95 protein-coding genes, 2 tRNA genes and 1 pseudogene are annotated in these 115,343 nt (G+C 70.8%); 62 read left to right on the top strand and 36 right to left on the bottom strand.

Annotation, left to right across the window (positions count from 1 at the left end; translation table 11 throughout):
• Positions 1-123 precede the first annotated feature (123 nt).
• Complete coding sequence (locus BLU79_RS28005; RefSeq protein ID WP_093908691.1) at positions 124-1,008, top strand: alpha/beta fold hydrolase; 885 nt, start codon at positions 124-126, stop codon at positions 1,006-1,008.
• 30 nt (positions 1,009-1,038) lie between these two features.
• Here the strand turns inward: BLU79_RS28005 and BLU79_RS28000 are convergent, their stop codons facing one another.
• Positions 1,039-2,394, bottom strand: a complete 1,356-nt coding sequence (locus BLU79_RS28000; RefSeq protein ID WP_093908690.1) for an aspartate aminotransferase family protein — start codon at positions 2,392-2,394, stop codon at positions 1,039-1,041.
• Between the two features lie 184 nt (positions 2,395-2,578).
• Between BLU79_RS28000 and BLU79_RS27995 the strand changes: the two genes are divergently transcribed.
• The 5 genes from BLU79_RS27995 to BLU79_RS27975 all read left to right on the top strand — a co-directional run bounded on the left by BLU79_RS27995 (position 2,579) and on the right by BLU79_RS27975 (position 8,803).
• Entirely contained in the window at positions 2,579-3,202 is a 624-nt protein-coding gene (locus BLU79_RS27995; RefSeq protein WP_093908689.1) for a type 1 glutamine amidotransferase family protein, read from the top strand.
• On the top strand, positions 3,199-3,672 hold the full coding sequence (locus BLU79_RS27990) for a MarR family winged helix-turn-helix transcriptional regulator (protein ID WP_093908688.1): 474 nt from the start codon (positions 3,199-3,201) through the stop codon (positions 3,670-3,672). The genes BLU79_RS27995 and BLU79_RS27990 overlap by 4 nt, the downstream gene beginning before the upstream one ends.
• 93 nt (positions 3,673-3,765) lie before the next feature.
• Positions 3,766-5,655, top strand: a complete 1,890-nt coding sequence (locus tag BLU79_RS27985; RefSeq protein WP_093908687.1) for a serine/threonine-protein kinase — start codon at positions 3,766-3,768, stop codon at positions 5,653-5,655.
• A gap of 57 nt (positions 5,656-5,712) precedes the next feature.
• Positions 5,713-7,251 (top strand): PstS family phosphate ABC transporter substrate-binding protein, encoded by a 1,539-nt coding sequence (locus BLU79_RS27980; protein ID WP_093908795.1) that lies wholly within the window; start codon positions 5,713-5,715, stop codon positions 7,249-7,251.
• Positions 7,252-7,369: 118 nt separating this feature from the next.
• Complete coding sequence (locus BLU79_RS27975) at positions 7,370-8,803, top strand: M28 family metallopeptidase (protein WP_093908686.1); 1,434 nt, start codon at positions 7,370-7,372, stop codon at positions 8,801-8,803.
• Between the two features lie 174 nt (positions 8,804-8,977).
• Here BLU79_RS27975 and BLU79_RS27970 read toward each other — a convergent pair whose 3' ends face one another.
• Complete coding sequence (locus tag BLU79_RS27970) at positions 8,978-9,730, bottom strand: SLATT domain-containing protein (protein WP_093908685.1); 753 nt, start codon at positions 9,728-9,730, stop codon at positions 8,978-8,980.
• Positions 9,731-10,072: 342 nt separating this feature from the next.
• On the opposite strand from BLU79_RS27970, the gene BLU79_RS27965 reads away from it, so the two are divergent.
• The 8 genes from BLU79_RS27965 to BLU79_RS27930 all read left to right on the top strand — a co-directional run bounded on the left by BLU79_RS27965 (position 10,073) and on the right by BLU79_RS27930 (position 14,046).
• Complete coding sequence (locus BLU79_RS27965; RefSeq protein WP_048585591.1) at positions 10,073-10,417, top strand: YbaB/EbfC family nucleoid-associated protein; 345 nt, start codon at positions 10,073-10,075, stop codon at positions 10,415-10,417.
• Between the two features lie 93 nt (positions 10,418-10,510).
• The gene (gene recR / locus BLU79_RS27960) at positions 10,511-11,110 is read left to right on the top strand and encodes a recombination mediator RecR (protein ID WP_093908684.1); all 600 of its coding nucleotides are present in this window, start codon (positions 10,511-10,513) and stop codon (positions 11,108-11,110) included.
• Entirely contained in the window at positions 11,103-11,765 is a 663-nt protein-coding gene (locus BLU79_RS27955) for a DUF5063 domain-containing protein (RefSeq protein ID WP_093908683.1), read from the top strand. The genes recR and BLU79_RS27955 overlap by 8 nt, the downstream gene beginning before the upstream one ends.
• Positions 11,766-11,902: 137 nt before the next feature.
• Positions 11,903-12,319 carry an SsgA family sporulation/cell division regulator gene (locus BLU79_RS27950; RefSeq protein ID WP_093908682.1) on the top strand — a complete coding sequence of 139 codons (417 nt, stop codon included), beginning with the start codon at positions 11,903-11,905 and terminating at the stop codon, positions 12,317-12,319.
• The gene (locus tag BLU79_RS27945) at positions 12,316-12,573 is read left to right on the top strand and encodes a helix-turn-helix domain-containing protein (RefSeq protein WP_093908681.1); all 258 of its coding nucleotides are present in this window, start codon (positions 12,316-12,318) and stop codon (positions 12,571-12,573) included. The genes BLU79_RS27950 and BLU79_RS27945 overlap by 4 nt, the downstream gene beginning before the upstream one ends.
• 28 nt (positions 12,574-12,601) lie before the next feature.
• Positions 12,602-13,126, top strand: coding sequence for a hypothetical protein (locus BLU79_RS50090; RefSeq protein ID WP_371131950.1), 525 nt, complete (start codon positions 12,602-12,604; stop codon positions 13,124-13,126).
• A 51-nt stretch (positions 13,127-13,177) separates the two neighbouring features.
• Positions 13,178-13,369, top strand: coding sequence for a hypothetical protein (locus BLU79_RS27935; RefSeq protein WP_093908680.1), 192 nt, complete (start codon positions 13,178-13,180; stop codon positions 13,367-13,369).
• A 170-nt stretch (positions 13,370-13,539) separates the two neighbouring features.
• Positions 13,540-14,046: an SgcJ/EcaC family oxidoreductase gene (locus tag BLU79_RS27930; protein ID WP_093908679.1), complete on the top strand. Its 507-nt coding sequence runs from the start codon at positions 13,540-13,542 to the stop codon at positions 14,044-14,046.
• Here BLU79_RS27930 and BLU79_RS27925 read toward each other — a convergent pair.
• From BLU79_RS27925 to BLU79_RS27910, 4 genes are all read right to left on the bottom strand, one after another.
• Complete coding sequence (locus BLU79_RS27925) at positions 14,012-15,397, bottom strand: sensor histidine kinase (protein ID WP_093908678.1); 1,386 nt, start codon at positions 15,395-15,397, stop codon at positions 14,012-14,014. The genes BLU79_RS27930 and BLU79_RS27925 overlap by 35 nt on opposite strands.
• Positions 15,394-16,101, bottom strand: a complete 708-nt coding sequence (locus BLU79_RS27920; protein ID WP_177001203.1) for a response regulator transcription factor — start codon at positions 16,099-16,101, stop codon at positions 15,394-15,396. Before BLU79_RS27920 ends, BLU79_RS27925 begins: the two co-directional genes overlap by 4 nt.
• 91 nt (positions 16,102-16,192) lie before the next feature.
• A complete protein-coding gene (locus BLU79_RS27915) occupies positions 16,193-17,380 on the bottom strand; it encodes a cytochrome P450 (RefSeq protein WP_093908676.1) in 1,188 nt (395 codons plus the stop codon).
• Positions 17,370-18,122: a cyclodityrosine synthase gene (locus BLU79_RS27910; RefSeq protein ID WP_218137795.1), complete on the bottom strand. Its 753-nt coding sequence runs from the start codon at positions 18,120-18,122 to the stop codon at positions 17,370-17,372. The genes BLU79_RS27915 and BLU79_RS27910 overlap by 11 nt, the downstream gene beginning before the upstream one ends.
• A gap of 303 nt (positions 18,123-18,425) precedes the next feature.
• Here BLU79_RS27910 and BLU79_RS27905 point away from each other — a divergent pair, with 303 nt between their 5' ends.
• From BLU79_RS27905 to BLU79_RS27890, 4 genes are all read left to right on the top strand, one after another.
• A complete protein-coding gene (locus BLU79_RS27905) occupies positions 18,426-19,703 on the top strand; it encodes an aspartate kinase (protein ID WP_093908675.1) in 1,278 nt (425 codons plus the stop codon).
• Positions 19,703-20,767 carry an aspartate-semialdehyde dehydrogenase gene (locus tag BLU79_RS27900; protein ID WP_093908674.1) on the top strand — a complete coding sequence of 355 codons (1,065 nt, stop codon included), beginning with the start codon at positions 19,703-19,705 and terminating at the stop codon, positions 20,765-20,767. Before BLU79_RS27905 ends, BLU79_RS27900 begins: the two co-directional genes overlap by 1 nt.
• Positions 20,768-21,168: 401 nt before the next feature.
• A complete protein-coding gene (locus BLU79_RS27895) occupies positions 21,169-21,852 on the top strand; it encodes a SigE family RNA polymerase sigma factor (RefSeq protein ID WP_177001202.1) in 684 nt (227 codons plus the stop codon).
• A 149-nt stretch (positions 21,853-22,001) separates the two neighbouring features.
• On the top strand, positions 22,002-23,033 hold the full coding sequence (locus BLU79_RS27890) for a hypothetical protein (RefSeq protein ID WP_093908672.1): 1,032 nt from the start codon (positions 22,002-22,004) through the stop codon (positions 23,031-23,033).
• 185 nt (positions 23,034-23,218) lie between these two features.
• On the opposite strand, the gene BLU79_RS27885 is transcribed toward BLU79_RS27890, so the two are convergent.
• Positions 23,219-24,013, bottom strand: coding sequence for an SURF1 family protein (locus BLU79_RS27885; protein WP_177001201.1), 795 nt, complete (start codon positions 24,011-24,013; stop codon positions 23,219-23,221).
• 44 nt (positions 24,014-24,057) lie between these two features.
• Positions 24,058-24,432, bottom strand: a complete 375-nt coding sequence (locus BLU79_RS27880; protein WP_093908670.1) for a nuclear transport factor 2 family protein — start codon at positions 24,430-24,432, stop codon at positions 24,058-24,060.
• 117 nt (positions 24,433-24,549) lie between these two features.
• Here BLU79_RS27880 and BLU79_RS27875 point away from each other — a divergent pair, with 117 nt between their 5' ends.
• On the top strand, positions 24,550-26,394 hold the full coding sequence (locus BLU79_RS27875; protein WP_093908669.1) for a S9 family peptidase: 1,845 nt from the start codon (positions 24,550-24,552) through the stop codon (positions 26,392-26,394).
• 78 nt (positions 26,395-26,472) lie between these two features.
• On the opposite strand, the gene BLU79_RS27870 is transcribed toward BLU79_RS27875, so the two are convergent.
• Complete coding sequence (locus BLU79_RS27870; protein WP_093908668.1) at positions 26,473-28,404, bottom strand: NAD-binding protein; 1,932 nt, start codon at positions 28,402-28,404, stop codon at positions 26,473-26,475.
• A gap of 184 nt (positions 28,405-28,588) precedes the next feature.
• Here BLU79_RS27870 and BLU79_RS27865 point away from each other — a divergent pair, with 184 nt between their 5' ends.
• The 4 genes from BLU79_RS27865 to BLU79_RS27850 all read left to right on the top strand — a co-directional run bounded on the left by BLU79_RS27865 (position 28,589) and on the right by BLU79_RS27850 (position 32,014).
• Positions 28,589-29,644, top strand: coding sequence for a permease (locus BLU79_RS27865; protein WP_093908667.1), 1,056 nt, complete (start codon positions 28,589-28,591; stop codon positions 29,642-29,644).
• On the top strand, positions 29,641-30,390 hold the full coding sequence (locus tag BLU79_RS27860) for a TIGR03943 family putative permease subunit (RefSeq protein WP_093908666.1): 750 nt from the start codon (positions 29,641-29,643) through the stop codon (positions 30,388-30,390). The genes BLU79_RS27865 and BLU79_RS27860 overlap by 4 nt, the downstream gene beginning before the upstream one ends.
• 119 nt (positions 30,391-30,509) lie before the next feature.
• Positions 30,510-31,724 carry an amidohydrolase family protein gene (locus tag BLU79_RS27855; protein ID WP_093908665.1) on the top strand — a complete coding sequence of 405 codons (1,215 nt, stop codon included), beginning with the start codon at positions 30,510-30,512 and terminating at the stop codon, positions 31,722-31,724.
• Between the two features lie 101 nt (positions 31,725-31,825).
• Positions 31,826-32,014, top strand: coding sequence for a ferredoxin (locus BLU79_RS27850; protein ID WP_093908664.1), 189 nt, complete (start codon positions 31,826-31,828; stop codon positions 32,012-32,014).
• On the opposite strand, the gene BLU79_RS27845 is transcribed toward BLU79_RS27850, so the two are convergent.
• The 5 genes from BLU79_RS27845 to BLU79_RS27825 form a co-directional block, all read right to left on the bottom strand.
• A complete protein-coding gene (locus BLU79_RS27845; protein ID WP_093908663.1) occupies positions 32,004-32,765 on the bottom strand; it encodes a glycosyltransferase family 2 protein in 762 nt (253 codons plus the stop codon). The genes BLU79_RS27850 and BLU79_RS27845 overlap by 11 nt on opposite strands.
• 291 nt (positions 32,766-33,056) lie before the next feature.
• Positions 33,057-37,100: an NACHT and WD repeat domain-containing protein gene (locus tag BLU79_RS27840; RefSeq protein ID WP_093908662.1), complete on the bottom strand. Its 4,044-nt coding sequence runs from the start codon at positions 37,098-37,100 to the stop codon at positions 33,057-33,059.
• Positions 37,101-37,696: 596 nt separating this feature from the next.
• Positions 37,697-37,770, bottom strand: a tRNA-Pro gene (locus BLU79_RS27835).
• 33 nt (positions 37,771-37,803) lie between these two features.
• Positions 37,804-38,619 (bottom strand): Pr6Pr family membrane protein, encoded by an 816-nt coding sequence (locus BLU79_RS27830; protein WP_093908661.1) that lies wholly within the window; start codon positions 38,617-38,619, stop codon positions 37,804-37,806.
• 267 nt (positions 38,620-38,886) lie between these two features.
• The gene (locus BLU79_RS27825; protein ID WP_093908660.1) at positions 38,887-39,813 is read right to left on the bottom strand and encodes a metallophosphoesterase; all 927 of its coding nucleotides are present in this window, start codon (positions 39,811-39,813) and stop codon (positions 38,887-38,889) included.
• Positions 39,814-39,955: 142 nt separating this feature from the next.
• Here BLU79_RS27825 and BLU79_RS27820 point away from each other — a divergent pair, with 142 nt between their 5' ends.
• Positions 39,956-40,420 (top strand): GatB/YqeY domain-containing protein, encoded by a 465-nt coding sequence (locus BLU79_RS27820; RefSeq protein ID WP_093908659.1) that lies wholly within the window; start codon positions 39,956-39,958, stop codon positions 40,418-40,420.
• A 162-nt stretch (positions 40,421-40,582) separates the two neighbouring features.
• On the opposite strand, the gene BLU79_RS27815 is transcribed toward BLU79_RS27820, so the two are convergent.
• A complete protein-coding gene (locus BLU79_RS27815) occupies positions 40,583-42,862 on the bottom strand; it encodes a transglycosylase domain-containing protein (protein ID WP_093908658.1) in 2,280 nt (759 codons plus the stop codon).
• A gap of 527 nt (positions 42,863-43,389) precedes the next feature.
• On the opposite strand from BLU79_RS27815, the gene wblA reads away from it, so the two are divergent.
• A complete protein-coding gene (gene wblA / locus BLU79_RS27805) occupies positions 43,390-43,728 on the top strand; it encodes a transcriptional regulator WblA (protein WP_177001200.1) in 339 nt (112 codons plus the stop codon).
• Positions 43,729-43,743: 15 nt separating this feature from the next.
• On the opposite strand, the gene BLU79_RS27800 is transcribed toward wblA, so the two are convergent.
• Together BLU79_RS27800 and BLU79_RS27795 are read right to left on the bottom strand one after the other, a co-directional pair.
• Positions 43,744-45,138: an ATPase BagB gene (locus BLU79_RS27800; protein ID WP_093908656.1), complete on the bottom strand. Its 1,395-nt coding sequence runs from the start codon at positions 45,136-45,138 to the stop codon at positions 43,744-43,746.
• A gap of 52 nt (positions 45,139-45,190) precedes the next feature.
• The gene (locus BLU79_RS27795) at positions 45,191-46,168 is read right to left on the bottom strand and encodes an ATPase BagA (RefSeq protein WP_093908655.1); all 978 of its coding nucleotides are present in this window, start codon (positions 46,166-46,168) and stop codon (positions 45,191-45,193) included.
• A gap of 106 nt (positions 46,169-46,274) precedes the next feature.
• On the opposite strand from BLU79_RS27795, the gene BLU79_RS27790 reads away from it, so the two are divergent.
• The 3 genes from BLU79_RS27790 (at position 46,275) to BLU79_RS27780 (ending at position 47,819) form a co-directional block, all read left to right on the top strand.
• Positions 46,275-46,436: a Sp36 family protein gene (locus BLU79_RS27790; RefSeq protein WP_010986011.1), complete on the top strand. Its 162-nt coding sequence runs from the start codon at positions 46,275-46,277 to the stop codon at positions 46,434-46,436.
• Entirely contained in the window at positions 46,433-46,900 is a 468-nt protein-coding gene (locus BLU79_RS27785) for a RidA family protein (protein ID WP_093908654.1), read from the top strand. Before BLU79_RS27790 ends, BLU79_RS27785 begins: the two co-directional genes overlap by 4 nt.
• A 91-nt stretch (positions 46,901-46,991) precedes the next feature.
• The gene (locus BLU79_RS27780) at positions 46,992-47,819 is read left to right on the top strand and encodes a nucleotidyltransferase (RefSeq protein ID WP_093908653.1); all 828 of its coding nucleotides are present in this window, start codon (positions 46,992-46,994) and stop codon (positions 47,817-47,819) included.
• An 8-nt stretch (positions 47,820-47,827) separates the two neighbouring features.
• Here BLU79_RS27780 and BLU79_RS27775 read toward each other — a convergent pair whose 3' ends face one another.
• The 3 genes from BLU79_RS27775 to BLU79_RS27765 all read right to left on the bottom strand — a co-directional run bounded on the left by BLU79_RS27775 (position 47,828) and on the right by BLU79_RS27765 (position 50,350).
• On the bottom strand, positions 47,828-48,658 hold the full coding sequence (locus tag BLU79_RS27775) for an MBL fold metallo-hydrolase (RefSeq protein ID WP_093908652.1): 831 nt from the start codon (positions 48,656-48,658) through the stop codon (positions 47,828-47,830).
• A gap of 31 nt (positions 48,659-48,689) precedes the next feature.
• Positions 48,690-49,556 carry an NUDIX hydrolase gene (locus tag BLU79_RS27770; RefSeq protein ID WP_093908651.1) on the bottom strand — a complete coding sequence of 289 codons (867 nt, stop codon included), beginning with the start codon at positions 49,554-49,556 and terminating at the stop codon, positions 48,690-48,692.
• A gap of 119 nt (positions 49,557-49,675) precedes the next feature.
• Positions 49,676-50,350 carry a Crp/Fnr family transcriptional regulator gene (locus BLU79_RS27765; protein WP_030046018.1) on the bottom strand — a complete coding sequence of 225 codons (675 nt, stop codon included), beginning with the start codon at positions 50,348-50,350 and terminating at the stop codon, positions 49,676-49,678.
• Positions 50,351-50,719: 369 nt separating this feature from the next.
• On the opposite strand from BLU79_RS27765, the gene nth reads away from it, so the two are divergent.
• From nth to BLU79_RS27750, 3 genes are all read left to right on the top strand, one after another.
• Positions 50,720-51,775 (top strand): endonuclease III, encoded by a 1,056-nt coding sequence (gene nth / locus BLU79_RS27760; RefSeq protein WP_093908650.1) that lies wholly within the window; start codon positions 50,720-50,722, stop codon positions 51,773-51,775.
• Between the two features lie 106 nt (positions 51,776-51,881).
• Positions 51,882-52,577, top strand: a complete 696-nt coding sequence (locus BLU79_RS27755; protein ID WP_093908793.1) for an NUDIX hydrolase — start codon at positions 51,882-51,884, stop codon at positions 52,575-52,577.
• A 156-nt stretch (positions 52,578-52,733) separates the two neighbouring features.
• A complete protein-coding gene (locus BLU79_RS27750) occupies positions 52,734-53,933 on the top strand; it encodes a MarP family serine protease (protein WP_093908649.1) in 1,200 nt (399 codons plus the stop codon).
• A 117-nt stretch (positions 53,934-54,050) separates the two neighbouring features.
• Here the strand turns inward: BLU79_RS27750 and BLU79_RS49260 are convergent, their stop codons facing one another.
• The 4 genes from BLU79_RS49260 to nhaA all read right to left on the bottom strand — a co-directional run bounded on the left by BLU79_RS49260 (position 54,051) and on the right by nhaA (position 57,316).
• Positions 54,051-54,233, bottom strand: a complete 183-nt coding sequence (locus BLU79_RS49260) for a hypothetical protein (protein ID WP_078662374.1) — start codon at positions 54,231-54,233, stop codon at positions 54,051-54,053.
• A 127-nt stretch (positions 54,234-54,360) separates the two neighbouring features.
• Positions 54,361-55,311 carry an alpha/beta fold hydrolase gene (locus tag BLU79_RS27740; RefSeq protein ID WP_093908648.1) on the bottom strand — a complete coding sequence of 317 codons (951 nt, stop codon included), beginning with the start codon at positions 55,309-55,311 and terminating at the stop codon, positions 54,361-54,363.
• Complete coding sequence (locus BLU79_RS27735) at positions 55,308-55,799, bottom strand: phage holin family protein (RefSeq protein ID WP_093908647.1); 492 nt, start codon at positions 55,797-55,799, stop codon at positions 55,308-55,310. The genes BLU79_RS27740 and BLU79_RS27735 overlap by 4 nt, the downstream gene beginning before the upstream one ends.
• 77 nt (positions 55,800-55,876) lie before the next feature.
• On the bottom strand, positions 55,877-57,316 hold the full coding sequence (gene nhaA / locus BLU79_RS27730; RefSeq protein ID WP_093908646.1) for a Na+/H+ antiporter NhaA: 1,440 nt from the start codon (positions 57,314-57,316) through the stop codon (positions 55,877-55,879).
• 402 nt (positions 57,317-57,718) lie between these two features.
• On the opposite strand from nhaA, the gene BLU79_RS27725 reads away from it, so the two are divergent.
• A complete protein-coding gene (locus BLU79_RS27725) occupies positions 57,719-58,675 on the top strand; it encodes a DUF4344 domain-containing metallopeptidase (protein ID WP_256333496.1) in 957 nt (318 codons plus the stop codon).
• Positions 58,676-58,775: 100 nt separating this feature from the next.
• On the opposite strand, the gene acs is transcribed toward BLU79_RS27725, so the two are convergent.
• Positions 58,776-60,734 carry an acetate--CoA ligase gene (acs, locus tag BLU79_RS27720; protein ID WP_093908645.1) on the bottom strand — a complete coding sequence of 653 codons (1,959 nt, stop codon included), beginning with the start codon at positions 60,732-60,734 and terminating at the stop codon, positions 58,776-58,778.
• 393 nt (positions 60,735-61,127) lie between these two features.
• Positions 61,128-63,791 carry a bifunctional SulP family inorganic anion transporter/carbonic anhydrase gene (locus tag BLU79_RS27715; RefSeq protein ID WP_093908644.1) on the bottom strand — a complete coding sequence of 888 codons (2,664 nt, stop codon included), beginning with the start codon at positions 63,789-63,791 and terminating at the stop codon, positions 61,128-61,130.
• 300 nt (positions 63,792-64,091) lie between these two features.
• Between BLU79_RS27715 and BLU79_RS27710 the strand changes: the two genes are divergently transcribed.
• Positions 64,092-65,435, top strand: a complete 1,344-nt coding sequence (locus tag BLU79_RS27710) for a polysaccharide deacetylase family protein (protein WP_093908643.1) — start codon at positions 64,092-64,094, stop codon at positions 65,433-65,435.
• Positions 65,436-65,499: 64 nt separating this feature from the next.
• Here BLU79_RS27710 and BLU79_RS27705 read toward each other — a convergent pair whose 3' ends face one another.
• The gene (locus tag BLU79_RS27705; RefSeq protein ID WP_093908642.1) at positions 65,500-66,510 is read right to left on the bottom strand and encodes an ATP-binding protein; all 1,011 of its coding nucleotides are present in this window, start codon (positions 66,508-66,510) and stop codon (positions 65,500-65,502) included.
• A 154-nt stretch (positions 66,511-66,664) separates the two neighbouring features.
• Here BLU79_RS27705 and BLU79_RS27700 point away from each other — a divergent pair, with 154 nt between their 5' ends.
• Complete coding sequence (locus BLU79_RS27700) at positions 66,665-67,489, top strand: Fic family protein (RefSeq protein WP_093908641.1); 825 nt, start codon at positions 66,665-66,667, stop codon at positions 67,487-67,489.
• Between the two features lie 514 nt (positions 67,490-68,003).
• On the opposite strand, the gene BLU79_RS27695 is transcribed toward BLU79_RS27700, so the two are convergent.
• Positions 68,004-68,837 carry an HAD family hydrolase gene (locus BLU79_RS27695; RefSeq protein WP_093908640.1) on the bottom strand — a complete coding sequence of 278 codons (834 nt, stop codon included), beginning with the start codon at positions 68,835-68,837 and terminating at the stop codon, positions 68,004-68,006.
• Positions 68,838-69,411: 574 nt separating this feature from the next.
• Between BLU79_RS27695 and ssd the strand changes: the two genes are divergently transcribed.
• From ssd to BLU79_RS27660, 7 genes and pseudogenes are all read left to right on the top strand, one after another.
• Positions 69,412-70,524, top strand: coding sequence for a septum site-determining protein Ssd (gene ssd / locus BLU79_RS27690; RefSeq protein ID WP_093908639.1), 1,113 nt, complete (start codon positions 69,412-69,414; stop codon positions 70,522-70,524).
• A gap of 347 nt (positions 70,525-70,871) precedes the next feature.
• Entirely contained in the window at positions 70,872-72,092 is a 1,221-nt protein-coding gene (locus BLU79_RS27685; RefSeq protein WP_177001215.1) for a TadA family conjugal transfer-associated ATPase, read from the top strand.
• 17 nt (positions 72,093-72,109) lie between these two features.
• Entirely contained in the window at positions 72,110-72,970 is an 861-nt protein-coding gene (locus BLU79_RS27680) for a type II secretion system F family protein (protein ID WP_093908637.1), read from the top strand.
• 40 nt (positions 72,971-73,010) lie between these two features.
• Entirely contained in the window at positions 73,011-73,799 is a 789-nt protein-coding gene (locus BLU79_RS27675; protein WP_093908636.1) for a type II secretion system F family protein, read from the top strand.
• Between the two features lie 187 nt (positions 73,800-73,986).
• Positions 73,987-74,187 (top strand): DUF4244 domain-containing protein, encoded by a 201-nt coding sequence (locus BLU79_RS27670; RefSeq protein ID WP_093908635.1) that lies wholly within the window; start codon positions 73,987-73,989, stop codon positions 74,185-74,187.
• A gap of 154 nt (positions 74,188-74,341) precedes the next feature.
• The gene (locus BLU79_RS27665; protein WP_093908791.1) at positions 74,342-74,671 is read left to right on the top strand and encodes a TadE family type IV pilus minor pilin; all 330 of its coding nucleotides are present in this window, start codon (positions 74,342-74,344) and stop codon (positions 74,669-74,671) included.
• A pseudogene (locus BLU79_RS27660) lies at positions 74,668-75,072 on the top strand (Rv3654c family TadE-like protein); the annotation flags it as partial. The gene BLU79_RS27665 and the pseudogene BLU79_RS27660, both read left to right, overlap by 4 nt.
• On the opposite strand, the gene BLU79_RS27655 reads toward BLU79_RS27660, so the two are convergent.
• Complete coding sequence (locus BLU79_RS27655) at positions 75,050-77,833, bottom strand: DEAD/DEAH box helicase (protein WP_177001198.1); 2,784 nt, start codon at positions 77,831-77,833, stop codon at positions 75,050-75,052. The pseudogene BLU79_RS27660 and the gene BLU79_RS27655 overlap by 23 nt on opposite strands.
• Before the next feature lie 82 nt (positions 77,834-77,915).
• Between BLU79_RS27655 and bldG the strand changes: the two genes are divergently transcribed.
• From bldG to BLU79_RS27590, 14 genes are all read left to right on the top strand, one after another.
• Entirely contained in the window at positions 77,916-78,257 is a 342-nt protein-coding gene (bldG, locus tag BLU79_RS27650; protein ID WP_003975386.1) for an anti-sigma factor antagonist BldG, read from the top strand.
• Between the two features lie 122 nt (positions 78,258-78,379).
• Complete coding sequence (locus BLU79_RS27645; protein ID WP_093908634.1) at positions 78,380-78,817, top strand: ATP-binding protein; 438 nt, start codon at positions 78,380-78,382, stop codon at positions 78,815-78,817.
• A 316-nt stretch (positions 78,818-79,133) separates the two neighbouring features.
• Positions 79,134-81,539 (top strand): sodium-translocating pyrophosphatase, encoded by a 2,406-nt coding sequence (locus tag BLU79_RS27640; RefSeq protein WP_093908633.1) that lies wholly within the window; start codon positions 79,134-79,136, stop codon positions 81,537-81,539.
• A 214-nt stretch (positions 81,540-81,753) separates the two neighbouring features.
• Positions 81,754-82,344 carry a small secreted protein gene (locus BLU79_RS27635; protein ID WP_093908632.1) on the top strand — a complete coding sequence of 197 codons (591 nt, stop codon included), beginning with the start codon at positions 81,754-81,756 and terminating at the stop codon, positions 82,342-82,344.
• Positions 82,345-82,412: 68 nt separating this feature from the next.
• A complete protein-coding gene (locus BLU79_RS27630; RefSeq protein ID WP_093908631.1) occupies positions 82,413-83,957 on the top strand; it encodes a DUF7059 domain-containing protein in 1,545 nt (514 codons plus the stop codon).
• Between the two features lie 89 nt (positions 83,958-84,046).
• Positions 84,047-84,289: a hypothetical protein gene (locus BLU79_RS49255; RefSeq protein WP_256333494.1), complete on the top strand. Its 243-nt coding sequence runs from the start codon at positions 84,047-84,049 to the stop codon at positions 84,287-84,289.
• A 128-nt stretch (positions 84,290-84,417) separates the two neighbouring features.
• Positions 84,418-84,705, top strand: a complete 288-nt coding sequence (locus tag BLU79_RS50085; protein WP_371131948.1) for a protein kinase domain-containing protein — start codon at positions 84,418-84,420, stop codon at positions 84,703-84,705.
• A 757-nt stretch (positions 84,706-85,462) separates the two neighbouring features.
• Complete coding sequence (locus tag BLU79_RS48365; RefSeq protein ID WP_256333504.1) at positions 85,463-86,038, top strand: septum formation family protein; 576 nt, start codon at positions 85,463-85,465, stop codon at positions 86,036-86,038.
• 195 nt (positions 86,039-86,233) lie between these two features.
• Positions 86,234-86,431 carry a hypothetical protein gene (locus BLU79_RS27615; protein WP_093908629.1) on the top strand — a complete coding sequence of 66 codons (198 nt, stop codon included), beginning with the start codon at positions 86,234-86,236 and terminating at the stop codon, positions 86,429-86,431.
• A gap of 247 nt (positions 86,432-86,678) precedes the next feature.
• Positions 86,679-89,501: a type I DNA topoisomerase gene (gene topA / locus BLU79_RS27610; RefSeq protein WP_093908628.1), complete on the top strand. Its 2,823-nt coding sequence runs from the start codon at positions 86,679-86,681 to the stop codon at positions 89,499-89,501.
• Positions 89,502-89,713: 212 nt separating this feature from the next.
• On the top strand, positions 89,714-92,962 hold the full coding sequence (gene tmk / locus BLU79_RS27605) for a dTMP kinase (protein WP_093908627.1): 3,249 nt from the start codon (positions 89,714-89,716) through the stop codon (positions 92,960-92,962).
• Between the two features lie 121 nt (positions 92,963-93,083).
• Complete coding sequence (locus tag BLU79_RS27600) at positions 93,084-94,289, top strand: DNA polymerase III subunit delta' (RefSeq protein ID WP_093908626.1); 1,206 nt, start codon at positions 93,084-93,086, stop codon at positions 94,287-94,289.
• Positions 94,290-94,458: 169 nt separating this feature from the next.
• The gene (locus BLU79_RS27595; RefSeq protein ID WP_093908625.1) at positions 94,459-96,105 is read left to right on the top strand and encodes an alpha/beta hydrolase; all 1,647 of its coding nucleotides are present in this window, start codon (positions 94,459-94,461) and stop codon (positions 96,103-96,105) included.
• 120 nt (positions 96,106-96,225) lie between these two features.
• A tRNA-Thr gene (locus BLU79_RS27590) sits at positions 96,226-96,299 on the top strand.
• 76 nt (positions 96,300-96,375) lie between these two features.
• Here BLU79_RS27590 and BLU79_RS27585 read toward each other — a convergent pair.
• The 3 genes from BLU79_RS27585 to BLU79_RS27575 all read right to left on the bottom strand — a co-directional run bounded on the left by BLU79_RS27585 (position 96,376) and on the right by BLU79_RS27575 (position 103,796).
• Positions 96,376-100,818 (bottom strand): hypothetical protein, encoded by a 4,443-nt coding sequence (locus BLU79_RS27585; RefSeq protein WP_093908624.1) that lies wholly within the window; start codon positions 100,816-100,818, stop codon positions 96,376-96,378.
• Complete coding sequence (locus BLU79_RS48360) at positions 100,815-101,636, bottom strand: hypothetical protein (protein ID WP_177001196.1); 822 nt, start codon at positions 101,634-101,636, stop codon at positions 100,815-100,817. Before BLU79_RS48360 ends, BLU79_RS27585 begins: the two co-directional genes overlap by 4 nt.
• 531 nt (positions 101,637-102,167) lie before the next feature.
• Positions 102,168-103,796, bottom strand: a complete 1,629-nt coding sequence (locus BLU79_RS27575) for an MFS transporter (protein ID WP_256333493.1) — start codon at positions 103,794-103,796, stop codon at positions 102,168-102,170.
• Between the two features lie 412 nt (positions 103,797-104,208).
• On the opposite strand from BLU79_RS27575, the gene metK reads away from it, so the two are divergent.
• The 3 genes from metK to BLU79_RS27560 are packed head-to-tail and all read left to right on the top strand — an operon-like array spanning position 104,209 to position 107,208.
• Complete coding sequence (metK, locus tag BLU79_RS27570; protein WP_093908622.1) at positions 104,209-105,372, top strand: methionine adenosyltransferase; 1,164 nt, start codon at positions 104,209-104,211, stop codon at positions 105,370-105,372.
• A 1-nt stretch (position 105,373) separates the two neighbouring features.
• The gene (locus tag BLU79_RS27565; protein ID WP_093908621.1) at positions 105,374-106,468 is read left to right on the top strand and encodes a carbohydrate kinase family protein; all 1,095 of its coding nucleotides are present in this window, start codon (positions 105,374-105,376) and stop codon (positions 106,466-106,468) included.
• Positions 106,465-107,208 (top strand): SDR family NAD(P)-dependent oxidoreductase, encoded by a 744-nt coding sequence (locus tag BLU79_RS27560; RefSeq protein ID WP_093908620.1) that lies wholly within the window; start codon positions 106,465-106,467, stop codon positions 107,206-107,208. The genes BLU79_RS27565 and BLU79_RS27560 overlap by 4 nt, the downstream gene beginning before the upstream one ends.
• A 118-nt stretch (positions 107,209-107,326) precedes the next feature.
• Here BLU79_RS27560 and BLU79_RS27555 read toward each other — a convergent pair whose 3' ends face one another.
• Positions 107,327-107,584, bottom strand: coding sequence for an acyl carrier protein (locus tag BLU79_RS27555; protein ID WP_093908619.1), 258 nt, complete (start codon positions 107,582-107,584; stop codon positions 107,327-107,329).
• Between the two features lie 195 nt (positions 107,585-107,779).
• Here BLU79_RS27555 and BLU79_RS27550 point away from each other — a divergent pair, with 195 nt between their 5' ends.
• The 4 genes from BLU79_RS27550 (at position 107,780) to BLU79_RS27535 (ending at position 111,637) form a co-directional block, all read left to right on the top strand.
• Positions 107,780-109,042 (top strand): hypothetical protein, encoded by a 1,263-nt coding sequence (locus BLU79_RS27550; protein ID WP_093908618.1) that lies wholly within the window; start codon positions 107,780-107,782, stop codon positions 109,040-109,042.
• The gene (locus BLU79_RS27545) at positions 109,039-109,806 is read left to right on the top strand and encodes a 4'-phosphopantetheinyl transferase family protein (RefSeq protein ID WP_143052529.1); all 768 of its coding nucleotides are present in this window, start codon (positions 109,039-109,041) and stop codon (positions 109,804-109,806) included. The genes BLU79_RS27550 and BLU79_RS27545 overlap by 4 nt, the downstream gene beginning before the upstream one ends.
• Positions 109,807-110,123: 317 nt before the next feature.
• Entirely contained in the window at positions 110,124-110,888 is a 765-nt protein-coding gene (locus tag BLU79_RS27540; RefSeq protein WP_093908616.1) for an AfsR/SARP family transcriptional regulator, read from the top strand.
• Between the two features lie 164 nt (positions 110,889-111,052).
• Positions 111,053-111,637 carry a flavodoxin family protein gene (locus BLU79_RS27535; RefSeq protein ID WP_093908615.1) on the top strand — a complete coding sequence of 195 codons (585 nt, stop codon included), beginning with the start codon at positions 111,053-111,055 and terminating at the stop codon, positions 111,635-111,637.
• A gap of 133 nt (positions 111,638-111,770) precedes the next feature.
• Here BLU79_RS27535 and BLU79_RS27530 read toward each other — a convergent pair whose 3' ends face one another.
• The 3 genes from BLU79_RS27530 to BLU79_RS27520 all read right to left on the bottom strand — a co-directional run.
• A complete protein-coding gene (locus BLU79_RS27530; protein ID WP_093908614.1) occupies positions 111,771-112,730 on the bottom strand; it encodes an alpha/beta hydrolase in 960 nt (319 codons plus the stop codon).
• A gap of 40 nt (positions 112,731-112,770) precedes the next feature.
• Positions 112,771-113,856, bottom strand: coding sequence for a DUF6081 family protein (locus tag BLU79_RS47895; RefSeq protein WP_093908613.1), 1,086 nt, complete (start codon positions 113,854-113,856; stop codon positions 112,771-112,773).
• Positions 113,857-114,111: 255 nt separating this feature from the next.
• Positions 114,112-115,343: acyl-CoA dehydrogenase family protein (locus tag BLU79_RS27520; protein WP_371131947.1), on the bottom strand; the 1,232-nt coding region annotated here is incomplete at its 5' end.

Here is a 115,343-nt window from a genome sequence, read left to right as displayed (position 1 = left end):
TTTCTGCGGGCAAGGGTGCTTTTCCTCGCCCGCAGAAAGGGCCTGGTCCTCAAACGCCGGATGGGCTGGATTCGCGATACGATACGTCTCGTCTTGCTTCTTGTCTCCCGCAGGAGGGGCATCATGGAACGCTTCGTCGACGCCGCGCCCGGTGTACGCCTCTGGGCGGAAGGCCGTGGTGCCGCCGATGCGTCTCCGCTGCTGTTGATCATGGGTGCGCAGGCATCCGGTCTGGGCTGGCCGGACGAACTGGTGGACATGCTCGCCTCCCGCCATCGCGTGATCCGCTACGACCACCGCGACACCGGGCGCTCCACCTGGGCTTTCGACCAGCGGCCCTATCCCCTCGGCGACCTTGCGGAAGACGCCCTCGCGGTGCTGGACGCCCTCGACGTCGAACACGCCCACATTGTGGGCATGTCCATGGGCGGCATGCTCGCGCAGCTCCTCATCGCCGACCATCCCGGCCGGTTGCTCAGCGCGACCCTGATCGGCACGAGCGCGCTCAGCACCGTCCCGTACATCCAGCCGGACGGAACCCGGACCCCGCCCGAGGAACTCCCGGGTATCGCACCCCGCCTGCTGGAGATGTGGTCCCGCCCGGTGGCGGACCTCGGCCTGGAAGCAGAGTTGGAACGGCGGGTCGAGCACTGGCGGGTGCTGGGTGGCGATCAGCTCCCCTTCGACGCCGAGTACGCCCGTGCCCTGGAGCGGAAGGTCATCGCGCACACCGGGCACTACGCCACCGGCACCGCGCATGCCCGCGCCGACGCCTCCGACCTGGACCGCACCGAGCGGCTCGCCCGGACCGCGGTTCCCACCCTCGTCATCTCCGCTCCCGCCGAACCGGTCTTCCCGCCGCCGCATCCCCACCACCTCGCCCAGGCGATCCAGGGCGCACGCGTCGTCGACATCCCCGGCATGGGGCACGCACTCCCACCTGAGGTGCACGCGCCGCTCGCCGCCGCAATCCTGGACCACACCACCGGAGCCCTCTGGCGGGGTTGAAGGGGCGGCGCCCCTTCAACCTGCGGGTGCCTACACCGTGTACTCGTCCGCCACGGCCAGCGCAGCGTCCAGCGCTGCCAGCCCCTCCTTCAGTTCGGCCTCGCTCGCGTTGCACGGCGGCACCACGTGGGTGCGGTTCATATTGATGAACGGCCAGATGCCGGAGGCCTTCGCGGTGGAGGCGAACGCCGCCATGGGGGCGTTCGCCTCGCCGGTCGGGTTGTAGGGGACGAGCGGCTCGCGGGTCTCGCGGTTGCGTACCAGTTCCAGGGCCCAGAACATGCCGACGCCGCGTACCTCGCCCACGCTGGGGTGACGGGCGGCCAGCTCGTGCAGCGCCGGTGCGACCACCTCCGTGCCGAGCCGGGCGGCGTTCTCGACGACGCCCTCCTCGGCCATGACCTCGATCGTCGCGACGGCGGCAGCGCAGGCCAGCGGGTGCCCGGAGTAGGTCAGGCCGCCGGGGTAGGGGCGCTTGCCGAAGGTCTCGGCGATGGCGCCCGAGATGGCGACGCCGCCCAGCGGGACGTACCCGGAGTTCACGCCCTTCGCGAAGGTCATGAGGTCGGGGGTCACGTCGAAGAGGTCCGCCGCGAACCACTCCCCGGTCCGCCCGAACCCGGCCATGACCTCGTCCAGGATGAAGACGATCCCGTACTTGTCGCAGATCTCGCGGACGCCGGCGAGGTAGCCGGGCGGCGGGATCATGATCCCGGCCGTCCCGGGGATCGTTTCGAGGATGATCGCGGCCACCGTCGACGGCCCCTCGAAGGCGATCGTCGTCTCCAGGTGCTCCAGCGCCCGCGCGCACTCCTGCTCCTCGGTCTCCGCGTAGAAACGGGAGCGGTAGAGGAAGGGTGCCCAGAAGTGCACGACTCCGGCCGCCGCGCTGTCGGAGGCCCAGCGGCGGGGGTCGCCGGTGAGGTTCACGGCCTGCTGGGTGCCGCCGTGGTAGGAGCGGTACGCCGACAGCACCTTCGCGCGGCCGGTATGCAGCCGTGCCATGCGCACCGCATGCTCCACGGCGTCCGCGCCGCCGTTGGTGAAGAAGATCTTGTCCAGGTCGCCCGGCGTCCGCTCGGCGATCAGCCGCGCCGCCTCGGACCGCGCCTCGACCGCGAACGCGGGCGCGAAGGTCGTCATCCGCGCGGCCTGCTCCTGGATCGCGGCGACGACCTTGGGGTGCTGGTAGCCGATGTTCGTGTAGACGAGCCCGCTGGTGAAGTCCAGGTAGCGGTTGCCGTCGTAGTCCCAGAAGTACGACCCCTCCGCACCGGCGACGGCGAGCGGGTCGATGAGCTCCTGCGCGGACCAGGAGTGGAACACATGCGCACGGTCCGCGGCCTTCACGGCAGCGCCGACCTCGGGATTTGGCTGAGGGGTCATGCGGCGAGCGTAGGAGCGGGCGGTGGGGCGGAGATATCGGCGTCATGTCTGTGGTCGGGGGGATTCCGCGACAGGTTGTCCACAGGCGAGGGGTGTGGATGTGGGCAGGTGATGCATTGACAGCAAGCTGTCTAAGTGACAGCATGTTGTCATCTTCGGATCTCTGAGATTGCCAGGAGGAGCCATGAACAGCAGCACCGGCACCACCCGCAAGCCCGTGTACCTCGCCGTCTACGACACCCTCGCCGACTGGGAGCCCGGCCACGCCACCGCCCAGCTGGCCCGCGCCGGATACGAGATCCGCACCGCCGGCCCGACCCGCGAGCCCGTCACGACCGTCGGCGGCCTGCGCATCCAGCCCGACCTGGCCCTGGACGACGTACAGCCGTCCGACGCGTCCTTGCTGATCCTCCCGGGCGCGGATCTCTGGGACGCGGGCGACGACCTCGCCCCCTTCGCCCGCACGGCCCGCGCCTTCCTGGACGCCGGAGTGCCGGTGGCCGCGATCTGCGGGGCGACGGCCGGGGTGGCGCGCGAAGGCCTGCTCGACGACCGGGACCACACCAGCGCGGTCTCCTTCTACCTGGCCGCGACCGGGTACGGCGGCGGCGAGCGGTACGTCGAGGCCGACGCCGTCACCGACCGGGGCCTCGTCACCGCCGGCCCGACCGAGCCCGTCGCCTTCGCCCGGGAGATCCTGCGGCTGCTGAAGGTGTACGAGGACGAGGCCGTCGACGCCTGGTACCGCCTGTTCCACCACTCGGACGCCGAGGCCTACGCCGTGCTCGAGAAGGCCGGGGTGCTGTGAGCCGCGAACGCCGGGACCCGCGACGTCAGGACCTGCTCAGCCGCAGCGCGCTCGGTGTCTTCCGGCTCAACGGCCAGTTCCTCGCGGTCGCCGAGGAGCTGGCCCGGCCGGCCGGGATGACGGCGGCCTGGTGGCAGGTCCTGGGCGCGGTGCTCGGCGAGCCCCTCCCTGTCTCCGGCGTCGCCCGCGCCATGGGCATCACCCGGCAGAGCGTGCAGCGCATCGCCGACCTGCTGGTGGAGAAGGGGCTGGCCGAGTACCGGCCCAACCCCGCCCACCGCCGCGCGAAGCTCCTCGCGCCCACCGAGGAGGGGCGGGCGGCGATCGGTCGCATCGACCCCGGCCACGCGGCCTTCGCGGACAAGCTGGCGGAGGCTTTCGGGGAGGCGGAACTCGCCGATGCCGTAAGGGTTCTGGAACGGTTGTCGACAGTGCTCGACGACCTCGGCGTTCCTGTTACGGAACCGTAGACGCCGACCCGCTCACCTCCCCATATGCCGCACTATCGTGGGGCCGTCGCGTAGACGGGGGTTTGCGTAGGCGGGGTTGGGGGCGTGGGTGCGATGGAGAAGCTGGCGGCGGGGGATCCGCACGGGATCGGGGTGTACCGGCTGCTGGCGCGGCTGGGCGCGGGCGGCATGGGCGACGTCTATCTCGCCCGGTCCGACCGCGGCCGTACCGTCGCCGTCAAACTCGTACGGCGTGAGCTGGCCGCCCAGGAGGAGTTCCGGGCCAGATTCCGGCAGGAGGTGGGGGCCGCGCGGCGGGTCGGCGGGTTCTGGACCGCGCCGGTGCTCGACGCGGACACCGAGGCCGAGGTGCCCTGGGTCGCCACCGGGTATGTCGCCGGGCCCAGCCTCCAGCAGGTCGTCGGGCGCGACCACGGGGCGCTGCCCGAGCGGTCGGTACGGATCCTGGCGGCGGGGCTGGCACACGCCCTCAAGGACATCCACGCTGCGGGGATCGTGCACCGGGACCTGAAGCCGTCCAACGTCCTCGTCACCATCGACGGGCCCCGCGTCATCGACTTCGGGATCGCCCGCGCACTGGAGACGGTCGACGAGAGCGGGCTCACCCGCACCGGCGCGCTCGTCGGGTCGCCGGGGTTCATGGCACCCGAGCAGGTGCGCGGCGACCGGATCACGCCCGCCTCCGACGTGTTCTGCCTGGGCTCGGTGCTCGCGTACGCCGCGACCGGCAACCTGCCCTTCGGATCCGTCGACAGCGGCGCGCACGCCGTGATGTTCCGGATCGCCCAGGAGGAACCCGATCTGGAGGGCGTGCCCGAGGGGATCGCCGAACTGGTCCGGGACTGTCTGCGGAAGGACCCCGGGGCCAGGCCGACGCTGGACCGGATCCTGGAGCGCATCGGGGCCCAGGACACCGTCTCGGACGGACGGTCCCGGGATCCGTGGCTGCCGAGTGCGCTGGTGGCGCAGTTGGGGCGGCATGCGGTGCGGCTGCTGGACACGGAGGATCCGGATGCCTCCCCCGAGCACGCTCCCGCCGCCGGCGTGACGCCGCCGGACCAACTCCCCACCATGGCCGCCACCCAGAACGGACAGACCGCCCCGCAGCAGCACCCACAGCACCCGCAGCACCCGGCGTACGGCTACCCGCCGGTGGGCTCCAACCCGCCGCCCGGCCCGCCCGCGCCGCCCACTCCGGCCGTCTCACCGACGCCGTATGCCCCGAGCCCGTCGTACGGCAGCCCGAACCCGCCCTACGACCAGTCCCCGCCCTACGGCCAGTCCTCGCCCTACGGCCCTTCCCCGTCATACGGACCGAACCCGCCGTACAGCCCCAACCCGCCGCAAGGCCCCACCCCGCCGTACGGCCCACCCGTGCCGTACCTCCCCACCACCCCGCCCGAACCACCCCGCCGAAGCGGCCGTTCCACGGTGGCGCTCGTCCTCGTCGCGCTGGTCGTCGCGCTCGCGGCCGGTGGCTCGGTGTACGCCCTCATGAACGGCGGCGGTGACGACGGGGCGGGCGGCGATCCGACCACCACCCCGACCGTCACGAGCACCACCGACACCACCGAGTCCAATCCGTCCCCCACGCCTACGCCCACCCCGACCTCCTCGACCCCGGCGGACGGCGCGGTCCCCGCCGACTACCTGGGCACCTGGACGGCCTCCATCGACAACGCCGGCGGCGAGAACACCCGTCGGCTGACCATCCGGCAGGGCGAGGTGGGCGACCCGGTCCTCTCCCTCGTCGCCGAGGGCCCGGCCGGCACCGGCACCTACCACTGCGAGTTCGAGGCGCCGCTGGCCGAAGCGCCCGGCGACGACGGGCCGTTGGCGATCGGCCCGTCCGCCGTGACGACCGGCGAGCCGGCCACCGCGTGCTCGCCGGGTGAGGCCACCGAGATCACGCTGCTGCCGGACGGCACGCTGGAGCGGGTGAACACGAGCAGCGGGGAGAAGCTGACGTACACCAGGCGGTAACCCCAAATACCCTTGTGCGTAAGGCCGTTGAGGTCACAGAAACCTACTGTGACCCCGGTGGAGTGGCTGAGCGCGGAGAACATCGTGGCTGTCGGCACCGCGGTGCTCGGCGTAGTCGCGTCCGGTGTCATGGTCTGGTACGAGCGGCGGGTGCCGCGCAAGAAGCGGATCGGCTACCGCGTCCAGATGGACAACCCCATAGGCGACGACGTGCGGTCGGGCCGGGCCAACGTCCGGCTCGGCCTGTTCGACGCGGACATGGACGACGCGACCCTCGTGCTGCTGCGCGTCGAGAACGACGGCTCGCAGAGCATCGACCGCGACGACTACACCGGCCCCGAACCGCACGGCCTCACCGCGGTGTTCACCGACCGCACCATCCGGGGTGTCTCGGTCACCCAGCCGACCGACATCGACCATCTGATGGACCACTTCACCGCGCAGCGGGGCTTCGGCTACGAGGGCAACCGGCTGCGCGTCCCGCGCGTCCCGCTCAACCCGGGCGACCATTACAAGCTGCTGGTGATGCTGTCCGGCGGTGACGTGGGCTGTGACATCCGGGTGCGCGGCGGGATCCGGGGCGGCGAGGTGCACCCCAACCGCAGCGCGACGCCGGACGACAAGGCACCGGTGTTCAGCCTTCCGGCGAGGATCTTCACCGGCCTGCTCACCCTCTCCGTTCTCGCCCTCGCGGGCATCGTCGTCTTCAGGGACGGCAATCCGATCGAGTGCGAGGAGGGCGAGCTGACGGTGATCGGCTCGACCGCTTTCGAGCCGGTGATCGAGACGCTGGAGAAGAGTTACGAGCGCAAGTGCGCGGGCGCCGAGATCGACGTCGAGACGCGCGGCAGCGAGGCGGGCGTCGCCGAGCTCGCCGCCTTGGCCGACCGGTCGAAGTCGGGGGCGCGGTCGGTGATCGCGTTCTCCGACGGTCCGCTGGGCGACCGTCTGGGCCTGAAGGGGAAGAAGGTCGCGCTGTCCGTCTTCACGCTCGTCGTCAACGACGGGATCGACCTCGGGCCGGCCGGCCTGACCGTGCAGCAGGTGCGGGACATCTACAAGGGCCGGTACAAGCGCTGGGGCGAGGTGATCCCGAACGCAGGCAAGGCGCTCGCCGACCTGCCCGTCGTCCTCGTCAGCCGGAGCGACAGTTCGGGGACGCGGCAGGCCTTCCAGGACCGGGTGCTCGGGCAGTGGGAGCAGGCACAGAGCACCTCGCTGGACTGCCGGTCGCCCACGGGCACGGTCACCGCCGTGACGCGGTGCGAACTCCCCGGCACGAGCGAGGTCCTGGACAAGGTCGCCGAGCAGCCCGGCGCGCTCGGGTACAGCGAGCTGAGTGTCGCCGCCCGGCACAAGGGCGTGCGGACGGTGCCGCTCGACGGCGACCGCGCAAACGTGGACGAGATCGAGCGCGGCGACGGCTCCTACCCGTACCGCGACATCGAGTACGCCTACACCTACGGCACCCCGCCCGACGACTCCCTGGCGGCCGGGTTCCTCGCCTACCTGGACGAGGAGAGCAGCCGGCAGGTGATCCGCACACGGGGGCACCTGCCGTGCGGGACTCCGGTGGGGGTGCGGTTGTGCAACTGAGGCGTGGGTGTTGAGGAGTGGCAACTGAGGCGCTCTTGTTGTCTGTTGGCGTGTCTGTTGTTGTGTCCACAACCAAGACGGACGTCGGTGGTCGGCGTCGGCAGCCCCGGGAGGACACATGCGTCCCAGCCCCACCAGGAGAACGGTTCTGACCACGACGGCGGCGACGGGCGTCGCGGCGTTGGGAGCGGCGGGGACGGCGGCCGCGGCACCGCAGGCGCCCGCAGCCGACAATCACCCGCCGACAGGCGATGGCCCACCCGCCACCGCCCAGCGCCCCACCCGCGAACTCCGCACCCTCCTCCGCGAGATCGACCCCGCCCGCATCGAGGCCACCACGCGCAAACTGGTCTCCTTCGGTACCCGGCACACCCTCTCCGTCCAGGACGACCCCGTGCGCGGCATCGGCGCGGCCCGTGACTGGCTGGCGGCGGAGCTGAGGTCGTACGCGGCGGCCTCCGGCGGCCGGATGACGGTGGAACTCCAGTCGTACGTCCAGGAACCGGCCCCACGCATCCCCACCCCGACCCGTATCACGAACGTGATCGCGACCCTCCGCGGCGCGGTGACGCCCGACCGCGTCTACGTCGTCTCCGGCCACTACGACTCCCGCGTCACGGACGTCATGGACGCGACGTCGGATGCGCCGGGCGCGGACGACGACGCGTCCGGGGTGGCCGTCGTACTGGAGCTGGCGCGGGTGATGGCGAAACGCCGCCCGGCGTCGACGATCGTGTTCGCGGCGGTGGCGGGAGAGGAGCAGGGCCTGTTCGGCGCGGCGCACATGGCACAGCAGCTGAAGTCATCGGGCGCGGACGTCCAGGCCATGTTCACGAACGACATAGTCGGCTCCTCGACGGCGGACGACGGCACCCGCGACCCGCACACGATCCGCCTGTTCGCCGAAGGCGTCCCGTCCTCCGAAACCCCCGAAGAGGCGGCGATCCGCCGCTCGGTGGGCGGCGAGAACGACTCCCCCACCCGCCAACTGGCCCGATTCGTCGCGGACGTGGCCGAGAACGACGCGACAGCCATGCGCATCCGGGTCGTCTACCGCAGAGACCGCTACCGCCGGGGCGGCGACCACATCCCCTTCCTCGAACGCGGCTACCCGGCCGCCCGCTTCACCGAGCCGGCCGAGGACTTCGCCCACCAGCACCAGGACGTCCGCGTCGACGAGACCGGCAAGCAGTACGGTGACCTGCCGGAGTTCTGCGACTTCGCCTACACGGCGAGGGTGGCAAGGGTGAACGCGGCGACCCTGTGGACCCTGTCCCAGGCCCCCGGCACCCCGAGAGCCGCGAAGATCATCACCACCGACCTGACGAACTCCACCAGCCTGACCTGGACGAAGGGCCCGGAACCCGACCTCACCGGCTACGAGATCGTCTGGCGCGAGACGACATCCCCGAACTGGACCCACGTCCTCCCGGTGGGCGACGTGACGACCCACGAGGTGGACCTGTCGAAGGACAACGTGTTCTTCGGCGTGAGGGCGGTGAACCGGGCGGGCTTGCGGAGTCCGGTGGCTTTCCCGGCCCCACAGTCCTGAACGAGCGGCGCAGGCAATGTCAGCCCGTCCGTCGTTTGAGGACGAGGCTCCTTAAGGGCCGAAGCGGGGGTCTGGGGGCGGCAGCCCCCAGAAGCGCCCCGGGGTCGAAGGGGCGGAGCCCCTGGGGGATGGGACGGGTAGGGGCGGCGGGGGCGAGAAAAGCCCCGCCTCACCTCACCGTGGCTCAGGCGGCCGTTGCCGGGGCATATTCGGCCGCGCCCCATTCCCCGGCGGCACAGCGAACCGCCCCACCCCCACCCCCGCGTCCTGCCGAGTCCCGCCGGCCACCGCCGACTGAATCCCCATGGGCGCGGACCCGGTCCGGAACTCCACCATCCAGTCCGCCGTCTCCGCCCGCACCAACTCGGTCACGTCCTCGGAGAACCGCCGCAACACCCCCAGGCACCGCTCCGCCGCCTCCCCGGCCGTCCCCTCCGCCGGCCCCAGCACCTCCCGCACACTCTCCGTCGCCCAGTCGAACTGCAACACCTGCAGCCGCCGCTGCACGGCCTGCGCGGTGGCGACGTCCCTTATCCACCCGGACGTCACCCCGAAGAACCGGTCGACCGCCATACACGCCACCCCCAGCACCAGCGCCAGATACCCCCACGGCGCCGTCCCGCTCGCCACCCCCGTCAGATCCAGCAGCGGAAGCGCGGCCCCCACGACGGCCCCCACCGCCGCCCCACCCCGCAACGCCCGAGCCCCCCGCCGCTTCCACACCCGATCCGCGAGATACCACGCGGCCGTGTTCATCGCCCCCCGCTCCACCCACCGGTACAGCTCGTCCAGCCGCACCGCGGTCTCCCCCCAGTCCCCGTGCGGAAACGCCCGCCCCGTCAGATCACCCGGCCGCAGTCCGGCCGCCCCTTCGCCGCCCCGCCCGTCCTGCGGCGACCTCTCGGGCTGCATCTCCGGCTGACCCACCCGGCACTCCCTACTGTCACGGTGCGTGACATCACATGCGAACTACACGGTGAAATCGGCCCCCGTAGTGCACAGAACGTCACGCGACACCTGAGGCTGACGCGCCGGAACCCTTCCTACCGCCCAATGGGTGGCGAAGAGATGCCTTTCGCCTCTTTTCCGCCCGGAAGAGGGTCTTGATCAGGTATAGACCTTCAGTTCCTCTCACTCGAAAGAGTGCTGGGGCGACGGCTGCCCGGACCACGTAGGCTCGTGCTGAACGGCAAAGCCGAGCGGGAATCCCGTACGGACAACCCGTGCAGGCACGCGTAGAGACACGCGTAGAGACGCAAGGAGCTGATCGTGATCCCCGGTGGTGGCCAGCCCAACATGCAGCAGCTGCTCCAGCAGGCCCAGAAGATGCAGCAGGACCTGGCGCGGGCGCAGGAGGAACTGGCTCAGACGGAGGTCGAGGGGCAGGCGGGCGGCGGCCTGGTGAAGGCGACGGTGACGGGCTCCGGCGAGCTCCGGGCGCTCAAGATCGACCCCAAGGCGGTGGACCCGGAGGACACCGAGACCCTCGCCGACCTGGTCATCGCGGCCGTACAGGCGGCCAACGAGAACGCGCAGACGCTCCAGCAGCAGAAGCTGGGCCCGCTGGCCCAGGGCCTGGGCGGCGGCAGCGGCATCCCGGGCCTGCCCTTCTGACGTTCCAGGTGTTCCCCGCCTTGCCTTTCTAAGAGGGGCCGGCGCCAACTACCGTACGTACCGTAAGGAACCCCCAGGAAGGACGGCAGTCCGTTGTACGAAGGCGTGGTCCAGGACCTCATCGACGAACTGGGGCGGCTGCCCGGCGTCGGTCCCAAGAGCGCGCAGCGGATCGCCTTCCACATCCTGCAGGCGGAGCCGACGGACGTACGGCGCCTCGCCCAGGCCCTGATGGAGGTCAAGGCGAAGGTCCGCTTCTGCGCGACGTGCGGCAACGTCGCGCAGGAGGAGCTGTGCAACATCTGCCGGGACACGCGCCGCGACCCGGCGGTCATCTGCGTGGTTGAGGAGCCGAAGGACGTCGTCGCGATCGAGCGGACCCGTGAGTTCCGCGGCCGTTACCACGTCCTCGGCGGCGCGATCAGCCCGATCGAGGGTGTCGGGCCGGACGACCTGCGTATACGAGAACTTCTCGCGCGGTTGGCCGACGGTGCGGTCACGGAACTCATCCTGGCCACGGACCCGAATCTGGAAGGCGAGGCCACGGCCACGTACCTCGCCCGCATGATCAAGCCCATGGGCCTGAAGGTCACCCGCCTGGCCAGCGGCCTCCCGGTGGGTGGCGACCTGGAATACGCGGACGAGGTCACCCTCGGCCGCGCCTTCGAGGGGAGACGACTCCTAGATGTCTGACGCCACGCTGCACGCGACCGAGCAGAACCCGGACGACTTCGCGGTCCAGATCTCGGACCAGATCGAGAGCTTCCTGGTCGCCGTCACGGAGGTCGCGAAGGGCGACGAGCCGGGCTCGACGGTGCCCTTCCTCCTCCTGGAGGTCTCCCAGCTCCTCCTGGCCGGCGGTCGCCTCGGCGCCCACGAGGACATCGTCCCGGACGAGCGTTACGAGCCCGACCTGGGCCCGGAGCCGGACGTCGACGAACTCCGCGAGAACCTCGCCCGCCTGCTGGACCCGGTCGATGTCTACTCCGAGGTCTTCGACCCCTACGAGCCCCGCAAGGCCCCGGTCCCGGCCCGTATCTCCGACGACCTGGCAGACGTCATCACCGACCTGCGCCACGGTATGGCCCACTACCGCGCCGGGCGCACCGCGGAGGCCCTGTGGTGGTGGCAGTTCTCCTACTTCTCCAACTGGGGCTCCACGGCGTCCGCGACGCTGCGCGCCCTGCACTCGGTCCTGGCCCACATCCGCCTCAACCAGCCGCTGGAGGAGCTGGACGGCCTGGACACGGACCAAGGCGTGATGGGTGACGAGACCCTGGAGTTCGAGGCCGGCAGGGTGATGGAGCAGGAGATCGGGGAGCAGTTGGGGCTGCGCCCGGCGAAGTGACCCATGTGGCCCGTGTGACGCGGGTTACAGAAAAAGGCTTCTGAAGTGGCGTAATGCTCGGGCCCCTCGGGGGGTCTCACAGGCACACCGGTCGGCCCACCCGACCGGTGCCCGCCCCCCCCGAACGGAGCCCGCCCATGCACGTCACGCTGGAGCAGCCGACCGGCGCCCGCCTGATCACCGCCGCGGACCAGGACATCGCGATACCCGCGACCCTCCGCTACACCTCCGCCGACCCGCTGGCCGTGCACATCGTCTTCCCGCCCCATGTCACCGTTGACGGCGAGGGCGTGACGTGGACGTTCGCCCGCACGCTCCTGGGCGAAGGACTGGGCACCCCCGCCGGGCTCGGCAGCGTGCGCGTCCGGCCGTGCGGGGAGTCCCACACGTACGTCGAGTTCCACGCGTCGGCGGGCACGGCCGTGCTCCGCTTCGCCACCTCGGATCTCTACCGCTTCCTGGCCCGCACCTACACCGTGATCTCCCCCGGCGAGGAGACGGTCGGGGCGGAGCTGGACCACGGTCTCGTGGCGCTGTTCGGGGGGCGGGTGTGATCGGCGGCGGCTCACTGGGCCGGGGCCCGCTGTCCGCCCCGCAGGCGTACGCCCTGGGGCACCGGCTGCGGGCGGTCCGCGAGGAACAGGGCCTGACACGGGGACAGGCCGCCGTCGCCGCGGACCTCTTCCCGACGTGGGTCTCGCAGATTGAGGACGGCGAGATCCACGACCTGGAGACCATGCGCGCATACGCCCGTGCGCTCGGCACCCGCATCACGGTGCCCCGCACCGGTCGCATGCGCCGTCTGTGACCCACGTGGCCACGGAGTTGAGAGACGCGTGAGCGGAGCTCCCCCTCCGCCACACTCACAGCCCCGCGCCAGCCCCTTCCCCGCCGCCGTCACCCCGCCCACCAGGGCCGGCCCCAACACCACCAGCCGGGCCCGCCGTTCGGAGGTCCGCCCGGCGAGCCACACGCCGATCACGGCACCGATCGCCATCGCCGCGACCACGATCCCCCAGCGGGGCGCGCTCAGCTCCGGCACGCCGTTCGCCGCCACCGAGAACGCGTTGACGACCACCCCGTACACCTGCGCGTTCGGCACGAACTCCCTTACCGTCCGTCCCGCGTTGACCGCGTACGCGCCACGCACAAGCACCATCGCGCCCGGCCGTACCCGACGCAGTCCGCCCGTCAGGCCCACGACGCTGATGGCCCCGGCCGCGCAGTTGGCGAGGGCGTCGCCCGTCCATCCGTCGGTCACGGCTCCGCGTCCCTCCCCGCACCTCGCTGGTGTAGCCCGCTACACCACCCCTTCGGGAGACCACTCCCTCGTCGCTGACCTCGCAAAACGCGATCGTTGATGTCACCAGGTCAACGGCCGCCGCAGCGGCCCCGCCCCGAAGGAAACCCCGATGAAGGCTCTTCTCTCCTCCCGCCCCGCCCTCTGGTTCCTCTTCCTCTTCAACGCGGTCGTCGCCGCGGCCGCCCCCTTCGTCGTCGACGGCACTCAGGGCGTCATGACCGCCGTCGGCATGGGCGTCGTATCGCTCGGGGCCGGGGTCGAGTTGGTGCGTGGCCGCAGGAAGCGCGCTGCCGCTGTGTGATCGGGCGACTACCCGGCGCGAATTGGAACCGTGTTGTCCCGGGCCTGTACGTCCACTGCACGGGCCCTAACCGGTGCACGGCGAATCTGGAGTCACTTCCACCGCAGAGGCAACCGCCCAACAGGCCGCGGAGGGAGGGAATCCCACCGGACCCTGCACTGGAGATTGCGATGACTCGTCGTTCCATAAGCAAGCGCGTAGCCATGGTCACCGCCACCGCCGTGATGGCCGTGGGCACCGTCGCCGCGGGTGCCGCTGTCGCCGGGCCGTCGTGGGGTGAGAGCAAGCAGCCGACCAAGAAGCAGGTGCTCGGCCTCTTCGACCAGTGGAACGCGGCCCTGCAGACCGGCGACTCCAAGAAGGTGGCCGACCTGTACGCGAAGGACGCGGTTCTGCTGCCGACCGTCTCCAACAACGTCCGCTCGGACAGGGCCGAGATCGTCGACTACTTCGACCACTTCCTGCAGAACAAGCCGGTCGGCACGAAGATCGAGTCGCACGTCAACATCCTGGACTCCAACAGCGTGATCGATGCCGGAACCTACGAGTTCAAGCTCACCGACCCCAAGACGGGCGAGAAGAGCACCGTCAAGGCCCGCTACACGTACGCCTACGAGAAGCGGAGCGGCGAGTGGCTGATCGTCAACCACCACTCCTCGAAGATGCCCGAAGGCTGATCCGCACCTTCAGCCCGCCCTCGGGAGAGTCCCCGAGCGTCACGGTCCCGCCGTCGTCCGTCACCAGCTGTTTGACGACGGCGAGGCCGAGGCCCGAACCGGACTTCCCGGTCAGGCCCTTGCCGCGCCAGAAGCGGTCGAAGGCCCGGGACTTCTCGGTGTCGGACATACCGGGACCCTCGTCGAGCACCGCGAGCACCACCTCGTCGCCCTTCGGCTCCACCTGGACCGTGATCGTGCCGCGGTCCGGTGACACCTCAAGGGCGTTCGAGAGCACGTTGTCCAGCACCTGGTCCAGATGACCCGGGCTGGCCAGCACAAGCAGCCGGCCGTCGGCACTCCCCCTGAGCGTGATGGTGACTCCGCGCTCGTCGGCGGCCGGCCTCCACACGTCCAGCCTCTCCCGCACGATGTCCCAGATGGGGAGGGGTTCCGCCGCGGTGACTTTCGCCTCCGCCCGCGCCAGCACCAGCAGACCGTTCACCAGCCGGCTCATCCGGACGACCTCGGCCGTGGCCTGCTCGACGTCCTCCTTGACGAAGTCGTCGTCCACGCCGTCCGCGATGTTGTCCAGCGACAGCCGCAACGCGGTGAGAGGGGTACGGAGTTGATGCGAGGCGTCGGCCACGAAGATGCGCTGCGAGGCGATCAGGGTGTCCAGACGCTCGCCCGCCAGGTTGAGCGTGTGGGCGAGGGTCTGTGTCTCCGGCGGGCCGGTCACCGGGGAGCGGGCCGTCAGGTCGCCGTCGCTGAACTTGCTCGCCATCTCGTTGAGCTGACGCAGCGGCCGGGTGATACGCCGGGCCGCCGCCGCGCCGATCACGGCGGCCACGGCGAGGACGGCCACCGCGAGGCCGGCGCGGAAGCCCCAGATCTGCCACAGCCGGCTGGTCATGCCGTCGGTGTAGTACACGATGCGTACGGCGCCGACGACCGGGCCGTTGTTGCGGCCGTCGAGCTCCTCTTTACTGGCGCGGGCGGGCACGGTGATCTCAAGCTGCGGCCCCCAGATGAAAGAGGATCCCCAGTCGGTCGTGGACTGGCCCTGCTCCAGGGCCTTGGTCAGGGCCGCGTCCTGCTTCGGGCTCAGCAGTTTCGTGTCGCACAGCGCGGTCACCTGGACCTTGCCGGTGGTCTCGCCTTCGTACGCCTCGGCCATCTCGTCCAGCGCCGCACACGAAGAGGCGTTTCCGTTGCCGAGCAGCAGGGCCATGGTGTCGGCCTCGCGCTTGACGGACTCCGCGGTGTCGTCCCGCAGCTGGTCCGTGAGCGTGAAGGCCACCGGCACGGTGAACAGGGCGATGGCCACGGCGACGAGCCCGACGTAACTGCGGATGAGCTGACGGATCATGACGCGCCGCTACCGCCGTCACTCTTGTCACTGTTGGCGATCTCCAGCCGGAACCCGACCCCCCGCACCGCCTCGATCGTGATCGCCCCCGCGAACTTCCGCCGCAACGCCGCCACATGCACGTCCAGCGTCTTCGTCGGCCCGAACCAGTTCGCGTCCCAGACCGCCTCCATGATCTGCTCGCGCGACATCAGCGCCCCGGGCTCCTCGGTGAGGAAGGCCAGCAGGTCGTACTCCTTGGGCGCGAGGGGCACTTCCTCGTCGTCCAGGCGGACCCGGGCCGCCTTGCGGTCGATGGTCAGGCGGGCGCCGTAGCGGTCCGGACCGGCCTCGGCGGCAGCGGGCGTACGGGGCTGGATGCGGCGCATCACCGCACGTATCCGCGCGATGACCTCCCGCACCCCGAACGGCTTGGAGACGTAGTCGTCCGCGCCGAGCTCCAGCCCGACCACCCGGTCCGTCTCGTCGCTGCGGGCGCTGATCACGATGATCGGCACGTCGCCGCGCTCGCGCAGCGCCTTGCAGACGTCGAGACCGTCGGTGTCGGGCAGCCCGAGGTCGAGCAGGACGACGTCGTAGGGCTCGGTGTGGCTCAGCGCCGCGGCGCCCGTACTGACCCAGGCCACCTCGAAGCCGTAGCGCAGCAGTCCGCGCCGGAGCGACTCGGCCACCGGTTCGTCGTCTTCCACCAGAAGTACGCGCACAGGCGGAACCATAGTGGTTGAACTTTAAAGACGACTGGTCGCCGAGCCGCCGGGCGATCAACGGGCGATCAATGGGCGGACAAAACGGTTGCTACCACATCACCGGCAACCGCTCCGGGATGCGTTTCATGAATCCGGTCCGCCACACCAGCTGCTCGATCGGCACCGCGAGCCGGAGCCCCGGCATCCGTTCCAGCAGGACCTCCAGCGCGATCCCGGCGTGCCCCCGGCCGAGCGCGGTGGCGGGGCAGTAGTGGCGGCCGCCGCCGAAGGAGAGGTGGGCGGTGGCGTTCGGGCGGCCGAGGTCGACGGTGTGCGGATCGGGGAAGGCGTCCGGGTCGAAGTTCGCCCCCTCGACGAGCACCAGGACGAGGTCCCCGGCCTTCACCTCCACCTCTCCCAGCCGTACGTCCTCCATCGCCAGCCGCGGCAGACCGTCGCCGATGGAGAGGTTGATGCGCAGGAGTTCGTCCACGGCGGCCGGGATCTTCCCCGGATCCGTGACCAACTCGGCCTGGAGGTCCGGGTGCTGGATCAGTGACACCAGTGCCATGGCCAGGAAGCCCGAGGTGGAGATGACGCCCGCGCCGAACATGGTCACCCCGACCGTGGCGAGCATCTCGTCGGTGAGATGGCCGTAGTCGGGGTCGGCGCGCAGCGCGGCGAGCTCGGCCATCAGGCCGGTCGTCGCCGGATCGTCGAGCCGTTCGGCCATGTACGCGATGTCCCGGTCCCAGTTCAGCCGGGCGCCCGCGACCGGGCAGGCCGAGTTCATGAACGCGATGTCCAGACTCCGCATCAGCCGGGGCGCGTCGGCCGGCGGGATGCCGAGGATGCGGCAGTGCATGCCCGCCGAGTACGGGTCGGCGAACCCGGCGCGCAGGTCCGCCGGGGCACCCTCCCGGAGCAGCCCGTCGACGAGCTCGGCGGCGTACGAACGCATCCACTCCGCGAGGCCGGGGCTCTTCGGGTTCAGCGCCTTCAGTACGGCCTTGCGCAGACCGGCGCCGGTGATGTTCCCCATGTTGTTGACGACCTCGGGCGGGATCGTCAGCGCGTACTGGCGGGGCACACCGGGGGCGGAGGTGTCCTTGAGGCTGAAGCGCGGGTCTTCGAGGACCTGCTTGCAGAGGTCGTACGACGACACGAGCCAGGCCTCGTCGCCGGCGATGGTGCGGACCCGGCGCACGGGGGTTTTGGTGCGCAACTCCTCTACCTCGTCCGGTAGTTGGTCGCCGCGCCAGGAGAACGGGAAGTCGATGAGGTCGTCAGTGAGCATCGGTGGTCCCCTCGGCGGGCGTGACGATGGCGTGGCCCTGGTTGCGGGAGGCGCGCAGGCCGGCGCCCCGGGAGTAGAGCAGCTCGGCCATCGGCAGGAGCTGGTGGTAGCAGTTGAGGGAGGAGGGGACGTCGAGGATGGCGGGGGTGTCCAGGAAGAGGGGCGCCTCGGCGCAGACGTAGTCCAGGCAGACCTCGCGCTGGGCGTCGCTCACGTTTCCTTCCTTGCCGGCCAGGAAGGAGTCGACGAGTTTCTCGCAGGTCGTGCGGAACTCGTCGTCGGTGGTGAGCCGCGACCGGAGGCGGTCGTGGATCTCGCGGTACGCCGGGTTGCCGCGGAAGTCGGACATGGCGTGGGCGTGCAGCCGGGCGCCGCCGGGGTCGGCGGCCTGGACGGCGCCGAGGACCTTGGCCCGCACGCCGCGCAGGTTCTTCACCGCCTTGCGGCGCGCGTCGTCGGGTGGATAGCCGGACGCCGCGTACATCTCGGCCACGTACAGGTCGGTGTAGACGAAGTCCACCCGCTCGAACAGGGCGAGGCCCCAGCGGGCGAGGTCCAGCACGCGCTGGGCGGAGAAGTAGCTGTTGCCCGGGGAGACACCGATGACGGCGTGGTCGCCGGCGGTGCGGATGACTTCGCAGTGCGGGGTGAAGGGCTGGATCTCGAAGAGCGCGGCCGGGGAATCGGCCGTCGTATCGCTTCGGGTGACGTGCTGGATCTCTGAAGCGGTCGCAGTCGTCAAAGGAGGAGAGTCCTTCGCGTCGCGAGTCCCGATGGGGCCGTGTGCCCCTGGTGTAGCGACGACGACGCGAAGTTAGCGGGCGACTACGGAGAGCGTCAATGGCCATCTGGTGGCCCCCGTCACCCGTGGTGATCTGTCCCACCGCCCGTCCGCAGTGACCTGTCCCACTTTCCGGAGTGCCCGGCCCCCCATCGGGCAGACACCATCCCGGAGCGCCCGAATCTCACCATCTGGGAACCCCGAGGTCGTTTTCGGGCGCTCGCTAAAATGAGCCGACACACACGGACTGAGCGAGGAGCGCACGTGGGCCTTGTCGTGCAGAAGTACGGAGGCTCCTCCGTAGCCGATGCCGAGGGCATCAAGCGCGTCGCCAAGCGGATCGTGGAAGCGAAGAAGAACGGCCACCAGGTGGTCGTCGTCGTTTCCGCGATGGGCGACACGACGGACGAGCTGATCGATCTCGCCGAGCAGGTATCTCCGATGCCTGCCGGGCGTGAGTTCGACATGCTGCTGACCGCCGGGGAGCGGATCTCCATGGCCCTGCTGGCCATGGCGATCAAAAACCTGGGCCACGAGGCCCAGTCCTTCACCGGCAGCCAGGCAGGCGTCATCACCGACTCGGTCCACAACAAAGCCCGGATCATCGATGTCACGCCGGGCCGGATCCGGGACTCGGTGGACGCGGGCAACATCGCCATCGTCGCCGGATTCCAGGGCGTCAGCGCGGACAAGAAGGACATCACCACGCTGGGCCGGGGCGGGTCGGACACGACCGCCGTCGCGCTCGCGGCCGCGCTGGACGCCGAGGTGTGCGAGATCTACACCGACGTCGACGGCGTGTTCACCGCCGACCCGCGTGTGGTGAAGAAGGCGAAGAAGATCGACTGGATCTCCTTCGAGGACATGCTGGAGCTGGCCGCGTCCGGCTCGAAGGTGCTGCTCCACCGCTGTGTGGAGTACGCCCGTCGTTACAACATCCCGATCCACGTCCGGTCCAGCTTCAGCGGGCTGCAGGGCACGCGGGTCAGCAGTGAGCCGATCGAGCAAGGGGACAAGCCGGTGGAGCAGGCCATCATCTCCGGTGTCGCGCACGACACCTCCGAGGCCAAGGTCACGGTCGTCGGTGTGCCGGACAAGCCGGGCGAGGCCGCCGCGATCTTCCGTACGATCTCCGACGCCGAGATCAACATCGACATGATCGTGCAGAACGTGTCCGCCGCCTCCACGGGGCTGACGGACATCTCCTTCACGCTCCCCAAGGCCGAGGGCCGCAAGGCCATCGACGCCCTGGAGCGCAATAAGCACGGCATCGGCTACGACTCGCTGCGCTACGACGACCAGATCGGCAAGATCTCCCTGGTCGGCGCGGGGATGAAGACCAACCCGGGCGTGACGGCCGACTTCTTCACCGCCCTGTCCGACGCCGGCGTGAACATCGAGCTGATCTCGACCTCCGAGATCCGCATCTCGGTCGTCACCCGCGCCGACGACGTCAACGAGGCCGTCCGCGCCGTGCACACGGCCTTCGGGCTCGACTCCGACAGCGACGAGGCTGTCGTGTACGGAGGCACCGGACGCTGATGGCGGGGACGGGTCCCCGTCGACCGACACTCGCGGTCGTGGGAGCGACCGGCGCCGTCGGCACGGTCATGCTCCAGATCCTCTCCCAGCGTGCCGACGTCTGGGGGGAGATCCGTCTGATCGCCTCGCCACGCTCGGCCGGCCGCAAGCTGGCCGTGCGCGGCGAGGAGGTCGAGGTGGTGGCGCTCAGCGAGGACGCCTTCGCCGGGGTCGACATCGCGATGTTCGACGTCCCCGACGAGGTGGCAGCCCGCTGGGCGCCGATCGCCGCCGCCAAGGGCGCGGTGGTGGTGGACAACTCGGGCGCCTTCCGGATGAACCCGGAGGTGCCCCTCGTCGTCCCCGAGGTCAATCCGCACGCGGTACGGATGCGGCCGCGCGGCATCGTCGCCAACCCCAACTGCACGACCCTCTCCATGATCGTCGCGCTGGGCGCGCTGCACGCCGAGTTCGGGCTGCGCTCTCTGGTGGTCTCCTCCTACCAGGCGGTGAGCGGCGCCGGCCGCGCCGGTGTGGAGACGCTCCGGCAGCAGCTGTCCCTGGTCGCCGGTACGGAACTGGGCAACAGCCCCGGTGACGTACGGCGGGCCGTGGGCGACAACACCGGGCCGTTCCCGGAGCCGGTCGCGCTGAACGTCGTGCCGTGGGCCGGTTCGCTGCGCGAGGACGGCTGGTCGTCGGAGGAGATGAAGGTGCGGGACGAGTCCCGCAAGATCCTCGGGCTGCCGAAGCTGCCGGTCGCGGTGACCTGTGTGCGGGTGCCGGTGCTGACCGGGCACTCGCTGACCGTGCACGCCCGCTTCGAGGGCGAGGTCACCGTCGCCAAGGCGCGCGAGATCCTGGCCACCGCGCCGGGGGTCGTGCTGTACGACAACCCGGAGGCCGGGGAGTTCCCGACGCCCTCCGATGTCGTGGGCACGGATCCGACCTGGGTCGGTCGGGTGCGGCGCGCGCTCGACGATCCGACGGCCCTCGAACTCTTCGTCTGCGGGGACAACCTGCGCAAGGGGGCGGCGCTCAACACCGCCCAGATCGCGGAGCTGGTGGCGGCGGAGTTTGCGTGAGGCGCCCGTGGTGGACGGAAATCTTCTGGGCCATGGCTGAATCGTTTGTAGGATCCATGTGAAGAGTGTGAGCCGATCGATGGTCCGGACCACTTGATCCGAGCCTCGGCGGCGGCAGAAGATTTCCTCCCCGCCCTGCAACCGCTTGCAGGGCGGGGAGCGTCTTTGCGGTCGCCCTTATGGGGCGTGGAGACGCGTTTTTTCTGGCGTGGGGACGCCGAATGGGCAGGACGTGGGGACGTTTTGCTCATATGAGACATAAGGGAAGAGCGGGTAGGCATGTGGGCGTTTGACGCACGGTCAGCTGTGCTGCCTGGCGCAAGAGGGTCGGTTGCGGGGACTGTCGCAAAAGTGACGTCCGGCACGTACAACCCTCACGGGGGGACGCGTGTCCAACTGGCGTGGCAGAGGTACTCGACTTCAGTGCGGCGACCCGCGGTACGGCCCTACGGCCGCCCCGCCGGCCCGTCCGACCCCGCATGCCCGGTGCGCCCGGCGGCATGCCGGTGATCGCGCCCATGCCCGCAGCGCGGCCCGCCCGCATCCCAAGTCAGCGCGACGGCGCCGACCACGCCGAGAACGCCGCGGCGGCCGGTACGACCGTCGACCACCTCACCGAGACCTATCGCACGCACTACCGCTCGCTCCTGGGTCTCGCGGCACTCCTCCTCGACGACACCGCCTCCTGCGAGGACGTCGTCCAGGAGGCGTTCATCCGCGTCCACTCCGCGCGCAAGCGCGTCCGGGACCCGGAGAAGACCCTGGCGTATCTCCGCCAGACCGTCGTCAACCTGTCACGCTCCGCCCTGCGCCGCCGCATCCTCGGACTGAAGCTGCTGTCCAAGCCGATGCCCGACATGGCGAGCGCGGAGGAGGGGGCGTACGACCAGCTCGAACGCGACTCGCTGATCCGGGCCATGAAGGGCCTGCAGCGCCGTCAGCGCGAGGTGCTGGTCCTCCGATACTTCGCGGACATGACCGAGGCCCAGGTCGCCGAGACGCTCGGCATCTCGCTGGGCTCGGTGAAGGCGTACGGCTCGCGCGGCATCGCGGCGCTGCGGGTCGCCATGGAGGCGCCGGCATGAGCGAGGACAAGGACGGGCGGCGTATCCCGCACGTCCCCCACCAGCCCTCCGGGGGTCCCCCCACGCCCTTCGGGGCGCGGGGGAGGCACGGCCCGGCCGGAGGGGCGGACAAGCAAGAGCCGAAGCAATCGCACGCTGGGAACGGAATTGTGAACCACGGCCCCGACGACCAGGGCCCCGAAGGGCTCGAATCGGACGAGCTGGCGCTGCGCCGCATGCTGCACCAGGCGGTCCAGGAGATCGAGCCACGCAACGGCACACTGGACCACTTGCGGCGGGCGGTACCCGCCCGGCGGGCGCGCAAGCGTCAGGCGCTCGTCGGTATGGCGGCCGCGTGCCTCTTCGTCGGCACTGCCGTCCCGGCCCTGGTGCACGTCTCCAACGCCACCGACTCCAGTGTCAACTCGTCCAACGCCGGCCATGGCGAGCAGGCGCAGGGCGGGGCCGGTCAGGGGGAGCAGACGGAGGGCGGCGAGAGCACCTCCGGGGGCACCTCCGGCCAGACCGAGGACAAGGGCAAGGGGGGCGAGAAGGAGGAGGACAAGGACACCGGCACCGGTCCGGGTACCGGCTCCGGAAGCCCCGACAACCCCCTGGCGACCAGCCCGGCGGGCGTGGCCGTCTGCACCGCCGACCAGCTCGGCGTGGCGAATCAGTCCGTCGATGTCCCCGACTCGTCCGGCACGGTGTACGGCACCTTCCGCTTCAGCAACATCTCCGCGGCCGACTGCACGGTGAGCGGCCCGGGCACGCTGGGCACGGTCACGGCGGGCGCGGCGGACGGTTCGAAGGTCTTCACGGCCCGGCATGCCGCCGGTGACGCGGCGGCCGCTCTGCCCGACCCGTCCCAGGAACTCACCTCACTCGTCCTCAAGCCCGGCGCCGCCTACGAGGTGAAGTTCGCCTGGGTCCCCTCGGAGACCTGTCCCACGACGACCGACCCCACTCCTGACCCCACCCCCGACCCGACCCCCACCGAGGACAACACCGGCACCACGGATGGCACCTCCACGGGCGGCGACACCGGCACCTCCACCCAGCTGATGACGGAGGACACCACAGCCGACGGCAGCGTCACGGTCACCAACACGACGGAGGCGGGTGCGCCTACGGCGACGGTGGTGGTGTCCAACGCGTGTGCGGGGACCGTTTACTGGACGGGTGTGCTGGCGGGGGCGTAGGGCCTTCGAGGGCGGTGGGCCTTGCCGAGGAGCGGGGCGGCAAGGCCCCGGTTCGGCAACGCCCTAAGGGGCGCGGTGCTGTATCGATATGCGGCTCCGCCGCGCGGGCGCGACCAGCCACGACGGCCCCGCAGACAACCACGGCCGCTCGCGGCACCCCCCATCGCGGCTCTCCCAGCGGAGCGCTACGCGTTCGCCGGTTCCTGCGGCTGCCCCTCGTCCTCCGGCACAAGCCCCAGCTCCGCGTCCCGAGCGAACTCCACCTCGCGGCGCAGCAGCCGGAACCACATGAAGACCACGAAGCCCGCGAAGACGAACCACTCGCCGGTGTAGCCGAGGTTCTGGAACGCCTTCAGATCGAGCCCGGTGTCATTGGCGGCAGCCACCGGCACGGGCTTCATGCCGGAGTCGGCCTTGGTGAGGGTGACCCAGGCGTCGTAGACGTCGTACGACACCAGGTTCACCAGCGACGCCGCACTGATCGCCGCCGTCTGCCCGGACGGCAGACCACCCCGTGCGGGCACGCCGTTCTCGCCCGGCACCTCGGACGCCTGGAGCGCCCCGGTGACGGTGACCTCGCCGCTGGGCGCGGCGGGGGCCTCGGCCCGGTCGGCGTCGCCGGGCAGCCAGCCCCGTACGACCGGCAGGGCCTTGCCGTCGTCGGTGCGCAGCAGGGTCATGACGTAGTAGCCCTGCTTGCCGTCCAGTTCCCGGTCCGGCACGAGCAGTTGCTCGCCGTACCGTCCGCGGGCCGTGGCCTGCCTGCCCACCGTCGCCTTGTCCACGGGCAGCAACTCGGCGAGCGGACGGGCCGCCTCCCGCTTGTTCTCCGCGGCCTGCTCACCGGCGCTGCGATGGTCCTCGACCCGCGCCTCGAACCGGCTCAGCTGCCACGACCCCATGAACACGCAGAAGGGGATGGCGAGCAGCACGAAGACGTTGATCCCCCACCAACGGGGCGTCAGCAGAAACCGGTACACGCCCTCCACGGTACGGTGCGCCCGCGCGGCGCCGGGCCGCGGGGTCAGTACCGCTCGACGAGGTGTTCCCGGCCCGCAGGGGGCTCGTACGGCTCCGGCCAGAAGTCCGTAACCGTGGATATGCGGCCGCTCTCGTCCCCCGTGAAGAAGGAGATGCCGTACATCTCCTCCAGCCCCACCGTGAAGTGGATCCAGCTCACGACCTGGCCCGGCTCGGCGATGATCCGCTCGATGCGCAGCCGCCAGTCCCCCGGATACTCCCGGTTGAACTGCACGTACCGCTCCCGGCCGCTGATCCGCTCCCGTGTCTGGGGCAGCGTGTACGTCACGTCCTCGGCCAGGGTGTCCGCGAACGCGTCCCACTCCCGGGCCGCGGCGGTGGCCCAGAACCTCTCGACTGTCTTCCGCAGATCGGTCATGCCAAGCAGTCTGCACCCCACCACTGACAATCGCCGTGACCTGCCCAGATGCCTCAGTTATCCACAGGCTGGGGACCTCTCCAGCGGATTGTCGGTCGGGCCAGGCACTATGGGGCCATGACTGAGAGCCACGGGTCCGATTCGCGGGATCACCAGATGCAGGACAAGGACATGCCGGAGTGGGAGAAGCGCTTCCGGGCGCCCCGAGTGTCGCTGCCCGACTGGGCGGAGGACGCCCCGGACCGTTCGCTGTTCGTGTCGAACGCGACGGGGACGTACGAGCTGTACGCCTGGGACCGGTCGACGGGCGAGCAGCGCCAGGTGACCGACCGGCCGAACGGCACGACGGACGGCGTGCTCTCCCCGGACGGCACATGGATCTGGTGGTTCGACGACAAGGACGGCGACGAGTTCGGAGTCTGGCGCCGCCAGCGCTTCGGCGGCGGCGAGGACGAGCTCGCGGCGCCGGGTCTGGACCCGTCGTACCCGGCCGGCCTCGCCCTCGGCCGTGACGGCCGTACGGCGATCGTCGGCCGCTCCACCGACGAGGAGGGCACGACGATCCATCTGGCCCGCACCGGCGAGCCCCCGACGGAGCTCTACCGCCACCGCGAGTCCGCGGGCGTCGGCGACCTCTCGCACGACGGCACGCTGATCGCCGTCGAGCACACCGAGCACGGCGACGCGATGCACTCGGCGCTGCGTGTCCTGCGCCCCGACGGCACGGCGGTCGCCGAACTCGACGACACCAAGGGCGGCACCGAGGAGCTGGGCCTGGAGGTCCTGGGCTTCGCCCCGGTCGACGGCGACCCCCGCCTGCTCATCGGCCACCAGAGGCGGGGCCGCTGGGAGCCGCTGGTGTGGGACGTGGCGACGGGGGGGGAGACGGACCTCGCGCTGGACCTGCCCGGTGATGTGAGCGCGGAGTGGTATCCCGACGGCACCGGCCTGCTGATCGCGCACAGCTTCGAGGCGCGCAGCGAGCTGTTCCGTTACGACCTGGCCGGGCGTGAGCTGGTGCGGATCCCGACCCCGGCGGGCTCGGTGTCCGGGGCGACGGCCCGGCCGGACGGCAGCGTGGAGTATCTGTGGTCGTCGGCGGCGGAGCCGTCGGCGGTGCGGTCGACGACGGGACAGGTCGTGCTGGACCCGCCCGGCATGAAGTCCCCCGGCTCGGTCCCGGTGGAGGACGTGTGGGTGGAGGGCCCCGGCGGCCGCATCCACGCACTCGTGCAGCGCCCCGCGGGCGTCGAGGGCCCCCTCCCCACCGTCTTCGACATCCACGGCGGCCCGACCTGGCACGACAGCGACGCGTTCGCGGCGGGCCCGGCGGCCTGGGTGGACCACGGCTACGCGGTCGTACGAGTGAACTACCGCGGCTCGACGGGCTACGGCCGCGCGTGGACGGACGCGCTCAAGCACCGGGTCGGACTGATCGAGCTGGAGGACATCGCGGCGGTACGGGAATGGGCGGTGACGTCCGGCCTGGCCGACCCGGCCCGCACCGTCCTGACCGGCGGTTCGTGGGGCGGCTACCTCACCCTCCTCGGCCTCGGCACCCAGCCGGACGCGTGGACGGTGGGCATCGCGGCGGTCCCGGTCGCCGACTACGTCACCGCGTACCACGACGAGATGGAGTCCCTGAAGGCCCTCGACCGCACCCTCCTCGGCGGCACCCCGGAGGAGGTCCCGGACCGCTTCGAGGCATCGTCCCCGCTGACGTACGTGGACCAGGTGACGGCCCCGGTCTACATCTCGGCCGGCGTGAACGACCCACGCTGCCCGATCCGCCAGATCGACAACTACGTGAAGCGCCTGGAGGCCCGGAGCGCGGTCCACGAGGTGTACCGCTACGACGCCGGGCACGGCTCGCTGGTGGTGGACGAGCGGATCAAGCAGGTGCGACTGGAACTGGACTTCGCGGAGCGGCACTTGAAGCCCTCCAGCCCGTCCGGCGTTTGAGGACGAGGCCCTTTCGGGGCCGAAGCGGGGGTCTGGGGGCGGCAGCCGCCAGACCCCCGGTGTCGAAGTGGCGGAGCCCTACGCCCCCGCCCGCTCCCGCGACCGCCTCCCCAGCAGCTCCGCCAACCCCCTCCGCGTGGCCGCCAGCACCACCCGGTCGTCCTTCTGGAGGACGTACGAGTCGGGCAGATCCCACACCCACCCCGACACATCGCCCGCCCGGCCGGCGTCCTCGTACGCCTCCTCGGCCGCCGGTTCCTCCCGGCGATCGTCGCGGCGCTCCTCCCGCGAGGTCCGGTCCAGTGCCAGCACCCGCCAGGCACCCGCCCGGAAGGCCTCGCCGACGGTCTTGTCCTCAAGCTGTGGATGACCGGCCACATCCACCTCCGCGAACAGCAGCACCCGCCGCTCGACGGGAATCGCCCCCAGGATCTGCCGCCCCATCATCGCCCCGGCGAACGCGGGCGCGGCCAGATGCGTCACGCTCCGGCTCCGGGTGGAGGCATGGGGGTGCGCGGCACGCAGGGTGCGGTAGACGGCGGTGGCGAAGTCGTCGTCGTACAGCCGCAGGACCACCCGCAGGTCGGGGCGGACGGAGCGGGCGTACAGGGCGGCCTCGAGGTTCGTCGTGTCCGCGCTGGTCACCGCGAGCAGCGCATGCGCCCGATGGATCTTGGCCGCCTCCAGGACGCCCTCCTGGGTGACGTCCCCGAGCACCACCGGCACCCGCAGCCGCCGAGCCGTCGCCATCCCCCGCGCCTCGGGGTCGGCCTCGACGCACACCACGGGAATGTGCAGTTCCCGCAGCCGGGTCAGCACCCGGGTGCCGATCTTGCCCAGCCCGAGCAGCACCACATGACCACCCAGCCCGCGCGGCGGTTTGCGCAGCGCGGACGTGGATCGGAACGTGCCCAGCGCCTCCAGCACCGCCGCCAGCAGCACGGGAAGCAGCAGCAGTCCCATCAGCCCGGACAGGAGTTGGAGGATCTGCCGGGCCAGGGACTCGTGCAGCGCGGGTTCGTTGATGGCGAAGAGGTCGAGGAGGGTCATGTAGGTCGCGTAGAGCGGGTGTTCCCCGGTCACCAGCGTCAGCGCCACGGCCAGCGCCGCCACACACCCCACCAGTCCCGCCAGCGACCACCTCAACCGGCGTGAGAACAGCGACCCGAAGGACGGCACGACTCCTCTGCCGGACGGCAGCGTCGGGCCCGCGTACGACACCTGCTCCAGGACGACCGTCCCCCGCCCCGTGGCGCCCCGCACCTCCGCCGCGTCCGGCAACAGCAGCGGACCGTGCTCGCCGTTGCCGTCCGAACTGTCCGCCCCGGCCGGGTCGTTGCTGGACAGCACGGCCAGTGTGGCCAGCCCGGAGGGCGGCGTCTGCCCCGGGCGCAGGGGCGGGCGCTCCACCGCGCGCAGCAGCAGGCCGTCCGTCTGGACGACCTTGGTGGTGCCGGCGACGGCGGTGGCGGCCAGCGCGGGGGCGGCCGTATCGGCGTCGGACAGCACGGTCGTGGAGGCGTCCAGACCGGCGTCGCCGACGCCCGTCGCCAACGCGGCGGCCTGGTCGAGGAGTTCCTCGATGTGCTGGCCCAACCGGCGGTTGTAGAGGCGCAGGACGAGCCGGAGGCGGGGGTTGAGTCGGCGGGCGGTGAGGGCGGCGCGAATGTTGGTCTCGTCGTCGTCATAGACGAGGGCGAGCGCGGCGGCCTGTTCGACGCCCGCCTCGGCGAGTTTCTCCTCGGTGGCCTCCGCGGCCTCCACCACCCGGATGCTCCCGGCCGGTTCACTGCCGCCGCCGGCGCCGCCGGTCCCGCTGCCCGCCCGGTTGACGGCCGCGTTCACCATCCGGTCGAACAGTGCCGCCGACGCGGCCCGGGCCCGGCCCACGACCGGTGGCCGTACCGTCCGTTCGGAGGGCGGCACGACGAGCGTGACCTGTTCGCGGTACACATCACGCAGTTCGGCGGCCAGCCGATGTGCCAGCCCGTCGTCGCCGCACACCACCATGTGCGTGGCGGTGTCACTTGCTAAGCCCTGATTCGGAACGCTCCCCACAAGGGGAAAGACTGCCTCAATGTGACGGGTGGTTCCAGACGCGATCTTCGACAAACCCTGAACGCCCACGCCCGTCCAGCCGTACTGGAGGGGAGGGAAACCAGCGCCCTTCCGCACCACCGGAGGTACCTCGCCCGTGGCGATCACCAAAGCGGTCCCGCAGGGGACCGACGACCGCGACGGCCGAGACGACGGCGACGATCGCGACAACCGCCGGACGACGGGGGAGCGGGCCGAGGAAGGCAGGCACCTCAACTCCCCGCTCCTGCTCACCATGCTCCTGCTCGTGCTGGTGCTCCTCCAGAGCCCGATCCGCCGCGCGCTCTCCGCTCCGGTGATGCAGAGCTGGACGACGGTGTTCGTCGCGGTGATGGTGCAGGCGCTGCCCTTCCTGGTCCTCGGCGTGCTGCTCTCGGCGGCGATCGCGGTGTTCGTGCCGCCGTCCTTCTTCGCCCGCGCCCTGCCCGGCCGCCCCGCCCTCGCCGTCCCGGTCGCCGGTGCGGCGGGCGCGGTGCTGCCGGGCTGCGAGTGCGCGTCCGTGCCGGTGGCCGGGGCGCTGGTCCGGCGCGGTGTCACCCCGGCCGCGGCGCTGACGTTCCTGCTGTCCGCCCCCGCGATCAACCCGATCGTGCTGACGGCGACGGCGGTCGCCTTCCCCGGCAACCCGGAGATGGTCCTCGCCCGCCTGGTCGCGAGCCTGCTGGTGGCGTGCGCGATGGGCTGGCTGTGGCTGCGCCTCGGCCGTACCGACTGGCTGCGACCGCCCTCCCCCATGTCCTACGACGGCCAGAGCAAGGGCGAGGCGTTCTGGGGCTCCGTCCGGCACGACGTGATGCACGCGGGCGGCTTCCTGGTGGTCGGCGCGATGGCGGCGGCGACGCTCAAGGCGGTGGTTCCGGAGACGTGGCTGAGCACGGCGGCCGACAATCCGGTGCTGTCGGTCCTCGCCCTCGCGGTCCTCGCCGTCGTGCTGTCGATCTGCTCGGAGGCGGACGCGTTCGTGGCGGCGTCGCTGTCGCAGTTCTCGTTGACGGCCCGGCTCACCTTCCTCGTCGTCGGCCCGATGATCGACCTGAAGCTGTTCGCGATGCAGGCGGGCACCTTCGGCCGCGCCTTCGCCCTGCGCTTCGCACCGGCCACCTTCGCGCTGGCCGTGGTCGTGTCGGCACTGGTCGGGGCGGTGATCCTGTGAACCGTCAGGCCCAGTCGGCGGTCCTGTTCCTGCTCGGCGCGTCCCTGCTGCACGCGGGCACGACCGACCTCTATCTGCGGTACGTCAAGCAGGGCCTGCGCCCGCTGGTGCTGGCGGCCGGCGCGGTGCTGATCGCGGCGGCGGTGGCGACCGTCTGGTACGAGTGGAAGCGGGCGCGGCGGCAGAAGGGCCACGAGGCCGAAGGGGAGGGCCACGAGGCCGAAGCGGGCCACACCCACCACGAACCCCGGGTCGCCTGGCTCCTCGTCCTCCCCCTCCTCGCCCTGATCCTGGTGGCCCCGCCCGCCCTCGGCTCCTACAGCGCGACCCGCACCGGCACCGCCCTCCAGGAACCCCTCGCCTACCCCGCCCTCCCGGCCGCCGACCCCCTGCCCCTCAGCGTGGTCGACTACGCGGGCCGCGCCGTCTACGACCACGGCCGCACCCTGCAAGGCCGCCGCGTCCAGCTCACCGGCTTCCTGGCCCTGGACCGCGACGGCACCCCCTACCTCGTCCGCATGGCCCTCAACTGCTGCGCCGCCGACGCCCAGCCGGTCAAGGTCGCCCTGACCGGCCAGGTCCCGCCGGTCCTCCAGCCGGACACCTGGCTCCAGGTCACCGGCAGCTACACCGCGCGCCGCGCCAAGGATCCGGTCAACGGCGGCCCGATCCCGTACATCGAGGTCACGGAGGCGAAGCCGGCGCCGGCGCCGAAGGACCCGTACGACGAGAGCTGGAACAGCTGACGCGTGCGCTCTCTTGCCGCTCCTCTGGACGCGCCCTAACCTGAACCTAAATCTGATGGGTCGTCAGATTCAGTGGGTCAGGACACCGGCAGGCAGCAGCGCAGCAGCAGGAGGTAGGCGTGGCCAGTACCGAGAGCGGCACGGAGGACCTGCCCAGGGTCATCAGCGTGGACGATCACGTGATCGAGCCCGCGCACCTCTTCGAGACCTGGCTCCCGGCCAAATACCGGGACCGGGGCCCGAAGCCCCTCACCGCCGGCATCGGCGAACTCGAGTACATCGGCGGGAAGTACCGCTTCACCACGGACCCGGACGGCCAGCTCACCGACTGGTGGGAGTACGAGGGCGACCTCTTCCCCTACAAACGCATCATCGCGGCCGTCGGCTTCTCCCGGGACGAGATGACGCTCGACGGCATCACCCGCGAGCAGATGCGACGCGGCTGCTGGGACCCCAAGGCGCGGCTCGCGGACATGGACATCAACCATGTCGAGGCCTCGCTCTGCTTCCCGACCTTCCCGCGCTTCTGCGGCCAGACCTTCGCGGAGGCCAAGGACAAGGAGGTCGGGCTTGCGTGCGTGCGCGCCTACAACGACTGGATGGTCGAGGAGTGGTGCGGCGACAGCGGCGGCCGGTTGATCCCGCTCTGCCTGATCCCGCTGTGGGACATCGACCTCGCGGTCGCCGAGATCCACCGCAACGCGGCGCGCGGGGTGCGGGCGGTGACGTTCAGCGAGATCCCCACCTATCTGGGGCTGCCGTCCATCCACTCCGGTTACTGGGACCCGTTCTTCGCGGCCTGCGAGGAGACCGGCACGGTCGTCAACATGCACATCGGGTCCTCGTCGCAGATGCCGGCCGCGTCCCCCGACGCCCCGCCCGCCGTCCAGGCCTCGCTGAGCTTCAACAACGCCATGGCGTCGATGATGGACTTCCTCTTCTCCGGGGTCCTGGTGAAGTTCCCCCGGCTCAAACTGGCGTACAGCGAGGGCCAGATGGGCTGGATCCCGTACGCCCTGGAGCGTGCGGACGACGTCTGGGAGGAGCACCGGGCCTGGGGCGGCGTGAAGGACCTGATCCCGGAGCCGCCGTCGACGTACTACTACCGCCAGATCTTCTGCTGCTTCTTCCGGGACAAGCACGGCATCGAGGCGATCGAGACGGTCGGCGTCGACAACGCCACCTTCGAGACGGACTATCCGCACGTCGACTCGACCTGGCCGGAGACGAAGCGGGTGGCCGAGGAGCACGTGGGCGGGCTCTCCGCCGAGGTGGCCTACAAGCTGCTGCGCGGAAACGCGATCCGGATGCTCGAACTCCCCTTTGATCAATGAGACGTGGCGGAAGGCGCTGAGGATCACCGAGGATTAGGAGGGCTCGGCGGCTGGGCAGGGGAGTCGTGAAAGCCCAGCGACGGTCCACGGCGGGAGCGCGGATGAAGGTTTCCATCGACTCGAACCTCTGTTACGGCTCGGCCGAGTGCGTCCACCGCGCCCCGTCGGTCTTCGAGTTCGTGGACGAGTACGGCGTCGTGCGAGCGGGACGGGAGGACAGCGGGGGCGATCCGCAGGTGCGGGAGGCCGTCGAGAAGTGCCCGTCCCAGGCCATCTCCCTCAGCGAGTAGCGGGCGGACAGCGCCACCCGAACGAGCCCAGCGCCCGCGCCCTGGCCTCCACCACCGCCATCCGCGCCGCCCGCTCCGTCGCGTCCACGTGGGCCGGCTGACCCGTCATCTGCCCCTCCCACTTCCGGTAGAGCAGCCCCACCTCCGCCGAGAACCAGCCCCGGCTCACGGCGCCCAGCGCGAGCAGCAGGCCCGTGTCCTCCGACGCCGGCAGCGCCATCCAGCCGCCGAGGCCGAGCAGCAGGTCGCGGCGTACGCAGAGGGTCGCCGGGTGGACCTGGGCGCGGAAGTCGTTGGCCTTCCAGAAGTCGAGTACGGCGCCGGGCTCGATCGGCCCGTCGTCGGGGTCGTGGGGGAAACCGGCCGTCGTGCCGTCGGGCAGGAGGTCCAGGACGCGGGAGGTCGTCCAGCCGACCGTGCCGTCGGCCTCCAGGACGGCCACGTCCCGGGCCAGCGTCCCCGGCGTGAGCCGGTCGTCGGCGTCCAGGATCTTCACGTACTCGCCCTCGGCGTGCGCGAGCGCGATGGTGCGGGCCACTCCGGGGCCCCCGGGACGGCCCTGACGGAAGGTCACACGCGCGTCGTTGGGGACGTACGGGCGGACCTGGTCCGTTCTGCCGTCCTCCTGGATCACCCAGTGCCACTCCCAGCCCGCGGGCAACTCCTGCGCGTCCAGCGACGCGTAGGCCTCCGGCAGGAACGCCGCCGAAGGGCCGTGCACAGCGGTGACGACGATGAGGCGCCGGGTCATTGCGGGGCCCACCACCTTTCCGGCTCCGGACATGCGAAGGCCCGATCGCTGGCGACGGGGGATGCACCAGCGATCGGGCTGTCTCCACAGTAACAAGGCTGCCTCTCCGGCGGGAGCCGACTGATCGGCTACGTGGAGGGGTTGTGACCGGGATCACGGAAACCGCTGTCCAGTGGGCCCTCGTCATGTCACATGCGTTTCTGCTCCATCACTGAGCGCACGGATTACCTCCATCGAGTGCACGGACCACCTCCACCGAGCACACAGGCAGCTCTCAGTCGGCGTACAGGCCTACTTCGCGCACGGCGGCTCGTACGACAGCCGCGGCAGATACTCGTCCCACTTCTCCCGCGTCAGCACACCCCGCGTGGTCGAGCAGACCCGGCGGATCGCCTGGTCCACGTCCAGGTTCCACAGCCGTACGGTGTCGCTGCCGCTGGAGACGCCGAGCATGTGCCTCGCCGGGCTGAACGACAGGAAGTTGCCCGTCCTGGCGTTGGGGCTCATCGCCCGGCCGATGGAGGAGGCGTCGGACGGCCGGGTGACGTTCCACAGCAGGACCGTGTTGTCGTCGCCACCGCTGGCGAGGGTGTGGCCGTCCTGGCTGAACGTCAGCGACACGACCGCCTCGGTGTGGCCGATGAGGGGGGACCCCAGCGAGGTCGCCGCACGCGGGTCGCTGACGTCCCAGAGCCGTACCGTGTCGTCGTCGCCGCCGCTGGCGAGCGTATGGCCGTCCGGGCTGTAGACCAGCGTGTTGACGGGGCCCGCATGGCCCGTGACGGGCCCCCCGAGGGGGGTGACGTGCCGCGGGTCGGACACGTTCCACAGCCGCAGGGTGTTGTCCGCGCCACCGCTGGCGAGCACGGAGCCGTCGCGGCTGAAGGCGAGGGCGTTGACGTAGCCCTTGTGGCCGGTCAGCGGGGCGCCGAGCGGAACGGCGCGGGACGGGTCGCGGACGTCCCACAGCTGGATGGTGCGGTCCTCGTAGGCGGTCGCCAGGATGCGTCCGTCCGGGCTGTAGGCCAGGGAGTCCGCGCCTGCGAAGCGGGTACGCAGGGTGAGGGGCGATCCGGTGAGCGTCGGTCGGGCCGGGTCGGAGACGTTCCACAGAAACAGCGCGTGGTGTCCGGTCCGGACGGCGAGGGTGCGGCCGTCGGGGGAGAACGCCATGGAACGCCCGTAGCCGTCCGCGGGCATGAACGGTGTGCCCAGGGGCACGGGCCGGTCGGGAGCCGACACGTTCCACAGCCGGATCCGGCCGTCGCGCGCGGCCGTGGCGAGGACCTTCCCGTCCGGGCGGAACGCACCGCTGCGGCCGGTCATGTCCAGCGTGGGTACCGACCACAGGCGGACCTTGCTGTCACCGCTGCCGGTGGCGAGGGTGCGGCCGTCCGGGCTGAACCCCAGGGCGAACATCTCGCCGCTGCTGCCCGCGAGCGGCTCGCCGATCTGCGAGGGCGACGCCGGATCGGAGACGTTCCACAGGCTCGCGGTGCTGTCCGCGCTGGCCGCGGCGAGTCGGCCGCCGTCGGGGCTGAAGGCCACGGACCAGATGGGGCCGGTGTGCCCGGTCAGCGGCGAGCCGATCGGTGCCGCGTGCGCCGGATCGGAGACCTTCCACAGCCGGATCGTGTCGTCCGCGCTGCCACTGGCGAGAGTGCGGCCGTCGGGGCTGAAGGCCACCGAGTGCACGAGATCCGTGTGCCCGGTCAGCGCCGTGCCGACCGGCTCCGGGCGACGGGGATCGGCCGTGTTCCACAGCCGGATCGTGTCGTCGTCGCCGCCCGCCGCCAGCGTGCGCCCGTCGGGGCTGAACGCCACCGACCGCACGGCGGCGGTGTGCCCGGTGAGCGCGCCGAGCGCCTTCGGCCGGGCCGGGTCGCCCACGTTCCAGAGGCGTACGGTGCTGTCGTCGCCGGCGGAGGCCAGGGTACGGCCGTCCGGACTGAACGCGATCAGGTAGATCGTGCCCTTGTGGCCGGTCAGGGGCGCCCCGAGGAGCGACGGGTGTGCGGGGTCCCGTACGTCCCACAGCCGGATCGTGCCGTCGTCGCCGGCGCTCGCCAGGGTGCGGCCGTCGGGGCTGAAGACGGCGCTGCTCACCCAGCTGGTGTGGCCGGTGAGGGGGCCGCCCAGCGGCTTGGGCCGGGCGCGGTCGCTCACGTCCCACAGGCGTACGGTGCGGTCGTAGCTGGCGGTGGCCAGGAGGCGGCCGTTCGGGCTGAACGTGGTGAGGTAGACGGCGCCGGTGTGGCCGAGGAGCGGGGTGGCCAGGGGCGCGTTGACGATCGAGATCAGCCGGCTGTTCGCGCCCTCGTCGTCCGGGCGCAGCCGATGGGCCACGAGGTCGAGCTGGGCGGACAGCGACGGATCGGTGTCCTGGACGCGGTCGGCCTCGGCGAGCACCTGCGCGAACACGGCGTCGTCCCGCTGCTGCCAGGCGACCACCGCCGTACCGGCGGCCAGCAACGCCAGCGCGACCAGCGCCGCGACCCCGCTCCGCATGATCCACACCGTGCGCCTGCGCAGCCGGACCGAGGCGGCCAGGAACTCCACCGCGCTCCGGGTCAGGAACCTGTCCCCGGCGGACCGCACCCAGCCGTGCGCCTGCTCCAGCCGGGAGCCCCGGTACAACAGGGAGGTGTCCCGGTCGGACTCCTCCCAGGCCCGGCCGTCCTCCTCCAGCCGCTGGCGCAGCAGATTGCCCTGCCGGTCGTCGTCGATCCAGTCCCGCAGCCGCGGCCAGGCATGGAGCAGCGCCTCGTGGGTGATCTCCACGGACTCCGCGTCCAGCGTCACCAGCCGGGCCTGGACCAGCGCCTCCAGCGACTCCTCCGTCTTGCCCGGATCCGTCGACTCCGCCGCCAGCTGCCGCCGGGTCCCGCGTCGCCGGGTCGCCTGGGTGTCCTCGCCGAGCCGGACCAGCCTGAGCAGCAGCAGCCGCGCGGCGGTGCGCGCCGCCGGATCGAGGCCGGACCAGGCACTCTCGGCGGTGGCGGCCACGGCCCCCTGAATACCGCCGGCCGCCCGGTACCCGGCCAGCGTCAGCCGCCCGGCCTTGCGCCGCTGCCAGGTGGCGAGCAGCGCGTGCGAGAGCAGCGGCAACACCCCCGCGTCATGCGTACCGCGGGGCCCGTCCGCACTCACCTCCCGCACGATCAGCTCGGCCAGCCCCGGCTCCAACTCCAGCCCCACGGCCTTGGCCGGCCCGGTCACGGCCTCCCGCAACTCCGAGGTCGTCAGCGGCCCGAGCACCATGTGCCGGTGCTGCAGCGCGTCGGCCAACTCGGGGTGGGCCAGGCACTGCTCGTAGAAGTCGGCACGGATACCGAGAACGACGAGCACGGGGGCGGGGTCGTCCGCTGTGGGCGACGTGCAGGCGGCATGAAGAACATGGACGAAGGTACGTCGGTCCAGCTCGTCGGGGCAGAGGGTGAAGGTCTCCTCGAACTGGTCGACGATGAGCACGGCAGGAGCCGCCGAGGAGGCCTCACGCCGGGCCCAGGCGCGCAGAGCGTCGCGGGTGGCCCGCACGAAGTCGGCGCACAGCTCGGTGTCGCCGTGGTCCTCGACCCCGTCCGAGTCGGCCGAGGGTTCCGCGGAGCGCCCCTTTTGGGCCAGCGCCGCCGAGGAACGGACGACGTCCGCGAGTTCCGGTATCCGGCGGGCCAGCTCGCCCAGCGGATCGCTGCCCGGCACGAGCTGTACGACGGTGCTCGCCTGCCCGCTCTCACCGCTGAGGGCGCCGTCCCGCAGGGCGGGCACCAGACCGGCGTTCAACAGGGAGGACTTCCCGGCCCCCGAGGCGCCGACCAGCATGACCAGACCGCCGCCGGTCTTCTCCACGGTGCGGAGCTGGGCGACCAGGGCGTCCGTGCTCCGCTCCCGGCCGAAGAACCACCGGGCGTCCTGCTGCCGGTACGAGGCCAGCCCGCGGTAAGGACACACCCCACCGGAAACGGCCGGGGCCTCGACCGGAGCCTGCTCCTCCTCTTCCCCCGAGGTCGCCCGCTCCCACAGCCGCTGCCACTGGCCCAGGTCGTACAACCCCGCGGACACGGGCGTCGGCCGCGCGCGCCGGGCCTGCGGGATCAGGACGTGCAACACGGCCTGCAGGGCGGCGAACTGGGCAGGCACGTTCTTGGCCCGCCGCCAGTCACTGATCCGCTGAGCGGACACCCGTACGGGCCGCCCCCGCTCATCGACCCGCTGTAACCGGACGACCGCCTCGGCCACGCTCTTGAGCGGAGGGTTGCCGGCCTCCTTGTACAGCAACGCGAGCCGTTCCGCGAAGGCCGGGCGTGCCCCGGAGTCGGAACTCAAAGCCTCCACTCCTTCACTTCCGCCGTACGTGGTCATCCGGACCGGAAAACTCACTTTATACGGCTGACCTGCGACTAAGGGGGCATCCGGAGACCGGAACCTCCTCGTCGGCACCCTCGACTGGCAGGATCATGACGCAAGAGCGCAGCTCTCGATCGTCGCCCGGACAGGCCACCAGCCCAGAGCTCGGAGAGACCACTTATGGCGCCGCATGTTCTCGGTCACTTTCCACCACGGCCCGATCCACACCCGCTCGACCCACTCCGAACCCGCTCGATCCACTGACCCGCCGCCGGACCACCAAGGCCGGGTCACCACACGGATCGACATCACGCCGCCCGTCCGGCACCGGTCCCCACGAGGGGAGGGACCGGTGCCGGACGATGCGGTTCCACTTGACGGGCGAGAACTCAGAGGTCGACCGGTGACACGTCATCGGGAAGCGAGGGGCGGACCCGCGTCAGCAGCCGCTCCTCCGGGGCGGTCGCGTAGAGGGCGGCCACTTCTGAGGGGGCTGCACCTGAGCCATTGCGATTGGCTTCCCTTTGGTCCCCGAACACGACAGAGGGCCAATCGCGATCAAGCGATTGGCCCTCTGATTGGCGTCGGGGTGGCGGGATTTGAACCCACGACCTCTTCGTCCCGAACGAAGCGCGCTGCCAAGCTGCGCTACACCCCGATGTCGCTGCTTCTCGCGGCGACGACGTTTACTTTAGCCCACCGGTGGCTGGAGACGAAATCCGGTTTCTGGGCGGTGGCGGACGCGTCGGCGGATCGGGTTGGGGCGGGTGTGGTCGAGGGCCACGAGGGCGATGGCCAGGGCGTAGATGGCGAGGCCGAGGAGGAGGGCGTTTCCGAGGACGCTCTTGTAGCCGTGCCGGGCGACGTCGAGGAAGGGGTAGAGATAGCGGCCCGGGGTGTCGGGGGCCAGGAGTTCGCCTCGGACGAGGGAGAACGCCAGGTAGGTGACGGGGTAGAGCATCCAGGTCGCCGTCCGTCGTAGGCGCAGTTGGCCGGGGGCTGTCAGGAGCAGCCAGTCCAGTACGGCCGCGAGTGGCATCGCCGTGTGCAGGATCTGGTTGGTGATCGCGTGCCAGCCTGTCGGGGCGGTGGCCTCGCCGGTGAGGACGCCGGGGAGCGCGAAGGAGCTCGCGTCGGTCGCCAGCAGCAGGTGGTAGACGAGGCCCGTGGTCACGGCGTACAGCAGCGTGGCGCCCGTCAGGGCCGACGGCAGCGGGCGGCGGGCGGTCCAGGCGCGGCGGGCGGCGAGGGCGAGGACCAGGGCCAGCAGAATGTTGCTCTGGATCGCGAAGTGACTCAGGGTGCGCAGTGGACCTGGGGTGCCGAGAGTCATTTCGAGGGTCACCGCCGCGGTGGCGACCAGTGCGACCAGTAGGCGGTACACGGCGGTCAGGGGGCGGCAGACGGGGGTCATCACCGCCGTGGCGGGCACATGGGAGGGCATGAGCACGGGGATGCCCGGTATCGGGGGGAGATCCGGGATGTCCCTGGGTATCGGGGCGGTCATGCCCTCACGCTAAGCAGGTTGGACGAATCGGGCGATACGGGTAATCCGTGCGGGTTACCCGGTCGGCCTTTCTGATTCGCCCTTCTCTTCCCTGCTCCAGCCCGTCCGCTCCAGCCCGTCCGCTCCAGCCCGTCCGCTCAAGCCCGTCCGCTCCAGCCCGTCCGCTCCAGCCCGTCCGCTCAGGACCGTCCGCTCCAGTCCGTCCGCTCAGGGCCATCCGCTCGGGCCCGTCCGCTCAGGCCCCTGCCCCGGCCGGTCTGCTCCCGGCTACTCCCGCCCCACCAACGTCAGCAACGTCGCCTCCGGCGGGCAAGCGAACCGGAACGGCGTATAGCGGTTCGTGCCGCAGCCCGCCGAGACGTGGAGGTAGGCCGTGCGACCCTCCGCCGTGTGCGTGGACAGGCCCCGCGCTCGGTCCGTGTTCAGGTCGCAGTTGGTGACCAGGGCGCCGTAGAAGGGGATGCGGAGCTGGCCGCCGTGGGTGTGGCCGGCCAGGACCAGGGGGTAGTCGTCGGCCGTGTACGAGTCCAGCACCCGCAGGTACGGCGCGTGCACCACGCCCATCGCGAAGTCGGCGGCGCCCGACGGACCGCCGGCCACCTGCGCGTAGCGGTCCCTCTTGATGTGCGGGTCGTCCAGGCCGGTGAGCTCCACCGACTCGCCCTCGACCTTCAGCGTCCCCCGGGTGTTCGTCAGGTTGAGCCAGCCCGCGGCGTCGAAGCCGTCGCGCAGGTCCTCCCAGGGGTTGTGGATCACGCCGACGGCGGGCGCGTTGCCGTTCAGGCCGTGGCGGCCCTGGGCCTTCTCCAGTAGGTACAGGGCGGGGTTGCGCAGCTTCGGGCCGTAGTAGTCGTTCGAGCCGAAGACGTACGCGCCGGGGAACTCCATCAAGGGGCCCAGCGCGTCCAGCACCTCCGGCACGCCCTCGGGGTCGGAGAGGTTGTCGCCGGTGTTGATCACGAAGTCGGGGCGCAGGCCGGCCAGCGAGCGCAGCCAGCGCTGCTTCTTGCGCTGGCCGCTCACCATGTGGATGTCGGAGACCTGGAGCACCCGCAGCGGGCGCATACCGGCGGGCAGAACGGGCACCGTCACCCGTCGCAGGCGGAAGGAACGGGCCTCGAAACCCGCCGAATACAGCAGACCGGCGGCGCCGACCGCCGCGATGCCCAGGGGTACTCCGTATTGCGCGCGCATACGACCATCGTGTCAGACCGGTGGAGTACCCCCGTGCAGCCCAGTACCCCGTAGCCCTCGACCGCCTCCGATCCGGCGTCTGCGCGCAGGTCCCTTGAAATCAACGGGCGTTCCGCTCCCCACACCTGCGACAATCGACCCCATGACCACGCTCAAGTCGAAGCTGCAGGAAGACCTCAACGCCGCGATCAAGGAGCGCGACGAGCTCCGCTCCTCGACGCTCCGGCTGACGCTCGCCGCGATCACCAAGGAGGAGGTCGCGGGCAAGGAGAAGCGCGAGCTCTCCGACGACGAGGTGCAGAAGGTGATCACCCGCGAGGCGAAGAAGCGGCGGGAGGCGGCCGACGCCTTCGCGCAGGGTGGTCGTCCGGAGCAGGCCGAGCGGGAGAAGGCGGAGGGCGAGGTGCTCGCCACGTACCTGCCGAAGCAGCTCAGCGACGACGAGCTGAACCAGATCGTCGCCCAGGCCGTCGACGAGGCCAAGGCGGCCGGTGCCGAGGGCCCGCGGGCCATGGGCGCGGTCATGAAGATCGTGAACCCGAAGGTGGCCGGTCTGGCGGAGGGCGGCCGGGTCGCCGCCGTGGTGAAGAAGCTGCTCGCCGGTTGAGATCGCTGGCTGAGACCGTCGACTGAGATCGCCGGCTGAGACCGCTGGTGCGGGTGGGCGTCCCGAGCCCCGTCGACCGATCCGGCTCTGTTGCACGATGAGGGGCCCGGCTTCTGCCGGGCCCCTCATTCATGCCTTCATGTCCTTCGCGGGATCAGCCGGTCAGCCACGTCCCCCGTTGCCGTTCCCATTGGATGTGCCCTGCCACCAGCCCTCCGGGATCGAGAAGGTCGGGGTCGGCACGGTGCCGCCGTCCTCGCCGCCGGTGTTGCCGCCGCCCACCAGGCCGCCGATGAGCTCGCCGTTGCCGCCGTTCTGGTTGCCGTTCCCGTTGCCGTCGTCCTCGTCGTCCTCGTCACCCCGGTCGCGCTCCGGCTTCGGGATGTCGACCAGGTTGAACCTCTCGACGGTCTTGCCCGCGAGGGCGCCGGTCATGGCGTCCTTCCAGATCGGGCCGGGGACCTCACCACCGAAGACCAGCGGGTGGTACCGGCCGCCGATGGTGATGTTGCGCATCTTGACCTCCTGGGTGGCGCTGCCGACCCAGACGGCGCCGGAGAGGTTCGGCGTGTAGCCGACGAACCATGCGTTGCGGCGTTCGTCCGTCGTACCGGTCTTACCGGCGCTCTGGCGATCGGTGAGACCGGCCTTCTCACCCGTACCGGAGTCGACCACACCGGCCAGCAGCGTGTTGACGGTGTCCGCGGTCTTCTCGGACATCGCCCGCGAGCACGTCGACTTCGGCACCTCCAGCGACTTCTGCTCGCCGCCCGCCTTCTGCGTGATCGACTCGATGGCGATCGGCGAGCAGTACATACCGCGGGCCGCGAAGGCGGCGTACGCGCTCGCCATCGTGAGCGGCGAGATACCGGTCGAGCCGAGCGTCATCGACGACGGCACCTCGGGGATGTTCTTGCCGTTGCCCTGGCGCACATGCAGCTTGTCGGTCATGTTGACGACCGGGCACATGCCGATGTCCTCGATCATCTGCACGAAGTAGGTGTTGACCGACTTGGCCATGGCGTCCTCGAGCCGGTAGGGGCCGACCTCGGACTCGTTCTCGTTCTCCAGCTTGTAGTTGCCGTCGTTGACCCAGGCCTTCTCACACCCGCGCACCGTCTGCGGATACGGCATCTGGTACGGAGCGGAGTACTCCTGCGTCGGCGGTCGCCCCTCCTCCAGCGCGGCCGCCGCCACGAACGGCTTGAACGTCGAACCGGTCGGGAAGCCGAAGTTGGAGCCGCCGTACGCCGCGTCGACCGAGTAGTTGAGCTCGGTCTCGTTCTTGCCGGAGCCGTACGGCTTCGACTGGCCCATGCCGAGGATCTTGCCGGTGCCGGGCTCGACCAGGGTGGTCGCGGCCTCGACCTTGTCCTTCTGGTAGACGTGCTCCTTGAGCGAGTCCTGGACCGAGTCCTGGGCCTGCGGGTCGAGGGTCGTCGTGATCGTCAGTCCGCCCTGGTTCCAGACCTTGGCGCGGGCCTCGCGGTCCTTGCCGAAGACCGGGTCGCCGAGGATGACCTTCTCGACGTACTTGCAGAAGAAACTGGCGCCCTTGACGGCGGTGATGCAGCCGTTCTTGGGCTTGCTGACCTTCAGGCCCAGCGGTGTCTCCTTGGCCTTGTCGGCCTCCGCCTGGGAGATGTCGCCGACGTCGGCCATGCGCTGCAGGACGATGTTGCGCCGCTTGGTGGCCTCGGCCTCGTCATTGATCGGGTCGTACCGGCTGGGCGACTGGACGATGCCGGCGAGCAGGGCCGCCTCCTGGACCTTGAGGTCCTTGGCGGACTTGGAGAAGTAGCGCTCGGCGGCGGCCTCGACGCCGTATGCCTGCTGGCCGAAGAACGTGATGTTCAGGTAGTTCTCGAGGATCTTCTTCTTGCCGAGCTCCTCCTCGACCTGGATCGCGTACTTCAGCTCCTTGATCTTGCGGCCGATGGTCTGCTGGGTGGCCTGTGCGACCTTCGTCGGGTCGTCGCCGGCCTCCTCGACGAAGACGTTCTTCACGTACTGCTGCGTGAGCGTGGACGCGCCCTCGCTGACGCCGCCGCTCTGGGCGTTGCGGTTGAGGGCGCGCAGGACGCCCTTCAGGTCGACCGCGCCGTGCTGGTAGAAGCGGGAGTCCTCGATCGCGACGATCGCCTTCTGCATGTACGGCGAGATGTCCTTGAGGTCGACCACCGTGCGGTCGCGCGAGTAGACCGTGGCGATCTGACCGCCCTTGGCGTCCAGAATCGTGGTGCGCTGGCTCAGCGGTGGGGTCTTGAGGTTGGCCGGGAGCTCGTCGAAGCTCTCGACGGAACCCTTGGCCGCAAGGCCCAGTGCGCCGACGGCAGGCAGCGCGATACCCGCCAGCACGGCTCCCGCGAGCACACTGACACCGAGGAACTTGGCGGCCTGTTGCGTTGGCGACAGACCACCGCCCGAGCGCTTCTTTGGCATGAGCGAAGCCTAAACCGTAGACATGAGCGAACCGAGGGCCCACCGGTGCGTGCGCATGGACCGGCGAGTGATGTCGGCCATGGCACGGCAAAGTCAGCCATCTGCCCGCGAGCGGAGCTCGCATGATGGATGCAGCCCATTCGCCGGACAGGCGCACAGGCCTTGGCCTAAGCTGCTCTCAACTGTCACAGCAGTGCGGCCACGTATCAATACGTCCGGCGACCCCGAATCGTTCCGGAGGTACCCCAACTTTTTTGGTGGGCGCGTGTCCGAATCCGCCTTGTGTGTCATCCGGCGTCCGTTGTGACTCAACGGAACTGTCCCGGTTTGCCGGGAAAGTCACGCATGTCGCCAGCTCACTCCCCCGGGTGATCTGCCGCTTACGCATAGTCCGTTCGGGCCATTCAAGATTGGGCCCGAAGGGGGTGTTGCGCTGTGCCCACCTTCCGTAACGTCCTCAACTGGCGGCGGTGAATATGCCGCTGCCGCCGTGGGGGAGCCTCGATTCGGGAGAGGACGGCGCCGGTATGGGCTGGGTAGTCGACTGGAGTGCGCAGGCGGCCTGCCGCACTACCGATCCGGATGAACTGTTCGTTCAGGGAGCAGCGCAGAACAGGGCCAAGGCGGTGTGCACCGGATGCCCGGTGCGCACGGAGTGCCTGGCCGACGCGCTCGACAATCGCGTCGAGTTCGGTGTGTGGGGAGGCATGACGGAGCGGGAGCGCCGCGCACTGCTGCGCAGGCGGCCGACCGTCACCTCGTGGCGCCGGCTGCTGGAGACCGCGCGTACGGAGTACGAGCGGGGGGTGGGCATCCTGCCGCTCGACGACGACCAGGTGTACGAGGACTTCGCGGCGGTGAGCTGAGGGGGCCCGTCCTCCTCAGGCGTCGACCGCGGGGTCAGGCAGCTCCGGCCGATGGGCCGCGAGCCGGTTTCCGATGTCCCGCAGTCCCGCGAGGTCATGCACATCGCCGGGCAGCGCGGCCACTTCGGCCACCGCCACCTCGGGGTGGAGTGCGGTGAAGCGATCACGCGTGCGCTGCTCGCGGGAGAGCAGCTGCATACGCTCGGAGTGCAGCCTCAACAGGCTTGCGGTGAGCTGGTCGACGGACCGCTCCACATGAGGGGCGACGGACTGTGGTTCGTCCGTGGTCGCGGTTCGCTCCATGTCCGTGGCGGCGGGGGAGCCTTCGTCAGGAGTGGGAGCTTCGGAAGCGGCCGATTCTGAACTGTCGTACGTGTCGGGGGAGTTACGAAGTCCAGCTTTCCCGCCCTCCTGATCCACAATGCGGGGCTCTTCAAGATTTTCCGCGGCGGCGAGCGCGCGCTCGGCCGACAGCCGGTCGGCGCCGCTGCCGTGGACCCGGTTGAGCACCAGACCCGCGAGCGGCATGTCCTCCGCGGCCAGCCGCTCCACGAAGTACGCGGCCTCCCGCAGCGCGTCCCGCTCCGGCGCCGCCACCACCAGGAACGCCGTACCGGGCGCCTGGAGCAGCTTGTACGTGGCGTCCGCGCGCGTGCGGAACCCGCCGAACATCGAGTCCATCGCGGCCACGAACGTCTGCACGTCCTTCAGCAGTTGCCCGCCGAGCAGCTTGCCGAGCGCTCCGGTCATCATCGACATGCCGACGTTCAGGAACTTCATCCCCGCGCGCCCGCCGACCTTCGCCGGGGCCAGCAGCACCCGGATCAACTTGCCGTCCAGGAACGAGCCGAGCCGCTTGGGGGCGTCCAGGAAGTCCAGCGCGGAGCGGGACGGCGGGGTGTCCACGACGATGAGATCCCACTCGTCCCTGGCCCGCAGCTGCCCCAGCTTCTCCATCGCCATGTACTCCTGCGTGCCCGCGAAGCCCGCCGAGAGCGACTGGTAGAAGGGGTTGCCCAGGATCGCGGCCGCCCGCTCGGGGTCCGCGTGCGCCTCGACGATCTCGTCGAAGGTGCGCTTCATGTCGAGCATCATCGCGTGCAGCTCGCCGGTGCCCTCGACGCCCTTCACCCGGCGTGGGGTGTTGTCGAGGGAGTCGATGCCCATGGACTGGGCGAGCCGGCGGGCCGGGTCGATGGTGAGCACGACGACCTTCCGCCCCCGCTCGGCGGCCCGCAGCCCCAGCGCGGCCGCGCTGGTGGTCTTGCCGACGCCGCCCGAGCCGCAGCACACCACGATGCGGGTCTTCGGATCGTCGAGCAGCGGGTCGAGGTCGAGCACGCGCGCGGGGGAGAGGCGCGGGGGGTGGCGTGCGGCGTCGTGCGCGTGGGCGGCTTCCGGACGGCTCATGACATCCCCTGCTTCCGACGTACCGCGTACTGCTCCCGAACTGTGAACGGACTCATGACAGGCCCTGTTCCCGCAGCTCGCCCGCGAGTTCGTACAGGCCCGCCAGATCCATGCCCTCGGCCAGCAGCGGCAGTTCGTGCACCGGCAGCTCCAGTCCGTCGAGGACCCCCCGCTGCTCGTGCTCCAGCGCGTGCCGCTCGGCGTACTCGTCGGCCTGCGCCAGCAGCGGGTCCACCAGCCGCTCGGCGTTCCCGCCGCGCCGCGCCCCGCCCAGCCCGGCCGAGGACAGCGCCTTGGCGACGGCGGCGCGCGGAACCGTTCGTACGAGTTCCAGGTCGGTCGCGTCCAACACCTCGTGCCGCACCATGTTCACGATGATCCGTCCCACCGGCAGCCGTGCCGCGTGCAGCTCGGCGATCCCGTCCACGGTCTCCTGGACGGGCATCTCCTCCAGCAGCGTCACCAGATGTACGGCCGTCTCCGCCGACTTCAGCACTCGCATCACGGCCTGCGCCTGATTGTGTATCGGCCCGATCCTGGCCAGCCCCGCCACCTCGTCGTTGACGTTCAGGAAGCGGGTGATGCGGCCCGTGGGCGGCGCGTCCATCACGACGTAGTCGTAGGCGAACCGCCCGCTCTTCTCCTTGCGGCGCACGGCTTCACACGCCTTGCCGGTCAGCAGGACGTCCCTCAGCCCCGGCGCGACGGTGGTGGCGAAGTCGATGGCGCCGAGCTTCTTCAGCGCCCGGCCGGCGCCGCCCATCTTGTAGAACATCTGGAGATAGTCCAGAAGGGCCAGTTCGGGGTCGATGGCGAGGGCATACACCTCCCCGCCACCTGGAGCGACGGCGATCTTCCGCTCCTCATAGGGCAGCGCCTCTGTCTCGAAGAGCTGCGCGATGCCCTGCCTGCCCTCGACCTCGACGAGAAGCGTCCGCTTCCCCTCGGTGGCGAGGGCGAGCGCGAGCGCGGCGGCGACCGTGGTCTTTCCGGTCCCGCCCTTGCCGCTGACGACCTGGAGCCTGCTCACGCCTTCGAGCCTAACCAGTCGGCCCACCGACTACGCGACAGCCTGTGGACAACGTGACCGCGGTCGGCCGCACGACCCCTGCCGGGCAGCGGATAAAGTCGGCCACATGACCAAGTGGGAATACGCAACCGTGCCGCTGCTCGTCCACGCCACGAAGCAGATTCTGGACACCTGGGGCGAGGACGGCTGGGAGCTCGTCCAGGTCGTGCCCGGGCCGAACAACCCCGAGCAGCTCGTCGCCTACCTGAAGCGGGAGAGGCAGGCATGAGCGCGGTCGAGGCGAAACTCGCCGAGCTGGGCCTGACGCTCCCGGAGGTCGTGCCCCCGCTCGCCGCGTACCAGCCGGCGGTCCAGTCGGGCGTGTACGTCTACACCGCCGGCCAGCTCCCCATGGTGGAGGGCAAGCTCCCGGTCACCGGCAAGGTGGGCGCGGAGGTCACCCCCGAGGAGGCCAAGGAACTCGCCCGCACCTGCGCCCTGAACGCCCTCGCGGCCGTCAAGTCGGTGGCGGGCGACCTGGACCGCATCGCGCGCGTGGTGAAGGTCGTCGGCTTCGTGGCCTCGGCCTCGGACTTCACCGGCCAGCCCGCCGTCCTCAACGGCGCGAGCGAACTCCTGGGCCAGGTCCTCGGCGACAAGGGCGTCCACGCGCGCAGCGCGGTGGGCGTGGCCGTGCTTCCGCTGGACGCGCCGGTGGAGGTCGAGGTCCAGGTGGAGCTGACGGGGGCGTAGGCCCTTGGGCAGGCTCTTTGGTGGTGGGGGCGGCGTGTTCCAGCCGTGAAATGAGCCGCCCCCCAGCCTCCCGGCAGGGCACAGTGGCCCCATGGCCGGAACCGCTCTCCGCAGGGGGCTCGACGCACAGGGGTGCATCGCGCGCGAGGGCTCCCTCGCGCGCATCCCCCACGCCTTCCGACCGGTCGTCGCCACCGCGCGCGACCGCCTCCTGGACGTGTTCGGGGCGCGGATGCACAGCGCCTACCTCTATGGGGCGATTCCGCGCGGCACCGCGCGCGTGGGGCGCAGCGACCTGGATCTGCTGGTCGCCCTGCGCGCGGAACCGACCGATGCGGACCGGACGGACGCGCGCACGCTCGACGAGGCGCTGGACAAGGAGTTCGCGCAGATCGACGGGTCCGGGACGCTGCTGGACAGCCGCGGGCGGCTGCTGAGCGATCTGGAGACGTACGACCTCGGATGGTTCGTCGCCTGCCTCTGTACGCCCCTGCTGGGGGAGGACCTCGCGGAATACCTGCCGCGCTATCGCCCCGACACGCTGCTCGCGCGCGAGACCAACGGCGATCTCGGCCTTCTGCTGCCTCGGTGGCGTGAGCGGATCGCGGGCGCCGGCGACAGCGAGGACGCGCGGCGGACGCTCGTGCGGTTCATGTCGCGGCGTCTCGTGCGGACCGGGTTCACGCTGGTCATGCCCCGCTGGGGTGGGTGGACCAGCGATCTGGGGGAGATGGCGGAAGCCTTCGCGTCGTACTACCCCGCGCGGGCCGAGCAGATGCGGGTGGCGGCCGTGCTCGGGTACGAGCCGACGAGCGACGCGGGCATCCTCCGGTCGTACGTCGAGGACCTCGGGCCGTGGCTCGCGGACGAGTACGCGCGCGTGCACGGGGTCAAAGCGCCGCGGCTCCAGAAGGCCTGAGGCACGGGCTAGATGAGGCCGTGCTCCTCCAGGTACTCCAGTTGCGCCCGCACCGACAGCTCGGCCGCCGGCCACAGGGAGCGGTCCACGTCCGCGTACACATGGGCGACGACCTCGGCCGGAGTGCCGTAGCCGTCCTCGACCGCCGTCTCGACCTGGGCGAGGCGGTGGGCGCGGTGGGCGAGGTAGAACTCGACGGCGCCCTGGGCGTCCTCCAGGACGGGGCCGTGGCCCGGGAGGACGGTGTGCACGCCGTCGTCGACCGTGAGGGACCTGAGCCGCCGCAGGGAGTCCAGGTAGTCGCCGAGACGGCCGTCGGGGTGCGCCACGACCGTCGTACCGCGGCCCAGGATCGTGTCGCCGGTCAGGACGGCGCGGTCGGCCGGGAGATGGAAGCAGAGGGAGTCGGCGGTGTGCCCGGGCGTCGGTACGACGCGCAGCTCCAGGCCGCCGACGGTGACCACGTCCCCGGCGCCGAGCCCCTCGTCGCCGAGCCGCAGCGCCGGATCGAGGGCACGCACGTGCGTGCCGGTCAGCTCGGCGAAGCGTGCGGCGCCCTCGGCGTGGTCCGGGTGGCCGTGCGTGAGGAGGGTCAGGGCGATGCGCTTGCCGGACTTCTCGGCGGTGTCGACGACATGGCGCAGGTGACCTTCGTCCAGCGGGCCCGGGTCGACGACGACGGCCAGGTCGGAGTCCGGCTCGGCGAGGATCCAGGTGTTGGTGCCGTCCAGCGTCATCGCGGACGGGTTGGGCGCGAGGACGTTGACGGCACGCGGGGTGGCCGGGCCGGAGAGGATTCCGCCTCGCGGCTGGCCGGGCAGGGCTGCTGCGTCCGTCATACGAGGAGGCCTTCCAGGGCTGCGGGCACGGTCATGCGGGGGCTCCGCCGGTCGGGATGTGCTTGGTGAACTCGTCGTGGCCGGGCCAGGAGAGCACGATCTCGCCCTCGTCGAGCCGGGCCTGCGCGAGGACGGCGGTGAGGTCGCGGTCGGGGGCGGCGGCGAGGGCCTCGGCGGCGCTGCCGTACCCGGTCAGCTGGCGCAGGGTCGCGATCGTGGGCGGCATCATCAGCAACTCGCCCTTGTCGTACGCGGCGGCCGCGTCCGAGGGCCGGATCCACACCGTACGGTCCGCCTCGGTGGAGGCGTTGCGGGTGCGCTGGCCCTCCGGGAGGGCGGCGACGAAGAACCAGGTGTCGTAACGGCGGGGTTCGAACTCCGGGGTGATCCAGCGGGTCCAGGCGCCCAGCAGGTCCGAACGCAGGGCCAGACCCCGACGGTCCAGGAACTCGGCGAACGACATGTCCCGGGCGACCAGGGCCGCGCGGTCCGCCTCCCAGTCCTCACCGGTGGTGTCACCGACGACGGAATCGTCGGTCGGCCCGGCGAGCAGGACGCCCGCCTCCTCGTACGTCTCCCGCACGGCCGCGCAGACGATCGCCTGTGCCGTGGCCTCGTCGACGCCGAGCCGCCCGGCCCACCACGCGCGCGTGGGGCCCGCCCAGCGCACCGGATGTTCGTCGCGCGGATCGACGCCGCCGCCGGGATAGGCGTACGCCCCACCGGCGAAGGCCATGGAGGCGCGGCGGCGCAGCATGTGCACGGCAGGTCCGGCGCCGGTGTCCCTGAGCAGCATGACGGTGGCCGCCCGCTTGGCGGCGGCTGGGGTCAGGTTTCCTTCCGCGAGTGCACGGATACGGTCCGGCCACTCAGGTGGGTACCACTGCCCGTTTGCCATGGGCGGAGGCTATCTCGTGGTGCGCGGATGTTCGAGGGGTGGCCTGCCCGGGTGGCCAACGGCGACGGGGCCCCGCCTCGCAGTGAGACGGGACCCCGGCGTCGTACGACTTGGCGCGTCTACCGCGACCGCTTGGCCAGTCGCTCCACGTCCAGCAGGATCACCGCACGGGCCTCCAGACGGAGCCAGCCGCGCTGGGCGAAGTCCGCGAGCGCCTTGTTGACCGTCTCACGCGACGCGCCGACGAGCTGCGCGAGCTCCTCCTGCGTCAGGTCGTGCACGACGTGGATGCCCTCTTCGGACTGCACGCCGAACCGGCGGGAGAGGTCGAGGAGCGCACGGGCCACGCGGCCCGGGACGTCCGAGAAGACCAGGTCGGACATCGCGTCGTTGGTGCGGCGCAGTCGGCGGGCGACCGCGCGCAGCAGCGCGGTGGCCACCTCGGGGCGGGCGTTCAGCCAGGGCTGGAGGTCGCCGTGGCCCAGGCCCAGCAGCTTGACCTCGGTCAGCGCGGTGGCGGTCGCCGTGCGCGGGCCCGGGTCGAAGAGGGACAGCTCGCCGATGAGCTCGCCGGGGCCGACGACGGCGAGCATGTTCTCGCGGCCGTCGGGGGACGTGCGGTGGAGCTTTACTTTGCCCTCGGTGACGACGTAGAGCCGGTCGCCCGGGTCGCCCTCGTGGAACAGGGAGTCGCCACGTGCGAGGGTCACCTCACTCATGGAGGCGCGCAGTTCCGCGGACTGCTCGTCGTCGAGAGCCGCGAAGAGCGGATTGCGCCGCAGAGGGTCGTCCACGAGTTCTCTCCTTGTCGACCTGCTCAGGGGATCTTGCTCCCCCTTGGTACCAGGGGACCGTGCTCCCCATTTTGCCGGACGGTCCAAACAGTGTGATCTGTCACAAGGATGCCGCACAGGTGTCCCGAGGTAAGCGGCAGGGGTCCAATTGGGGGCCGATCTTCGAGGTCCGGGGCGGATGTCAGTGCCGGGCTTTAGGCTGGCCGGGTGTCCAAATCGCCGGTGAGAGCACAGGCCAAGGGGGCTGGGCGGGTGGTTGTACGTCGCGATTCCGCTGTGGGCGAACAGGACCCTGGTGGCGGAAGGAAAACCATAAAAGCGGTGAAAAGGGCGCCGCGTGGGGCGGCTGTGGGTGACGGGAATGCAGCGGTGAAGACGTCGGCGGCCGGGAAGAAGGCCGCGCCTGCGAGGAAGGCTGCGCCCGCAGAACAGGCCGTGCCGGCGAACAAGGCGGCGGTGAAGAGGTCTGCGGCGGTGAAGAAGACGGCGAGTACGAGCAAGACAGTGAGTGCGAAGAAGACGGCGAGCACGAAGGCGACGGCGAGTACGAAGAAGGCGGCGACCGAGAAGAAGACGGCGACCGAACAGAAGACGGTGACCGAGAAGAAGGCCGCTGCCCAGAAACCCGCCGTCGCCCCCAAGAAGGCCACCGCCGAGTCCCGCACCGCCCTCGTCCGCCGGGCCCGCCGTATCAACCGCGAGCTCGCCGAGGTCTACCCGTACGCCCACCCCGAGCTGGACTTCGACAACCCCTTCCAGCTCGTCGTCGCCACAGTGCTGTCCGCCCAGACCACCGACCTGCGCGTCAACCAGACGACCCCCGCGCTCTTCGCCAAGTACCCCACCCCCGAGGACCTGGCCGCCGCCAACCCGGAGGAGGTCGAGGAGATCCTCCGTCCGTGCGGTTTCTTCCGGGCCAAGACCAAGTCGGTGATGGGCCTGTCCAAGTCGCTGGTGGAGAACCACGGGGGCGAGGTCCCGGGCCGGCTGGAGGACCTGGTCAAGCTGCCCGGCGTCGGCCGCAAGACGGCCTTCGTCGTGCTCGGCAACGCCTTCGGCCGCCCCGGCATCACCGTGGACACGCACTTCCAGCGGCTGGTGCGGCGCTGGCAGTGGACCGAGCAGACGGACCCCGACAAGATCGAGGCCGAGATCGGCGAGCTGTTCCCCAAGAGCGACTGGACGGACCTCTCGCACCACGTGATCTGGCACGGCCGCCGTATCTGCCACGCCCGCAAGCCCGCGTGCGGCGCCTGCCCCATTGCGCCGCTCTGCCCGGCGTACGGCGAGGGCGAGACGGACCCGGAGAAGGCGAAGAAGCTCCTCAAGTACGAGAAGGGCGGCTTCCCCGGCCAGCGCCTCAGGCCCCCGCAGTCCTACTTGGACGCGGGCGGCAAGCCGGCCCCGCCCCTGGGGGCCGGATGACGGTGGGAACCGGGCAGAGCCGGGCGCTGTCGGGCCCTCCTGCCGTCCGGCCGGAACGATCTCGGTGCCCTCGGGCGTTGGACTCGACAGGACGACGGGGGTGGCGATGACGCGCGTGAGCGATACGCAGGACGGACCGGTGGTGATCAGCAAGGAGGGGCTGCCAGGCTGGCTGGATCCGGTGGTGCGGGTGGTGGAGACCGTCGAGCCGCTGGAGCTGAGCCGATTCCTGCCGCCGGAGAACGGCGCGGGGCGCCAGTCCGCCGTACTGATCCTCTTCGGCGAGGGGGAGCGCGGGCCCGAGCTGTTGCTCATGGAGCGGGCCAGCTCCCTGCGCTCGCACGCCGGACAGCCCTCTTTCCCCGGTGGCGCCCTCGACCCCGAGGACGGCGACCCACAGGCCGACGGGCCGTTGCGGGCTGCTCTCCGCGAGGCCGAGGAGGAGACCGGGCTCGATCCGAGCGGTGTCCAGCTCTTCGGGGTGCTGCCCAAGCTGTACATCCCGGTCAGCGGCTTCGTGGTCACGTCGGTGCTGGGCTGGTGGCGCGAGCCGAGCCCGGTCGACGTCGTCGATCCGAATGAGACGGCCCGCGTCTTCACCGTCCCCGTGGCGGATCTCACGAACCCGGACAACCGCGCCACCACCGTCCACCCCAGCGGCCACCGAGGTCCGGCATTTCTGGTCGAATCGGCCCTGGTCTGGGGCTTCACGGCCGGGATCATCGACCGCCTGCTGCATTTCTCGGGCTGGGAGCAGCCCTGGGACCGGGGCAAGCAGGTCCCGCTCGACTGGCGGTCATGACAGGGTGTCTGCCGTGCTGTGTCATCCCGGGGGCCGTTGTGTCCGAATTCCGCTGTGTGGCGGGTTTCTGCTGCGTGGCGGGTTTCCGCTGTGTGGCGGGCCGGGCCCGCGGCCGACCCGTGGTGAGCGAAAAGTGATGAGGCGAGGCTAGAACCGGTGAACGTGCTGGACATCCTGTTGCTGGTCGCCGCCGTGTGGTTCGCGATCGTCGGCTATCGCCAGGGCTTCGTCGTCGGCATCCTGTCGGTGATCGGCTTCCTCGGCGGCGGTCTCGTGGCCGTGTATCTGCTCCCGGTCATCTGGGACGCGCTGACCGACAACGCCGAGGTGAGCACGACCGCCGCCGTCGTCGCGGTCGTCGTTGTGATCGTCTGCGCCTCCGTCGGCCAGGCCCTGACCACCCACCTCGGCAACAAGCTGCGCCGGTACATCACCTGGTCGCCGGCCCGCGCCCTGGACGCGACCGGCGGCGCCCTCGTCAACGTCGTCGCGATGCTGCTCGTCGCCTGGTTGATCGGTTCCGCGCTCGCCGGGACGACGCTGCCGACGCTCGGCAAGGAGGTCCGTAATTCCAAGGTGCTCCTCGGGGTGTCACGGGCGCTGCCCGACCAGGCGGACACCTGGTTCGCGGACTTCTCCTCGGTCCTCGCGCAGAACGGCTTCCCACAGGTCTTCAGCCCGTTCTCGAACGAGCCGATCAACGACGTCCGGCCGCCCGATCCGGCCCTGGCCAACAGCCCGGTGGCCACCCGCGCGCAGCGTTCCATCGTCAAGGTCATGGGCACGGCGACGAGTTGCGGCAAGGTCCTGGAGGGCACCGGCTTCGTCTTCGCCGACCGCCGCGTCATGACCAACGCACATGTGGTCGGCGGTGTCGACGAACCCACCGTCCAGATAGGCGGCGAGGGCAGGAAGTACGACGCGACGGTCGTCCTCTACGACTGGGAGCGCGACATCGCCGTACTCGACGTGCCGGACATGAAGGCGCCCGTGCTGCGGTTCTCCACCACCGACGCCCAGAGCGGCGACAGCGCGATCATCGCGGGCTTCCCGGAGAACGGGGCGTACGACGTGCGTGCCGCCCGCGTGCGTGGCCGCCTCCCGGCCAACGGCCCGGACATCTACCACCGCGGCACCGTGCGCCGTGACGTCTACTCGCTGTACGCGACCGTCCGCCAGGGCAACTCCGGCGGCCCGCTGCTCACGCCCGAAGGCAAGGTGTACGGCGTGGTCTTCGCCAAGTCGCTCGACGACGCCAACACCGGCTACGCCCTCACCGCGGACGAGATCCAGGAGGACATCGTCAAGGGCCGTACCGCCAACCAGCAGGTGGACAGCGACAGCTGCGCGCTGTAGGCCGAGTGCCGAAGGGCTGTTGAGCCCGAGTGCCGAAGGGGCTGTCGGGCCCCGCGAGCCGAAGGGCGTGAGCCCTGGTCGCGGGGCGGGTGAGCCCGGTCGTGGAAAGGCGGCAGGTCAGCCGCGCGGGTGGCGCAGGCGCACCGAGACCCAGCGGGCCCGGCGGCGCAGAATGCGCGGAATGCCCACCCGTAGGTCTGAGCCCGGCATCTGCGGGGCGCTGCCTCGCTGGTGGGAGCTCAGCCCTCCGGCCGAGCGGCGATTGCGTGCTGCGTCACTGTAGTCGTGCGTCCAGCCCATACCCCGACGTCTGCCCCTGCCCCAAGGTCGATAACCGCCTCCAGGGCGCCCAATTGGCCTATGCGCCAGGCAATTGGCTGTTCGTAGGACAGGTGTTCAGTTCCGGATACCGGGCGCATCGGCGCGGTCACCGATCGGGTTCCGGGTCTTTCAGCCAGTTGATCAGTTCGGCCGAGAACGCGACCGGGTCCTCCTCATGAGGGAAGTGCCCCAGCCCGTCGAACAGCCGCCAGCGATACGGCGCTTCGACGTACTCGCCTGAGCCGGCCGCGCTGCGCGTGCGCATCACGGGGTCGAGGGAGCCGTGCAGATGCAGCGTCGGCACACGGACCGGCCGCTTCATACGGCGGTTGAACTGGATGCCGTCGGGGCGGGCCAGCGAGCGCACCATCCAGCGGTACGGCTCGATGGAGCAGTGCGCCGTCGACGGGATGCAGATCGCGCGACGGTACGTGTCCACCGCGTCGTCGTCCGGCAGGCGCGGACCCGACCAGTCCCGGATCAGCCGGGCGACCAGCGCCCCGTCGTCGGCGGTCAGTTGTCGCTCGGGGATCCAGGGCCGCTGGAACCCCCAGATGTAGGAACTCGCACTCGTCTGCTTGACGTCCGAGAGCATCGCCGAGCGCCAGCGCCGCGGATGCGGCATGGACGCGACCGCGAGCCGCCGGACGAGCTTGGGGCGCATCACGGCCGCCGTCCACGCCAGATAGCCGCCCAGGTCGTGGCCGACCAGCGCGGCGTCGGGCTCGCCGAGGGAGCGGATCACGCCGGTGATGTCGAGGGCGAGGTTGGCCGGGTCGTAACCACGCGGCGTACGGTCGCTGCCGCCGACCCCCCTGAGGTCCATCGCCACCGCCCTGAAGCCCGCGTCGGAGAGGGCGACGAGCTGGTGCCGCCAGGTCCACCAGAACTGCGGGAAGCCGTGCAGCAGCAGGACCAGCGGGCCGTCGCCCATCTCCGCGATGTGGAAGCGCGCACCGTTGGCGGCCACGTCCCGGTGGGTCACCTCTTTCCCGCCGGGGACGTCCAGTCGTACGACCGAGGCGGGTTGGGCCGAAGGGGTGGCGGGATCCGTCATGACGACGAGCGTGCCACAGCCTCGATGGCCGCGGGCGCCCGGTCCTCCAGCTCCGGCGCCGGACGCGGATGGGGCTTGGCCTTCTGCAGGACGCCCGCCGTCTCCTTCATCGAGGCGGCGACCTTCTGCGGACCCTTGCTCTTCTTGGCCTTCTTCGCGAAGAGGACGCCGATCAGCGCGAGCACGAGGGCGACGATGACGTTCGCCGCGAAGGACAACAGGAAGCAGATCGCGAGGTTCCAGTCGCTCCAGGTCCGAATGCCGTACGCGAGGGCGAAGTTCAGCATCGGCAGGGAGAACACCAGCACCGCTCCGGCCGCCGTGAACGCGCCGCCGCTCGTCGCGCCGCGCTTGACGTCCTGCTTGAGCTGCGCCTTCGCCAGGGCGATCTCGTCGTGCACCAGCGCCGACATTTCGGTCGTCGCCGAGGCGAACAGCTGGCCGATGCTGCGTTCGGCGCCGACCGGGCTGCCGTCGGGTGCGCTCATCGCGGTCTCCCTCGTAGTTACGGTTCCGTCTTCTGCCTGACTGCGTACGGTTCCGTCTTTTGTACCGTCCCGTCAGATCATGCCCGACGCTGCTCCTCGTCGCCTGCCCCGCCCGCCACTTCGGCAAGCGCGTTGCGTGCGGCGGCCTTCTCCAGGGCGATACGGCGGTGCTCGACGGCCTTGCGCTCGTAGATGGCGGCCAGCCGCAGGTGGTACTCCGGCTCGTCCTCCTCATAGATGTCCGGAATGCCGTCCGCGTCCTCGTCGCGCTCCTCGTCCTCGACCATCCGGCGGTACTTGGCGTTCCGTATCTTCAGCAGCACCGTCGCCAGGGTCGCCGCGGTGAGGGACCCGAGCAGTACGGCGGCCTTGATCTCGTCGGTCAGTGCGGCGTCGCCCGCGAAGGCGAGGTCACCGATGAGCAGCGAGACGGTGAAGCCGATCCCGGCGAGGGTGGCCACCGCGAACACGTCGGCCCACGCCAGGTCGTCGCTGAGCGAGGCCCTGGTGAAACGGGCCGTCAGCCATGTCCCGCCGAAGATGCCGATCGTCTTGCCGACGACCAGCCCGAGGACGACGCCGAGTGTCTCCGGCTGGGTGAACACATCGCCGAGCGCGCTGCCGGAGATGGCCACACCGGCGCTGAACAGCGCGAACAGCGGGACTGCAAGCCCTGCCGACAGGGGACGTACGAGATGCTCGATGTGCTCACCGGGGGAGTGCGGCTCGCCCTCGTGCCGTGTGCAGCGCAGCATCAGGCCCATCGCCACGCCCGCGATGGTGGCGTGGACGCCGCTGTTGTACATCAGCCCCCAGATGACGAGGGCGAGCGGGATGTACACGTACCACCCGCGTACGCCCTTCCTCAGCAGCAGCCAGAAGACGCCCAGTCCGACGACGGCACCCGCGAGCGCGGCGAAGTTGATCCGGTCGGTGAAGAAGATCGCGATGATCATGATCGCGAAGAGGTCGTCGACGACGGCGAGGGTGAGCAGGAAGGCGCGCAGCGCGCTCGGCAGGGAGGTGCCGATGACGGCGAGCACGGCCAGCGCGAAGGCGATGTCCGTCGCGGTCGGGACCGCCCAGCCCTCCGTCGAGCCGCCCCCGGTGACAACGGTCAGCGTGTAGACGAGCGCGGGCACCGCCATCCCGCACAGCGCGGCGACGACGGGCAGTACGGCCGCCTTGGGGTCCTTGAGATCGCCGGCCACCAGCTCACGCTTGAGCTCGATCCCGGCGACGAAGAAGAAGATCGCGAGTAGCCCGTCGGCCGCCCAGTGCTCGATGGACAGGCTCAGGCCGAGGGCTTCGGGGCCGAGGTGGAAATGGCGGACGGTCTCGTAACTGGCCTGCAATGCGGGCACGTTCGCCCAGGCCAGCGCCGTGACCGCGGCGATGAGCAGCAGTACGCCACCGACGGTCTCGGTGCGCAGCGCGTCCGCGACGAACGTCCGCTCGGGGAGCGACAGCCGCCCGAGGATCTTGCGGGCGGGGGCCGTGGTGTGGGGCGCGGGCACGGGGGAGACCTCCGGTCGGTGGGCAGGGCGGAGCGCATGCCGACCAGACTTCCCGGCGCACCTGAGGTTGACGTTGTTTTTATTAGCTTACCTAAGGTGCATTTGTTTAGTTTGCCTAAGGGGCGGCGGGAGGTGTCCGGTACGTCTCACGGTAGGCAGAAAAGGGTCGCCCGGCGCGCGATGGGCGGGTGGTACTTCCGTCGCCGTGGTGCAAGATCGCGGCCAGTTTGAACGGACACGAGGAAAACTGCCGAAAGCGGATCATTGTGGACACCAGATTCGTTGATCATAATCCGCATGTCAGGTTCGAGCCCTGCCTGCGGCATCGGGAAATGGCTTTGGAGACCATGAATGGGCAGCCGCGCTCCCCAACGCCTTGACCAAGGAAAGGAGCTGGCCAGGGTGCTGAGCAGTGGTGGCTACTTGCTGAGGACTGCTTTCGCAGGGGCCCTGCTCGTCGGCGGTTTCGCGGTCGTCTCGTGTGCCGGCGACAGCGACAAGGCTGGCGCGAACGCGAACGGCAAGGTCACGGTCGTCTACGAGGACAACACGATCAAGCCGAAGGACAAGCAGGCCGTAGCGGTGGTCCGGAAGTCCCGGGTGTTCGAGCAGGCCGCCGACTGGGTGAACAAGTCGGTCGCCCTCCCTCATGACCTGGACGTGAAAGTCACCGGCAAGGTCCCACCGGGCGTTACGGATGCGGTCACCCAGCCCGACGGCAGGACGATCTATGTGCCCCCGCCGTTCCTGACCCAGATCCAAGGGATCCTCAGCGACGTGGTCAAGACCGTCAAGCGTCCCGCCCTGTTCCCCGAGGCCGAGTTCAACGCCGACGACCTGACCGCGTTGTCGACCCAGTTCATCTTCGGCCACGAGATGGGCCATGCTCTGCAGCGCCAGCTTCTGCTTCCGAACCTGGGCCTCGAGGAGGACGCCGCAGACGGGTTCGCGTCGTTCTACACCGTCAACGAGGTTGGACCGGGGCCGTCGCTGGCGGCCGCAATCCTTTTCGACGAGCTCGCCCGCGACGAGGGCAAGCTGACGTTGGAGGGGCTCTCAAGCGATCACCCCGTCACCCAGCAACGGGTCTTCAACTTCCTTTGCTACCTCGAGGGGAGCGACCCGAAGAGGTTCTACGAGCCACTGGTCGGTGCGGGTTACCTGCCCAAAACCCGTGCTCCGTTGTGTCCGCAGGCATGGGCGATGCTGGACTACGGCTGGTGGACCCAACTCAGGCCACATTTCAGCGAGGCGTTCAAGGACCAGGGCGACAAGACGCAGGAGAACGCACGCGACCACCTGATCGCGGAGATGAAGGCCTTCGAGAAGGAGCTCGACAAGCTCCGCCGCGGGCAATGAGAAGGCGTACGAATTCCGTGCCTCGAACACCACGGCAACCCCACCCGGAGCCGCCGTGGTGCTTAGGAAGGAATGAGCTTCTCAGAGGGTTCGCGGAGACTCAGTCCTCGCTCGGCGCCGCCGGGAGCTTTGCCTGGATGAGGTCCATGACGGTCGAGTCGGTCAGCGTCGTCACATCACCGAGCTGGCGGTTCTCTGCGACGTCCCGCAGCAGCCGGCGCATGATCTTGCCGGACCGGGTCTTCGGCAGCTCGGCCACCGGCAGGATCCGCTTCGGCTTGGCGATCGGGCCGAGCGTGCTGCCGACGTGGTTGCGCAGTTCGCCCACGAGTCCCTCGTCCTCGGCGTTCGCCGTACCGCGCAGGATCACGAAGGCGACGATCGCCTGCCCGGTGGTCTCGTCGGTGGCACCGACCACGGCCGCCTCGGCGACGGACGGGTGGGAGACCAGGGCGGACTCGACCTCCGTGGTGGAGATGTTGTGCCCCGACACCAGCATGACGTCGTCGACGCGCCCGAGGAGCCAGATGTCCCCGTCGTCGTCCTTCTTCGCCCCGTCACCGGCGAAGTACTTGCCCTCGAAGCGCGACCAGTACGTGTCGAGGAACCGCTGGTCGTCGCCCCAGATGGTGCGCAGCATCGACGGCCACGGCTCGGTCAGCACCAGGTAGCCGCCACCGCCGTTGGGCACCTCGTTCGCCTCGTCGTCGACCACGGTCGCGGCGATACCGGGCAACGGCGTCTGCGCGGAACCCGGCTTGGTGTCCGTGACGCCCGGCAGCGGCGAGATCATCATCGCGCCGGTCTCGGTCTGCCACCAGGTGTCCACGATTGGCGTCAGGTCGGACCCGATGTGCTTGCGGTACCAGATCCAGGCCTCGGGGTTGATGGGCTCACCCACCGACCCGAGGACCCTGAGGGAGGACAGATCGAACTTCGCGGGGATGTCGTCGCCCCACTTCATGAACGTACGGATGGCCGTCGGCGCCGTGTACAGGATGGTCACCCCGTACTTCTGCACGATCTCCCAGAAACGGCCCTGGTGCGGGGTGTCCGGCGTGCCCTCGTACATGACCTGCGTCGCGCCGTTGGCCAGCGGCCCGTACACGATGTACGAGTGGCCGGTCACCCAGCCGACGTCGGCGGTGCACCAGTAGACGTCGGTCGCCGGTTTGAGGTCGAAGACCGCGTGGTGGGTGTACGACGCCTGGGTGAGGTAGCCGCCGGAGGTGTGCAGGATGCCCTTGGGCTTACCCGTCGTGCCGGACGTGTAGAGGATGAAGAGCGGCTGCTCGGCGTTGAAGGCCTCGGGGGTGTGCTCGGCCGACTGCCGCTCGACGATCTCGTGCCACCAGACGTCCCGGCTGTCGTCCCAGGCGACGTCCTGGCCGGTACGGCGGACCACGAGCACATGCTCGACGTTGTCCACCTTGCCGATCGCCTCGTCCACGGCCGGCTTGAGCGCGGACGGCTTGCCGCGCCGGTAGCCGCCGTCGGAGGTGATGACGACCTTGGCGTCCGCGTCCTGGATACGGGTGGCGAGGGCGTCCGCCGAGAAGCCGCCGAACACGACGGAGTGCGCGGCGCCGATCCGCGCGCAGGCCAGCATCGCGACCGCCGTCTCCGGGATCATCGGCATGTACACCGCGACCCGGTCGCCCTTCTGAACCCCGAGCTCCAGCAGGGCGTTGGCGGCCTTGGAGACCTCGTCCTTGAGCTCGGCGTAGGTGAGGGCGCGACTGTCGCCGGGCTCCCCCTCGAAGTGGATGGCGACCCGGTCGCCGTGGCCGGCCTCCACATGCCGGTCCACGCAGTTGTAGGCGACGTTGAGCTCGCCGTCCTTGAACCACTTCGCGAACGGCGGGTTCGACCAGTCCAGCGTCTCCGTCGGCTCCTTGGCCCAGGTCAGCCGACGGGCCTGCTCGGCCCAGAAGCCGAGCCTGTCAGCCTTGGCCTGTTCATACGCCTCCGCGGTGACGTTGGCGTCGGCGGCCAGGTCGGCGGGGGGTGCGAACCTGCGCTCTTCCTTGAGCAGGTTGGCCAGGCTTTCGTTGCTCACGACATCTCCCTTTCCCAGGGTGTCCGTTGTGTCCCAGGCCACAGCTCATCAGACCCGGGGGCCCGATGACAAGGGTCGACGGAAAATTGGTTTAGACCTGTCGGCGGGGGTGGGCCCGGGAGGGCCCCGAGCTGCCCTTTCAGTGCCGGGGTCATCCGTTCCCACGGACGCCGGACGAACCCGGTTCAGCTCTGTAATCCCTTTCACATTCCGAGCAGGTGCAGGTGAAGCGGCACCCTCGGGTGAAGCGCCGCCACCCGGGTGGCAGCGTCACGCCCCCACCTGGGCGTGCGGCCGCACCTGGGTCAGCCGCACATGATGCGCGGCCCCGAGCCGACGAGGGCCGAGCCGACCGGCCCCGCGCCCGACCAGGGCCGCGCACACCTTCCCGCCTCACGCCGACAGATCCGCCACCCCCACGTCGTCGAACACCCCGTCCCCGTTCCCCTCGGTGAGCAGATACGCCTGAGCCTCGCCCACGTGGAAGTACATCCCGTGCAACTCCAGCGCCCCCGCCCGCAGCGCCCGGGCCACCGACTCATGCGCCCGCAGATGCTCCAACTGCTGGACCACGTTGGTCAGACAGAGCTGCTCGACCGCGTCGGCCGGCGCCCGCCCGGCGAGTCTGGCCCACGGTCGGTTCCCGTCGGACATCCGCTCCAGGCTCGGCCGCCCATGCCGCAGCCACCGCCTGAGCGGGGTCGGCGGACCGCCGGGCTCGGAACCGAGCAGTGCCTGCATGGCCCCGCACCCGGAGTGCCCGCACACCGTGATCGACCGCACCTGCAGCACGTCCACGGCGTACTCGATCGCCGCACCCACCGAGTCGTCCCCGCGCTCCCGGCCGGGCAGCGGAACGAGGTTGCCCACGTTGCGCACCACGAACAGGTCGCCGGGACCACTGGACGTGATCATCGACGTGACCAGCCGTGAGTCCGCGCAGGTGAGGAACAGCTGGGAAGGCTGCTGCCCCTCGCGCGCCAGCCGTGCCAGCTCGCCCCGCACCAGGGGTGCGGTGTTGCGCTGGAACGCGCTGATACCGCGGGCCAGTTGCTGCGCGCTCGGTCGACTCCCGTCGGCCCCGCCGGATCCGTCCGCTCGGCTCTTGCCGGTGCAGCAGCCGGATCCGGTCGGTCCATCGGCATCGCGGGCCCCTGCGACTGCGCCGCTCGACCGCGTCCCGGCGTCCGGGTGGGGCTCGCCGGGGGTGGGGGAGGCGTCGGTGGTGCCGGACGCGCCGGACCTGTGGGTGCCGCTGGACCTGTGAGTGTTGCCCGACCGGTGGGTGCTGCCGGATCCGTGGGTGTTGCCCGACCCCTCGGTGTCGCTGGTCCCGGTCGCCTGCGCTGCCCCGGCGTGGCCCTCGCATCCGTCGTGGGACGGGACGGACTCGGGGATCTCGCACTGGTGGTTGCGCCAGGCCGTCCAGGGATGGCAACGGCAGTCGGCCGACTCGGTCCTGTCCTTCCCCGCGTCGAGATGGAGGCCGACCGGTGTGGTGGGTTCGCCGATCCGGACCCCGGCTCTGCGGCCGACCAGGTCTACGGAGCCGCCGTGCGCGGTGTGCGTGTTCTGCCAGTCCTGCAGTGACTCGTACGCCGCGTGGTCCATGAACGACCCGTCCAACTCCACGACGGCGTGGGAGCCTTGGGGCACGAGATGCAGGGCTCGGCTGAGCCGTGGCACCGCGAGGAACGTCAACTGGCCTCGTACGTGTACGTGATGGACTCCTTCCTTCTCGTCATGTGTGATCCGGGTGCGGGTGAGGCGGTGCAGGGCGACGGCGACGGCCATGGCGATGCCCAGGACCACGCCCTCCAGGACACCGAAGACCACCACGCCGAGGGTGGTGACTGCGTACACCAGCACCTCTCGGTGGCGGGTCACCGTGCGGATGTGGTGCAGGGACACCATCTGGATGCCGACGGCCATCACCAGGGCGGCGAGCGAGGCGAGCGGGATGAGCTCCAGGATCGGGACCATCAGCAGCGCGGCGACTACTACGAGAACGCCGTGCAGCATCGTGGAGTTCCGGCTGATGGCACCGGATTGCACATTCGCCGAACTCCGCACCGCCACACCGGCGACGGGCAGTCCGCCGAGCGTGCCGGAGACGATGTTTGCGGCACCCTGCCCGAGCAGTTCGCGGTCCAGGTGGGAGCGTCCGACGCGGGCGGGCAGGCCGGGACGCGAGGCCACCATCTTGTCCACGGCGACCGCGCCGAGCAGCGACTGCACGCTGCACACCAGCGTGGTGGTCAGCACCGCGGCGATCAGGCCCAGCACCGGGCCTTCGGGCAGCCCGGCCAGGGCGTGGCTGCGCCAGGACGGCAGGTCGACCTTGGGCAGGGTCAGGCCGGCGAGTGAGGCGGCCGTGGTGGCACCGGCGACGGCGATGAGCGCGGCCGGGATCTTGCGCAGGAGACGTCCGGCCCGGCCCGGAATCCGCGGTAGGAGCAGCAGCAGAGCCAGGGTCAGCGCGCTCACCGACGCTGCGGCGGGCCGCAGCTCGGCCAACTGGGCGGGCAGCGCGCGGAGGTTGTCGAGCACGGAGCTCTGCGGGGTGCCGCCGACGACGATATGCAACTGGGCGACGGCGATGGTGACGCCGATGCCGGCGAGCATGCCGTGCACGATGGCGGGGCTCACGGCGAGCGCGCCGCGCGCCACACGCAGGGAGCCCAGCCCGAGTTGGGCGACTCCGGCGAGGACGGTGATGGCGCAGGTCGTCCGCCATCCGTACTGATGGATGAGGTCGGCGGTGACCACGGTGAGGCCGGCGGCGGGGCCGCTGACCTGGAGCGGGGATCCGCCCAGCCATCCGGCGACGATCCCTCCGACGGCGGCGGCGACAAGGCCTGCCTGGAGGGGTGCGCCGGTGGCGAGGGCGATGCCCAGGGAAAGGGGAAGCGCGATCAGGAAGACCGCGATCGATGCCGAGAGATCGGCTCCCGCGATTCGGTGGCGGCGGGGCCGGTTCGGGGGTGGGCTGTGGGGCTCGTGGGTGCGCTCCGCTCGACTCGGGTCGTCGGCGCGGGTGGGGACGCAGGCGGACATGTTTCCCGTCTTCCTCCGGGGCAGCGCGGTCGCGGATCTGGTGGTCCCCCGCTCATGGGCGAGGGGTCGGGTCGCGGCCGTGTGGTCACGGCGTGCAGCGGCGGGATGAAACAACAGTCGGTAAACGGATCGTAATGCAGAGTAAAGGGCGGGAATAGTTTTTCCGAGCAAATGGACTAATAAATCCCCCTGAAGGGTGAAGTGGCTCATTAGTCGGCTTGTCGTACTAATTCCTTCTCGGCCCCATGCGACCTTGGCGGCGCTGTCGGCTCCCGAGAGAAGGAAGAAGGTGGACGGAACATGGCCGCCACCCGCAGGAACGCCGCCCCGCGCAGTATCACCACCCCCCGCGTCGCTGTGACGCACAGGGTCGTCGGGACGCACAGGATCGCGGCGGGCACCGCGATCGCCGCGGTCTGCGCCGCATCACTCGCCGGTTGCGCGACCGGCACCGAAGCGCCCCGGCAGGGGGCGCCGGGACCCGAGATGGCGAAGCCGGCGGCGCCCGCGCCCAAGAGTGTCGTACGCCTGATCGGTGACGGGTCCACCGCGTACACCGGAGCCCAGCCGCACCTGCTCAGACCCGAACGACTCAAGCCCGGTCAGAAGCCACCACAGTTCGTGGTGTTCTCCTGGGACGGCGCCGGCGAGGACGGTCAGAAGCTGTTCTCCCACTTCCGCCAGGTCGCCACGGCGAACAACGCCACGATGACGTACTTCCTCAGCGGCGTGTACATGCTGCCGAGCCACAAGCGCGACCTGTACCGCCCGCCGCAGCACTCCCCGGGCAGCTCCGACATCGGCTTCAACGACGAGGAGGGCATCGCCGACACCGCGAAGCAATTGCGCCTGGCCTGGCTGGAGGGCAACGAGATCGGGACCCACTTCAACGGCCACTTCTGCGGCAGCGGCGGCGGAGTCGGCGAATGGTCGGTGGAGGAGTGGAAGGACGAGATCGCCCAGGCGAAGAGGTTCGTGAAGTCCTGGAAGACCAACACCGGCATGGCCCACGCGGCGCCCCTGCCCTTCGACTACGACAAGGAACTCATCGGCGCCCGCACACCCTGCCTGGAGGGCCAGAAGAACTTCATGAAGGCCGCCTATGAGATGGGCTTCCGCTATGACTCCAGCGGTGTCAACAACCAGGTCTGGCCGGGGAAGAAGGGAGGCCTGTGGGACCTGTCGATGCAACTCGTGCCGTTCCCCGGGCACTCCTACGAGCAGCTCACCATGGACTACAACTTCATGGTCAACCAGTCGGGCGCCACGAGCCAGGGCGACCCAGCCAAGTACGAATTCTGGGGCGACCAGATGCGGGACGGCCTGCTCAGGGGCTTCCACCGGGCCTACACCGGCAACCGTGCACCCCTGATCATCGGCAACCACTTCGAGTCCTGGAACGGCGGCACCTACATGCGCGCCGTCGAGGAGGTCATCGAGGCCGTCTGCAACAAGCCCGACGTGCGCTGCGTCTCTTTCCGGCAACTGGCCGACTGGCTGGACGCCCAGGACCCGGCGACTCTGAAGAAGCTGCGCACGCTCGAGGTCGGCGAGGCCCCGAAGCAGGGCTGGGCGTCCTTCCTTTCGGGGCGTCCGGCCCCGGCCCCGAAGGGAGTGCCCGGGGCGCCGGCGGTCATGCAGTAGCGGCTGGGCGGTAGGAAGCAGGTTGGGGGGTGGGAAGGGGTTGGGCGGTAGTGGTCGTGGAGGTTCAAGCGGTCGGAGTCAGGCGGGAGTTGCCCTCAGTCAGGGCGGTGAGGCTCTCGCCGAGGACGAATCCGGGGTCGATCTGCGCCGCCAGGTCGGCCCCGGTGCGCTCGTTCCCCCAGGACAGGGCGTTCTTCAGATGGAAGTGCACCATCTGGCTCGTGTAGCGCTCCCAGTCCCGCAGCTCGTACGTCGCGTCCACGGCCGTGTGCAGCCGGCGCAAGGCGAGGCGGTTGGTGTCCTCCAGGAGATCGAACCTGGGCGGGCGGCCCTTCTCCATGGCGCGCACCCAGTCCGAGTGCCCGACGGTCACCAGCAGGTCGTCCCCGACCTCGGCGCGGAGGAAGTCGAGGTCGTCCTGGCCCTGCACCTTGTTGCCGACGACCTTCAGGACGACTCCGAAGTCGCGGGCGTACTCCTTGTACTGGCGATAGACGGAGACCCCCTTCCGGGTCGGCTCGGCGACGAGGAACGTGATGTCGAAGCGGGTGAACATGCCGGAGGCGAAGGAGTCCGAGCCCGCCGTCATGTCGACCACGACGTACTCGTCGGGGCCGTCCACCAGGTGGTTCAGGAACAGCTCCACCGCCCCCGTCTTGGAGTGGTAGCAGGCCACTCCCAGGTCGGAGTCCGTGAAGGGGCCGGTGACCATCAAACGGACGGCACCGCCGTCGAGTTCCACCGGCCGGGCGCAGGCGTCGAACACCGGATTCCGCTCGGACACCCGCAGCAGCCGTGACCCCTCGCCGGGCGGTGTCGTCTTGATCATCGTCTCGACGGAGGCGATCCGCGGATTGGAGCCGCGCACCCAGTCCTTGATCAGCGGCAATCGCTCGCCCATCGCGGGCAGCGCAGCGGCCTCCGCCTCGTCGAGTCCGAGCGCGGCTCCCAGGTGCTGGTTGATGTCGGCGTCGACGGCGACGACCGGTGCGCCGGTCGAGGCGAGCTGGCGGATGAACAGGGAGGACAGGGTCGTCTTGCCGCTGCCGCCCTTCCCGACGAAAGCAATTTTCATGTTCACGAAGAGTAGTGGGGTGGTAGCTGTATGTGGCAGGCGTGTGGGGGGAAGGCCACTCGATCGTGGGGTGCGGACCCGTTGATGAGGGCGAAGTCCGACGGGGGCTGGGGCTGCGGTGTCGGGTGAGGGGTGGGCGCGTAGTGTCGTACTCATGAGTACGACAGGCGCGACCGCCGATCCGCTCGCGGCCCTCGGGTCGCTGCCAGGGGTGCCCGAGTCCGTTGAGTCCGTGCGCAAGGCCGTGGACCGGGTCTACGGGCACCGGATCATGCGACGCCGTAGCAACGAGATCACCTCCGAGGCGGCCCTGCGCGGAGCCCGTGGTTCCGCGGCGCTGTCGGGCGCCGAATGGGCACTTGAAGAGGTCCGTCGGCGAACCGACTTCAGCGGTGACGACGAGGCCCGCGTCATGGGCGCGGCCCTGCGGCTGACCGCCGAGGCGGGCCAACTGCTGTCCATCTGGCGGCAGTCTCCGCTACGGGTGCTGGCGCGGCTGCACCTGGTGGCCGCGGCGAGCGATGACGACACGGTCGGGCGCCCGCGCCAGGAGGGCGAGCCGGTCGACGAGCCGCTGGTCGAATTGGCGCCGCCGAGCGCGGCGGAGGTGCACGGCCGTCTGGAGGGGTTGTCCGAGCTGATCATCGCCGGCGGTTCGGCACCCGCCTTGGTGACGGCCGCCGTTGTACACGGCGAACTCCTCGCGCTGCGCCCCTTCACGTCCCACAACGGCCTGATCGCGCGAACGGCCGAGCGCATCGTCCTCGTCGGCAGCGGCCTCGACCCGAAGTCCGTCTGCCCGGCCGAGGTCGGCCACGCCGAACTGGGCCGGGCGGCCTATCTGGCGGCGCTCGACGGCTATGTCTCCGGCACGCCCGAGGGCATGGCCGCCTGGATCGCCCACTGCGGCAAGGCGATCGAGCTCGGGGCGCGTGAGTCGACAGCGGTGTGCGAGGCGCTGCAGCGCGGGGCGGCGTAGGTCGCGCGCGTTGGGGCTGTCGTGAAGTACGCGTGCGCGTGGGGCTGTCGTGAAGCACGGGTGCGCGTGGAGCCGTCATGGCGCACGCGCGCGTGGGGCGTCGTTTTGCGGACTGCGATCCGCAGGGCATGAGAAAAGCCCCACACGGGGGCTCGAACGAGTTGCGGCGGTACGAGGATTCGTACCGCCGCTGGCATGTTCACCGGGTTACCAAGCGTCCTCGATATGTTGCCCATCAGGTCGGGAACTTTGCCCGTCACCTGGTGCGGCTGGCCCGTAATCGACGGGTCGACGTCGCGTGGGTGCCCAATGTTCATGCTCGGTCCGTGGGGCCAAATGCGTATTAAAGGTGATCCTTTCGGATGTCCTTGGTCTCGCGGGCCGTTGAGTCCTTTGTACTCCAGGACCCAACCAAGCGGAAGCCCTGGCTGCAGTTCTTTACTTTTACTCTCAAAAAGGTGTCAAAAGGGCGCCGGTGTGCCGAACAGGGCATCCGGAACCCGGGCCGCGCAGGTCAGGCGAGTGCCGTACGGCGTCGACTCGCGTACCAGACGAGGCCCGCGGTGGCCGCGGCGGCTCCTACGGCGGCGGCCGCGAGAAGGGCGGGACGCGGTGGTACCGAGAATGTGGGGATGCGCTTCTTGAGCCGAACGGGGCGGTGGAAGTCGAGAATCGGCCACCCGCGCGCGAGTGCCTCGCGGCGCAGCGCGCGGTCGGGGTTCACGGCATGCGGCCGGCCGACGGCCTGAAGCATCGGCAAGTCGGTGGCCGAGTCGCTGTAGGCGTAGCACCGGGAGAGGTCGTAGCCCTCGGACTCGGCCAGTTCCATGATCGCCTCGGCCTTCGTCGGGCCGTATGCGTAGTACTCCACCTCCCCGGTGAAGCAGCCGTCGTCGCCCACGACCATGCGGGTGGCCACCACGCGGTCGGCGCCGAGCAACTCGCCGATCGGCTCGACCACCTCGGCGCCCGACGTGGACACGATCACGACGTCGCGGCCGGCCGTGTGGTGCTCCTCGATGAGGGAGGCGGCCTCGTCGTAGATGATCGGGTCGATCAGGTCGTGCAGCGTCTCGGCGACGATCTCCTTGACCTGCTGGACGTTCCAGCCGCGGACGAGCGCGGAGAGGTACTTGCGCGTGCGCTCCATCTGGTCATGGTCCATACCGCCGACTCGGAAGACGAACTGGGCATATGCGGTCCGCAACGCGGCCCTGCGGTTGATCAGACCGCCTTGGTAGAACGACTTGCTGAACGTGAGCGTGCTCGACTTCGCAATGACCGTCTTGTCCAGGTCAAAGAAGGCGGCTGTGCGGGGCAAGGAGTGGTTTTCCACGACCCCGAGCATAGGCGCAGCCCATTCGGCGTAAGGTGGGCGCGTGGGTTTGCCTGAGAGGGCTCTCGGGTACACCATGGAAGTCACGGATCGTTCGCGACCGTGCTAACCCGGTCCGACTCCTCCCCCCCCCGAGTCGGCCGTGGAGACGACCCCCGCTCTCCCCCCCGGCGGGGGTCGTCGCATGTCCGGGTGGGTTTTCTCTCTTCGAGTGCGGCCGAGGGGCCGTGGCCAGGCGGCTGCTGCCGTCTCATCGGTGTGCTCGTGATCCGTGACCCTGCGTAGTCGTCGCGCTGCTCTGCGGAAGTCGCACAGGGGTCGGTGCGGGGGTCACCGGTATGGGTGACGGCGATATTCACAACCGCCGAGTTGTCCACAGTTATCGACCAAGATCCACACGATTTCCGGGATCGCTGCACCGTGATTCCAGTGCGTCCGGCCCGGGCCGACTTCATGGCCGGTTCCGGTTAGTCGGGCGTGTTTGGCCGGTTCCTATCGGCCGTTCATATGGAGGCCGGTTGCCGGTTCTTCACATGTTTGGGATTCGCGGGGCCGCAGGGCTGCGCGAGTGATGCAGCGAAGGGGGATGGAAACCGTGACCGCAGCTGTCACACACGATCCGCCGCCCACCGCCTCCGGGCGCCCGGGCAAGCCATTGATCGTCACCGAGGACGCCGAACTGCTCGACGACCTGCTGCGCCTGTGCGCGGCGGCCGGCGCCACACCCGAGGTCCACCCTGGGGTGCCCGCGCCCAGAGGCAGTTGGGAGGCCGCGCCGCTCGTCCTGGTCGGCGACGACGCCGCACGCCGCGTGCGTGGGGCCGGACGGAGGCGTGGAGTGGTGCTGGTCGGCCGGGACCAGGACGACTCGGGGGTCTGGCGTCGGGCTGTCGAGATCGGCGCCGATCACGTCCTGATGCTGCCGGACGGCGAGCAGTGGCTGGTCGACCGCATCGCCGACGTCGCCGAGGGCGTCGGCAGGCCGGCCCTCACCGTCGGCGTCATCGGCGGTCGCGGCGGGGCCGGAGCGTCCACGCTCGCGTGCGCCCTCGCCGTCACCGCCGCACGTGAGGGACTGCGCACACTGCTCGTGGACGCCGATCCACTCGGTGGCGGACTCGATGTCCTCCTTGGCGGCGAGGCCACCGAGGGCCTGCGCTGGCCCGCGTTCGCCGGCTCGCGCGGCCGACTCGGCAGCGGAGCTCTGGAGGAGTCCCTGCCGAAACTCCACTCCCTGCGGGTGCTGAGCTGGGATCGCGGCGACTGCCTCGTTGTACCTCCGCAGGCCATGCGCGCGGTGCTTGCCGCTGCCCGGCGCCGGGGCGGCGCGGTCGTCGTCGACCTGCCCCGCCGTATCGACGACGGGGTCGCGGAGGCACTCGCCCAGCTCGACGTCGGGATCCTCGTGGTCCCCGCCGAACTGCGCGCCGTCGCCGCGGCCCGGCAGGTGGCCTCGGCGGTCCGGATGGTCCTGCGGGATCTGCGGGTGGCCGTACGCGGGCCGTACGCGCCCGGGCTCGACGACCGGGAGGTGGCCCGGCTGCTGGACCTCCCCCTCGTCGGCGAGGTGCCGATCGAGTCGGGCCTGCTGCGCCCGCACGAGAGCAAGGCTCCGCCGGGCGCGGTGGGGCGGGGGCCGCTGGCTCGGTTCTGCCAGGAGGTCTGGGAGCGGGCGTTGCTGGAAGCGAGGGCGGCATGAGGACGGCGTCGGGGCTCACATGGGTGAGTGGCAGCGCAGTCGGTTCGGCGCGGGCGGCTCCCGAGCGGTGGCGGTCGGGCGGTGCGGAAACGGGCCGGGGGCGTAGGGCCACGCCGCGGTGGGCGTTGGACGGCGCGGCGAGTGACGCCGCCGCGCGGGGATTGCCGGACCGCTTGGGCAGTACGGCCGCTGTAGGGCGGGAGTCGGCCCGTGCGGTGGGTACGGCCGCTGTGGGGCGGGAGTTCGACCACACGGTGGATACGGCCACTGCGCTGCGGGAGCCGGCCGATCCGGCTGGTCTGTCGGCTGCTCGTTGGGCGTCGGACGGGACGGCGGCCCGGGTGGGCATGCCATCCGGGCTGCTCGACGGGGTGCGGCAGTGGCTGGTCGAGAGCGGGGCCGAACCGACGCCCGCGCGCGTGGCGCAGGCTCTGCGGGAGCAGGGCAGGGTGTTGGGGGACGCCGAAGTCCTCGGGGCGGCCGAGCAGTTGCGGTCCGAGCTGGTCGGGAGCGGGCCGCTGGAGCCACTGCTCGCCGATCCGTCCGTGACGGATGTGCTGGTGTCGGCGCCGGACCGGGTCTGGGTCGACCGCGGCGGCGGCCTGGAGCTGACTTCCGTGTCCTTCCCGGACGTGGCGGCCGTACGACGCCTCGCGCAGCGCCTCGCCGCGGTGGCCGGGCGACGGCTGGACGACGCGCGGCCCTGGGTGGATGCCCGGCTGCCCGACGGGACGCGGCTGCACGCGGTGCTGCCACCGGTCGCCGTCGGCTGCGCCTGTCTGTCCCTGCGGGTCGTACGGCCGCGGGCGTTCACGCTCGACGAGCTGGTCGCGGCGGGCACGGTGCCGCCGGGCGGGGACTGGGTGCTGCGGGCGCTGGTCGACGCGCGGCTGTCCTTCGTCGTCAGCGGTGGGACCGGCAGCGGCAAGACGACCTTGCTGAGCGCGTTGCTCGGGCTGGTCGGGCCGGGCGAGCGGATCGTGCTCGCGGAGGACTCGGCGGAGCTCAGGCCGGACCATCCGCATGTCGTACGGCTGGAGAGCAGACCCGCCAATCAGGAGGGCGCCGGGCTGGTCACCCTCGAGGACCTGGTGCGGCAGGCGCTGCGGATGCGCCCGGACCGGCTGGTCGTGGGCGAGGTGCGCGGGCCCGAAGTGGTCCATCTGCTGGCCGCGTTGAACACCGGCCACGAAGGAGGCTGCGGGACCGTCCATGCGAATGCGGCAGCCGACGTCCCTGCCCGCCTTGAGGCGCTCGGCATGGCGGCAGGGCTCGACCGGGCCGCGCTGCACAGCCAGTTGGCAGCCGCGCTGTCGGTCGTACTCCACCTTGTGCGTGATCGGACCGGGCGGCGGCGGATCGCCGAGGTCCATGTGCTGGAGCGGGATCCGTCGGGGCTGGTGCGGACGGTGCCGGCGCTGCGGTGGGGCGCGGAGGCGTTCGCGTGCGAGCAGGGCTGGGAGCGGCTGCGGGGGCTGCTTCGGGCTGGGAGTGGTGAGGGTGCGGGTCGTGAGGGTGCGGGCGGCGTGCCGGGACTCGCTGTTCGTGAGGGGTTCGGTGAATCGTGAAGGGCTCGGTGAGCTGAATGGGTGAGATGTCGTTGGGCGCTGCCGTGGTGTGTCTCGGGGCGGCGGTCTGCTTGCTGGGCGGGCGCAACTCCGGGGCGCGGCGGGCTCAGTTGCTGCTTGCAGGCGGTGGGGCGGTGGGAGCCGGGCCTCCCGGCTGGCGGCAGTTGGCCGGGGAGCTGGGGCGACTACGAGGGCGGTTGCGGGCCGAGTGGTGGGCGCCGGTCGTCGGGCTGGTGCTGGGCGTGCTGGGGTCCTCGGTGCTGCCGGTCGTCGCGGGGGCGGCCGGGGTGCCGTTGCTGAGGAAGGCACGGCTGGCCCGGGAGGCGCGGCGGGCACGGGAGCGTCGCGGGGACGCGGTGATCGCGTTGTGCGGGGCACTCGCCGGGGAGGTGCGGGCCGGACGGCAGCCGGGTGAGGCGTTGCTGCGGGCGGCGTGGGACTCCGGTGGGCTCGGCGAAGCGCAGGGCGCGGTGCTGGCCGCGGCGCGGTTCGGCGGGGATGTGCCGGGCGCGCTCGCCTCCGCCGCACGGCAGCCGGGTGCCGAAGGTCTGTTGGGGCTGGCGGCGTGCTGGCGGGTTGCCGTGGATCAGGGCGCCGGGCTCGCGGCCGGACTCGAACGGCTGGAAGGGGCGTTGCGGGCGCAGCGAGACCAACGCGCCGATCTGCGCGCTCAGTTGGCAGGGGCGCGGTCGACGGTGTTGATGCTCGCCGGGCTGCCGGTCCTCGGGCTGCTGCTTGGTGCCGCCATGGGGGCCGACCCACTGCATGTGCTGCTCCATACCGGGGCGGGGCTCGCCTGCCTGGTGGTCGGCGGGGTGCTGGAGGGGCTGGGGATGTGGTGGGCGCTGCGGATCGTGCGGCGGGCGGAGGCGGTGTGAGGACTCGGGCGGGACGAGGTCGTGAGAGGGAGGCGGCGGTGTGAGCGCGGAACTTTTCCACAGGTTGGGGGTGGCGGTGGGGACGGGGTTGGTCGTGGGGTGGCTGTTGCGGTGGCCCGTGACCGCGTGGCACGAGCGGACGGTCCGACGTCGGCTGGCTGAGTTGATGACCACCGCCGACATGACGTCGAAACGCCGACGGTTCGACGTCCGAGGGGGTGTGCGGCAAGGGCTGCCCATGGCGGCGGTCGTGGGCGCGGGGTGGGTCCTGGTCGGTGGTGTCGCCGGGTTCGCGGTGGGGCTGGTCGTCGCCGGCGGGCTGTGGCTGTGGCGGCGCCGGCAGAGAGCCGTTGGTGTCGGGGAGCAGCTCGACACCGCTGAGGGGGATCGGCAACTTCCCCTTGCTGCCGACCTGTTGGCGGCGTGTATCGCGGCGGGCGCCGGTCCGGTGATCGCGGCCCAGGCCGTGGGTGAGGCCTTGGGCGGCCCTGTCGGGGACGCGCTGGCACGGGGCGCCGCGGAGGTACGGCTCGGCGGGGAACCGGGCGAGGCGTGGCAGCGGCTGGCCTCGATGCCGAGGGCCGGGGCGTTGGCGCGGTTGCTGGAACGGGCCGATGTGTCGGGGCTGCCGGCGGCCGGACCGGTCGCCCGCCTCGCCGGGGAAGCCCGCGCCGACTGGGCGCGCACCGCGACGGAACGGGCAAGGAGGGCGGCCGTCATGGTCTCTGCGCCGGTGGGGCTGTGCTTCCTGCCCGCGTTCATCGCGGTCGGTGTGGCGCCGGTGGTGATCGGGCTTGCGGGCGGGGTGCTGGGAGGGGGTGGTGGGTGACGGATGAGGGGCGGTGGCGGTGACGGCCGCGGGGCAGTGGTCGAGTTCGCGGTTCGCAGTTCGGAGTTCGCTGCTTTGCGGCGGACGTTCAGCAGTAGACGGCCGACAGCGGATGTTCAGCAGCGGTCGGTCGGCAAGAGACGTGCGACAGATGGTTTCAACAGAACTGAGCCTTACGGGGGTTGAGATGTGCAAGGCGGTACGGGCGCGGATGCGCCGACTGGTGTGCAGGGCGCGAAGGGATGCGGGGATGGTCACGTCCGAGTACGCGATGGGGATCGTCGCGGCGGTGGCGTTCGCCGTGGTGCTCTACAAGGTCGTGACGAGCGGGCAGGTCAGCGAGGAGCTGCAGGCCATCGTGGAGCGGGCGCTCGATGCGCGGATGTGAGCGGATGAGCGAGCGAGGGTTGGACAACGGGTCGGACCAAGGGCAGGGCGAAGGGCAGGACGAAGGGCAGGGCCAAGACTCTGGCAGGGGACCGGATCCGAGGTCTGGCCGTGGGCGGGATCGGGTGCGGGCCCGGGCGTCGGACCAGGGGTTCGTGACGGCGGAGTCGGCTGTCGTGCTGCCCGTGCAGGTGATGTTTGCGATGGCGTTGGTGTGGGGGCTGCTCGTGGTGGCCGCGCAGATCCAGTGCGTGGACGCGGCCCGGACGGGCGCCCGCGCGGCAGCCCGGCAGGATCCGGCCGACGCAGTCATCGAGGTGGCCCGTGAGGCGGCACCGCGGGGCGCGACGGTCACGGTCGGCCGGGAGGGGGACAAGGTCCGCGTGGTCGTCGTGGCCAAGCCGCCGTTGCTGCGCGGGCTCCCCTTCGAGGTACGGGAGGAGGCCGTGGCGTTGGCGGAGGAGACGGTGGGGGTGGGGGCATGAGAGGGGGGTTCGCAGTGGGCTGTAGGTCTGTCCGCAGGCTGTTCCCGGGCCCCTTGGTCCGGAGGCCCGCCGCCAACCTGCGCTCCGACCGCGGTTCCGCCACTGTCTGGAGCGTCGGTGCCATCGCCGTGCTCTGCGTCGTCTTCGGCGTCGTACTCGCCCTGGGCCAAGCCATCGTGATCCGGCACCAAGCGGCAGGCGGCGCGGATCTGGCGGCGCTTGCGGCGGCCGACCACTGGGCGGAGGGCGGTACGGCGGCCTGTACCCGTGCGGAGCGGGTGGCCCGGGCGCAGGGCGTGCGGCTCGTGCGGTGCGAGGTGGTGGGCGAGGTCTCGGACGTGACGGCGGCGTCGGGCCGGGGGCCGTTCGCGGCGGAGGTCAGGGCCCGGGCGGGACCTGCGGCCCTGTCCCTGCCGACGGACTCGTCGCTGCCTGCGGACCCGTCCCTGCCGACGGACCCGTTACTGCCTGCGGACTCTTCCGTGCCGGCGCACCCGACTCGGCCGGCGCACCCGACTCTGCCGATGCACCCGATTCCGTCGACGGAGCCTCCACCGCGGCCTCCACCGTCCGACCCTGCGGGGACGGACCGGCCGACGTCGGCCTCCTGACCGTCTCTCCCGCCGGAGCACCCCCGTCCCCGTCCAGAACCGTCTCCGCCTCCCCACCCAGACCCGCATCCCCTTCCCCGCCCATCCCAGCCCCTTCCGTCTCCTCCGGCGCTCCCCGCAACAGCACGGTCAGCAGCCGCACCGCCCCCCTCTTGTGCAGCGGATCGTTCCCGTTGCCGCACTTGGGGGACTGGATGCAGGACGGGCAGCCGGCGTCGCACTCGCAGGAGGCGATGGCCTGGCGGGTGGCGGTGAGCCAGGAGCGGGCCGTGTGGAAGGCGCGCTCGGCGAACCCCGCGCCGCCGGGGTGGCCGTCGTAGACGAAGACCGTGGGGAGGAGCGTGTCGGGGTGGAGGGGGATCGACACGCCGCCGATGTCCCAGCGGTCGCAGGTCGCGAACAGGGGGAGCAGGCCGATCGAGGCGTGCTCGGCGGCGTGCAGGGCGCCGCCGAGGATCTCCGGGTTGATCCGGGCCTCGTCCAGCTGGTCCTCGGTGACCGTCCACCACACCGCGCGTGTGCGCAGCGTACGAGGAGGGAGGTCGAGTTTCGTCTCGCCCAGTACTTCGCCGGTGATCAGCCGGCGGCGCAGGAAGGAGACCACCTGGTTGGTGACCTCGACGGAGCCGTAGCAAAGGCGGCCGTCGCCCCATGGGACCTCTACGTCCGTCTCCAGGACGGAGATCGCCGTCGTGTCGCGGGCGACCGTCGAATACGGCGGGGCGGCCTCCTCGACCAGGGCGACCGAGTCCTCCAGGTCGAGGGAGCGGACGAGATACGTGCGGCCCTGGTGCAGGTGGACCGCGCCCTCGTGGACCGTCGTGTGCGCGGCGCCCGCGTCGACCGTGCCGAGCAGCCGGCCCGTCCCGGCCTCGACGACCTGGACCGGGCGGCCGCCCCCGCCGCGGATGTCGGTGAGGTCGGCGGCCCGTTCCCGGCGTGTCCAGTGCCAGGCCTTCGTACGGCGGCGCAGCAGCTTCGCGGCCTCCAGTTGCGGCAGCAGCCCCTCGGTCTCGGGGCCGAACAGCGCCAGGTCCTCGTCCGTCAGGGGGATTTCCGCGGCGGCGGCGCACAGGTGCGGGGCCAGGACGTACGGGTTGTCGGGGTCGAGGACGGTCGACTCCACCGGACGGTCGAACAGGGCCTCGGGGTGGTGGACGAGGAAGGTGTCCAGCGGGTCGTCGCGGGCGACCAGGACGGCCAGTGCGCCCTGCCCGGAGCGGCCGGCCCGGCCCGCCTGCTGCCACAGGGAGGCGCGCGTGCCGGGATAACCGGCGATGAGTACGGCGTCCAGGCCGGAGACGTCGATGCCGAGCTCCAGCGCCGTGGTCGCGGCGAGGCCGAGGAGTTCGCCGGAGTGGAGGGCCTGTTCCAGGGCGCGGCGCTCCTCGGGGAGGTAGCCGCCGCGATAGGCCGCGACACGCCGGGCGAGGGAGCGATCGACTTCGGCGAGGCGTTCCTGGGCGATGACCGAGATCAGCTCGGCGCCGCGCCGGGAGCGTACGAAGGCGACCGAGCGCACTCCCTGCACGGCCAGGTCGGTCAGGAGGTCGGCAGTCTCGGCGGTGGCGGTACGGCGCACCGGGGCGCCTTTCTCGCCCTGGAGCTCGGTGAGCGGGGGCTCCCAGAGGGCGAAGACCAGCTCTCCGCGCGGGGAGGCGTCGTCGGCGACCTCCACCACCGGGAGGCCGGTGAGGCGGCGGGCGGCCACCGCGGGCTCGGCGGCGGTGGCGGAGGCCAGCAGGAAGACGGGAGACGCGCCGTAGCGGGCGCACAGGCGGCGAAGTCGGCGCAGGACCTGGGCGACATGGGAGCCGAAGACACCGCGGTAGGTGTGGCACTCGTCGATGACGACGTACTTCAGCGCTTTGAGGAAGGAGGACCAGCGGGGGTGGGACGGGAGTATGCCGCGATGCAGCATGTCGGGGTTGGTGAGGACGTAGTTGGCGTACTGGCGGATCCACTCGCGTTCCTCGAATGGAGTATCGCCGTCGTACACGGCGGGTCGAACAGAATTGCCCAGCGGATGTGAAAGTTCCTTCACCGAACGGCACTGGTCCGCCGCAAGAGCCTTGGTGGGGGCCAGGTAGAGCGCGGTCGCGCCGCGTCCGTTCGGGGCTTCTGAGCCGTCCAGAAGCGTCGACAGGACCGGCACGAGGTAGGCCAGGGACTTGCCGGACGCCGTGCCCGTGGCGACGACCACGGAGTCGCCGTCCAGGGCGTGCTCGGCGGCTAGTGCCTGGTGAGCCCAGGGATGTTCGATTCCCGCGGTCTGCACCGCGGCGATGACCTCCGCGCGGATCCGGTCCGGCCAGACGGCATGGCGACCCTCGCGCGGGGGCACATGCTCCGTATGAGTGATGCGCGAAGCCCGACTCGGCCCCGAGGCGAGTCGGCCCAGCACCGCGCCCGGGTCCACCCGGGAAACGGGGCCCGTCGGGGATCGATCGGATCGGTGATTCTTGGCCATCGGCACCGAGTGTGTCACTGGCGTGACGGACAATGGGACCAAGGCGTCGTGCACGCCTGCCGGTAAGTGATTGAATGCCATCGCGGCTGGCGAACCGTCCTGGGGGCTTCAAGCCGAGGTGTCCCAAGGGGCGACCGCTCGATAGCAAGGTGCTGGAGGATCCGTGGACCTGTCCCTGTCGACCCGTACCGTCGGCGATCGTACGGTCGTCGAGGTCGGTGGCGAAATCGACGTATATACCGCGCCAAAGTTGCGCGAACAGTTGGTCGAGTTGGTGAACGACGGGAGTTTCCACCTCGTCGTCGACATGGAGGGCGTGGACTTCCTCGACTCCACCGGGCTCGGCGTGCTGGTCGGCGGCCTGAAGCGGGTGCGTGCCCATGAGGGCTCTTTGCGCCTGGTCTGCAACCAGGAGCGCATTCTCAAGATCTTCCGTATCACCGGCCTCACCAAGGTGTTCCCGATCCACACCTCGGTCGAGGAAGCGGTGGCGGCGACCGACTGATCACCGCACCAGGGCCCGCCCCAGCGCGGGCCCGGGACGGCAGAAGTTGAAAGAGGAAGGGGGACCGGGCTTTCGGCGGCCCGGTCCTCCGGACAGCACGCCCGTAGTTCGGAGGGGGATGCATGGCCACCGTTGAACTCCGCTTCAGCGCGCTGCCCGAGCACGTCAGGACCGCCCGGTTGGTGGCGGCAGCGGTGGCGCGCAGGGCCGGAGTGGACGAGGCCGTCCTGGACGAGGTGAGGCTCGCCGTCGGCGAGGCCTGCACCCGTGCCGTCGGACTGCACCAGAGCGTCGGCATCACGGCGCCGGTGAAGGTGTCGTTGATCGAGGAGGAGAAACAGTTCTCCATCGAGGTCGGCGACGAGGCGCCGCGCTCCGTTCCCGGTGAGCGGGCATCCGGCGCCGCGGGCGGCGACGGCGAGGTGGAGGCCGAGGAGGACGAGATGGGTCTCGCGGTCATCAGTGGCCTCGTCGACGACGTGGAGGTCTCCGCCGGGGAGCACGGTGGGCTGATCCGTATGACCTGGCCGACCACACCGCCGGCCGCGGTGCTCTCCTGAACGACCCGCCGAACCACTCTCATCACCGAAGGGGCCCTGCTGAGCAGGGCCCCTTCGCGTTTTCGTCAACGGGCCGCGCAATTCGTGAAGGAATTCACGATCAATGAGCCGATAATTCGATCAAGTGGCAATGCGTGCGCCTGCGCCCGTCAACGGTTTTAGGGCATTAGCGCTTTCGGGTTCACCGGCGTGACGTCGATCATTTGCTGAACGGCATGTGAAGGCTAATTCCGTTTGCCGCGCTCTGTTTTGATCAGGTTCCGGTACCTAGAATCCGTCCACATCTTGAGCTCAGCCCAAGCGTCAAGGAGGACGAATGGCGGGGCTTTCTACCCCTCATCAGCTTGACCATCCCACAACCCTCGCAGCTGCAGTGCTGACCGACGACAACCGGATCATCATCACGGTCATCGGGGTCGTCGCGCTGGCAGCGCTCGTGGTCGCCGGCGTTCTCGTACGCCAGGTGCTCGCGGCGGGCGAGGGCACCGACAGCATGAAGAAGATCGCGACGGCCATCCAGGAAGGCGCGAACGCCTATCTGGCCCGGCAGTTGCGCACGCTGGGCGTATTCGCCGTCGTGGTCTTCTTCCTGCTCATGCTGCTGCCCGCGGACGACTGGAATCAGCGCATCGGCCGATCGGTGTTCTTCTTGATCGGCGCCGCGTTCTCGGCGGCGACCGGTTATATCGGCATGTGGCTGGCCGTGCGCAGCAATGTGCGCGTCGCTGCGGCAGCACGGGAAGCGACCCCGGCGGAGGGTGAGCCGGAAAAGGATCTCACCGCCGTCTCGCACAAAGCCATGAAGATCGCTTTCCGCACGGGCGGCGTCGTCGGCATGTTCACAGTGGGGCTCGGTCTGCTGGGCGCCTCCTGTGTGGTGCTGGTGTACGCGGCCGACGCGCCGAAGGTGCTCGAAGGATTCGGTCTCGGTGCCGCGCTGATCGCGATGTTCATGCGTGTCGGCGGCGGCATCTTCACCAAGGCCGCCGACGTCGGCGCCGACCTGGTCGGCAAGGTCGAGCAGGGCATTCCGGAGGACGACCCGCGTAATGCCGCGACCATCGCCGACAACGTGGGCGACAACGTCGGCGACTGCGCGGGCATGGCGGCCGACCTCTTCGAGTCGTACGCGGTGACCCTGGTCGCCGCGCTGATCCTCGGATCGGCGGCCTTCGGCGACTCCGGGCTCGCCTTCCCGCTGATCGTGCCGGCGATCGGCGTGATCACCGCGATGATCGGCATCTTCGCCGTGGCCCCGCGCCGCACCGACCGCAGCGGCATGACCGCGATCAACCGCGGGTTCTTCATCTCCGCAGTGATCTCGATCGTGCTGGTCGCGGCCGCCGTGTTCATCTACCTGCCGTCGTCGTACGCCGACCTGGAGGGCATCACCGACGAGGTCATCGCGGCCAAGGACGGCGACCCGCGGATCCTCGCGCTCGTCGCGGTCGGGATCGGCATCCTGCTGGCCGCCGTCATCCAGCAGCTGACCGGCTACTTCACCGAGACCAACCGGCGCCCGGTCATGGACATCGGCAAGACCTCGCTCACCGGTCCTGCCACCGTCATCCTCGCCGGCATCTCGATCGGCCTGGAGTCGGCCGTCTACACCGCCCTGCTGATCGGCCTCGGCGTCTACGGGGCGTTCCTGCTCGGCGGTACGTCGATCATGCTGGCGCTGTTCGCGGTGGCGCTGGCCGGCACCGGCCTGCTCACCACGGTCGGCGTGATCGTCGCCATGGACACCTTCGGGCCGGTCTCCGACAACGCGCAGGGCATCGCCGAGATGTCCGGCGACGTCGAGGGCGCCGGCGCCCAGGTGCTCACCAACCTGGACGCGGTCGGCAACACCACCAAGGCCATCACCAAGGGCATCGCCATCGCCACCGCCGTCCTGGCGGCAGCGGCGCTCTTCGGGTCGTACCGCGACGCCATCACCACCGGCGCGCGGGACGTGGGCGAGAAGCTCAGCGGCGAAGGCGCGCCGATGAACCTGATGATGGACATCTCGCAGCCCAACAACCTCGTCGGTCTCATCGCGGGCGCGGCGGTCGTCTTCCTCTTCTCGGGCCTCGCCATCAACGCCGTGTCACGGTCGGCGGGTTCCGTGGTCTACGAGGTGCGGCGGCAGTTCCGTGAGCGGCCCGGGATCATGGACTACACGGAGAAGCCGGAGTACGGCAAGGTCGTGGACATCTGCACCCGGGATGCCCTGCGCGAGCTCGCCACGCCCGGTCTGCTCGCCGTGCTGGCGCCCATCTTCATCGGGTTCACGCTCGGGGTCGGCGCCCTGGGCGCGTTCCTGGCGGGCGCGATCGGCGCCGGCACGCTGATGGCGGTGTTCCTCGCCAACTCCGGCGGCGCCTGGGACAACGCCAAGAAACTCGTCGAGGACGGCCACCACGGCGGCAAGGGCAGCGAGGCCCACGCCGCGACGGTGATCGGCGACACGGTCGGCGACCCCTTCAAGGACACCGCCGGTCCCGCGATCAACCCGCTGCTGAAGGTGATGAACCTGGTCGCGCTGCTCATCGCGCCCGCGGTCATCCAGTTCAGCTACGGCGAGGACAAGAACGTCGGCGTACGGGTCACCATCGCCGTACTGTCGCTCCTCGTGATCGTCGGCGCGGTCTACGTCTCCAAGCGGCGCGGCATCGCCATGGGTGACGAAGGCAACGCCGACAGGGCGGCCAAACCGGTCGATCCCGCGGTGGTTTCGTAGGCGGTCTTACGGCGGCCCAGTTCAAGGGGCGGGCGGGTGGCGCGTGTTGACGTGCCGCCCGCCCGCCTCGTGCTGGTTCACGCCCTTGCCGTGACGCTTCTCTCACATGGTGCAAAGAGTTGGATAACCCTACATAAGTGACATGTGGCGCGCTGTCGTCCCGCGCCCGCCGTGTAGGGTCCGTGGGCCGAGAGCCACGGAAGGGACCAAACCGGTGAACAAGAAGCTCACGGCCGCACTGTCCGGCGGTGCGGTGCTGGCGCTGGCACTGACGGGATGCACGAGCGACGAGGGCAACCCGGAGCTGGACGCCTGGGCCAAGAAGATCTGCGACACAGCGCCGGCGCAGAACGCGAAGATCGCGGCAGCCGACGCCGCGATCACCAAGGCGGCCAAGGACAGCCCGCCCAAGGAGCTGCAGAAGGTCGACGCCCAGGCGTTCCAGGACCTCGCCGAAGGCTTCAAGGCACGCGCGACCCTCCTCCAGCAGGCCGGGCCGCCTCCGGGCGTCGAGGACGGCGCGAAGAAGCAGCAGGACGCCATCAAGAAGCTCACCGCGGTCTCCACGAGCTACGCCGAGCTGAAGACGCAGACGGACAAGCTGAACACCAAGGACCAGGCGAAGTTCGCGTCGGGGCTGCGAGACGTCGGCGAAGAGATGCGGGACGTGGTGAGCCAGCGCAAGAGCGCCCTCGACGCCCTGAAGAAGCTGGAATCGGGCGGCGACACCAAGAACGCGCTGCTCAAGCAGGAGGGCTGCAAGGAGGCGGCCGCTTCGGCGTCCGCGTCCTCCACCGACAGCTGAGGCCTGACGGGTCCGGCTGCTGAGGTTTCACGGGGCGGGCGGGCCCGGGCGCGGGTCACAATGAGGGCGTGAGTGACTCCAGTCTGTCCGCCCTGCCCGCCTCCGATCGCCCCGACGTCGCCGCCCGGCTGCGGGATGCCCTGCTCAGGGCCTCCTTCACCGCCGACGGGCTGCTCGAACTGCTCGGCGCGCCCGCGTACGCGGCGCTCGCGCGGAGCGAGACCGTGCCCGCGCTCCGGGCGACCCGCGGAGACACACCGCTGGAGGCGCTCGTACGGCTGTTCCTGTTGCAGCAGCCCGTGCCGCACGCGCGCGTGGCGGGCGTTCTGCCTGTCGACGCGTGCCTGGAGAGCGGGTGGCTGGTCAGGGTCGGCGAGCACTCCGGTGACGCCGACGGCGACCTCGCCGCGACCGTGGACGTACGACCGTACGGCGGGCCCGGGGGCGAGGACTGGTACATCGTGTCCGACCTGGGGTGCGCGGTCGGTGGGGCGGGCGGCATCGGGAACAAGGGCGAGGGGGTCGTCCTCGGGGTCGGCGGGGCTTCCACGACGCTCGCCGGCATCACGGTCCGCAGGCCCGTCGCCTCCGCCCTCGATGTCGGTACCGGCTCCGGCATCCAGGCGCTGCACGCCGCGCAGCACGCCACGCGCGTGACGGCGACCGACCTCAACCCGCGCGCGCTGCACATCACCGCGCTGACGCTCGCGCTGTCCGGTGCGCCGGCCGCGGAGCTGCGGGAGGGCTCGCTGTTCGAGCCGCTCAGGAACGGCGAGACGTACGACCTGATCGTGTCCAACCCGCCCTTCGTGATCTCGCCGGGCGCGCGGCTGACCTACCGCGACGGCGGGATGGGCGGGGACGATCTGTGCCGCTCGATCGTTCAGGGGGCGGGGGAGCGGCTGAACGAGGGCGGATTCGCGCAGTTCCTCGCCAACTGGCAGCACGTGGAGGGGGAGGACTGGCAGGACCGCCTGCGGTCGTGGGTGCCGCGCGGGTGTGACGCCTGGATCGTGCAGCGCGAGGTCCAGGACATCTCTCAGTACGCCGAGCTGTGGCTCAGGGACGCCGGTGACCACCGGGGTGACGTGGCCGAGTACCAGGCGCGGTACGACGCGTGGCTGGACGAGTTCGAGGCGCGCAAGGTGAAGGCCGTCGGGTTCGGGTGGATCACCCTGCGGAAGGCATCCGCCGCCGTGCCCTCGATCACGGTGGAGGAGTGGCCGCATCCGGTCGAGCAGCCGCTCGGCGACACGGTCCGGGCGCACTTCGAGCGGCTCGACTACCTGCGCGTCCGCGACGACGCGGCCCTGCTGGAGGACCACTTCAGGCTCGTCGGCGAGATCGTGCAGGAGCAGGTCGGGCTGCCCGGCGCCGAGGACCCGGAGCACGTCGTGCTGCGCCAGCACCGCGGCATGCGCCGGGCCACCCAGGTGGACACGGTCGGCGCGGGGTTCGCGGGCGTGTGCGACGGTTCGCTGAGCGCGGGCCGCATTCTGGACGCGATCGCCCAACTGATGGGCGAGGACCCGGTGTTGCTGCGTGACCGTACGCCCGCCCAGATCCGGTTGCTGGTGGAGCAGGGGTTCCTGGAGCCGGCCGGCGGGCGGTGACGGTGACTGTCGGGGGTGGCGGGAGGGTGCGTTGACCGTGACTGTCGGGGATGGCGGGAGGATGCGGTGACCGGGTTTTCGGGCACGACGTGGTCCGCGATCCCGTTGCCGTACGACGGCTGATCGGTTACGTCTTCGGCGCCGACCCAGGCCTGTACGAGTGGCTCTCCGCCGTCGACAACCTGCGCTACTTCGCCGAGTTGTTGTCGCCGCCCCTGCCGCACTGGATGCAGACCGTCGGCGAGGCCCTTCCGCGCCGGGTACTTGCTCCTCGCCGTACTGCTGCTGAGCCTCTTCGAACATGGCAGCAGGCGGCGCGCGCACGACGATGAGTTGGCCTGCGACGTCGCGATGAAGGAGATCGCGCTCCCGGACGTGCCGATGGACGCGAGCGAGACCTCGCATCGCCCGCGCCCGCAGCGAGGCCCAGCACGCGGCGCGGCTGCGCGGGCATCCGCATGTGGCGACGGTGCACGACGTGGTGGTGCACGAGGGGCTGCCCTGGATCGTCATGGAGTACGTGCCGGGCGCGGTGGACCTTCAGGAGATCGTACGGAGTTCCGGGCCGCTGACGCCCGTTCAGGCGGCCCGCGTCGGGCTCGCCCTGCTCGACGCGCTGACCGCCGGGCACCGGATCGGCATCCTCCACAGGGATGTGAAACCGGCCAACATCCTTCTGGCGCCGAACGCTTCGGGCGACCCCTACGCGCGCGTGCTGCTCACCGACTACACCGCCACGGGGACTTAGCGACGCTGACGGCCCTGCTCGACGAGGACCCGACGCCGCCGGTCCGGGTGGGCGAACTGGCGCCTGTGCTGCAGGGGTTGCTGGTGAAGGACCTGGTGCGGCGGTCGGCGCAGGAGGTGTTGGGGCGGGGGTTGGGATGGGCGGTGCTGGGGGTGGCAGGGGCATTAGGGACGCCGGGGGCGGCGGGGGTGCCGGGTGCGCCGGGGCGGCGGGCGTGTCGGGTGCAGGGCTCGGGGTGCCGCCGAGGGCGCCGGGTGGTTTTGGACCGGCGTCCGGTGCCCCGCAGACGCCGGGTGCGGGCCCGACTCCGAACACCCCGCAGACACCGGGCACTCCGACGGGGGTGTCGGGTGGGGGGGCTGGCAGGGGTGGTGGGGCGGGTGGGGTCGCCGGGCATGAGGGCTCGGAAGGGCCTGCGGGTCCGGGCGGGTCCAGGGCGGGAGGTTCGGACGTTCCGGGGACAGGCGTTCCGGGAGGCGGTGGGTCAGGCGTCGGTGGTGTGGTGGTGGGTGGTTCGGCGGTGGGTGGTCCACGCGGTGACGCTCCGGCAGCCGGTGGTCCGGGAGCTGACGGGCAGGGAGCCGGTGAATCCGGTGGCGGTGGCCCAGGAGCCGGTGGTCGCGCAGTCGGCGGTCCCGCCTTGCCCGGGGAGACGCCCGGATCGGCGCCGGGGCGGTGTGGTCGGGGACGCCCTTCAAGTCGGTGCCGAACCTCGGGGTCGTGGACCTGCGACGACGACTGGCCGGACGGGCAGGTCGTGGCGGTCGACACGGCCACCGACTTCGCCGACGCCCGCGCGGGGGGCGCCCGGCGCTGCGCGAACCAGAGCACGGCGATCGCCGAAGCGCTGCCGGACGCGGCCGGCTACGTCGTCGTACCGACGAACGAGGGGTTCGCCGCGGCGAACAGCGGTACGGCATGTCTCGTACTCGGGCGGCATGCCGCGATAGGCGGCGAGGTGGGCCGTTTCCGCGACGACGGCGAGAACCTGTGGGTCGGGCAGATGAGCGTCGGCGACCGCTGGGTCTACGAGGAAGAGGACGAGGGTTACAACGCTCCGTTGATCGACTGCGCCGAACCGCACACCGACCAGGTCATAGGCATGGTTCAGGCGCCCGGCGAAATGAGCCACAAGAACGGCTCCGACAACGCCACCGAGCTGTGCGGGAACAAATTCGAGTCGGTCTGGGCGCCGGGTCCGGAGCGGACCGTCTATGGCTGGATCGTGGACGAGGAGGACTGGGAACAGGGCTTCAACAAGGTCGTGTGCACGGTCAGCAGGTCCGACGCCAAGAAGACGACCGGAAAGATACCCGCGCCCGGTGAGGTCTGAGGTGGGTGAGGTCCATGAGGGGGAGGAGGGGGAGGAGGGGGGTGGGGCTGCTGTGGTGGGCGGGAACACGGGGCGTTGAGAGTCCACAGCCGCGTCGGCCCCGCGTTCACCTGAGGTTCGCCTGTGCGCCGTCCGCGCGTGTCAGCCTCGCCGGGCTGGGCGGTCGTGGACGGGAGAAAAGGGGCAAGCGGAACCATGGAGAGAGGACCGGCGATCTTCGCTGGGGTGGTGTTCGCCCTGTTCGGAGGAGGGCTGCTGGTGTGGACGGCGGTCCGGGTACGGCAGCGCCGGCCCGTCGCTCAGGGTGTGAGCCCCGTCGCATCGGCGACGCTGGCCGGCCTGGTCTCGGTGATCGCGCTGACCCTCGGAACGTGGTGCTTCACCCGCCTCTGAGAACGGCCCATGAGCTGGGCGGCGGATAATTGGGAGGCCCACTTCCGGAAAGGCTCGAAAAGGCCGGTGGGCACTCCGGGCGGCAGGAATGGCGGAAGTCGGGTTACCGTTCGAGTGGCCGTTGCGGGCTTTTCCCGTTTGACAACGGGGCGGGATGTACCGTCACACTCCGCAGCGTCACCACCACCCGACCCCAGGGTCCAGCGACCCCGGGGAGGCCCAGCGTCGACCGGAGAGAAGAGCGAAGTTGTCCCCGACCAGCGAGACCGCACAGGGCGGCCGCCGACTCGTCATCGTCGAGTCGCCTGCCAAGGCGAAGACGATCAAGGGCTACCTGGGCCCCGGCTACGTAGTCGAAGCGAGCGTCGGGCACATCCGCGACCTCCCCAACGGCGCCGCGGAGGTGCCGGAGAAGTACACCGGCGAGGTGCGCCGCCTCGGCGTGGACGTCGAGCACGACTTCGAGCCGATCTATGTGGTCAACGCCGACAAGAGGGCGCAGGTCAAGAAGCTCAAGGACCTGCTGAAGGATTCCGACGAGCTCTTCCTCGCCACCGATGAGGACCGCGAGGGCGAGGCCATCGCGTGGCACCTCCAGGAGGTGCTCAAGCCCAAGGTCCCGGTCAAGCGGATGGTCTTCCACGAGATCACCAAGGCCGCGATCCAGGCCGCTGTCGCCAACCCGCGCGAGCTGAACCAGAAGCTGGTCGACGCCCAGGAGACCCGCCGCATCCTCGACCGCCTCTACGGCTACGAGGTCTCGCCGGTCCTGTGGAAGAAGGTCATGCCGCGTCTGTCGGCGGGCCGTGTGCAGTCCGTCGCCACCCGACTCGTCGTCGAGCGGGAACGCGAGCGCATCGCGTTTCGTTCTGCTGAGTACTGGGACCTGACGGGCACCTTCGCGACCGGCCGCGCGGGGGATTCGTCGGACCCGTCGTCGCTGGTCGCCCGCCTGCAGACCGTCGACGGCAGGCGGGTCGCGCAGGGCCGCGACTTCGACTCCCTGGGACAACTCAAGAGCGCGAACACCCTCCACCTCGACGAGGCGAACGCCCGCGCCCTCGCCGCCGCCCTGGAGAACACGCAGTTCTCGGTGCGGTCCGTCGAGTCCAAGCCGTACCGCCGCTCGCCGTATGCCCCGTTCCGTACGACGACGCTGCAGCAGGAGGCCAGCCGCAAGCTCGGCTTCGGCGCGAAGGCCACGATGCAGGTCGCGCAGAAGCTGTACGAGAACGGCTACATCACCTACATGCGTACGGACTCCACGACGCTGAGCGACACCGCCGTGGCGGCCGCCCGCGCCCAGGTCACGCAGCTGTACGGTGCCGACTACCTGCCGTCCGCCCCGCGCACCTACGCCGGGAAGGTCAAGAACGCGCAGGAGGCGCACGAGGCGATCCGCCCCTCCGGCGACCGCTTCCGCACGCCTGCCGAGACCGGGCTGACCGGCGACCAGTTCAAGCTCTACGAGCTGATCTGGAAGCGGACGGTCGCCTCGCAGATGAAGGACGCGACCGGCAACTCGGTCACGGTCAAGATCGGCGGCGCTGCGGCCGACGGGCGGGACGTCGAGTTCAGCGCGTCCGGCAAGACGATCACCTTCCACGGCTTCCTGAAGGCCTACGTCGAAGGTGCCGACGACCCGAACGCCGAGCTGGACGACCGCGAGCGCAGGCTGCCGCAGGTCGCCGAGGGCGACGCGCTGAGCGCCCAGGAGATCACGGTCGACGGGCACGCCACCAAGCCCCCGGCCCGCTACACCGAGGCCTCGCTCGTCAAGGAACTGGAAGAGCGCGAGATCGGCCGCCCGTCGACGTACGCGTCGATCATCGGCACGATCCTCGACCGCGGCTATGTGTTCAAGAAGGGCACGGCACTCGTCCCGTCCTTCCTGTCCTTCGCCGTGGTCAACCTCCTGGAGAAGCACTTCGGGCGGCTCGTCGACTACGACTTCACCGCCAAAATGGAGGACGACCTCGACCGCATCGCGCGCGGCGAGGCGCAGGCGGTGCCGTGGCTGAAGCGGTTCTACTTCGGCGAGGGCATCAGCAACGGCGACGCGGCCGACGCCGGCAACGGCGACGGGGACCACCTCGGTGGCCTCAAGGAGCTGGTGACCGACCTGGGCGCGATCGACGCGCGCGAGGTGTCGTCGTTCCCGGTGGGCAACGACATCGTGCTGCGGGTCGGCCGCTACGGCCCGTACATCGAGCGCGGCGAGAAGGACTCCGAGAACCACCAGCGCGCGGACGTCCCCGAGGACCTGGCGCCGGACGAGCTGAGCGTGGAGCTCGCGGAGGAGCTGCTCGCCAAGCCGAGTGGCGACTTCGAGCTGGGCGCCGACCCGCAGACGGGCCACCAGATCATCGCCCGGGACGGCCGCTACGGCCCGTACGTCACCGAGGTGCTCCCCGAGGGCACCCCGAAGACCGGCAAGAACGCCGTGAAGCCGCGTACGGCCTCGCTCTTCAAGTCGATGTCGCTGGACACCGTGACGCTCGACGACGCGCTGAAGCTGATGTCGCTGCCGCGTGTCGTCGGCGCGGACGCCGAGGGCCAGGAGATCACCGCGCAGAACGGCCGCTACGGGCCGTATCTGAAGAAGGGCACGGACTCGCGCTCGCTCCAGACCGAGGACCAGCTCTTCACGATCACCCTCGAAGAGGCGCTGGCGATCTACGCCCAGCCCAAGCAGCGGGGTCGTGCGGCCGCCAAGCCGCCGCTGAAGGAGCTGGGCACCGACCCGGTGAGCGAGAAGCCGGTCGTCGTCAAGGACGGTCGCTTCGGGCCGTACGTCACCGACGGGGAGACCAACGCGACCCTGCGCTCCGGCGACAGCGTCGAGACGATCACCCCGGAGCGTGGCTTCGAGCTGCTCGCCGAGAAGCGCGCGAAGGGGCCCGCCAAGAAGACGGCGAAGAAGGCCCCCGCGAAGAAGACGGCCGCCAAGAAGGCCGCCCCGGCCAAGAAGACGGCCGCCAAGAAGACCGCGGCGAAGAAGACCACGACGGCCGCGAAGAAGACGACGGCGAAGAAGGCGGCGGCTTCCAAGACGGCGACGGACGACTGAACCAGCCCCTTTCCAGACGGCTGAACCGCCCTCATCACGAGGGCCGACCGGTCTCCGTGAGGACCAAACTGGTTCTTATGGAGGCCGGTTGACGTTCCGGTTCTTCACTTCCGGTTCGCAAAACGAACGCCTCGGCATCAGTTTGGTGTCGGGTCGTGCGTGCGTTCGGGCGCGCCCGCCGGGCTGTCGGTGGGTCCCGATAGGCTGAAAGCATGACCCGTGCCGAGCAGACAACGGCTCAAGACACTGCCCCCGACGACTCCCTGGCCGCGGACTCCCGCGAGCGTGCCGTCCGCGCCCTCCTGCGCCGACCGCAGCTCAAGCGGCTCTGGAGCGCGCAGCTGGTGGGCGGTGTCGGCGACATCCTCGCCCTTCTTGTGCTGGTTCTGCTGGCACTTCAGGCGGCGATCGCGGAGGGGTCGTTCGGCGGTGGGTACCGGGGCGTGGCGTTCGCAGTGGCGACCGTCTTCGGTGTGCGCATCCTGGCCACGCTGCTCTTCGGCGCCGTACTCCTGGGCCCCCTGACATCGCTCACCTCCCAGGAGGGCCCGCTCGACCGGCGCTGGACCATGGTCGGCGCGGACGGCCTGCGGGTCGGCCTGCTGATCGTCGCGCCCCTGTGGATCGACTGGACGCCGGACAACGCGCTGGCCGTTCTCTTGGTCACCGTCTTCGTGACCGGCGTCGCCGAGCGTTTCTGGACGGTGTGCCGGGAGAGCGCGGCGCCCGCGCTGCTGCCGCCCCCGCCGCCGGAGGGCGCGACGGTACGACCGCTACCGGACCACATGGACGCCCTGCGCCGCCTGTCGCTGCGTACGGGCTTCGTGGCGATCCCGCTGGCCGCCGCCGCACTCGTCGTCGCTGCCCTGCTCAACAACCTGCTCGGTGCCGGGCTCGACTGGTTCGAGCAGCACCAGGCGGCCCTCGCGTCGTATGTCGCGGCCGGTCTGTTCGCCGCGTCCCTGTCCGTGCTGATCTTCCTGGAGCTGCCCGACACGCGCACCCCGCGCGCGCGGTCGCCGCTCGAGGGGCTGCGCCGGCCGAAGACCGGCTCGGGCGTCGACAAGGGCCGTACCGGCGCGATCCCGCTGCTGGTGACGGCGTGCGCGGCCGTCACCGGGGCGGTGTCCGCCGCGGTCGCCGTGGCCGTGCTGCACGCCAAGGACCTGGGCGGCGGGCCGGTGCTGTACGGCCTGCTGGTGCTCGCGCTGACCGGTGGCGTGGTCGTCGGCATCCGTAAGGCGCCCTCCGTGCTGCCCGCGCTGTCGCGGCGACGGCTGCTGGCGCTGGCGATCGCCCTCACCGGCGTGGCGCTGCTGGCCGCCGGCCTCGTCCCGGACGTCACCACCGTGCTGCTGATCATCGCGCTGGCCGGGATCGGCGCGGGCGTGGCCGCCAACACCGGGCACACCCTGCTGGATCAGGAGGCCGAGGAATTCCGGCGGGCGCGGACGACGGAGCATCTGCACGCGGTCGCACGGGTCTGCGTGGCGCTCGGCGCGGTGATCGCGCCGCTGGTGGCCGCGCTCATCGGGCCGCACCGGCTGGAGAGCGGCAAGTTCCTCTTCGCGCACGGCGGCGCCGCGTTCACGCTGATGCTGGTCGGGGCGCTGCTGCTGCCGGTGGCCGCGCTGGTGCTGGCCAAGGTCGACGACCGCTCCGGCGTACCGCTGCGGCAGGACCTGCGGGACGCGGTGCTCGGTGGCGACGACCCCGAGCAGGTGCCCGCGACCTCCGGTTTCTTCATCGCCCTGGAGGGCGGCGACGGCGCCGGGAAGTCCACCCAGGCCGAGGCGCTCGCCGAGTGGATCCGCGGCAAGGGCCACGAGGTCGTGGTCACGCGCGAGCCCGGGGCGACGCCGGTCGGCAAGCGGCTGCGGTCGATCCTGCTGGACGTGTCGAGCGCGGGGCTGTCGCACCGGGCGGAGGCGCTGCTGTACGCGGCGGACCGCGCGGAGCACGTGGACACGGTGGTCCGGCCGGCGCTGGAGCGCGGCGCGGTCGTGATCTCGGACCGGTACGTCGACTCCTCGGTGGCGTACCAGGGAGCGGGACGTGACCTGTCCCCGACCGAGATCGCCCGGATCAACCGCTGGGCGACGAACGGACTCGCCCCGCATCTGACCGTGCTGCTCGACGTCTCGCCGGAGGTCGCCCGCGAGCGGTTCACCGAGGCGCCGGACCGGCTGGAGTCGGAGCCGGCCGAGTTCCACACGCGCGTGCGCTCCGGCTTCCTGACGCTGGCCGCGTCCGACCCCGGCCGGTACCTGGTGGTGGACGCGGGCCAGGAGCCGGAGGGCGTGACGACGGTCATCCGGCACCGGCTCGACCAGATGCTGCCACTGTCCGAGGCGGAGATCCAGGCGCAGGAGGAAGCGCGCCGCAAGGCCGAGGAGGAGGCCCGCCGCAAGGCCGAGGAAGAGGCCGCCCGCAAGGCCGAGGAGGAGCGCCTGGAGCGCGAGCGCCAGGAGCAGCTCGCCCGGCTGCGCGCCGAGGAGGAGGAGCGCAAGCGGCGCGAGCTGGAGGAGGCGCAGCGGCGCGAGGCCGAACGGCAGGCGGAGGAGGCCCGGCTGCGGGCCGAGGAAGCGCGTCGGCGTGCCGAGGAGGAGCGGCAGCGGCTCCTCGCGGAGGAAAAGGTGCGCGCCGAGGAAGAGGCACGCCGCAAGGCCGAGGAGGAACGGCGCCGCAAGCAGGCCGAGGAAGAGGCCCGCATTCACGCCGAGGCCGAGGCACGACGCCTGGAGAAGCAGCGCAAGGCCGAGGAGGCTCTGCTGCGGGCCGAGGAGGCCCGACGGCTGGCGGAGCAGGCGGCTGCCGCGGCGGAGGCGGGTCCGAAGCCGGCGGGTCCTGCGGCCGGGGCTGCCGCCGGGGAGGCGCTGACCGTGCCTACGCCGGTGGTGACGCCGGGGCAGGTGCCCGGTGGGGCGTCGGATGAGACGACTGTGTTGCGGCCGGTGCGTGACGAGGACCGGCGGGAGGCGGGCGGTGAGCGGTCTTCCGGTGGCCGTGCTGCCGGGGAGTCCGAGTCCGAGGTGACGGCGAAGCTGCCGCAGCCGCCGGCGCCTTCGGGAGCGGCGGACGAGACGGCGGTGCTGCCGCCGGTGCCGCCGGGTGCGGCCGACGAGACGGCTGTGCTCCCGCCTGTCGCCCCTGGTGCGGCCGATGAGACGGCTGTGCTCCCGCCCGTTCCTCCGGGTGCCGCGGACGAGACGGCGGTGCTGCCTCCCGTGTCGGGGGAGGGGCCCGCGGACCGGGTTCCGCGGGGGCTCTTCCGGGACGAGGACCGTACGCGTGAGCTTCCTCAGGTCGACGAGGCGGGGGCGCCACGGCGCAGGGCTCGCTCCGACTGGGCCGAGGAGACGCCGCTGGACGATCTGCCGACGTTGGCGGACGAGCTGCTGGGCCCGCATGAGGACGAGTACGGCGACGAGGGCGGCCGGGGGCGGGGTCGGCGGGGCTGAAGTCCGGTTCCGGACACGGGCCGCCCGAGCCGGCTGCGCAAGGCCACCCGACCCCGGTTGTCAGTGCCGCCCCGCACAATGGATCGGGCAAGGCGGAGTGTGACGAAAGGCGGCGTGACCCATGACCGTGTGGGACGACCTCGTGGGGCAGGAGCGGGTCAGTGAGCAGCTGGGCGCTGCCGCTCGGGACGCCGACGCCCTCGTCACCGCCGTCGCCACCGACGCACCGCTCCCCGAGGCGTCCAAGATGACGCACGCGTGGTTGTTCACCGGGCCACCCGGGGCGGGCCGGAACCAGGCGGCGCGGGCCTTCGCCGCCGCGTTGCAGTGCGTCAGCCCCGACCGTGCGCTCGGCGGTGCCCCCGGATGCGGCTTCTGCGACGGATGCCATACGGCGCTGGTGGGTACGCACGCCGACGTCACCACCGTCGCCGCCGTCGGCACCCAGATCCTCGCCGACGACATGCGCGACACCGTCCGCAAGTCGTTCACCTCGCCGGCGAACGGCCGCTGGCAGGTCATCCTCGTCGAGGACGCCGAGCGGCTGAACGAGAAGTCCGCGAACGCCGTGCTGAAGGCCGTGGAGGAGCCCGCTCCCCGCACGGTCTGGCTGCTCTGCGCCCCCTCCATCGAGGACGTCCTGCCCACCATCCGCTCCCGCTGCCGCCACCTGAACCTGCGGACGCCCTCGGTCGACGCCGTCGCCGACATGCTCGTACGACGCGAAGGCATCGAGCCCGACGTCGCAGCGGCGGCGGCCCGCGCGACACAGGGGCACGTCGACCGGGCCCGCCGCCTGGCCACCGACCCGGCCGCCCGCGAGCGCCGGGCCGCCGTGCTCAAGCTGCCCCTGAGGGTCGGTGACGTCGGCGGCTGTCTCAAGGCCGCCCAAGAGCTCGTCGACGCCGCCTCGGAGGACGCCAAGCAGCTCGCCGAGGAGATCGACGTCAAGGAGACCGAGGAGCTGAAGGCGGCCCTGGGCGCGGCTCAGGGCGGCAGGATGCCGCGCGGCACGGCGGGCGTGATGAAGGAGCTGGAGGACAAGCAGAAGCGGCGCCGTACGCGGACGCAGCGCGACAGCCTCGACCTCGCGCTGACCGACCTCACCGCCTTCTACCGAGACGTCCTGGCCCTCCAGCTCGGCACCCGCATCGCTCTCGCCAACACCGACGCCGAGGACGCCCTGGACCGCCTCGCCCGCGACAGCGCCCCGGAGGCGACGCTCCGCCGCATCGAGGCGATCGCCGCCTGCCGCGACGCGCTCGACCGCAATGTGGCGCCGCTGCTGGCGGTGGAGGCGATGACGATGGCTCTCAGAGCGGGCTGAGTCGCTCCGCGAGCGGGCCGAGTCGCGCCGCGGCACATTGACCGTGCGGCTCGATCGGCCATGCGGCTCGTTGTCGTTCGACCCTGCAGCTCGGTTGACCATGTAACTCGTACGAGCCACGATGCGCACACAACGCATCCAAACCACTGCACAGAGTTACGCTCGCCTGATGTACACCAGGCGCAGCTCTCCAGTCAGCCCGGGCGCGAGCCCGACCGGGCACGGCCGCACAAGCACCCACCGCAGCCATGGCGGCGACCGTTCGGTCTCCCGGCGGACCCGTACCTTCGGCGCCCTCCTCGCCGCAGCCACGCTGCTCGTCTCCGCCTGCACCTCCGGTGGGTCGACGCACTCGGGAAGCCCGGCGGCCGAGGCGGCTCTGGCCGCGCTGCCGCGGTCGACGCCGGCCGCGCTCGCGCCGTACTACGGGCAGAAGCTGAACTGGCGCAGCTGCGGGGCGCCCGGCTTCCAGTGCGCCACGATGCGGGCGCCGCTCGACTACACGGAGCCGGACGGCGACAGCATCCGCCTCGCCGTGGCCCGCAAGAAGGCGACGGGGCCGGGCGAGCGGCTCGGTTCGCTGCTCGTGAACCCGGGCGGCCCGGGCGGCTCGGCGATCGGCTACCTCCAGCAGTACGCGGCGATCGGCTACCCGGCCGGCGTCCGCGCCCGCTACGACATGGTCGCGGTCGACCCGCGCGGAGTCGCCCGCAGCGAGCCCGTCGAATGTCTCAACGGGCGGGCGATGGACCGCTACACGCAGACGGACTTCACGCCCGACGACGAGAAGGAGACCGAGGAACTGGTCGGCGCGTACAAGAAGTTCGCGGAGGGCTGCGGAGCGGACTCGCCCGACGTCCTGCGCCACCTCTCCACCGCCGAGGCGGCCCGGGACATGGACATCCTGCGGGCGGCGCTGGGTGACAAGAAGCTGACATACGTGGGGGCGTCGTACGGCACCTTCCTCGGGGCGACGTACGCCGGGCTCTTCCCGAACCGGGTGGGCAGGCTCGTCCTGGACGGCGCGATGGACCCCTCCCTGCCCGCCCGCAGGATGAACCTCGACCAGACGGCGGGCTTCGAGACGGCGTTCCAGGCGTTCGCGCGGGACTGCGTGCGGCAGTCGGACTGCCCGCTCGGCACCAAGGCCGCCCAGGTCGGCAGGAACCTCAAGTCCTTCTTCCGGAAGCTCGACGCGAAGCCCGTCCCGACCGGCGACCCGGACGGCCGTAGGCTCGGCGAATCCCTCGCCACGACCGGCGTGATCGCGGCGATGTACGACGAGGGGGCCTGGAGCCAACTGCGCGACGCCCTCTCCGAGGCGATGGAGAAGAACGACGGCGCGGGCCTGCTCGCCCTCTCCGACAGCTACTACGAGCGCGACGCCGACGGCGACTACACCAACCTGATGTTCGCCAACGCGGCCGTCAACTGCCTGGACCTCCCGCCGGCCTTCGCCACCCCCGACGAGGTCCGCGCATCCCTCCCCGCCTTCGAGAAGGCGTCCCCCGTCTTCGGCGAGGGCCTCGCCTGGGCCACCCTGAACTGCGCGTACTGGCCGGTGGCCGCGACGGGCGAGCCGCAGCGCATCGAGGCGAAGGGCGCGGCCCCCATCGTCGTGGTCGGCACCACCCGCGACCCGGCGACCCCGTACCGCTGGGCCCAGGCCCTCTCCCGCCAACTCTCCTCGGCCCGCCTCGTCACCTACGAGGGGGACGGCCACACGGCGTACGGGCGGGGCAGCAAGTGCGTCGACAACACGATCAACGCGTATCTCCTGCGGGGCACGCCGCCCACCCGTGAGAAGCGCTGCTGAGAGCTGGTGCGGACGGCCCCGGAGGGTGGACTCCGGGGCCGGTCAGGGGCTGGTACGGGGCACTCCAGAAACTGTGTAGACTTACCGACGTTGCTGATCGCACCATAGTGTGGACGGCGCGCCGCCTTAGCTCAGATGGCCAGAGCAACGCACTCGTAATGCGTAGGTCTCGGGTTCGAATCCCGAAGGCGGCTCTTCTTTGAACCCCAGGTCAGGCCACTGACCTGGGGTTTCTTGTTGTTCGTGCTGTCGGTCCTCCGCGCTTGTCGTCTACGTCATCTGGACACCGTCCACGGCGGGCGGAACGGTGCCGTCGAGGGAGGCGCACTCCAGCGCGCGGCGGATCGAGCCGTGCAGGAGCTCGGCGGCGTCGGTGCCGAGGGTGTCGATGAGAGGCACCGCGGCGTACTCGAGCTGGGTCATCGCTGCCTCCCAGCTCTCCGCCAGGCAGTCGTAGAGCAGGCGCAGGGCGGCTGCGGGGTGCCGGGTCACGAGGATCGGGAAGAGCTTGGCGAGCACCTCACCGGGTACCCAGCGCTCGGTGGGGCGCACAGGGAGCCGAAGGGTCTCCGTCATCAGCTCGACGGGGTCGACCGCCCCGGCCAGGGCGGGGCACACCGCGAGTTCCGCCAGTGTGACGGCCCGGGTCGCGGGTGTGCGGTCCGCCGTCGCGGAGACGATGTCGTCCGCGAGTTCACGGATCCGCTCGTCCTCCGGCAGGTGCTCCGCGGCGAAAGCGACCAACCCGGCGGCAGCGGGCAGGCGTTCGCCGCTCAGCAGAGTGCGGACCCGGTCCGCGAAGGCACGGGTCACTCCGTCATCCGCCAGCGAGGCCAGCAGGTCGACCACACCTGCGTACACCGAGTCCTTGGGGATCACGAGCGGTGGGAGAAAGCCGCCGTTGCCGGTGGCACCGTCGGCACGGAAGTCCTCGTACGTCGCCATCGCGCGCGTCAGGTCCACCAGCATGCTGTCGTTGCCCGGCAGCCAGAACGGGCTGAGTGTTCTCTCGTGGATCCCCAGGAGTTCCGGGTGGGGAGGCGCTCCGCGCAGCTCCATGTCCGCGTACTTCGTCGACGCCCAGGTGCACATGGCCATCTGGAGGGCGAAGGCCAGGTAGGTCGTACCGTTCTGTTCGAGCAGCTCCATGGTGTCAGGCAGGTACGGGAAGACCCGGACGGCGACTTCGAACCTGGTCCGGTGATCGGGGCGCAGGTACGCCCAGGCGCGTTGATCGGCGTCGAGGTCCTGTCCCGCACCCTCGCGGTGCGGCCACTCGAAACGCTCCAGATCGGCGAGCGCCTCGTAGAGTTCGTCTCGGAGCTCCTCGCACAGGCGGACTCCGGCCGGACTGTAGGGGGCCTCCGCCGCCGTTCGGAACACCGCGGCCAGGCCGATCGCCCGCTCTCCACCGTCGAGGAGGGAGCGCACGAGCCCGACGGCCCGTGGCAGGTCGCGGTCGGCGACTGTCTCGGCGAGGGCACGGACCGTCCTGGCCCAGCTGTAGGGACCGAGCGCGGTCGTACGGATGACGTCGGCGGGGTCGCGGTGGAAGTGTTGGGTGCAGCGGGCCGCCCCCTCGTTGGAGAGGTTGAACATGGCCGTCAGGCCGGGCAGGAGGTCCAACGGCCTCCGCTTGGTGTCCGGGGCGGCCGGCCAGTAGGGAGCGGGTATTTTCTCGTCCTCCAGCGGAGGCGCTAGTTCATAGAAGTGCAGTGCCTCCTCGAGGAGTTCGCGCGCTTCGCCGGTACCGCCCGCGTCCAGATGCCGGTGGGCGATCTGAGCCAGGGCCACGTGCCGGTCGCCACGAAAGGTCATGCCGGCGGTGGCCATCTTGGTGATGAAGTCTTCCTCCGTGATGTACTCGAACTGGCCCGGAATGTCGCCGGTCCCCCAGACGTTGGCGATCTCGCGGGCCACCTTCGCCGCCTGGCCCAGGTCGAAGTCGACCCAGGCAAGGGCAAGACTCTGCAGGTCGCGATCCCGATCACCTCTCGCCATGTCATCGTGGAAAGCCGTCGCGGGAGGGATTTCGGCGCGCGCCTTCTCGAGCATCCGCAGCGCCTCGTCCGGGGCGAATCCGCGAAGCACCTTGCCGACCCCGATCCTGGTCGTGAGGCTGTCCGTCTCCATCAGCCGGCCGAGCAACCTGCGCGCCCGGTCCGGCCTCCCCCAGTCCGCCCACAGCTCGGCGGCCCGGAGAGAGCTCCCCCTGCCGTTGACGAGGGTGGCGTCCAGCCTTTCCATGAGGTGGTGCGCGGTCTCCCGGTCCGATGCGGCCAAGGCCGACGCGGCATCGACCAAGCCGGTCACCACCTCGTGGTCTGCCTCTGCCCCGGCCCCGGCAGCTCGCTCGGCTTCCGCGCCGAGTACCGCGAGCAGGCGCTCGGCCTCGCTTCGGGCCAGCGGCGCCCAGGCGACCGCCAGCACGGCCAGCAGGCGCAGGCGGGCCCGCCGGTCGGTGGGCAGGCTCGCCTCGGCTCGCAGGAGCAGGTCGGGCACGGCCTCGGGCTCGGTGCGTGCGGCGAGGTCCAGGTAGTCGTCGGCGCGGACCGTGTGCATCGACTCGATGAGTGCGCGTGCCTCGCCCGTGTCACTCGCGGCCACCGCTGCGGCACGGTGGATGGGATCCGGGGCTTCGTCGTGTCGGCAGAGATGCTGTACGGCTTCTCGCGCCCGGTCCCACAGGCGCAGTGCCCGGCGCAGGTCGTGCGGCGCGAGCTCCTGTGCGGTGAGCATCGCCGCGTGCAGCGAGCGTGACCAGTGGCCGTTCGGCGCGTGGTGGGGCGGGACCGCCAAGGTCTTCTCCACCAGCAGCTCCAGCAACTCCTCCCGGCCGGGTCCGTTTTCGCCCGGCGGCGCGTGGCGCAGGATCTCCAGCATGGCCTCGACCTGTTCGAGGGAGGGGGCCTGCGCCGACATGTGCTCCAGCGCCTCCTCGACGCGGCCCAGCCGGGCCATCAGGCCGAGGATCTCCGGGTTGACCCGACGGGTCGACCGCAGGATCTGGCGTCGTACCACCCCCAGGTACAGGACGGTCGGCAGGCCGGAAGCGAGCGGAAGTGACTCGACGGCCCGGTCCGCTACGAGATCGACGAGCCGCAGGAAGTGCCGGTCGCTTCCGAAGGTGGTCCGTGCCGCGACGCGCAAGCCGGGGCAGACCAGGTCGGCCGCCTCGTTCGCCACTTGGGCCCGGCAGCGCGTCAAGTGTTCGGCGAGGTGCGCGAGCCCGTAACGGTCAACGGTGTTCCAGTCGAGGGCGGACCAGGAGGCGGCGGTGCCGCGGTAGTGCCGGACGATCCGCTCGTGCCACTCGAGTACGTCGACCGAACACTCGGGGTGCCGACGACTGGTCTGCTCGTCGCCGAGGAACTCGCCGATGGAGGAGTGGTAGAAGCTGAACCGGTCACTGTGCGGGGCGAGCAGCCAGCGCAGTCGTGCCAGTACCTCGTCCACGGTCGAGGGCCAGACGCGGATGCCGCCCAGCTCGGCGAGTTTCGCCGCGGTCAGCGGTTCTCTGGCGACGGTGAGGACGGCGAGGATCCGGCGGCCGACTCCCTCCCAGGGTGAAGTCAGCCTGTCCTCGGGACCCAATGGGTCCCGGATCTCGACCATGCCGAGCCGGGCGACATGGGAGCGGGCGGAGTCGACGAAGAACGCGTACAGCCCGGCAAGGCCCTGCGGGAGGCCCTCGAGGCCGAGCAGCCGGGTCGTCTGCGACTCGTCGGCACGTTCGACGGCATCCGCCAACGCCCGTGCGTAGCTGGACAGATAGAGGAAGTTCCCGGCCGCCCGGTGGGCGATGTCCCGCCTGAACCGGTCGGGAACCAGGCCGGCGGCCGTTACCGCGGTGGTGACGGGCGCGGTTCCCAACGCGCGGTCGGCGTAGTCGAGCAGGTCGTCGAACACCTGGCGGGCACCGGGATCGATGGCGATCTCGCTGATCCTGCCGTCCCGGGCGGACCGCAGGGGGCCGAGTGCGGAGTGCGGTCGCGAGGTCATGACGATGCTCAGGTTGGGCGGCAGTTCGGGCCCGTGGGCCAGCCACTCCAGGAGGGTGGCCGTCTCCCGCTTGCCGGCCAGCTCGTCCAGCGCGTCGAGCAGGATCACGATCCGGGCCGAAGGGTCTTCCCGCAGCAGGACCTCGGCCGGCTGGATCAGTGCCAACTGGGCCAGGTTGTCGGGTTCCAGGAGCCTGGGTTCCAGGCCGGCCGTGTTGATCTCGACAGCGCTGACCGCGCCCGCGACGGTGGTGATCTCCTGGTCCAGCACCAGGGCGGCGGTTTGGCAGAACGGCGACACCGTCAGGTCGTCGATCCTGATGCCGACCGCGAGGCCCCCGGCCTCGACGGTTTCGATGTGCTGGCGCACCACGATCTCAAGGCGTTCCGGCCGGAAGATCTCCGGGTGCAGTCGGGCGAGTTGGTGGCCCGTGGAAAGGAGGAACGACTGGATGTCTCCGCCGACGAGCGGAGTCCGGCTGTCCTGCCGTACGAAGTAGCGCAGCCAGTTCGGGTGGTTACGGGCCAGGCCGGCGAGGACGCTGGTCTTGCCCGCCCCCGGCTCCCCCGTCACCAGCACGTACTGCCCGTCCTGAGCCTCCAACCCCTGCTCGACCCTGTCGTACAGCCACTGGCGCTCGACGAAGTCCGCCTCCGTCCGGGCTCGGACCACGTCCTCGAAGGCGCGGTCCGTCCCTGCCCGGGCGGTCACTTCTCGCCCTTGGTGGTGCAGATGTCCGCCCCGACAAATGTTCCGCCGGACGTCACGGAACCGATCCTGGCGGTGCCCTCGATGGTGCCCTCGAGCCGGTCTGTGCGCACCACGGTCGCGGTCCCCGCTATCTCCTTCGCCTCCACGTCGATCCGCACCACGGGCGCGTCGCTCTTGTCCACGGGACCGGTGGGCCCCTCTGGTCGCTGCGGTGCCCGCCCGGCACCTCGGTCCCCTTCGTCGTCCTCGGGGCCGACGGTGCCCGGCGCGGTCACCGGCCGGTCCGGTTCCAGGTCCAACTGCCGGACATCGGAGCCCGGGACCCAGATCCAGGCCTCGCCGCGATACTCCTTCTCTTCGACGTGCACGTGACGGAACTCGTCCGCCGGAATGCTCGTGTACGCGTCCCCTACGACATCGTGGAAGACGGCCGTCGACACGGCGACGGCCAGACAGGCGTCCGGAGCCACCTCCAGGGCGGAGCGCAGGGCCACGCAGTCGAGGATTCGACCGATCTCGACCGGAGCCCGGCCGACGAAGCCGTTGGCGCCCAGCGAGGTCGAGCCGAAGTGGATGGCTGCCCTGATCCTGAGCCGGGCTTGCGGTATCCGGTTGTGGTTGAAGGCTCGTAGTCCGGCATCCAAGGCGCGCATGAAGATGTCGATCAGGGCGGGCTCATAGGCTCCCTCGGGCAGGACGGCGAACACGGAATCCCCGCCCTCCTGCGTCACCCAGCCCGCGCGGTCCAGCCGGGCAGTGGCGGCCGCTTCGTCCAGCAGCCGCGTGATTCCCTCCTGGAACTGGCGCTGCGTCACCACGTCGGCGCGGCCGTATCCTTTCGCGTCGACTGCCAGCAGCAGCCTGCGCTCGAATGCGCCCGGGCTGCCCGAGCTGCTCGAGCTGCTCGAGCTGCCCGATCCTTCCCTACCGTTCGTTGCCATGACACCTCTCGCTACGTGCACTTGAGGAGGAAAAAGGGTCGCTGATTTACTCAAATCCCCCGCCAATCAACGGATTTACTCCACGACAGACCGGCGCCCGCTCTCCCTGGTACGGGCGTCGGCACTGAAGTCGTACACCCGCGTCGTGGTGTGAACCCCGTGGAAATACGGAATGCAGGGATCTGGGACTGCCCACGAGGTGCCAGGAACGGGGCGGTGGACCGGGGCGTTAGCCGGGGCGCTGCTGACCCTGGACAGGGGGTGCCAGGAGTCAGGCGCACAGCTGGCGGCGGGCGAGGTCGGCGAGGTCCGGCTGGTATTTCAACCCGAGGAGATTCACTTGGCGCCACTGGCGAAGATGATGAGCGCGGCTGCACCTCAGGGAGTTTCTGCCTGGCTCCCACGGTGTCAGTGGCTGCCCACGTCGTCGCCCTCGCGGGCGGGGCGGAGTTCGGCCCCGGTCCGGGGCGCCTCGTCCGCGGACGGGCCGGCTTCCGGCTCGTGGTCCGGCTCGCGCCCGGCAGCCGAGGGCTCTCGGACCGAGCGCAGGGCGAGAAGCAGCACGGCCGCTCCGAAGAGTGCGATGAACATGATCCAGACCGCGCCGACGTGCATGGCGTGGACGAACGCGTCGTCGGCGGCGTGCACGAGCTCGGGCCGGTGGGTCGCGGTGGCGACGTGCCGGGCCTGTTCGGCGGAGACCCGCGCCTGCTCCCGCACCGGTTCTGGCACACCGCCCAGCGAGGGCTCGATCGCGCGCCGGTACACGATCGACATGATCGTGCCGCCGACGGCGATCCCGATCACGCTGCCGGTCTGGCGCACGGTGTTGGTGACGGCCGACCCGGCACCGGCCCGTTCCAGCGGCAGTGTGCTGATCAGCGCCGCGGTCACCGGACCGATCACCATGCCGATGGACAGGCCCTGGACCAACAGCAGGATCTCGATCCAGGCGAGGGGGGTCCGCAGCCCGAAGAGTCCGTACGCGCCCATGGTCAGGGCCGCCACGGTGAGGGCCGGCACGGTGACGAGCCGCAGCGACCAGCGGTGCACCAGGCGCGCGCCGACGGGCGCCCCCAGGAACGCGCCGAGTGCGGTGGGGAGGCCGGCCAGGCCCGCCTCGATCGGCGAGTAGCCGCGGGCGCCCTGCAGGTAGAACGCGTTGTAGAAGGTGACGGCGGACACGGCGAAGAGGAGCAGCCCGAGTGCCACGTTGCCTCCGCCGAACGCACGCTGCGCGAGCAGCCGGGGATCGAAGCTCGGCACCTTGACGCGTAGTTCGACGCGGACGAACACGGCCAGCAGGACCAGTCCGACGGCGATCGGCGCCCAGACGTCCGTATGGCTCCAGGCCGCCACCTGACCCGCGCGGATCAGCCCGTAGGCGAGCGTCGCGAGGCCGCTGATCGACAGCAGCATCCCGGCCGGGTCCAGTGGACGCACCACGGGGCTGCGGAAGTTCGGGACCAGCACGGCGATGCCGATCAGCGCCAGCACCACGACCGGGACATTGACCAGGAAGACCGAGCCCCACCAGAAGTGGTCGAGCAGCACCCCGGCCAGCACCGGGCCCAGGGCCATCCCGACACCGGCGGAGGTCGAGGAGATGGCGATCGCGGTCGACCGCGCGGGGCCGGTGAACGTCCACATGAGGATGGCCAGGTTGGCAGGCATGATCAGCGCGCTGCCGATGCCCATCGCGGCCCTGGCGGCGATCAACTGGTCCGCGTCACCCGCGTACGCCGCCCACACCGAGGACCCGGCGAATATCACCAGGCCCGTCGCGAGCACCGTCCGGTGGCCGAAGCGATCGCCCAGGGCGCCCGCGGTGAACATCAAGGTGGCGAAGGTCAGCGTGTACGAGCCGGTGGCCCACTGGAGTTCGGCCGGGCTGGCATTCAGTCCACGGACCGGGTCCGCGAGGGTCTCCAGGGTGGTACTCAGGACGGTGTTGTCCAGCCAGATCAGCAGTGAACACACCATGAGAACGGCAAGAATCAACTGCTGCCCGGATTTCGGCAACGCAGATGCAGTCATGAATACCTTCGGATGCGATCGGAAAAATCTGACGAGCGGACCGTAGGCAACCATCAGGCAGGTGTCAATTCCTGAGCGCTCGCGCACAGTTGGCGATTTTCCTGCGGTGTCGAGGGCATGCCGGCAAGGCCTCTGTCAATTCCTGATCCTGTTGTTGACCTCGCGCAAATTTCGTGCCCGGCACCAGAAACGGGACAGGATCGGAATACAGTTATGGCTCGGATATTCTCTCGGTTTTCGGCGACGTACGGAAAGGGGATTTGGTAGCCGTTCTGGTTGCCCCCTGGGGCTTTTCGCCCAGCGGGCTCGGCCCGGTTCTGCGGCCCACGGTCCGGCGGTGCTCCAAGCGGTCCTCGACCGGCGGCGCGCACACTTCGCGCAGTCAGCAGCCGCTGCGAACCCAGGGAGAGCCGTGTCTCTACGTCTGTTCACCTCGGAGTCCGTCACCGAGGGCCACCCCGACAAGATCGCCGACCAGGTCAGCGACGCCATCCTCGACCATCTGCTGGCGGCCGACCCCGCCGCCCGTGTCGCCGTGGAGACGCTGATCACCACCGGTCAGGTGCACGTCGCCGGAGAGGTCAGTACCACGGCGTACGCGCCGGTCGCCCAGCTCGTCCGGGACACGGTCCTGCGCATCGGGTACGACGCGTCGGCCAAGGGCTTCGACGGCGCTTCGTGCGGGGTGTCCGTGTCGATCGGTACCCAGTCGCCGGACATCGCCCAGGGCGTGGACACCGGAGGCGCCGGCGACCAGGGTCTGATGTTCGGCTTCGCGTGCGACGAGACGGCGGAGTTGATGCCGCTGCCGATCCACCTCGCGCACCGGCTCTCCGCCCGCCTGGCCGACGTCCGCAGGGACGGCACCCTCCCCTACCTGCGCCCCGACGGCAAGACGCAGGTCACCATCGGGTACGACGGGGACCGCGCGGTCCGGCTCGACACCGTGGTCGTCTCCTCGCAGCACGCCGCGAACATCAGTCTGGACGGGCTCCTCGGCCCCGATGTGCGCACGCATGTCGTCGAGCCTGTCGTGGCTCAACTGGCTGAAGAAGGCGTCAAGTTGGAGGCTGACGGGTATCGGCTGCTGGTGAATCCGACGGGCCGCTTCGAGATCGGCGGGCCGATGGGTGACGCGGGGCTGACCGGGCGGAAGATCGTCATCGACACGTACGGCGGCATGGCCCGGCACGGTGGTGGGGCCTTCTCCGGCAAGGATCCGTCGAAGGTGGACCGCAGTGCGGCGTACGCGATGCGCTGGGTCGCCAAGAACGTCGTCGCGGCCGGGCTGGCGACCCGTTGCGAGGTCCAGGTGGCGTACGCCATCGGCAAGGCCGAACCGGTCGGGCTCTATGTGGAGACGTTCGGTACCGAGGAGGTGCCGGTGAACCGTATCCAGGCCGCCATCGACGAGGTCTTCGACCTGCGTCCGGCAGCGATCATCCGCGACCTGGACCTGCTGCGCCCGATCTACGCCCAGACCGCCGCCTACGGTCACTTCGGCCGGGAGATGCCCGACTTCACCTGGGAGCGCACCGACCGTGTGGATGCGCTGCTCTCCGCGGCGGGGCTCTGACATGGCCGACGACAGTGTCCAGAGCCCTGCCGTCGGCGGCGGCAATGCCCACCCTGCCGTCGGCGGCAGCAGTGTCCAGAGCCCTGCCGCCGTCGACGACAGGGCCCGTGGGCCGCGGACCATCGCCGTCACCGGGTCCATCGCGACCGACCATCTGCTCACCTTTCCCGGGCGGTTCGTGGAGCAGCTGCTTCCGGAACGGCTCGACCATGTGTCGCTGTCCTTCCTCGCCGACACACTGGACGTGCGGCACGGCGGCGTCGGCGCCAACATCGCCTACGGTCTGGCCGCGCTCGGCCACCGGCCTGTGCTGGTCGGCGCGGCCGGCGTCGACTTCGAGGAGTACGGCGGTGTGCTCGCCGCGCACGGCGTGGACATCTCGGCGGTCCACGTATCCGCCGACCGGCACACCGCCCGCTTCATGTGCACCACGGACGCCGACGGCAACCAGCTCGCCACCTTCTACGCCGGGGCGATGGCCGAGGCGGACCGCGTCGACCTGGTGGCGGTGATCCGGGAGCGGGAGGTCGGGTACGTCCTTGTCGGCGCCGACGATCCCGCGGCGATGCTGCGCCACACCCGCGCCTGCCGCGCTCTCGGGGTCCCCTTCGCCGCCGACCCCTCCCAGCAGTTGGCCCGGCTCGACGGGGCCGCCGTGCGAGAACTCGTCGACGGGGCCGACCACTTGTTCACCAACGAGTACGAGAGCGCTCTGCTGCTCTCCCGTACCGGCTGGGAGCATGCCGAGGTCCTTGAGCGCGTCGGCACCTGGGTGACCACGCTCGGCGCGAAGGGCTGTCGGATCGAGCGAGCCGACGGACCCACGGTCGAGGTCCTGGCCGTGCCCGTGGCCGAGCACACCGACCCCACCGGGGTCGGGGACGCCTTCCGGGCCGGCTATCTGGCCGGCGTCAGCCAGGGGTGGGACGTGGTGGACCGGGCCCGGCTGGGCTGTGCGATGGCCTCGCTCGTCCTCGTCACCGTGGGCACCCAGACCTATACGGTCGAACCGGCCCGGCTCGGCTCGGCGCTCACCCGCGCCTACGGAGACCGTGCCGCGGCACTCGCGGATCTGGGACGAGTGGGGGTGGCATGACGGACATCGCGCTGGTGACCGGGGCCAACAAAGGCCTCGGCAAGGAGATCACGCGGCGGCTCGCGGCTGAGGGGCTGACCGTGTACCTGGGGGCACGGGACGAGACACGGGGGCGCGTGGCCGCGGGCGAACTGCGGGCGGAGGGCCTCGACGTGCGGTTCGCGCGGCTCGACGTCACCGTGCGGGAGCAGGTCGACGCGGCGGTGCGGACGATCGACGAGGAGTGCGGCAGGCTCGACGTCCTCGTCAACAACGCCGGGATCGTCACCGAGTGGGGCCTGCCCGTCGAGGGCATCACGGAGGACCATCTGCGCCGGGCGTTCGAGGTCAACGTCCTCGGCACGGTCGCCGTGACGCGCGCGTGCCTGCCGCTGCTGCGGCGCTCGAAGGACGCCCGGGTGGTCAACCTGTCCAGCCCGCTCGGGTCGTTGACCCTCCTCGACGACCCCGAGCACCCGGCGGCCTCACGGGGACTGCTCGCCTACAGCTCCTCCAAGGCCGCCCTCAACGCGGTGACCCTGGTGTACGCCGAGGCGCTGCGCGACGCCGGGATCCGCGTCAACGCGGCCAACCCCGGGCTCGTGGCCACCGACCTGAACGCCGACTCGCCGTTCAGCCGGGGCACCCGCACGGTCGAGGAGGGCGCCGAGGTCCCCGTACGGCTGGCGTTGGGCGCCGGGGGGACGGGCGGCTTCCACGGGAGCATGGAGGGAGACGTGGCCGAACGCGTGCCGTGGTGACGGACTCGTGGTCATGGGGCGGCCCCCGGCAGCGGTGATGCTGTCGGGGGCCGTGGCTTTGGCCGTGGCCGTGGCCGTGGCCGTGGTTGTGGCCGTGGTTGTGGATACGGCGGGCAGGTCACCCGCCGGTACGGACCGCTCCGTTGGCCAGGTCGAGCAGGCTGCGCGGCGTACGCGCCTCGCTCACCTCCTCGTCGGGCAGCACGATCCCGTACTCCTCCTGGATGGCCGCGGCCGTCTCCATGAGGGCGAGCGAGTCGTAACCCAGCTCCTCGAAAGGGGTGTCGAGGGTGTCGCCGCCCAGCCGGGAGCCCTCCTCTTCGCCGGCGCAGGCCACCAGGATGCGGCGCAGGTCCTCGATGCCAACAGTCGCCATCGCAGTCGTCTCCTCGGGCTCGGTGGGTGTCACATGACGTGGACGGTCCCCGTCACGCGCATCGTGCGGCCACCCCCTTGGAGCCCGCTGGAACCGGCCCAGCACACCTCCGCCGCACTCCGATCCGCCTCCGACGCCGTGCGCCGATGGTGAGGCCTCGCCGAACGGGGCCTTCGTAAAGGAGCGCGGTGAGCCATGCGGACACAGGACCGACGAGGACCGTGGGACGGCCGGAGCGACAGCGGTGGCGGCATGGCGACGGCCCCGCGGGCGGGACTACGGGTCGTCGGACCCGGGGCGGCACGGGGCCCCCTGGAACCCGGCCGCCTGCTCAGCCATGCGGCGGCCGCGCTGCACGTGGTCGTCGACGCGGTGGGCGCCCCGGCGTCCGGCACGGTGGATCCCGTGGCGGTCGGCTCGGTGAGAGGGGAGGCGCCCGGCAGAGGGAGTGCGGAGGCGCCCGGCAGGAGGAGTGCGGAAGCGCCCGGCACCGTGGGCCTTCAAGTGCCCGGCACCATGGGCCCGCAAGCGACCGGCCCGGCAGGCGCCGTGGCATCCGCCACGCAAGGCCCGACGGCGCCGGGCACCTTGAGCGCCACCGCCTCCGATGCCGTGGGCGCCTGCTACCTCGACCTGTGGATCTGCGACCGGCTCCTCCGGCATGACGGAGGGAACCGGTCCGCCGCCGCGCGTTGCCTGGTCCCCGTGCTGTTGCTGGAGGGGGTCGGCGCGATCGCGCCCGTACTGGGGGCGCGGCTGCACCGGCCGGACGCCGTGGCCGTGGAATACCGGCGTCGGCGGCGCGTGCTGGTGCGCGCGGTGCGGGAGCGGTCCCCGCAGACGTGGGAGCGGCTCGGTCATCGGCTCGCCCGCATCGCCACCGGGGAGGACAGGCTGGCCCGGCCCCTCACCCCCGTACGCGGTCGTGGGCTGCCGAAGCCGTTGTCGGAGCTGGTCGGCCTGCTGGAGGCGGAGCGGCGTGAACTGGCCGCGGCCGGCGCCGAGTCGGCAGGCCAGGAACCACCGCATGCCCTCCTGGAGCGCTGTGCCCTGCTCGCAGCGGCCGCCGCCTGCCTCGACGGCTGGCAGGAGGCGGGGCCGCATCGGGACGGACGCGGAGGGCAGGGCGCGGCAGGCCACGGCATCGGCCGCCCCGGTGCCTGGCCGACGGCCGGGGATCTTCCCTTGCCCGGGCCCGGCGGGGGAGCGCCTTCTGCATCCGGCTCCTCCTCCGGTCCCTGCACCGCCGGCTGCCCCGCCTGCCATCACCCCCCGCCCCGGCACTCCGGACCAGCGCACCCCCTGTCCCCCCACCCCACCGCCGCCTTCGGCGTCTCCGCGCGGCGGGCCAGGCTGTGCGGGGCGCTGTATCGGCTTGCCGTGCGGCTTGATCTGCGGGTCTCCGATGGGGCGGGCACCGCGTGGCGGGCGGATGTGCTGCGGTGCGCGGTGGCGTGACGCCGCTGTTGGCCGTGGCGCCGGGCCAGACCCTCGACGTGGCGCGGCAGGTGCTCAGGCGGTACGGCAGTGTGGTCGTCCACGCGGATGTCGCGGACTGGGCCGTGCGCGGCGAGGCGGAAGCCGTACGGTGGCTCGGCCGTGAGCGGGGGCGGCTGGACGCGGCGCTTCCGGCGGCCGCACGGCAGCGGCTCGTGGCGTCCCGGCGGCTGGTCAAGAGCATGGCGGGCGCGGTCCTCGGCGTTGAGCCGGGGGAGCTGGAGCTGACCCGCGATCCCGCCGGCCGCCCTCGGTTGCGGGGCTGCGGCGGCCTGGAGCTGAGCCTGAGTCACACCGACACCCGGCTGGTCCTCGCACTCGCTGTGGCGGGAGGGCAGGTCGGGGCGGATGTCGAGCGGGCCACCCGCCCGGTGCGGGTGGAACTGCTCGCCCGGCGGATCTGCACCCCCTACGAACGGGCAGTGCTCAACGCCACTTCACCGGCCGAACGCCCCCGCACCCTGCTGCGGTTGTGGACCTTGAAGGAGGCCTACACCAAGGCACTCGGCGTGGGCACGCGGCTGCCGTTCCACACCTTCGGATTCCGGTTGCACGGTCGCGGCGCGGTTCTGACCGACGACCGGGGGCGCCCCGTCCGGCCCTCGGAGTGGCGGTTCACGACGCATCACACCGACACCGGACATCTGGTCAGCCTGGCCGTCGCCGGCCCGCCGGACAGCCTCCGTTTTCCGCCCCCGGGACTCCCCGGGAATCTCCAACTTTGAATTCCGAGGTTTTGCCGAATTTTGAGAAATCGCTTTCAGCTGATCAATTCCCGGCCTAAAGTCCAGCCGCTATTTTGGGCAGTTCGCGGCTAGTGTGACGCCGATCACTGCGGAGTCTGTGGCACGAATGCGCCTGTTCTTATACCGTCCAATATGTTCCTGGACTGGACCGCCAGGTGAGCGCGGGCAGGCGTACTGGGGCGCAGCGGCGAAGTCTCGATCACTCCGTATTCTGCGATACATCGGTTTCGGGCGGAGATCGCTGCACGATTCGACCAGCCCTTGTTGCGTGCCCGCAAAAAATGGGGGAAAAGAAATTGAAGTTCAAACTGCTCGGACAGTTCGAGGTAGTCCTGAACAACGGGCGCTCGACCACGTTGACCAGGTCGAAAGTCAGCCAGCTCCTCGGACTGCTCGTCGTGCAGTACGGCGAGTCGATCGGCGCCCACACCCTGATCGAGGAGCTGTGGGGGGAGAGTGTGCCGCGCAGCGCGCTCACCACGCTGCAGACGTACATCTACCACGCGCGCAAGCTCTGCGGGGTCGGGCCCGGCGGCCATTCCGTCCTGGTGACCCGGCCCGCCGGCTACAGCATCGAGGTACCCGGCGACAGCATCGACGTCGTCGTGTTCGAGGGCCTGGTCGGCCGGTCCCGCACCGCCCTGGACCAGGGTGACGCGGAGAAGGCCGCCGTCCTGCTCGACGAGGCGTTCGCGCTCTGGCGCGGCCCGGTGCTGGCCGGCATGATCACCGGCCCGGTGCTCGACGCCCACCTGACCTACGTCAACGAACTGCGGTTGTCCGCGCACGAGCTGCACATCGCGGCCTGCACCCGGCTCGGCCGCCACCAGGAGATCATCCCGCGGCTGCGGCTGCTGGTCGCGGAGAATCCGCTCAACGAGAGTTTCCACGCCCAGCTCATCAAGGCGTTGTACAAAAGCGGACGACGCGCCGAGGCCATCCAGGCCTACCGAAACCTCTGGCGCATACTCGACATGGAGCTGGGTATTGAACCCGCTCCGGAACTCCAGACGCTCCAGCACGACCTGATGGCCCGGAATTCCGTCTGTTCCGTCCACTGATCGCCCCCTCGGCTGCTCCTTCGGGTAGGTGTTTTTGCCCGAAGGAGCAGTGCCCCGGCGGACGCGCTGCTGACAGGCTGGAGGCGTTATCCGATCCGCGGTTCGTATGCAATCGGGTGCGCCATTAATTCGTAGCCCTGCATATGTCGTCCGAAGGGAAAACCATGTCTGAATCCCCGGTATCCGTCGTCATCGCCTACCACAGCGGGTACGGGCACACCACGAAAATGGCCGAGGGCGTCCAGGAGGGCGTACGTTCCGTGGCGGGCGCCGTGGTCGAGGTGATCACGGTCGACACCGTCACCGAGGACGACTGGGACCGGCTCGACGCAGCCGACGCGATCATCTTCGGCTCGCCCACCTACATGGGTTCGGCCAGCCCGGACTTCCACAAGTTCGCCGCGGCGACCAGCGAGCGCTGGTACGGGCAGGCCTGGAAGGACAAGGTCGCGGCCGGTTTCACCACCTCCGGCGCGATGAGCGGCGACAAGCTGAACACCCTGCAGTACTTCACGGTGCTGGCCGCGCAGCACGGCATGCACTGGGTCAACCTCGATCTGCTGCCCGGCGACACGGAGAACGACCTCAACCGGCTGGGCGGCTGGCTGGGTGCCATGGGCCAGTGCCCGGGCGACCAGGGTCCCGAGTCCATGCGCAAGGGCGACGTGCTCACCGCCGCCCACCTCGGGCGCCGGGTGGCCGAGCACGCGCTGCTGCTGCGCACGGCCCGCGCGCGCGTGGCCGCCTGACGCCATCGGCGTACCGCACGAAGGCACGAAGGAGGGGCCTCGGGTCGTATGACCCGGGGCCCCTCATCGTCGTATGCGGATACGGCGGACAGCCGCGGGGAGGGGAGGAGGGGATAGGGCAGGGCGGACAGCGCTATGCGACGGGCTCCCCGTCCACGCCCAGCCCGCGCCGCAGCGCGTCGATCTGGTCGCGCACCATGCGCCGGGAGACGGCCGCGTGGCCGATACCGACCGAGGCGTGGAACGTTCCCGGGTAGTGGACCAGTTCGGTCGGCACGCCCGCCTGGATGAGCCGGTGCGCGAACTGGATGCCCTCGTCGCGCAGCGGGTCGTAGGCGCACACCCCGACGAACGCCGGCGGCAGCCCCGTCAGATCCTCCGCGCGGGCCGGCGCCGCGAGTACCGGGGTCGGGCCGGAGACCGAGCCCACGTAGTGCTTCCAGCAGAGCACGAGACTGGCCCGGTCCAGCACCGGAGTGTCCGTGAACTCCCGTGCCGACACGGTCTCCAGGCGGTCGTCGAGCTGGGGGAACAGCAGGTACTGGAAGCGGACGCGGGGCCCGCCGAGGTCACGGGCGCGCAGCGCGCAGGCGGTGGCCAGGGCGCCGCCCGCGCTGAACCCGCCCACGCCGATCCGGTCCGGGTCGACGCCCAGCTCGGCAGCGTGCGCGACGGTCCACTCCAGCGCCGCCCAGCAGTCGTCCAGGCCCGCCGGGAAAGGGTGTTCAGGGGCGAGCCGGTAGTCGGGCGAGACCACCACCGCGCCCACCTGGTCGGCGATGCGGGCGGCGAACGCACGGGGGGTGTCCAGATCGCCGGTGACGAACCCGCCCCAGTGCGGGAAGAGCAGCGCGGGGCGCGCGCCGTCGGCCGGCCGCGCGGGGGCGTAGACGCGGACGGTCAGCTCCGGGCCGCCCGGTACCGGCAGGGTGCGGTCCTCCACCCGCACCCGGTCGAGGTGCTCGTAGTGCGGTTGCGCGGCCATCACCTGGCGCATCACCGACCGCGCGCCCTCGGGGTCGGCGTAGTCCAGCGGCCGCATCCGCTCGGCGAACGGGGCCAGTTCAGGATCGATGTCGTACGACGATGGCATGGCGGCTCCTCGAAGGGCGCGTAGGGAACACGGCCGGAACTCAGCCGGCGTTGCGGCTGGAGACCAGGAAACGGCGGACCCCGAGAGCGGCGCCCTGGCCCCAGAGCCGGTTCTCCGGACGGCTGTCGGCGTCGAGGAAGGACTGCGGAGTGGGCTCGCCGTGCACCGGGTCGAAGTAGTGCCCCGCCTCGTCGGTCAGTCGGACGAGGCCGGAACCGGCGACATTCGGGCGGGCGAAGTCCAGTGCGACGAACATGCCCAGGCCGAAGGTGAGTTGACGTGGGGTCACCGAGGTCGGGGTACCGCCGTGGTCGAGCACCAGGTACCGGCGGGAGGGCAGCAGTTGGCCGATGCGGTCGACCTTGAACACCTCGCGGCCGTCCAGGCACCAGCGGATGACGCCGCGCGAGCGGTCGTACTCGATCCTGATGTGGTGCTCGGCGGTCGGCGAGGAGCGGCGGGCGACCGGGACGGCGTACGTGAAGGCGGCGTAGTTCCCGAGCGTGTCACGGTGGTGGGGGAGCCGCTCGTAGAAGGCGTACACCGTCTTGTTGGTGAAGAAGAAGTCGACGGCGATGCCGGTCTCCGGGTCCTCGACGGGCAGTCCGGCCATGGCGAGCCGCGGGTCGTCCAGGGCGTCGGTGACCGCGGTGCCGAAGGGGTGGGCGGCGGTGCCGTAGGTGGTGGACGTCATCCAGGACTCGCCGACCAGGAGGCGACCCGGCTCGGCGGCGAAGCCGAGGGTGCCCTCGCTCGTGCGCCGGTCCGGGTACGACAGCCACTTGATGTGGTCGAGCGTGCCGGGCAGGCCGCTCGTCTCGTGCTGGCCCAGCGTCAGGGTGAACGCGGGCTCGCCGGTGCGGGGGTTGCTGCCCGGCGCGGCGAGCCGCAGGCCGCGTCGGGAGGTGGTCGCTACGGCGTTCTGGCCGACGCCGCCGCCGAACGGGATGTGGGTCCAGCGGGCGCCGGGGCCGCTGGTGGCGAAGCCGCCGGAGAAGTCGTCCTCGAACAGGACGCGGCGGGCGGCGGAGGCGTCGTCCGAACCGGCTCTGGCGGTCTGGGCGGACAGGGCGGTGGCGGCGAGGGCGGCCGTGGCGGTGAGTGCCGTGCGGCGGCTTATGGACATGCGGGTTCCTTTCCGGGGTGGGCGGTGTTGTCGTACGGGTTGGTCGGCGGGGGCGGGAATTGACGACGTGAGGGGTGGGTGGGGGGGAGTGGGTGGGGGTGCCGTGGGGGTGTTTCGCCCCCGCCGCCCCTACCCGTCCTGTCCCTGGGGGCCTGCGGCCCCCAGACCCCCGCTTCGGCCCTTAAGGGGCCTCGTCCTCAAACGCCGGACGGGCTGGAATGCGCGGGCCGGTGTCGAAAGGGCTGGGTCCTCGGGTCACAGGTCCAGCGCGCGGTAGGCGTACGCCGTGGCCGCGGACTCGACCTGGAGGGCCTGGTGGCCGGCGATCGAGTTGATGTCGCGCCAGAAGCGCTGCACCGGGTTGGCCGAGGACTGGCCCGTGGTGCCGACGCCGCGGAACAGCCGGTTGGCTACGCCGACCAGGGCGTCGGTGGCCATCGCGCAGTCCCGCCAGCCGCGCATCGTCTGCAGGGCGGTGAGGTCGGGGCCGTGCTCGTCGGCCGTGTGGGCGGCCCGTTCCAGGAGGAGTTCGGCCGCGTCGATCTCGGTGGCGCTGCGGGTCAGCGTCACGTCCCAGGTGACGCGGTTGAAGGTCGGCATGCCGGGCAGCGCGGGGGCCGGGTGGTCGGCGGCGGCGCGGATCTTCCGCTCGGCGTGCCGCCGCCAGGCCGCGAGCGCCCCCTTGGCGGCGCCCAGTGCGGGCACCGCGAACATCATGGTCGTCGCCTGCATCGGCACGGCGAGCCGGGGCGCGACGTCGGCGGCGCCGCGCCCGGTGAAGAGGTCCTCGCGGCTGACGGTACGTCCGGCCGGGACGAACAGGTCCTCGACGGTGACGGTGTGGCTGCCGGTCGCGGCCATGCCGACGTTGTGCCAGGTGTCCTCGGTGCGCCAGGCGTCCCGGGGCACCGCGAGGACCCGCGGCTCGGGCGGGCCCCCGGCGGCGCCCGGCACCTGGGCCGCGAGCAGGGCCCAGTCGGCGTGGTCGATCGCGCTGACGAAGGGCCAGGTGCCGGTCAGGCGGTAGCCGCCGGGCTCGGGGTGCGCGGTGCCGAGCGGGGTGAGGGAGGCGACGAAGAAGGCGTCCGGGCCGTCCGCCCACACCTCGCGTCGGCCCTCCTCGGGCAGATGGGCCGCCATCCGGCCGACGTGCGCGGCCAGCGACACGCACCAGGCGGTCGCGGTGCACCCCTCCCCGACGGCGCTCACGGCCCGCCCCAGCTCCAGGAAACTCCCCTCGTCACCGCCGTATGCGGCCGGCACGAGATGCCGTGCGAACCCGGCGGCGACCGCCGCCTTGACCACGTCCGCCGACAGCCGCCGCTCGGCCTCGGCGGCCCCGGCGCCCCGCGCGGCCTCGACCGCGACGTCCCGTGCTGCCTCGGACAGCGGCGCCCGGTTCTCCCCGGCCCGCGTGGCCACGACGGCTCGCTTCGTCTCGGCAGCGGTGTCCTGTGCGGCTGTGGGCCGGGGGGAGGGGTTCTCTG

Source organism: Streptomyces sp. cf386 (assembly GCF_900103585.1).
GTDB lineage: Bacteria > Actinomycetota > Actinomycetes > Streptomycetales > Streptomycetaceae > Streptomyces.
Note: the sequence above shows the minus strand (reverse complement) of the source record. Positions and strands in the feature narration are given on the sequence as shown.

What these genes read in the sequence shown, in the direction of transcription:
- BLU79_RS28005 (WP_093908691.1), top strand. Translation starts at nt 124, where the DNA reads ATGGAACGCTTCGTCGACGCCGCGCCCGGTGTACGCCTCTGGGCGGAA.
- BLU79_RS28000 (WP_093908690.1), bottom strand. Translation starts at nt 2,394, where the DNA reads ATGACCCCTCAGCCAAATCCCGAGGTCGGCGCTGCCGTGAAGGCCGCG.
- BLU79_RS27995 (WP_093908689.1), top strand. Translation starts at nt 2,579, where the DNA reads ATGAACAGCAGCACCGGCACCACCCGCAAGCCCGTGTACCTCGCCGTC.
- BLU79_RS27985 (WP_093908687.1), top strand. Translation starts at nt 3,766, where the DNA reads ATGGAGAAGCTGGCGGCGGGGGATCCGCACGGGATCGGGGTGTACCGG.
- BLU79_RS27975 (WP_093908686.1), top strand. Translation starts at nt 7,370, where the DNA reads ATGCGTCCCAGCCCCACCAGGAGAACGGTTCTGACCACGACGGCGGCG.
- BLU79_RS27955 (WP_093908683.1), top strand. Translation starts at nt 11,103, where the DNA reads ATGTCTGACGCCACGCTGCACGCGACCGAGCAGAACCCGGACGACTTC.
- BLU79_RS27950 (WP_093908682.1), top strand. Translation starts at nt 11,903, where the DNA reads ATGCACGTCACGCTGGAGCAGCCGACCGGCGCCCGCCTGATCACCGCC.
- BLU79_RS27935 (WP_093908680.1), top strand. Translation starts at nt 13,178, where the DNA reads ATGAAGGCTCTTCTCTCCTCCCGCCCCGCCCTCTGGTTCCTCTTCCTC.
- BLU79_RS27930 (WP_093908679.1), top strand. Translation starts at nt 13,540, where the DNA reads ATGACTCGTCGTTCCATAAGCAAGCGCGTAGCCATGGTCACCGCCACC.
- BLU79_RS27925 (WP_093908678.1), bottom strand. Translation starts at nt 15,397, where the DNA reads ATGATCCGTCAGCTCATCCGCAGTTACGTCGGGCTCGTCGCCGTGGCC.
- BLU79_RS27915 (WP_093908676.1), bottom strand. Translation starts at nt 17,380, where the DNA reads ATGCTCACTGACGACCTCATCGACTTCCCGTTCTCCTGGCGCGGCGAC.
- BLU79_RS27900 (WP_093908674.1), top strand. Translation starts at nt 19,703, where the DNA reads ATGGCGGGGACGGGTCCCCGTCGACCGACACTCGCGGTCGTGGGAGCG.
- BLU79_RS27880 (WP_093908670.1), bottom strand. Translation starts at nt 24,432, where the DNA reads ATGACCGATCTGCGGAAGACAGTCGAGAGGTTCTGGGCCACCGCCGCG.
- BLU79_RS27875 (WP_093908669.1), top strand. Translation starts at nt 24,550, where the DNA reads ATGACTGAGAGCCACGGGTCCGATTCGCGGGATCACCAGATGCAGGAC.
- BLU79_RS27870 (WP_093908668.1), bottom strand. Translation starts at nt 28,404, where the DNA reads ATGGTGGTGTGCGGCGACGACGGGCTGGCACATCGGCTGGCCGCCGAA.
- BLU79_RS27850 (WP_093908664.1), top strand. Translation starts at nt 31,826, where the DNA reads ATGAAGGTTTCCATCGACTCGAACCTCTGTTACGGCTCGGCCGAGTGC.
- BLU79_RS27845 (WP_093908663.1), bottom strand. Translation starts at nt 32,765, where the DNA reads ATGACCCGGCGCCTCATCGTCGTCACCGCTGTGCACGGCCCTTCGGCG.
- BLU79_RS27830 (WP_093908661.1), bottom strand. Translation starts at nt 38,619, where the DNA reads ATGACCGCCCCGATACCCAGGGACATCCCGGATCTCCCCCCGATACCG.
- BLU79_RS27825 (WP_093908660.1), bottom strand. Translation starts at nt 39,813, where the DNA reads ATGCGCGCGCAATACGGAGTACCCCTGGGCATCGCGGCGGTCGGCGCC.
- BLU79_RS27820 (WP_093908659.1), top strand. Translation starts at nt 39,956, where the DNA reads ATGACCACGCTCAAGTCGAAGCTGCAGGAAGACCTCAACGCCGCGATC.
- BLU79_RS27815 (WP_093908658.1), bottom strand. Translation starts at nt 42,862, where the DNA reads ATGCCAAAGAAGCGCTCGGGCGGTGGTCTGTCGCCAACGCAACAGGCC.
- wblA (WP_177001200.1), top strand. Translation starts at nt 43,390, where the DNA reads ATGGGCTGGGTAGTCGACTGGAGTGCGCAGGCGGCCTGCCGCACTACC.
- BLU79_RS27800 (WP_093908656.1), bottom strand. Translation starts at nt 45,138, where the DNA reads ATGAGCCGTCCGGAAGCCGCCCACGCGCACGACGCCGCACGCCACCCC.
- BLU79_RS27790 (WP_010986011.1), top strand. Translation starts at nt 46,275, where the DNA reads ATGACCAAGTGGGAATACGCAACCGTGCCGCTGCTCGTCCACGCCACG.
- BLU79_RS27785 (WP_093908654.1), top strand. Translation starts at nt 46,433, where the DNA reads ATGAGCGCGGTCGAGGCGAAACTCGCCGAGCTGGGCCTGACGCTCCCG.
- BLU79_RS27780 (WP_093908653.1), top strand. Translation starts at nt 46,992, where the DNA reads ATGGCCGGAACCGCTCTCCGCAGGGGGCTCGACGCACAGGGGTGCATC.
- BLU79_RS27775 (WP_093908652.1), bottom strand. Translation starts at nt 48,658, where the DNA reads ATGACGGACGCAGCAGCCCTGCCCGGCCAGCCGCGAGGCGGAATCCTC.
- BLU79_RS27770 (WP_093908651.1), bottom strand. Translation starts at nt 49,556, where the DNA reads ATGGCAAACGGGCAGTGGTACCCACCTGAGTGGCCGGACCGTATCCGT.
- BLU79_RS27755 (WP_093908793.1), top strand. Translation starts at nt 51,882, where the DNA reads ATGACGCGCGTGAGCGATACGCAGGACGGACCGGTGGTGATCAGCAAG.
- BLU79_RS49260 (WP_078662374.1), bottom strand. Translation starts at nt 54,233, where the DNA reads ATGGGCTGGACGCACGACTACAGTGACGCAGCACGCAATCGCCGCTCG.
- BLU79_RS27740 (WP_093908648.1), bottom strand. Translation starts at nt 55,311, where the DNA reads ATGACGGATCCCGCCACCCCTTCGGCCCAACCCGCCTCGGTCGTACGA.
- BLU79_RS27735 (WP_093908647.1), bottom strand. Translation starts at nt 55,799, where the DNA reads ATGAGCGCACCCGACGGCAGCCCGGTCGGCGCCGAACGCAGCATCGGC.
- BLU79_RS27715 (WP_093908644.1), bottom strand. Translation starts at nt 63,791, where the DNA reads ATGTCCGCCTGCGTCCCCACCCGCGCCGACGACCCGAGTCGAGCGGAG.
- BLU79_RS27710 (WP_093908643.1), top strand. Translation starts at nt 64,092, where the DNA reads ATGGCCGCCACCCGCAGGAACGCCGCCCCGCGCAGTATCACCACCCCC.
- BLU79_RS27705 (WP_093908642.1), bottom strand. Translation starts at nt 66,510, where the DNA reads ATGAAAATTGCTTTCGTCGGGAAGGGCGGCAGCGGCAAGACGACCCTG.
- BLU79_RS27700 (WP_093908641.1), top strand. Translation starts at nt 66,665, where the DNA reads ATGAGTACGACAGGCGCGACCGCCGATCCGCTCGCGGCCCTCGGGTCG.
- BLU79_RS27695 (WP_093908640.1), bottom strand. Translation starts at nt 68,837, where the DNA reads ATGCTCGGGGTCGTGGAAAACCACTCCTTGCCCCGCACAGCCGCCTTC.
- ssd (WP_093908639.1), top strand. Translation starts at nt 69,412, where the DNA reads ATGGAAACCGTGACCGCAGCTGTCACACACGATCCGCCGCCCACCGCC.
- BLU79_RS27685 (WP_177001215.1), top strand. Translation starts at nt 70,872, where the DNA reads ATGCCATCCGGGCTGCTCGACGGGGTGCGGCAGTGGCTGGTCGAGAGC.
- BLU79_RS27680 (WP_093908637.1), top strand. Translation starts at nt 72,110, where the DNA reads ATGGGTGAGATGTCGTTGGGCGCTGCCGTGGTGTGTCTCGGGGCGGCG.
- BLU79_RS27670 (WP_093908635.1), top strand. Translation starts at nt 73,987, where the DNA reads ATGTGCAAGGCGGTACGGGCGCGGATGCGCCGACTGGTGTGCAGGGCG.
- BLU79_RS27655 (WP_177001198.1), bottom strand. Translation starts at nt 77,833, where the DNA reads ATGGCATTCAATCACTTACCGGCAGGCGTGCACGACGCCTTGGTCCCA.
- BLU79_RS27645 (WP_093908634.1), top strand. Translation starts at nt 78,380, where the DNA reads ATGGCCACCGTTGAACTCCGCTTCAGCGCGCTGCCCGAGCACGTCAGG.
- BLU79_RS27640 (WP_093908633.1), top strand. Translation starts at nt 79,134, where the DNA reads ATGGCGGGGCTTTCTACCCCTCATCAGCTTGACCATCCCACAACCCTC.
- BLU79_RS27615 (WP_093908629.1), top strand. Translation starts at nt 86,234, where the DNA reads ATGGAGAGAGGACCGGCGATCTTCGCTGGGGTGGTGTTCGCCCTGTTC.
- tmk (WP_093908627.1), top strand. Translation starts at nt 89,714, where the DNA reads ATGACCCGTGCCGAGCAGACAACGGCTCAAGACACTGCCCCCGACGAC.
- BLU79_RS27600 (WP_093908626.1), top strand. Translation starts at nt 93,084, where the DNA reads ATGACCGTGTGGGACGACCTCGTGGGGCAGGAGCGGGTCAGTGAGCAG.
- BLU79_RS27595 (WP_093908625.1), top strand. Translation starts at nt 94,459, where the DNA reads ATGTACACCAGGCGCAGCTCTCCAGTCAGCCCGGGCGCGAGCCCGACC.
- BLU79_RS27575 (WP_256333493.1), bottom strand. Translation starts at nt 103,796, where the DNA reads ATGACTGCATCTGCGTTGCCGAAATCCGGGCAGCAGTTGATTCTTGCC.
- BLU79_RS27565 (WP_093908621.1), top strand. Translation starts at nt 105,374, where the DNA reads ATGGCCGACGACAGTGTCCAGAGCCCTGCCGTCGGCGGCGGCAATGCC.
- BLU79_RS27560 (WP_093908620.1), top strand. Translation starts at nt 106,465, where the DNA reads ATGACGGACATCGCGCTGGTGACCGGGGCCAACAAAGGCCTCGGCAAG.
- BLU79_RS27555 (WP_093908619.1), bottom strand. Translation starts at nt 107,584, where the DNA reads ATGGCGACTGTTGGCATCGAGGACCTGCGCCGCATCCTGGTGGCCTGC.
- BLU79_RS27550 (WP_093908618.1), top strand. Translation starts at nt 107,780, where the DNA reads ATGCGGACACAGGACCGACGAGGACCGTGGGACGGCCGGAGCGACAGC.
- BLU79_RS27535 (WP_093908615.1), top strand. Translation starts at nt 111,053, where the DNA reads ATGTCTGAATCCCCGGTATCCGTCGTCATCGCCTACCACAGCGGGTAC.
- BLU79_RS27530 (WP_093908614.1), bottom strand. Translation starts at nt 112,730, where the DNA reads ATGCCATCGTCGTACGACATCGATCCTGAACTGGCCCCGTTCGCCGAG.
- BLU79_RS47895 (WP_093908613.1), bottom strand. Translation starts at nt 113,856, where the DNA reads ATGTCCATAAGCCGCCGCACGGCACTCACCGCCACGGCCGCCCTCGCC.